General features: G+C 71.9%; 88 protein-coding genes, 1 tRNA gene, 1 rRNA gene and 1 other RNA gene (1 of these 91 running past the window's edge). 34 read left to right on the top strand and 57 right to left on the bottom strand.

Annotated elements, in window-relative coordinates:
* Window positions 1-1,066, bottom strand: partial view of an RDD family protein gene (locus ACIGXP_RS15615; protein ID WP_399768579.1) — the 5' portion only. 716 nt of this gene lie to the left of the window's left edge; 1,066 of the gene's 1,782 nt are visible here — the first part of the coding sequence; the start codon lies at window positions 1,064-1,066; the stop codon falls past the left edge of the window.
* A 245-nt stretch (window positions 1,067-1,311) separates the two neighbouring features.
* Between ACIGXP_RS15615 and ACIGXP_RS15610 the strand changes: the two genes are divergently transcribed.
* On the top strand, window positions 1,312-1,725 hold the full coding sequence (locus ACIGXP_RS15610; RefSeq protein ID WP_399768577.1) for an SsgA family sporulation/cell division regulator: 414 nt from the start codon (window positions 1,312-1,314) through the stop codon (window positions 1,723-1,725).
* A 7-nt stretch (window positions 1,726-1,732) separates the two neighbouring features.
* On the opposite strand, the gene ACIGXP_RS15605 is transcribed toward ACIGXP_RS15610, so the two are convergent.
* Window positions 1,733-3,166: an FAD-binding oxidoreductase gene (locus ACIGXP_RS15605; RefSeq protein ID WP_399768575.1), complete on the bottom strand. Its 1,434-nt coding sequence runs from the start codon at window positions 3,164-3,166 to the stop codon at window positions 1,733-1,735.
* Window positions 3,167-3,258: 92 nt separating this feature from the next.
* Here ACIGXP_RS15605 and ACIGXP_RS15600 point away from each other — a divergent pair, with 92 nt between their 5' ends.
* The gene (locus ACIGXP_RS15600; RefSeq protein WP_399768573.1) at window positions 3,259-4,734 is read left to right on the top strand and encodes a tetratricopeptide repeat protein; all 1,476 of its coding nucleotides are present in this window, start codon (window positions 3,259-3,261) and stop codon (window positions 4,732-4,734) included.
* Window positions 4,735-4,742: 8 nt separating this feature from the next.
* On the opposite strand, the gene hppD is transcribed toward ACIGXP_RS15600, so the two are convergent.
* Entirely contained in the window at window positions 4,743-5,897 is a 1,155-nt protein-coding gene (gene hppD / locus ACIGXP_RS15595) for a 4-hydroxyphenylpyruvate dioxygenase (RefSeq protein WP_363213905.1), read from the bottom strand.
* Between the two features lie 122 nt (window positions 5,898-6,019).
* On the opposite strand from hppD, the gene ACIGXP_RS15590 reads away from it, so the two are divergent.
* A complete protein-coding gene (locus ACIGXP_RS15590; protein ID WP_363213938.1) occupies window positions 6,020-6,502 on the top strand; it encodes an Lrp/AsnC family transcriptional regulator in 483 nt (160 codons plus the stop codon).
* On the opposite strand, the gene ACIGXP_RS15585 is transcribed toward ACIGXP_RS15590, so the two are convergent.
* The 3 genes from ACIGXP_RS15585 to ACIGXP_RS15575 are packed head-to-tail and all read right to left on the bottom strand — an operon-like array spanning window position 6,499 to window position 9,184.
* Window positions 6,499-7,290 carry a S16 family serine protease gene (locus ACIGXP_RS15585; RefSeq protein WP_399768570.1) on the bottom strand — a complete coding sequence of 264 codons (792 nt, stop codon included), beginning with the start codon at window positions 7,288-7,290 and terminating at the stop codon, window positions 6,499-6,501. The genes ACIGXP_RS15590 and ACIGXP_RS15585 overlap by 4 nt on opposite strands.
* 32 nt (window positions 7,291-7,322) lie before the next feature.
* On the bottom strand, window positions 7,323-8,432 hold the full coding sequence (gene menC, locus ACIGXP_RS15580) for an o-succinylbenzoate synthase (RefSeq protein WP_399768566.1): 1,110 nt from the start codon (window positions 8,430-8,432) through the stop codon (window positions 7,323-7,325).
* The gene (locus tag ACIGXP_RS15575) at window positions 8,429-9,184 is read right to left on the bottom strand and encodes a chorismate synthase (protein ID WP_399768564.1); all 756 of its coding nucleotides are present in this window, start codon (window positions 9,182-9,184) and stop codon (window positions 8,429-8,431) included. The genes menC and ACIGXP_RS15575 overlap by 4 nt, the downstream gene beginning before the upstream one ends.
* Before the next feature lie 100 nt (window positions 9,185-9,284).
* Between ACIGXP_RS15575 and ACIGXP_RS15570 the strand changes: the two genes are divergently transcribed.
* Window positions 9,285-10,847, top strand: a complete 1,563-nt coding sequence (locus ACIGXP_RS15570; RefSeq protein WP_399768562.1) for a PucR family transcriptional regulator — start codon at window positions 9,285-9,287, stop codon at window positions 10,845-10,847.
* Here ACIGXP_RS15570 and dapE read toward each other — a convergent pair.
* From dapE to ACIGXP_RS15540, 6 genes are all read right to left on the bottom strand, one after another.
* Entirely contained in the window at window positions 10,738-11,883 is a 1,146-nt protein-coding gene (gene dapE / locus ACIGXP_RS15565) for a succinyl-diaminopimelate desuccinylase (protein WP_399768560.1), read from the bottom strand. The two genes, ACIGXP_RS15570 and dapE, sit on opposite strands and share 110 nt — an antisense overlap.
* Complete coding sequence (locus ACIGXP_RS15560; protein ID WP_399768558.1) at window positions 11,880-13,331, bottom strand: amino acid permease; 1,452 nt, start codon at window positions 13,329-13,331, stop codon at window positions 11,880-11,882. Before ACIGXP_RS15560 ends, dapE begins: the two co-directional genes overlap by 4 nt.
* Before the next feature lie 285 nt (window positions 13,332-13,616).
* Window positions 13,617-14,258 (bottom strand): helix-turn-helix domain-containing protein, encoded by a 642-nt coding sequence (locus ACIGXP_RS15555; protein WP_363213898.1) that lies wholly within the window; start codon window positions 14,256-14,258, stop codon window positions 13,617-13,619.
* Between the two features lie 344 nt (window positions 14,259-14,602).
* Entirely contained in the window at window positions 14,603-16,393 is a 1,791-nt protein-coding gene (locus ACIGXP_RS15550; protein ID WP_399768556.1) for a DEAD/DEAH box helicase, read from the bottom strand.
* A 183-nt stretch (window positions 16,394-16,576) separates the two neighbouring features.
* Window positions 16,577-16,951 (bottom strand): type II toxin-antitoxin system death-on-curing family toxin, encoded by a 375-nt coding sequence (locus ACIGXP_RS15545; RefSeq protein WP_399768554.1) that lies wholly within the window; start codon window positions 16,949-16,951, stop codon window positions 16,577-16,579.
* Window positions 16,948-17,148, bottom strand: coding sequence for a hypothetical protein (locus tag ACIGXP_RS15540; RefSeq protein ID WP_399768552.1), 201 nt, complete (start codon window positions 17,146-17,148; stop codon window positions 16,948-16,950). The genes ACIGXP_RS15545 and ACIGXP_RS15540 overlap by 4 nt, the downstream gene beginning before the upstream one ends.
* A gap of 191 nt (window positions 17,149-17,339) precedes the next feature.
* Here ACIGXP_RS15540 and ACIGXP_RS15535 point away from each other — a divergent pair.
* Window positions 17,340-17,411: transfer RNA gene (locus ACIGXP_RS15535), tRNA-Cys, on the top strand.
* A 72-nt stretch (window positions 17,412-17,483) separates the two neighbouring features.
* Here the strand turns inward: ACIGXP_RS15535 and ACIGXP_RS15530 are convergent.
* The 9 genes from ACIGXP_RS15530 to ACIGXP_RS15490 all read right to left on the bottom strand — a co-directional run bounded on the left by ACIGXP_RS15530 (window position 17,484) and on the right by ACIGXP_RS15490 (window position 29,617).
* Complete coding sequence (locus ACIGXP_RS15530; RefSeq protein ID WP_399768550.1) at window positions 17,484-19,583, bottom strand: bifunctional YncE family protein/alkaline phosphatase family protein; 2,100 nt, start codon at window positions 19,581-19,583, stop codon at window positions 17,484-17,486.
* Window positions 19,584-20,001: 418 nt separating this feature from the next.
* Window positions 20,002-21,162 carry an SUKH-4 family immunity protein gene (locus ACIGXP_RS15525; RefSeq protein WP_399768548.1) on the bottom strand — a complete coding sequence of 387 codons (1,161 nt, stop codon included), beginning with the start codon at window positions 21,160-21,162 and terminating at the stop codon, window positions 20,002-20,004.
* 138 nt (window positions 21,163-21,300) lie between these two features.
* A complete protein-coding gene (locus tag ACIGXP_RS15520) occupies window positions 21,301-21,441 on the bottom strand; it encodes a hypothetical protein (protein WP_399768546.1) in 141 nt (46 codons plus the stop codon).
* Window positions 21,438-23,747 (bottom strand): xanthine dehydrogenase family protein molybdopterin-binding subunit, encoded by a 2,310-nt coding sequence (locus tag ACIGXP_RS15515; protein WP_399768544.1) that lies wholly within the window; start codon window positions 23,745-23,747, stop codon window positions 21,438-21,440. Before ACIGXP_RS15515 ends, ACIGXP_RS15520 begins: the two co-directional genes overlap by 4 nt.
* Window positions 23,744-25,789: a 2Fe-2S iron-sulfur cluster-binding protein gene (locus tag ACIGXP_RS15510; RefSeq protein ID WP_399768542.1), complete on the bottom strand. Its 2,046-nt coding sequence runs from the start codon at window positions 25,787-25,789 to the stop codon at window positions 23,744-23,746. The genes ACIGXP_RS15515 and ACIGXP_RS15510 overlap by 4 nt, the downstream gene beginning before the upstream one ends.
* The gene (locus ACIGXP_RS15505; RefSeq protein WP_363213890.1) at window positions 25,786-26,679 is read right to left on the bottom strand and encodes an FAD binding domain-containing protein; all 894 of its coding nucleotides are present in this window, start codon (window positions 26,677-26,679) and stop codon (window positions 25,786-25,788) included. Before ACIGXP_RS15505 ends, ACIGXP_RS15510 begins: the two co-directional genes overlap by 4 nt.
* A gap of 257 nt (window positions 26,680-26,936) precedes the next feature.
* Window positions 26,937-28,559 (bottom strand): beta-N-acetylhexosaminidase, encoded by a 1,623-nt coding sequence (locus ACIGXP_RS15500; protein WP_399768539.1) that lies wholly within the window; start codon window positions 28,557-28,559, stop codon window positions 26,937-26,939.
* 174 nt (window positions 28,560-28,733) lie between these two features.
* Window positions 28,734-29,015, bottom strand: a complete 282-nt coding sequence (locus ACIGXP_RS15495) for a DUF3039 domain-containing protein (RefSeq protein ID WP_191870597.1) — start codon at window positions 29,013-29,015, stop codon at window positions 28,734-28,736.
* Between the two features lie 29 nt (window positions 29,016-29,044).
* On the bottom strand, window positions 29,045-29,617 hold the full coding sequence (locus ACIGXP_RS15490; RefSeq protein ID WP_363213888.1) for a YqgE/AlgH family protein: 573 nt from the start codon (window positions 29,615-29,617) through the stop codon (window positions 29,045-29,047).
* Between the two features lie 275 nt (window positions 29,618-29,892).
* On the opposite strand from ACIGXP_RS15490, the gene murA reads away from it, so the two are divergent.
* Window positions 29,893-31,233, top strand: coding sequence for a UDP-N-acetylglucosamine 1-carboxyvinyltransferase (gene murA / locus ACIGXP_RS15485; RefSeq protein WP_031159434.1), 1,341 nt, complete (start codon window positions 29,893-29,895; stop codon window positions 31,231-31,233).
* Window positions 31,234-31,425: 192 nt separating this feature from the next.
* Here murA and ACIGXP_RS15480 read toward each other — a convergent pair whose 3' ends face one another.
* The 6 genes from ACIGXP_RS15480 to ACIGXP_RS15455 all read right to left on the bottom strand — a co-directional run bounded on the left by ACIGXP_RS15480 (window position 31,426) and on the right by ACIGXP_RS15455 (window position 38,484).
* Window positions 31,426-31,707, bottom strand: a complete 282-nt coding sequence (locus tag ACIGXP_RS15480) for an HU family DNA-binding protein (RefSeq protein WP_023550134.1) — start codon at window positions 31,705-31,707, stop codon at window positions 31,426-31,428.
* 331 nt (window positions 31,708-32,038) lie between these two features.
* Window positions 32,039-33,454 (bottom strand): NAD-dependent malic enzyme, encoded by a 1,416-nt coding sequence (locus tag ACIGXP_RS15475; protein ID WP_363213887.1) that lies wholly within the window; start codon window positions 33,452-33,454, stop codon window positions 32,039-32,041.
* A gap of 388 nt (window positions 33,455-33,842) precedes the next feature.
* Window positions 33,843-36,194 carry a UvrD-helicase domain-containing protein gene (locus ACIGXP_RS15470; RefSeq protein ID WP_363213886.1) on the bottom strand — a complete coding sequence of 784 codons (2,352 nt, stop codon included), beginning with the start codon at window positions 36,192-36,194 and terminating at the stop codon, window positions 33,843-33,845.
* A gap of 60 nt (window positions 36,195-36,254) precedes the next feature.
* Window positions 36,255-37,037 carry a zf-HC2 domain-containing protein gene (locus ACIGXP_RS15465; protein ID WP_363213885.1) on the bottom strand — a complete coding sequence of 261 codons (783 nt, stop codon included), beginning with the start codon at window positions 37,035-37,037 and terminating at the stop codon, window positions 36,255-36,257.
* 50 nt (window positions 37,038-37,087) lie between these two features.
* Entirely contained in the window at window positions 37,088-37,672 is a 585-nt protein-coding gene (locus ACIGXP_RS15460) for a sigma-70 family RNA polymerase sigma factor (protein ID WP_030167252.1), read from the bottom strand.
* Window positions 37,673-37,890: 218 nt separating this feature from the next.
* Complete coding sequence (locus ACIGXP_RS15455) at window positions 37,891-38,484, bottom strand: CGNR zinc finger domain-containing protein (protein ID WP_399768534.1); 594 nt, start codon at window positions 38,482-38,484, stop codon at window positions 37,891-37,893.
* A gap of 317 nt (window positions 38,485-38,801) precedes the next feature.
* Here ACIGXP_RS15455 and ACIGXP_RS15450 point away from each other — a divergent pair, with 317 nt between their 5' ends.
* On the top strand, window positions 38,802-39,341 hold the full coding sequence (locus tag ACIGXP_RS15450; RefSeq protein ID WP_363213883.1) for a peptidoglycan-binding protein: 540 nt from the start codon (window positions 38,802-38,804) through the stop codon (window positions 39,339-39,341).
* On the opposite strand, the gene ACIGXP_RS15445 is transcribed toward ACIGXP_RS15450, so the two are convergent.
* Window positions 39,292-39,849: a helix-turn-helix transcriptional regulator gene (locus tag ACIGXP_RS15445; protein ID WP_363213882.1), complete on the bottom strand. Its 558-nt coding sequence runs from the start codon at window positions 39,847-39,849 to the stop codon at window positions 39,292-39,294. The two genes, ACIGXP_RS15450 and ACIGXP_RS15445, sit on opposite strands and share 50 nt — an antisense overlap.
* Before the next feature lie 318 nt (window positions 39,850-40,167).
* On the opposite strand from ACIGXP_RS15445, the gene ACIGXP_RS15440 reads away from it, so the two are divergent.
* Entirely contained in the window at window positions 40,168-40,692 is a 525-nt protein-coding gene (locus ACIGXP_RS15440) for a GNAT family N-acetyltransferase (RefSeq protein ID WP_363213881.1), read from the top strand.
* Between the two features lie 12 nt (window positions 40,693-40,704).
* Here the strand turns inward: ACIGXP_RS15440 and ACIGXP_RS15435 are convergent, their stop codons facing one another.
* The 3 genes from ACIGXP_RS15435 to ACIGXP_RS15425 form a co-directional block, all read right to left on the bottom strand.
* The gene (locus ACIGXP_RS15435; RefSeq protein ID WP_363213880.1) at window positions 40,705-41,856 is read right to left on the bottom strand and encodes a uroporphyrinogen-III synthase; all 1,152 of its coding nucleotides are present in this window, start codon (window positions 41,854-41,856) and stop codon (window positions 40,705-40,707) included.
* An 87-nt stretch (window positions 41,857-41,943) separates the two neighbouring features.
* Window positions 41,944-43,323: a nitrate/nitrite transporter gene (locus ACIGXP_RS15430; protein WP_363213879.1), complete on the bottom strand. Its 1,380-nt coding sequence runs from the start codon at window positions 43,321-43,323 to the stop codon at window positions 41,944-41,946.
* Between the two features lie 156 nt (window positions 43,324-43,479).
* Window positions 43,480-44,448 (bottom strand): LysR family transcriptional regulator, encoded by a 969-nt coding sequence (locus tag ACIGXP_RS15425; protein ID WP_399768530.1) that lies wholly within the window; start codon window positions 44,446-44,448, stop codon window positions 43,480-43,482.
* Window positions 44,449-44,532: 84 nt separating this feature from the next.
* Here ACIGXP_RS15425 and ACIGXP_RS15420 point away from each other — a divergent pair, with 84 nt between their 5' ends.
* The gene (locus ACIGXP_RS15420) at window positions 44,533-45,747 is read left to right on the top strand and encodes an MFS transporter (RefSeq protein ID WP_399768528.1); all 1,215 of its coding nucleotides are present in this window, start codon (window positions 44,533-44,535) and stop codon (window positions 45,745-45,747) included.
* 65 nt (window positions 45,748-45,812) lie between these two features.
* Here the strand turns inward: ACIGXP_RS15420 and ssrA are convergent.
* The 5 genes from ssrA to ftsE all read right to left on the bottom strand — a co-directional run bounded on the left by ssrA (window position 45,813) and on the right by ftsE (window position 49,805).
* Window positions 45,813-46,182: a transfer-messenger RNA gene (ssrA, locus tag ACIGXP_RS15415) on the bottom strand.
* Between the two features lie 114 nt (window positions 46,183-46,296).
* A complete protein-coding gene (gene smpB / locus ACIGXP_RS15410) occupies window positions 46,297-46,839 on the bottom strand; it encodes an SsrA-binding protein SmpB (RefSeq protein WP_363213937.1) in 543 nt (180 codons plus the stop codon).
* A gap of 69 nt (window positions 46,840-46,908) precedes the next feature.
* Window positions 46,909-48,093 (bottom strand): S41 family peptidase, encoded by a 1,185-nt coding sequence (locus tag ACIGXP_RS15405; protein WP_399768526.1) that lies wholly within the window; start codon window positions 48,091-48,093, stop codon window positions 46,909-46,911.
* A gap of 67 nt (window positions 48,094-48,160) precedes the next feature.
* Window positions 48,161-49,081, bottom strand: coding sequence for a permease-like cell division protein FtsX (ftsX, locus tag ACIGXP_RS15400; RefSeq protein ID WP_363213875.1), 921 nt, complete (start codon window positions 49,079-49,081; stop codon window positions 48,161-48,163).
* Window positions 49,082-49,115: 34 nt separating this feature from the next.
* The gene (gene ftsE, locus ACIGXP_RS15395) at window positions 49,116-49,805 is read right to left on the bottom strand and encodes a cell division ATP-binding protein FtsE (RefSeq protein ID WP_363213874.1); all 690 of its coding nucleotides are present in this window, start codon (window positions 49,803-49,805) and stop codon (window positions 49,116-49,118) included.
* Window positions 49,806-50,041: 236 nt separating this feature from the next.
* On the opposite strand from ftsE, the gene ACIGXP_RS15390 reads away from it, so the two are divergent.
* Window positions 50,042-50,233, top strand: coding sequence for a hypothetical protein (locus tag ACIGXP_RS15390; protein WP_363213873.1), 192 nt, complete (start codon window positions 50,042-50,044; stop codon window positions 50,231-50,233).
* 105 nt (window positions 50,234-50,338) lie between these two features.
* Here the strand turns inward: ACIGXP_RS15390 and ACIGXP_RS15385 are convergent, their stop codons facing one another.
* From ACIGXP_RS15385 to ACIGXP_RS15370, 4 genes are all read right to left on the bottom strand, one after another.
* Entirely contained in the window at window positions 50,339-51,271 is a 933-nt protein-coding gene (locus tag ACIGXP_RS15385) for a hypothetical protein (protein ID WP_399768523.1), read from the bottom strand.
* Window positions 51,272-51,576: 305 nt separating this feature from the next.
* The gene (gene prfB, locus ACIGXP_RS15380; RefSeq protein WP_399768521.1) at window positions 51,577-52,683 is read right to left on the bottom strand and encodes a peptide chain release factor 2; all 1,107 of its coding nucleotides are present in this window, start codon (window positions 52,681-52,683) and stop codon (window positions 51,577-51,579) included.
* Between the two features lie 361 nt (window positions 52,684-53,044).
* Window positions 53,045-54,268: a serine/threonine-protein kinase gene (locus ACIGXP_RS15375; RefSeq protein ID WP_399768519.1), complete on the bottom strand. Its 1,224-nt coding sequence runs from the start codon at window positions 54,266-54,268 to the stop codon at window positions 53,045-53,047.
* 111 nt (window positions 54,269-54,379) lie between these two features.
* Window positions 54,380-56,080 (bottom strand): serine/threonine-protein kinase, encoded by a 1,701-nt coding sequence (locus tag ACIGXP_RS15370; protein ID WP_399768517.1) that lies wholly within the window; start codon window positions 56,078-56,080, stop codon window positions 54,380-54,382.
* Window positions 56,081-56,390: 310 nt separating this feature from the next.
* Here ACIGXP_RS15370 and ACIGXP_RS15365 point away from each other — a divergent pair, with 310 nt between their 5' ends.
* From ACIGXP_RS15365 to ACIGXP_RS15335, 7 genes are all read left to right on the top strand, one after another.
* A complete protein-coding gene (locus tag ACIGXP_RS15365) occupies window positions 56,391-60,509 on the top strand; it encodes an FtsK/SpoIIIE domain-containing protein (protein WP_399768515.1) in 4,119 nt (1,372 codons plus the stop codon).
* A 176-nt stretch (window positions 60,510-60,685) separates the two neighbouring features.
* A complete protein-coding gene (locus ACIGXP_RS15360; RefSeq protein WP_399768513.1) occupies window positions 60,686-62,065 on the top strand; it encodes an ABC transporter substrate-binding protein in 1,380 nt (459 codons plus the stop codon).
* A 73-nt stretch (window positions 62,066-62,138) separates the two neighbouring features.
* Window positions 62,139-63,419, top strand: a complete 1,281-nt coding sequence (locus ACIGXP_RS15355; RefSeq protein ID WP_363213865.1) for a sugar ABC transporter permease — start codon at window positions 62,139-62,141, stop codon at window positions 63,417-63,419.
* On the top strand, window positions 63,416-64,255 hold the full coding sequence (locus ACIGXP_RS15350; RefSeq protein WP_399768510.1) for a carbohydrate ABC transporter permease: 840 nt from the start codon (window positions 63,416-63,418) through the stop codon (window positions 64,253-64,255). The genes ACIGXP_RS15355 and ACIGXP_RS15350 overlap by 4 nt, the downstream gene beginning before the upstream one ends.
* Before the next feature lie 157 nt (window positions 64,256-64,412).
* Window positions 64,413-66,650 carry a bifunctional glycosyltransferase family 2 protein/CDP-glycerol:glycerophosphate glycerophosphotransferase gene (locus tag ACIGXP_RS15345; RefSeq protein ID WP_363213863.1) on the top strand — a complete coding sequence of 746 codons (2,238 nt, stop codon included), beginning with the start codon at window positions 64,413-64,415 and terminating at the stop codon, window positions 66,648-66,650.
* Window positions 66,651-66,802: 152 nt separating this feature from the next.
* Window positions 66,803-69,013, top strand: a complete 2,211-nt coding sequence (locus tag ACIGXP_RS15340; RefSeq protein ID WP_399768508.1) for a CDP-glycerol glycerophosphotransferase family protein — start codon at window positions 66,803-66,805, stop codon at window positions 69,011-69,013.
* A gap of 6 nt (window positions 69,014-69,019) precedes the next feature.
* On the top strand, window positions 69,020-71,236 hold the full coding sequence (locus tag ACIGXP_RS15335; protein WP_399768506.1) for a CDP-glycerol glycerophosphotransferase family protein: 2,217 nt from the start codon (window positions 69,020-69,022) through the stop codon (window positions 71,234-71,236).
* A gap of 61 nt (window positions 71,237-71,297) precedes the next feature.
* Here the strand turns inward: ACIGXP_RS15335 and ACIGXP_RS15330 are convergent, their stop codons facing one another.
* Window positions 71,298-71,711, bottom strand: a complete 414-nt coding sequence (locus tag ACIGXP_RS15330) for an organic hydroperoxide resistance protein (RefSeq protein ID WP_363213860.1) — start codon at window positions 71,709-71,711, stop codon at window positions 71,298-71,300.
* Window positions 71,712-71,834: 123 nt separating this feature from the next.
* Between ACIGXP_RS15330 and ACIGXP_RS15325 the strand changes: the two genes are divergently transcribed.
* Window positions 71,835-72,290 carry a MarR family transcriptional regulator gene (locus ACIGXP_RS15325; protein ID WP_363213859.1) on the top strand — a complete coding sequence of 152 codons (456 nt, stop codon included), beginning with the start codon at window positions 71,835-71,837 and terminating at the stop codon, window positions 72,288-72,290.
* On the opposite strand, the gene ACIGXP_RS15320 is transcribed toward ACIGXP_RS15325, so the two are convergent.
* A complete protein-coding gene (locus tag ACIGXP_RS15320) occupies window positions 72,247-73,944 on the bottom strand; it encodes a glycosyltransferase family 39 protein (RefSeq protein WP_399769082.1) in 1,698 nt (565 codons plus the stop codon). The two genes, ACIGXP_RS15325 and ACIGXP_RS15320, sit on opposite strands and share 44 nt — an antisense overlap.
* Before the next feature lie 226 nt (window positions 73,945-74,170).
* Here ACIGXP_RS15320 and ACIGXP_RS15315 point away from each other — a divergent pair, with 226 nt between their 5' ends.
* From ACIGXP_RS15315 to galE, 3 genes are all read left to right on the top strand, one after another.
* Window positions 74,171-75,439, top strand: coding sequence for a glycosyltransferase 87 family protein (locus ACIGXP_RS15315; protein ID WP_399768503.1), 1,269 nt, complete (start codon window positions 74,171-74,173; stop codon window positions 75,437-75,439).
* 43 nt (window positions 75,440-75,482) lie between these two features.
* On the top strand, window positions 75,483-77,138 hold the full coding sequence (locus tag ACIGXP_RS15310; RefSeq protein ID WP_399768500.1) for a glycosyltransferase family 2 protein: 1,656 nt from the start codon (window positions 75,483-75,485) through the stop codon (window positions 77,136-77,138).
* 98 nt (window positions 77,139-77,236) lie between these two features.
* Window positions 77,237-78,217, top strand: coding sequence for a UDP-glucose 4-epimerase GalE (galE, locus tag ACIGXP_RS15305; RefSeq protein ID WP_399768498.1), 981 nt, complete (start codon window positions 77,237-77,239; stop codon window positions 78,215-78,217).
* A 54-nt stretch (window positions 78,218-78,271) separates the two neighbouring features.
* On the opposite strand, the gene ACIGXP_RS15300 is transcribed toward galE, so the two are convergent.
* A complete protein-coding gene (locus tag ACIGXP_RS15300) occupies window positions 78,272-78,898 on the bottom strand; it encodes a TetR/AcrR family transcriptional regulator (RefSeq protein ID WP_399768496.1) in 627 nt (208 codons plus the stop codon).
* A gap of 218 nt (window positions 78,899-79,116) precedes the next feature.
* Between ACIGXP_RS15300 and ACIGXP_RS15295 the strand changes: the two genes are divergently transcribed.
* From ACIGXP_RS15295 to ACIGXP_RS15280, 4 genes are all read left to right on the top strand, one after another.
* On the top strand, window positions 79,117-80,031 hold the full coding sequence (locus tag ACIGXP_RS15295) for an ABC transporter permease (RefSeq protein ID WP_399768494.1): 915 nt from the start codon (window positions 79,117-79,119) through the stop codon (window positions 80,029-80,031).
* Window positions 80,024-80,845 (top strand): ABC transporter ATP-binding protein, encoded by an 822-nt coding sequence (locus ACIGXP_RS15290; protein ID WP_363213852.1) that lies wholly within the window; start codon window positions 80,024-80,026, stop codon window positions 80,843-80,845. Before ACIGXP_RS15295 ends, ACIGXP_RS15290 begins: the two co-directional genes overlap by 8 nt.
* A gap of 150 nt (window positions 80,846-80,995) precedes the next feature.
* Window positions 80,996-83,215: a CDP-glycerol glycerophosphotransferase family protein gene (locus tag ACIGXP_RS15285; RefSeq protein ID WP_399768492.1), complete on the top strand. Its 2,220-nt coding sequence runs from the start codon at window positions 80,996-80,998 to the stop codon at window positions 83,213-83,215.
* Complete coding sequence (locus ACIGXP_RS15280) at window positions 83,212-84,891, top strand: glycosyltransferase family 2 protein (protein WP_399768490.1); 1,680 nt, start codon at window positions 83,212-83,214, stop codon at window positions 84,889-84,891. Before ACIGXP_RS15285 ends, ACIGXP_RS15280 begins: the two co-directional genes overlap by 4 nt.
* Before the next feature lie 104 nt (window positions 84,892-84,995).
* Here ACIGXP_RS15280 and ACIGXP_RS15275 read toward each other — a convergent pair whose 3' ends face one another.
* The 3 genes from ACIGXP_RS15275 to ACIGXP_RS15265 form a co-directional block, all read right to left on the bottom strand.
* Window positions 84,996-86,507 (bottom strand): hypothetical protein, encoded by a 1,512-nt coding sequence (locus ACIGXP_RS15275; RefSeq protein ID WP_399768488.1) that lies wholly within the window; start codon window positions 86,505-86,507, stop codon window positions 84,996-84,998.
* On the bottom strand, window positions 86,488-86,967 hold the full coding sequence (locus ACIGXP_RS15270; RefSeq protein ID WP_363213849.1) for a GtrA family protein: 480 nt from the start codon (window positions 86,965-86,967) through the stop codon (window positions 86,488-86,490). Before ACIGXP_RS15270 ends, ACIGXP_RS15275 begins: the two co-directional genes overlap by 20 nt.
* Before the next feature lie 137 nt (window positions 86,968-87,104).
* Complete coding sequence (locus ACIGXP_RS15265) at window positions 87,105-92,042, bottom strand: NAD-glutamate dehydrogenase (RefSeq protein WP_399768486.1); 4,938 nt, start codon at window positions 92,040-92,042, stop codon at window positions 87,105-87,107.
* A gap of 692 nt (window positions 92,043-92,734) precedes the next feature.
* On the opposite strand from ACIGXP_RS15265, the gene ACIGXP_RS15260 reads away from it, so the two are divergent.
* Window positions 92,735-93,301 carry a DJ-1/PfpI family protein gene (locus ACIGXP_RS15260; protein ID WP_363213847.1) on the top strand — a complete coding sequence of 189 codons (567 nt, stop codon included), beginning with the start codon at window positions 92,735-92,737 and terminating at the stop codon, window positions 93,299-93,301.
* Between the two features lie 132 nt (window positions 93,302-93,433).
* Here the strand turns inward: ACIGXP_RS15260 and ACIGXP_RS15255 are convergent, their stop codons facing one another.
* Both ACIGXP_RS15255 and ACIGXP_RS15250 read right to left on the bottom strand, forming a co-directional pair.
* Window positions 93,434-94,102 carry an HAD family hydrolase gene (locus tag ACIGXP_RS15255; RefSeq protein ID WP_363213846.1) on the bottom strand — a complete coding sequence of 223 codons (669 nt, stop codon included), beginning with the start codon at window positions 94,100-94,102 and terminating at the stop codon, window positions 93,434-93,436.
* A 57-nt stretch (window positions 94,103-94,159) separates the two neighbouring features.
* The gene (locus ACIGXP_RS15250) at window positions 94,160-94,672 is read right to left on the bottom strand and encodes a DUF6912 family protein (protein WP_363213845.1); all 513 of its coding nucleotides are present in this window, start codon (window positions 94,670-94,672) and stop codon (window positions 94,160-94,162) included.
* 330 nt (window positions 94,673-95,002) lie between these two features.
* Between ACIGXP_RS15250 and ACIGXP_RS15245 the strand changes: the two genes are divergently transcribed.
* The gene (locus ACIGXP_RS15245) at window positions 95,003-95,590 is read left to right on the top strand and encodes an Rv3235 family protein (protein ID WP_399768483.1); all 588 of its coding nucleotides are present in this window, start codon (window positions 95,003-95,005) and stop codon (window positions 95,588-95,590) included.
* A 122-nt stretch (window positions 95,591-95,712) separates the two neighbouring features.
* On the opposite strand, the gene secA is transcribed toward ACIGXP_RS15245, so the two are convergent.
* Window positions 95,713-98,523, bottom strand: coding sequence for a preprotein translocase subunit SecA (gene secA / locus ACIGXP_RS15240; RefSeq protein ID WP_363213842.1), 2,811 nt, complete (start codon window positions 98,521-98,523; stop codon window positions 95,713-95,715).
* A 252-nt stretch (window positions 98,524-98,775) separates the two neighbouring features.
* On the opposite strand from secA, the gene ACIGXP_RS15235 reads away from it, so the two are divergent.
* Both ACIGXP_RS15235 and ACIGXP_RS15230 read left to right on the top strand, forming a co-directional pair.
* Window positions 98,776-99,345 (top strand): GNAT family N-acetyltransferase, encoded by a 570-nt coding sequence (locus tag ACIGXP_RS15235; RefSeq protein ID WP_399768481.1) that lies wholly within the window; start codon window positions 98,776-98,778, stop codon window positions 99,343-99,345.
* 52 nt (window positions 99,346-99,397) lie between these two features.
* A complete protein-coding gene (locus ACIGXP_RS15230) occupies window positions 99,398-100,600 on the top strand; it encodes a winged helix-turn-helix domain-containing protein (RefSeq protein WP_399768479.1) in 1,203 nt (400 codons plus the stop codon).
* Window positions 100,601-100,629: 29 nt separating this feature from the next.
* On the opposite strand, the gene ACIGXP_RS15225 is transcribed toward ACIGXP_RS15230, so the two are convergent.
* The 7 genes from ACIGXP_RS15225 to mtnA form a co-directional block, all read right to left on the bottom strand.
* On the bottom strand, window positions 100,630-101,376 hold the full coding sequence (locus ACIGXP_RS15225) for a response regulator transcription factor (RefSeq protein WP_363213839.1): 747 nt from the start codon (window positions 101,374-101,376) through the stop codon (window positions 100,630-100,632).
* A gap of 201 nt (window positions 101,377-101,577) precedes the next feature.
* On the bottom strand, window positions 101,578-102,270 hold the full coding sequence (hpf, locus tag ACIGXP_RS15220) for a ribosome hibernation-promoting factor, HPF/YfiA family (protein WP_399768476.1): 693 nt from the start codon (window positions 102,268-102,270) through the stop codon (window positions 101,578-101,580).
* 312 nt (window positions 102,271-102,582) lie between these two features.
* The gene (locus ACIGXP_RS15215; protein ID WP_399768474.1) at window positions 102,583-103,443 is read right to left on the bottom strand and encodes a ComF family protein; all 861 of its coding nucleotides are present in this window, start codon (window positions 103,441-103,443) and stop codon (window positions 102,583-102,585) included.
* A gap of 125 nt (window positions 103,444-103,568) precedes the next feature.
* Entirely contained in the window at window positions 103,569-105,401 is a 1,833-nt protein-coding gene (locus tag ACIGXP_RS15210; RefSeq protein WP_399768472.1) for an LpqB family beta-propeller domain-containing protein, read from the bottom strand.
* Window positions 105,391-107,505, bottom strand: a complete 2,115-nt coding sequence (gene mtrB, locus ACIGXP_RS15205; protein WP_399768470.1) for an MtrAB system histidine kinase MtrB — start codon at window positions 107,503-107,505, stop codon at window positions 105,391-105,393. The genes ACIGXP_RS15210 and mtrB overlap by 11 nt, the downstream gene beginning before the upstream one ends.
* A gap of 1 nt (window position 107,506) precedes the next feature.
* Complete coding sequence (gene mtrA, locus ACIGXP_RS15200) at window positions 107,507-108,196, bottom strand: two-component system response regulator MtrA (RefSeq protein ID WP_191870552.1); 690 nt, start codon at window positions 108,194-108,196, stop codon at window positions 107,507-107,509.
* Between the two features lie 4 nt (window positions 108,197-108,200).
* A complete protein-coding gene (mtnA, locus tag ACIGXP_RS15195; RefSeq protein ID WP_399768467.1) occupies window positions 108,201-109,343 on the bottom strand; it encodes an S-methyl-5-thioribose-1-phosphate isomerase in 1,143 nt (380 codons plus the stop codon).
* A gap of 140 nt (window positions 109,344-109,483) precedes the next feature.
* Between mtnA and ACIGXP_RS15190 the strand changes: the two genes are divergently transcribed.
* Genes ACIGXP_RS15190 through ACIGXP_RS15170 form a run of 5 tightly spaced genes read left to right on the top strand, consistent with a single transcriptional unit; the run spans window position 109,484 to window position 115,145 of the window.
* Entirely contained in the window at window positions 109,484-110,869 is a 1,386-nt protein-coding gene (locus ACIGXP_RS15190) for a glycerophosphoryl diester phosphodiesterase membrane domain-containing protein (RefSeq protein ID WP_399768465.1), read from the top strand.
* Window positions 110,870-110,873: 4 nt separating this feature from the next.
* Complete coding sequence (locus ACIGXP_RS15185; protein WP_399768463.1) at window positions 110,874-111,653, top strand: DUF4129 domain-containing protein; 780 nt, start codon at window positions 110,874-110,876, stop codon at window positions 111,651-111,653.
* Window positions 111,650-112,846: a DUF4350 domain-containing protein gene (locus tag ACIGXP_RS15180; RefSeq protein WP_399768461.1), complete on the top strand. Its 1,197-nt coding sequence runs from the start codon at window positions 111,650-111,652 to the stop codon at window positions 112,844-112,846. Before ACIGXP_RS15185 ends, ACIGXP_RS15180 begins: the two co-directional genes overlap by 4 nt.
* Window positions 112,846-113,835, top strand: a complete 990-nt coding sequence (locus tag ACIGXP_RS15175) for an AAA family ATPase (RefSeq protein WP_399769080.1) — start codon at window positions 112,846-112,848, stop codon at window positions 113,833-113,835. The genes ACIGXP_RS15180 and ACIGXP_RS15175 overlap by 1 nt, the downstream gene beginning before the upstream one ends.
* Window positions 113,835-115,145 carry a DUF58 domain-containing protein gene (locus ACIGXP_RS15170; protein WP_399768459.1) on the top strand — a complete coding sequence of 437 codons (1,311 nt, stop codon included), beginning with the start codon at window positions 113,835-113,837 and terminating at the stop codon, window positions 115,143-115,145. Before ACIGXP_RS15175 ends, ACIGXP_RS15170 begins: the two co-directional genes overlap by 1 nt.
* Window positions 115,146-115,248: 103 nt before the next feature.
* On the opposite strand, the gene rrf is transcribed toward ACIGXP_RS15170, so the two are convergent.
* Window positions 115,249-115,343 (bottom strand): 5S ribosomal RNA (gene rrf / locus ACIGXP_RS15165); the annotation flags it as partial.

Here is a 115,343-nt window from a genome sequence, read left to right as displayed (position 1 = left end):
CGGCGGCCTTGCCGGCCCCGAAGCCGGGGCCTGCGGCCGGGCCGGACGCGGCGGACGGCGGGGCGGGCGCGCCGACGGGACCCTGAGGGCCGAAGCCGCCCGAAGCCCCGGCCGCACCGGGTCCGGCCGGAACGGCACCCGGTGCCGCGCCCGAGCCCGAGACCTGCCCGCCGAAGCCGGAACCAGGCCCGGCCTCGGCACCGGAGGCGGGGGCCGCGGCGGAGGTACCGAAGCCCGCGCCCTGCGCGGGAACGTGCGGGCCGAAGCCACCGGGCGCTGCGGACGCACCGGCGGCACCCGCGTCGGTACCGGACCCGCCGGCGGCTGCCGCTGCCGAGCCGGACCCGGGCGCGCCGGGGCCCTGGGCCGCGCCGTGCGGTCCGAAGCCGGAGCCCGCGCCGGCTTCCGTGCCCGGGGCCTGCGGGCCGGACCCGGGCTGCGCGCCCCGCCGGCCCTGGCCGGGTACGGGGCGGAACGTCATCGTGCCGTCGTCCTTGACGGCCGCGGGACCCGGGACCGGCCGCCGGAAGATGAAGGTGCCGCCGGGGTCCTGGTCCTCGCCCTCCCCCGGCGTGACCGAGGCCGTCCCGCCGGTGCGGCCGGCCGGCCGGGCCGGACCCTCCGCGGGCACCCGCGGGTCGGCACCCCAGGCGGCCCGCCCGTCACCGTCCCCCGCCCGGCCGCCCACGCCGTAGCCGCCCGCGGCTTCCCCCGCCGGGCCCTGGTCGCCGTACCCGGCAGGGCCCGTGGTGCCGGGGCCGTCGGCGCCCCAGGCACCGGCCCCGCTCCGGCCGTCGGCCGCCCACCCACCGGCCCCCTCCTGCCCGGAGGCGGCCGGCTCGGGGTCCTCGTCGAAGAAGTGCGGGCCCGTTTCCTCCACCGCCGCGGGGGCGGCGCGGACGCCGGGCGGCGGGACGAGCGGTTCGCCGTCCTTCGGCGCCGGCCGGCTGGTGCCGGGCACCCAGGAGGCGCCGTTCCAGTACCGGACGTATCCGGGGATGGACGGATCCGGGTAGTAGCCCTCGCGGGGCCTGTCGTCACCTGGGGCCGGGGTTGGGGCGCTCATGTCCGTCGTCCCGTATCTGCTCGGGGGTGGGATGGGGGCCTCCACATCTATCAGACCGGGGCAGCCCGCAGCGCCAGTCCCGCCGGACCCACCCCTTTCCGGGCAACGCCGCACCGGACTCCCACAGGTCCGCGAAAAAATTTTCCCCCTACCCGCGTAATGGCCCGGCCCCACTCCTCTCTCCCCTGGTACGGGCCCGTTCCGAGCGGTCCCGAAAAGCGCAGACGAGGAAAGGAACGCAGGTCATGGGGCACATCGTGGTGGAGCGGGAGCTGGAGCTGAGGCTGATCCTGTCGCCGGAGCGCAGCATCCCGGTGCCGGCCCGGCTGGGCTACCGCTCCGCGGATCCGTACGCCGTCCACATCGCCTTCCACATCAACTCCGACTCCCCCGTCAGCTGGACGTTCGCCCGCGATCTCCTGGTGGAGGGGGTGTTCCGGCCGTGCGGGCAGGGCGACGTACGGGTGTGGCCGACGAAGGCCGACGGACGCAGGGTCGTCCTGATGGCGCTCAGCTCGCCGGACGGGGAGGCGCTGCTGGAGGCGCCCGTCCCGCAGGTGTCGGCCTGGCTGGAGCGGACGCTGCGGGCGGTACCGCCGGGGACGGAGGGCGGACAGCTGGGCATCGACGACGCGCTCGACCAGCTGCTCGCCCAGTGAGGCACGGTCAGAAGACCTTGCCCGGATTGAGGATGCCCAGCGGGTCGAAGGCCTGCTTCACGGCCCGCTGCATCTCGACCCCGACCGGGCCGATCTCCCGGGCCAGCCACTCCTTCTTCAGCACGCCGACGCCGTGTTCGCCGGTGATGGTGCCGCCCAGCTCCAGGCCGAGGGCCATGATCTCGTCGAAGGACTCGCGGGCCCGCCGGGACTCGTCGGCGTCCTGGGCGTCGAAGCAGACGGTGGGATGGGTGTTGCCGTCGCCGGCGTGCGCGCAGACGCCGATGGTCAGGTCGTACTTGGCGGCGATCCGCTCGACGCCCTCCAGCATCGCGCCGAGCTGCGAGCGGGGCACGCACACGTCGTCGATCATCGTCGTGCCCTTGACCGCCTCCAGCGCGGTCAGCGAGAGCCGCCGCGCCTGCAGCAGCAGCTCGGACTCGGCCGCGTCCTCGGCGGGCACCACCTGGGTCGCTCCCGCGGCCTCGCACAGCGCACCGAGGGCGGCCAGGTCGGCGGCGGGGTGCGGGGTGTCGAAGGCGGCCAGCAGCAGCGCCTCGGTGGTCTCGGGGAGGCCCATGTGGGCGAGGTCGTTGACGGCCTTGACGGTCGTACGGTCCATCAGTTCGAGGAGGGAGGGCACGTGACCGCCCTCCATGATCCGGCAGACGGCACCGCAGGCGGCGGCCGCCGAGGGGAACTCGGCGGCCAGCACCAGCTGCTGCGGCGGCTTGGGCCGCAGGGCGAGGACGGCGCGGACGACGATGCCGAGCGAGCCCTCGGAGCCGACGAAGAGACGGGTCAGGTCGTAGCCCGCCACCCCCTTCGCCGTACGGCGGCCGGTGGACATCAGGCGGCCGTCGGCGAGGACGACGTCCAGACCGAGGACGTACTCGGCGGTCACGCCGTACTTGACGCAGCACAGGCCGCCCGAGCCCGTGCCGATGTTGCCGCCGATGGTGCACATCTCCCAGCTGGAGGGGTCCGGCGGGTAGTACAGGCCGAGTTCCTCGACGGCGCGGGACAGGGTCGCGTTGATCACGCCCGGTTCGACGACGGCGATCCGGTCGACGGGGCTGATCTCCAGGATGCGGTCCATCCGGGTGAGGGACAGCACGATGCAGCCGTCGGTGGCGTTGGCGGCGCCGGACAGGCCGGAGCGGGCGCCCTGCGGTACGACGGGGACGCGCAGCTCGGTGGCGGTGCGCATGACGTGCTGGACCTGTTCGACGGTGCGCGGCAGAACGACGACGGCCGGGGCGCCGGCCGGGCAGAAGCTCGCCATGTCGTTGGCGTAGGAGGCGGTGACGTCGGGGTCGGTCAGGACGGCCTCGACGGGCAGGCCGGCCAGGAGCCGGTCGGTGAGGTCGCTGCTGCCCGCAGCGTTGCCGGTGTCCGCAGCGTCTTCGGAGCGGGGCGCTTCGATACGGCTCATGATCAAAGGGTCGCACTCACGGCCATCGGTGTGAACCCCGGACGCCCTCCGGTTGGTCCACTCGGATGTGATCGTCGTATTGACGCACAGTGAGCGCCATGGACAACCGAGTGTGCGTACCGGGTACGTCCCTGCCGGTCGAGCCGCCGCCGCGCCGCTCCCGGCGCTGGCCGCGCCGGGTGCTGGCCACCGCGCTGGCGGGCGGGGTCGCCGCAGGCGCCGTGCTGACGCTGCTCACCGAGGAGCAGCCGCACGGGGCGGGCCGGCCGCCCGCCGCCGGACCGCCGGCCCAGGCGCAGGCGCAGGCGGCGCAGGCACTGAAGGCGGTGACGTGGGGCCTGCCGGCCGCGCTGCCGCAGCTGGGGGCGCTCATCGGGCAGCAGGAGCAGCGGGTGCGGGCGCAGCCCAAGGACGCACGGGCGTGGGCCGTGCTGGGGGCCGCGTACGTGGCGCGGGCCCGCCGGACGGCCGACCCGGCGGACTACCCGCGGGCGGAGCAGGCGCTGCAGACGTCCCTGCGGGTGCGGGCGGCGCAGAACACCGAGGCGCTGGACGGGCTGGCGGCGCTGGCCCTGGCGCGCCGGGACTTCCCGGCGGCGAAACGGTACGGCGAGCAGGCGCTGAAGGCGGCGCCGAAGCGGTGGACGGCGTATCCGCCGCTGATCGACGCCTACACCGGGCTCGGCGACTACAAGAACGCCCGCGCGACGCTGGACAAGCTGCTGGGGCTGCGCACCGGCGCGGCGGCCCGGCCGGCGGTGATGGCGCGGGCGTCGGCGGTGTACCGGGACCGGGGCTGGCGCGAGGACGCGGTGGCCCAGCTGACCGACGCCGCGTCCGCCGCCGGCACCCCGGCCGAGCAGGCCGCCTATCTGACCGGGCTCGGGCAGCTGGCCTGGGAGCGCGGGGACCTGCAGGACGCGCTGCGGCACTTCGAGGCGGCCGCGCGCCTCGATCCCGACCAGGGGGCGGCGCTGACCGGGCGGGGCCGGGTGCTGGCGGCGCTGGGCCGCACCACGGAGGCGTACGCGGCGTACCGGGCGGCGCTCGCCGGGCATCCGAGTCCGCAGGACGCCTGTGAGCTGGGCGAGCTGTACGAGGCGCACGGTATGGCGGCGCAGGCCCGGGAGCAGTACGACCGGGTGAAGGAGCTGGTACGGCGCCGGATGGCGGCCGGGGTCGACGAGGAGCTGCTGATCGGGCAGTTCGAGGCGGACCACGGGGATCCGGAGGAGGCCGTGGAGCGGTTGCAGGCGGAGTGGGAGCGCCAGCCGGGGATCGAGGTGGCCGACGCGCTCGGCTGGGCGCTGCACCGGGTCGGCGACGACGAGGAGGCGCTGACCTACGCCACCACCGCGACGGACACGACGAAGGGCGGCGGGGTGCGCAGCGCGCTGTACGCCTTCCACCGGGGTCTGATCGAGCTGGAGCTGGACGAGCAGGCTTCCGCGCGCCGGCACCTGCAGCAGGCGCTGCGGTTCAACCCGTACTTCTCACCGCTGCAGGTTCCGGTGGCCGAGGAGGCGCTGCGGGCGCTGGGCGACGTACCGGACGAGCCGGCGCCCAGCGCCTAGCACCGCCGTTACAGGTTGCCCCGCTTGGCCTGCTCGCGTTCGATCGCCTCGAACAGGGCCTTGAAGTTGCCCTTGCCGAAGCCCATCGAGCCGTGCCGTTCGATGATCTCGAAGAAGACGGTCGGCCGGTCCTGGACCGGCTTGGTGAAGATCTGCAGCAGGTACCCGTCCTCGTCGCGGTCGGCGAGGATCTTCAGCTCGCGCAGGGTCTCGATCGGCACCCGGGTGTCGCCGACCCACTCGCCGAGGGTGTCGTAGTAGGAGTCGGGGGTGTCGAGGAACTCGACGCCGGCCGCGCGCATGGTGCGGACCGTCTGCACGATGTCGTTGGTGTTCAGCGCGATGTGCTGGACGCCGGCGCCGCCGTAGAACTCCAGGTACTCGTCGATCTGGGACTTCTTCTTGGCGATGGCGGGCTCGTTGATCGGGAACTTGACCTTGAGGGTGCCGTCCGCGACGACCTTCGACATCAGCGCGCTGTACTCGGTGGCGATGTCGTCGCCCACGAACTCCTTCATGTTCGTGAAGCCCATGACCTTGTTGTAGAACCCGACCCACTCGTTCATCCGGCCGAGTTCGACGTTGCCGACGCAGTGGTCGATGGCCTGGAAGGTGCGCTGGGCGGGCGGTTCGACCATCGGCTTGGCGGCGACGTAACCGGGCAGGTAGGGGCCGTCGTAGCCGCTGCGGTCGACCAGGGTGTGGCGGGTCTCGCCGTAGGTGGCGATGGCGGCGAGGACGACGGTGCCGTGCTCGTCCTTCACCTCGTACGGCTCGGCGACGCTCGTCGCGCCGTGCTCGATCGCGTAGGCGTACGCGGCGCGGGCGTCCGGGACCTCGATGGCCAGGTCGACGACGCCGTCGCCGTGCTCGGCCACGTGCCGGGCGAGGAAGCGCCCCCAGTCGGTATCCGGCTTGATCACGGAGGTCAGCACGAAGCGGGCGGAGCCGTTCTCCAGGACGTAACTGGCGGTCTCGCGGCTGCCGTTCTCTGGTCCGGAGTACGCGACCAGCTTCATGCCGAAGGCGGTGGAGTAGTAGTGCGCCGCCTGCTTGGCGTTGCCCACGGCGAAGACGACCGCGTCCATTCCCTTGACCGGGAAGGGGTCGGCCTGCCGTGCGGTGTCGGGAGCGGGGTGTGTGTTCGCAGAAATCGCAGCCATGCGGGAAGGGTGGCCCCGCTCTGCAAGGTGCGCAATAGTTGGCGTATTCGCTGGGCAATCTGCTCAGCGGTACGGCCGCATCGGCGGACTTTCTGTGCAGGATGACCATTCCTGGGGGTGCTGTGGCGATCGATCATCTGGACGGGCGCATCATCGTGCTGCTGGCCCAGGAGCCGCGCATCGGTGTGCTGGAGATGTCCCGGCGGCTCGGGGTCGCGCGGGGCACGGTGCAGGCACGGCTGGACCGGCTCCAGTCGAACGGAGTCGTCCGCGGATTCGGCCCCCAGGTGGATCCGGCGGCCCTCGGCTACCCGGTCACCGCGTTCGCGACGCTGCAGATCCGGCAGGGCCAGGGGACCGACGTCCGGGCACACCTGTCGACCGTGCCGGAGGTGCTGGAGCTGCTCACGACCACCGGCAGCGGGGACATGCTGTGCCGGCTGGTGGCCCGCTCGAACGCCGATCTGCAACGGGTGATCGACCGGGTCGTCGGCTTCGACGGCATCGTCCGCGCCTCCACGGCGATCGTCATGGAGAACCCCGTTCCGCTGCGGATCATCCCGCTGGTGGAACAGGCGGCGGCGGAGGGGCGGGACACCCCCTAGCAGCTCGGGACCGAGTCCTTGCCCTTCTCCAGGGCCACCAGGGAGTTCACCGCGCTCTTCAGCGTGGTGACCGGGACCAGCCGCAGGCCCCGGGGCAGTTCCGCCTTGGCGTCCGCGCACTCGTCCTCCGGCACCAGGAAGACACTCGCCCCGTCCCGCCGGGCGGCCTGCATCTTCAGGGCCACCCCGCCGACCGCGCCGACCTTGCCGGCGGGATCGATCGTGCCCGTACCGGCGATGGTGCGGCCGCCGGTGAGGTCGCCGCCGCTGCCGTCGCCGTCCAGCTTGTCGATGATCCCCAGGGTGAACAGCAGACCCGCGCTCGGCCCGCCCACGTCGGCGAGCTTCAGCGTGACCTTGACCTTGTCGGCGCTCAGCCCCAGGTACTTCAGCGCCGCCGCGGTCGCCGCGTCCTGGGACTGCCGCATCTGCGCCTCGTTGTGCTTCTCGATCTCCTTGACCGTGTCACCGCTCGGGTAGACGGCGTCGTGCGGCATGACGGCCCGGTCGGTGCGGAACCAGTTGCCGACCACGTCACCGAGGGTCACCGTGGTGTCGGGGCCGGTCGCCACGATCGTGACCATCCGCAGCTGCCCGCCGGTCCTGCGGACCGGCACGCCGGAGACGGTGATCACCGGGGTGCCCTTGTTCTCGCCGAGCACGTTCGCCGTCATCCCGGGCTGCGCCACCGAGAACGGCAGCGGCGCGAACGCCGCCGTGGCCAGCAGGGCCACGACGGGCAGCGCGCAGACGGCTACGGCCTGGGGACGCGTGAGACGAGAGAGCACGGGATCAATCTAACGCGACCACCGCCTGTGCCTTATGCCGCGTACAGGTCCCGACGCTGCACGGTGAACCGGCGCAGGGCGTCCGGGAGGGGCGCGGTGCCGATGCCGGGCGTGGTCGGCACCGGGAGGTGGCCGTCCTCCAGGACGAACGGCTCGGTGATGTCCTCGGCGAAGTAGCGGGAGGAGGCGGAGGTGTCCCCGGGGAGGGTGAAGCCCGGCAGGGCGGCCAGGGCCAGGTTGGGGGCACGGCCGATGCCCGTCTCCAGCATGCCGCCGCACCACACCGGGACGCCGTGCGCGTGCGCCACGTCGTGGACCCGGCGGGCCTCCAGGTAGCCGCCGACCCGGGCGGGCTTGACGTTCACCACCCGGCAGGCGTCCAGCGCGATCGCGGAGGCGGTGTCGCGGGCGCCGTGCAGGGACTCGTCCAGGCAGACCGGCGTCCGCAGGCGCTGCTGCAGCCGGGCGTGGGCGTGCAGGTTGTTCTCCTCCAGCGGCTCCTCGATCAGCAGCAGCCCGAACTCGTCCAGCCGCCGCAGATGCTCGGTGTCCGCGAGGGTGTACGCCGTGTTGGCGTCCACCTGGAGGGGAAGAGCGGCGCCGAAGCGGTCGCGGACCGCACGGACCGGCTCCACGTCCCAGCCGGGCTCTATCTTCAGCTTGATGCGGACGTACCCCTCGGCGAGGTAGCGCTCGACGTCGTCCAGCAGCTCGGGGACCGAGTTCTTGATGCCGACGGACACCCCGGCGGGCACCCGGTCCCGTACCGCGCCGAGGTAGGTCGCGAGCGGCATGCCGTACGACCGCAGCTCGGCGTCCAGGAGCGCCGTCTCCAGGGCGGCCTTCGCCAGCTCGTGGCCCTTGATCTTCGCCAGGGCGGGGGCGAGCGCGGCCGTGGTGAGGTGCGGGAGGGCGGCCACGCGCGGGATCAGGAAGTCGCGCAGCACGATCTCGGCGCCGGCGACGAACTCCGGGCAGTACAGCGGTTCGGGGTCGGCGGCGAACTCGGACCAGCCCTCGGCGGTGTCCGTGACGGCCCGCAGGAGGAAGGTGTCCTTCGTCGTCATCGTCCCGAAGGACGTACGGAAGGGCGTGACCAGCGGGATCGCCACGTGCACGATCTCTATGCGTTCCAGCTTCATGCGCCCGCCGCCTCCCGGGTGAGGGTGTACCAGCCGTCGCGGGACATGCCGGTGGCCCGGAATCCCTCCGTGAAGGCGTCCAGGAACACGTCACGCACCGCGTGCCGCCAGCGCAGCGCCAGCGCCGGGTCGGCGGCGCGCAGTTTCACGATGTCCTCCGGCACCCGGCACCAGACGTACCGGCCGGCGGGGTCGCGGCGGGCGAGGGGGTCGCCGTCGGGGGCCCTCCGGACGACCTGCCCGCGGGCCTCGACCTCGGGCGGGGCCCCGGACGCCGTCAGATCCCAGGTCACCGTCAGCCGGTCGCTCTCGTCGCCGTCGTTCACGCCGTCGCTCATGGGGCCGTAGAAGTCGACCAGGTACTCGGTGCCGACGGCGCCCAGCTTGACCAGGTTGAAGCGGGCGTTGCGGCCGACCAGCGGGTCGAAGGTCCAGCGCATAGTGCGCGCGCCGAGCCCGGCCGCCCAGTCGCGCTGGGCCAGCTTGACGGCGTGCCCGAGCCCCCGGTCGGCGGCGGCCACCAGCGAGTACGTGCTGTGCTCGGGGCCGAGGACGGCGACGGACGCCCCGGCGAGCCGCTGCCCGTCGTAGGCGGCGTGCACCGCGCCGCCCGCGTGCACCAGGCTGTGCAGGACCTCGGCTGGGTAGGGCGGGGCGGTGCGGGGTGTCTGCCAGACGTCGCTGAAGTAGTCGGCCACGGCCGTCAGGCGCGCGACGTCGTGGACGGTGCGGATGGTGACTCCTGCTGTCATGGCACGAGTCTCGAAGGAGCGTGCGGCGTATGTGTTGTGCGAGCGGCCAAGGGATGCATACGTTCGTTTCACCATCCGCCAACAGCCTGCTGGGACCCTCATGGACGTCTGCACCCTCGGCGATCTCCTGGACGTCGTCGGCGGCCCCGCCCTGCGCCTGCACACCGCGCCCGCCGGCCGGGCCGTGCCGGTCACGGAGGCGGTGCTCCACGACGGCCGCACCCCGCTCCCCCGGCTGCCCGGCGCGCTGCTGCTGGCGGTCGGCGTGCCGGCGGACCGGGCGGGACCGCTGCTGCGGGCGGCGGCGGAGGCCGGGCTGACCGGCGTGGTGGTGCGCGGCGCGGACGGGCCGGTCGCGGAGGCGGACGCGCACGGCGTGGCGCTGCTGTCCGTCGCCGAGGACGCCGCCTGGCACCACGTGCATCTGCTGCTGGCCTCGGCCATCGCCGCCCGGCCCACCGCCGTCGCCCCGGACAGCGGGCTCGGCGACCTGTTCGCGCTGGCCGACGCGATAGCGACGGCGACCGGCGGGGCCACCGCCGTCGAGGACCCCCGGCAGCGGATCCTCGCCTACTCCACCGTCCCCGGCCAGCCGATCGACGAGGACCGCCGGCAGGGCATCCTCGGCCGTCAGGTGCCGACGACCAGCACGGAGAACACCGAGCAGTACCGCCGGCTGTTCGCCGCCGACCGCCCGCTGCGGCTGCCCGCGCTGACCGACGGCGACCTGCCCCGGCTGGCGATGCCGGTGCGGGCCGGCGGGGAGACGCTCGGCTCGGTGTGGGTGGTCGACGACGGCGCCCTCGCCCCGGATGCCGAGGACACCCTCGCCCAGGGCGCCTCGACGGCCGCCCTGCTCCTGCTGCGGGCCCGCGCGGCCCGCGAGCTGGCCCGGCACCGGGGCGGCGAGCTGCTGCGCCGGTTGCTGGACGGCACGGCGGCGGAGGCGACGACGGCCGCCGAACGGCTGGGCATCGCCGGCCCGGCCAGGGTGGCGGCCTTCGTCCTGGCGCTGGACTTCGCCGGGAGCGTCCCCGACACCGAGCGCACGGCGTCGCGCCTGCTGGACGTCGTACGGCTGCAGTGCGAGGCGCGCTACGGGCGGCACGCGGGTGTGCTGGTGGACGGGGTGGTGTACGCGGTGCTGCCCGGTCCGGGAGAACGGCACAAGCGGCTCGCCGAGGACATCGTGGCGCGGGCCGGGCAGGCGCTGCGGGTGCCGGTGCGGGCGGCGCTCGGCGAGGTGGTACCGGACGCGGAGGGGCTCACCCACTCGCGGGCGGACGCGGATCTGGTGCTGCGGGTGCTGGACGCACAGCTGCCGGTGGCCACGGTGGACGAGGTACGGGCCCGGGTGACGCTGCTGCGGCTGGCCGAAGTGATGGCCGGGCGGCGGGAGTTGAGCGCGGGCGCGTGGCGGCGGGTGCTGGCGTACGACGCCGCGCACGGCACCGAGTACGCGCGCACGCTGGCGTGCTGGTTCGACGCGGGCTGTGACATGGCGGGCGCGGCGAAGCGCCTCGCCGTGCACCCCAACACCTGCCGCTACCGCCTCAGACAGCTCCAGCAGCACGCCGGGGTCGATCTGGACGACCCCGACGAACGGCTGGTGCTGTGGCTCCAGTTGCGGACGCTGGCCGGGCTCCGCTCAGCCACGCCCTGAGCCGGTCCTCGCAGCTGTGCAGGTGCTCGACGGGGACGTACTCCCCCGCCGTGTGGGCGAGGGACGGGTCCCCGGGACCGTAGTTGAGCGCGGGCACGCCCAGCGCGGCGAACCGGGCGACGTCCGTCCAGCCGAGCTTGGGCCTCGGGGAGGCACCGAGCGCGGCGACGAGAGCGCCGACCCGGTCCAGATGCGGCAGGGCACCCGCGACGACCTCGGTGACACGCACCTCGTACTCCGGGAAGAGCGAGCGCACGTACGCCTCGGCGTCCTGCGGCGAACGGCTGGGCGCAAAACGGCAGTTGACGGTGACGACACACTCGTCGGGTACCACGTTCCCGGCGACCCCGGCCCGTACGGCGACGGCGCCGAGCCCCTCCCGGTACTCCAGCCCGTCGATCACGACCCGCTGCGGCCGGTGCGCGTCGAGGCGCCGGAGGACCTCGCCGGCCTTGTGCGCGGCGTTGACGCCCTGCCAGGCGCGGGCGGTGTGGGCGCGGGCGCCCTTGACCACGATGTCGGCGGTGAGGATTCCCTGACAGCCGGCCTCGACGCCCGCGTCGGAGGGCTCCATGAGGATCGCCAGGCCGGCGTCGGCGAGCAGCTCGGGCCGCTCGGCGCCGATGCGGGCGAGCCCGTTGCGCTCGCCTTCGACCTCCTCGCACTCGTAGAGGACGAAGGTGAGATCGCGGACGGGCGCGGACAGGGCGGCGGCCAGCCGCAGCGCGACCGCGACCCCGCCCTTCATGTCGCAGGCGCCGAGCCCGTGCACCCGGCCGTCGGCGAGCCGGGAGGGCAGGTTCCGCGCGGCCGGGACGGTGTCCAGGTGCCCGGCGATCACGACGCGTTCGGGACGGCCGAGGCCGGTGCGGGCGACGACGGAGTTGCCGACCCGGTCGACGGTGAGGTGGGGCAGGCCGCGCAGGGCGGCGTGGACGGCGTCGGCGATGGCCTTCTCCCGTCCGCTCTCGGAGGGCAGGTCGACGAGGGCACGGGTGAGGGTGACGACGTCGGCGGTGAGGTCAAGCGTGCTCATACGAGGTCCCGGGACTGGTTCAGCTGGGAGTGGCGGATGCCGTAGAGGCCGTAGACGACGAGTCCGGCCGCCATCCAGGCGCCGAACGCGATCCAGGTGTCGGCGCCCAGGCTGCCCAGCATGTAGACGCAGAAGCCGACGCCGAGCAGGGGCGTGAGGGGCGACAGGGGCACCCGGAAGGAGCGCGGGATGTCGGGGCTGCGCCGGCGCAGCAGCACGACCGCCAGGTTGACCAGCATGAACGCGAAGAGCGTGCCGATGCTGGTGGCGTCGGCGAGGCTGCCGAGCGGGACGAGGGCGGCGAGGACGGCGATGAACCCCGAGACGATGACGGTGTTGGCGCGGGGCACTCCGGTACGGGGGTGCACCTTGGCGAACAGGGGCGGCAGCAGCCCGTCCCGGGCCATGGCGAACAGAATGCGGATCTGCCCGTACTGCACGGTGAGCACCACACTGGTGGTGGCGACGACCGCGCCGACGGACAGCAGGACCGGCCACAGATTCCCGCCGCCGACGGCTCGCACGAGCACCTCGCTGAGCGTGGCCTCGGTCCCGGCGAACTGCTTCCACGGCATGGCGCCGAGCGCGGCGACCGCGACGAGCACGTACAGGACGGTGACCAGGACGAGGGACAGGATGATGGCCCGCGGCAGGTCCCTCTGCGGGTTGCGTGCCTCCTCACCTGCGGTGGAGGCGGCGTCGAAGCCGATGTAGGAGAAGAAGAGGGAGGCCGCTCCGGCGCTCATGCCGGCGGCGCCGAGCGGGAAGAGGGGGTGGAAGTTCCCGGCGCGGAAGGCGGTGAAGGCGACGGCGCAGAACAGCACGAGGGCCGCGATCTTGACGCCGACCATGACGGTGTTGGCGACGGCGCTCTCCTTGGCGCCGCGCAGCAGGACGACCATGGCGAGTACGACGATGAGGGCGGCGGGGACGTTGAGGGTGCCCCCGGCTCCGGGCGGCGCGCTGAGCGAGTCGGGGAGCGAGACGCCGAAGGTGAGCTCCAGCAGCTCGTTGACGTACTGCCCCCACCCCACGGCGACGGCCGCCACGGAGACCCCGTACTCCAGGATCAGACACCAGCCGCACACCCAGGCGACCAGCTCGCCGAGGGTGGCGTAGGCGTAGCTGTAGGACGATCCCGAGCCGGGGATCATGCCGGCCAGCTCGGCATACGACAGCGCGGAGAACAGGGCGGTGACGCCGGCCAGCACGAAGGAGATGACGACGGCGGGCCCGGCCTCGGGGACGGCCTGGCCCAGCACCACGAAGATCCCCGTGCCGAGGGTGGCCCCCACGCTGAGCAGCGTCAGCTGGGCCACGCCCATCGTCCGCTTGAGCCGGCTGCCGGCGGCATCGCCGAGGAGGCGTTGCACCGGCCGGCGCCGGGTGAGGCTGTGTGTCCTGGTTCTTGCTGCTGTGGCCTCCGGCCGGGTGTCCACTGTGTCCACCGCGCTGTTCCCTCCGCCTCGGGGCTGTATGAGCCTTGATGATGCGGAGGGGGTGGGGCGGCGGGGTGGGCGGATCGGCCAAAGGTGGGGGGTGGCGATTGGCCGGATGAGCAAAGGGCCGGCGGGTCGTTTGCCTGTGCGGCTGGGTGGGGCTGGTGGCGGGGTCGTTTGCCTGTCCGGCTGGGTGGGGGCTGCTCGCGCAGTTCCCCGCACCCCTTCGGCGCTCGGCGAGCGACCCGGCCCACGGGCACCTGCAGCGCGGTGCACCCGGCACCGGCCCCCGCGTCAGCGCAACGCCTCGGCGACCTCCCGCGCCGCTTCCACCACCCTCGGCCCCACCCGCTCCGGCACGGAGTCCGCCAGCATCACGACGCCCACACTGCCCTCGACCCCGGTGACCCCGACCAGCGGCGCCGCGGCCCCGCTCGCCCCGGCCTCCAGCTCACCATGGGTGAGGGTGTACCCGGGATCCACGGACGGCGACTGCCGAGCCGCCAGGATCGCCCGGCCCGCCGCCCCCCGGTCCAGCGGATGCCGGAACCCGGCGCGGTACGCCACGTGATAGTCGGTCCACGTCGGTTCGACCACGGCGACGGCCAGCGCCTCGGTCCCGTCCACCAGCGTCAGGTGCGCCGTCGCGCCTATGTCCTCCGCCAGCGCCCGCAGCGCGGGCAGCGCGGCCTCCCGCACCAGCGGATGCACCTGCCGGCCGAGCCGCAGCACCCCGAGGCCCACCCGGGCTCGACCGCCCAAGTCACGCCGTACGAGCGCGTGTTGTTCCAGCGTGGCGAGCAACCGGTACACCACGGTACGGTTCACGCCCAGTTTCGTGGACAGCTCGGTGACGGTCAGCCCGTGGTCGGTGTCGGCCAGCAGTTTGAGGACGCGCAGTCCCCGGTCGAGCGTCTGAGAGGTCTCCGCGGTCACGACGCCCACTCCTTTGGTGGTGAGGCCGGCGGTCCCCTGAGCGGCGGATGCGTCACCGAGTCCCGTCGGCGACGCGCCTCAGAGGCCGCCGATCGGCAGAACGGCCCGGCGGCTCCGGGTCATGTCGCTTCACGGCTGCGCTCCGCGGCGGCGCTGCCACGGGGCGTGTGCGTAGCGGGACAGTAGCGAAGCAGGTTCGCTCAGCGGAAGTCTCAGTCCAGAATCCGGGCAAGACCAGTTCCGGCCTGCCGCAATTCGTCCGGAAACGCACGGGCCCCAGGAACTGACACACGCCAATCCCTGGGGGGTCCGGGGCGACGCCGGCCGTCAGTCCCAGCGGGGCGTCAGCGCATGCGCGTAGCCCACTCCTGCATCTTGGCGATCCGCTGCCGCAGCTGCCCCGCCGTGGCCTCCGCGCTGGGCGGTCCCCCGCACACCCTGCGCAGCTCGGTGTGGATCACGCCGTGCGGCTTCCCACTCTGGTGCACATACGCGCTGACCATGGTGTTCAGCTGCTTGCGCAGCGCCATCATCTCCTTGTGCGTGACCACCGGCCGCCGCTCGGCGGGCAGCTCCAGCAGGTCGGCCTCGGTGTCCGGTTTCTTACGGCTGTGCGCGATCTGGCGGGCCTGCCGCTTCTGCAGGAGCAGCTGCACCTGCTCGGGTTCGAGGAGCCCCGGGATACCGAGGTAGTCCTGCTCCTCCTCGCTCCCCGGGTGCGCCTGCATGCCGAACTCGGCGCCGTCGTACAGCACCCGGTCGAAGACGGCGTCGGACTCCAGCGCCTCGAAGGGCAGCATGTCCTGCTCGCCGGTGTCCTCGTCCTGCTGCTTGTTCGCCTCCTCCATCTCCTTCTCGGATTCGGCGTACGGGTCCTCCTCGCCCTCCTTCTTGGGCTTGTCGAGGGCGTGGTCCCGTTCCTTCTCCATTTCGTTGGCGAAGGTCAGCAGGTCGGGCACGGTCGGCAGGAACACGGACGCGGTCTCGCCGCGCCGCCGGGACCGTACGAAACGCCCGACGGCCTGCGCGAAGAAGAGAGGGGTCGAGATCGTCGTCGCGTACACGCCCACCGCGAGCCGGGGGACGTCCACGCCCTCGGACACCATCCGGACCGCGACCATCCACCGGTCGTTGCTCTCGCTGAACTCGTCGATCTTCTTCGAGGCGCCGGCGTCGTCGGACAGCACGAGCGTCGCCTTCGTCCCCGTGATCTCACGGATGAGCTTGGCGTAGGCGCGGGCGGAGTCCTGGTCGGAGGCGATGACCAGCGCCCCCGCGTCCGGGATGGCCTTGCGGACCTCGGTCAGCCGCTGGTCGGCGGCACGCAGCACGCTCGGCATCCACTCGCCGCGCGGGTCCAGCGCCGTACGCCAGGCCTGGCTGACCGCGTCCTTGGTCATCGGCTCGCCGAGCCGGGCGGCGATCTCGTCACCGGCCTTGGTGCGCCAGCGCATGTTGCCGCTGTAGGAGAGGAAGATGACGGGCCGGACCACGTGGTCGGCGAGGGCGTTGCCGTAGCCGTACGTGTAGTCGGCGGCGGACCTCCGGATCCCGGCGTTGTCCTCCTCGTACGTCACGAAGGGGATGGGGTTGGTGTCGGAGCGGAACGGCGTACCGGTCAGCGCGAGCCGGCGCGTGGCGGGCTCGAACGCCTCCAGGCAGGCCTCACCCCAGGACTTGGAGTCACCGGCGTGGTGGATCTCGTCGAGGATGACGAGCGTCTTGCGCTGCTCGACCCGGTTGCGGTGCAGCATGGGCCGCACGCCGACACCGGCGTAGGTGACCGCGACGCCGTCGTACTCCCGGCCGAGGGGCCCCGCGCTGTACTCGGGATCGAGCTTGATCCCGATCCTTCCGGCCGCCTCGGCCCACTGCTTCTTCAGGTGCTCGGTGGGCGCGACCACGGTCACCTGCTGCACGACGTGGTGGTGCAGCAGCCAGGAGGCGAGCGTCAGCGCGAAGGTGGTCTTGCCGGCGCCGGGCGTGGCGACGGCGAGGAAGTCACGCGGCTGCTCCTGGAGGTACTTCTCCATCGCCCCCTGCTGCCAGGCACGCAGCTTGCTGGCGGTACCCCAGGGCGCGCGGCCCGGGAAGGCGGGCGACAGGTGATGGGAGTGAGCGGAGGAAGCAGTCATAGGGGCGGGCCCGGAGGGTCCTCCGTTGACGGTGGTGGCGGGCGACGGGCGGGCGGTAGTCACGGTCTCCGTATGTCTTGCGGGTCGGGGGCTCGGCTACGTATGACAACCGGGCCACCCTACCGGCGCCCCGCGCCCGTCAACGCCCGGACGAGCCCGGGTCGCCCTCGGGTGGGATCCACGTCACAGCCGCCGCAGCCGCCCCGCGATCACCGTGACATCACTGACGTCTCCCGAGGCCACATCGATGACCAGGTCGTATGCGGTGTCCTGGTCGATGTCGGCGAGATCCACTCCGTTGCAGGCCAGGAAGGTGGCCGTCGCCAGCCAGGCGGTGCGCTTGTTGCCGTCGACCAGGGGGTGGTTGGCGGCGAGGGCGTGCAGCAGGGCGCCCGCCTGCTCGTACAGGTCGTCATAGGCGGCCGTGCCGAACATCCGGGCCCGGGGCCGGTGCACGGCGGAGACCAGCAGCCCCGGTTCCCGCGCCTCGGGCGGCCGGCCGCCGAAGGCGATCTCGGCGATGGCGGTGACCTCGGCGACGGTCAGGTGACGGCTCATTCGCCCAGCCTCCGCAGCAGGTCGGCGTGGCTGCGCGCAAGGCGCTCGGCGTGCGCACGGACGACCGCCTGCTCCTCGTGCAGATACCGGTGTACGGCCTCAAGCACCACCGCACCGGTCCGGCGGCCGGAGGCGTCGGCGAGGTCGTCCAGCGCCTGCCGGGTGGCGGCGTCGAGGGAGAGGGTCAGCTCCTGCATGGGAGGAAGGCTACGGCCCGCAAGATCACCGGGCGACGGATTTTGTCGGACCAACGCCGGGCCGGCGGCCCCCTCCTCCCCCCAGCGCTCCCACGCCCCGTTCATGAACGCCGTATGGCAGTCCCGTTGCACCCCCACCGATCCCCTTGAGCCCGGGAAGCACCTCGCCATAACGTCATTTCCACGAACACGGCCGTGTGCCCGAGTGGTTCAGGGGCTCGCCTGCAAAGCGAGTTACGTGGGTTCGAATCCCGCCACGGCCTCTGAGGCCTTGACCAGGCAGAAGACAAGGGCGGCACCCGTAACGGGGTGCCGCCCCTTCTCCCTTGGCCGAGTCATCCGCGAGGGGGATTGAGGCGGTTCATCGGGTAGGTCGGTCTGATCACCGCGTAGGGCCGGTAGACGGGCTTGTCGGTGAAGGACGCACTCAGTGGCGTGGAATAGTCGTCGAACTGGGTGAGGGGGCCGATTCCGGCGAACAGTTCCACGGTCCGGACCATGGAAGCGGTGCTGTAGAAGGTCGAGTCGATCCTTCCCGTCTGGGTGTACGGGCTGATTGCCAGGGCGATCGTCCGGTGGGCATCGATGTGGTCGGGCCCGTCCTGGGCCTCGTCCTCGGTGACGAGGATGGCGGTGTCCTTCCAGAACTGCGAGTGGGACACCGCATCCACCAGCCTTCCGAGGGCGTAGTCGTTGTCGGCCACCATCGCCTTGGGGGTGGGCCGACCGGCCCTGGTGCCCAAGGTGTGGTCACCGGGGAGCTGGATGAACTGCACCGTCGGCATGTCGCCCTTGGTCTCGTACCTGCGGAAGCTCTTCAGCCACTGGTCGATCCGTGGGGTCAGGCAGTCCTTCTTGGTGGCCGCGAACGTTCCCGCCGAGTCCGGGCAGCCCACCTCCACCTGGAACCCGTGGTCCGTCCGGGCGTCGAGCACCGGATCCGCGGCGTGCGCCTCGTTCCCCCGACGCGTCACGTAGAAGCCGAAGTTGGCAAAGCTCACACCGGCCTTGTCGAGGCGCTGCCAGAGATAGGAGTTCCCGGGCTCCTGCGCGGCGTTCTCTTCGGCGTTGTTCCCGCCGGCATAGACACCCTTGCGGCCCGAGTAACGTGCAGGCCACATCTGCTCGTCGTAGGGGTTGGAGTTGGCCTGGACCGCCCAGTTCCAGCCGCTGGCGCTGACCTTGCCATCGGCATAGAAGTTGTCGATGGTGGTGAAGCGCCGCGCCAACTCGCGCGTGTTGGGCGCCGACTCGTCCCCGAACAGGTTGAGGCCGGGGTCGCCGTTGCCCTTCTCCAGGCTGCCGAGCACCTGGTCGTAGCTGCGGTTCTCCTTGACCATGTAGATCACATGCTTGACGGGAGTCCCTCCGCCGGGCTTGCGCGGCACGACGGCACCACCGCCCCCGGTCACCGGGGCGTTGTTGCGCTGCACCTGGCGGGTGTACTCAGCCAGGCGTTCGCCCGATGCCGGCACGACCACACTGCTCAGCGTGCCGAAGCCCATCGACGCGAGCTGCCGGCTGGGTGCCGCCCCGATGGGGCGCTCGGGATCGGGGTGTCCGGGACCGTTGTTCGGGCCTACCCCCAGCCCCTTGGCGTTCGTGATCCAAAGGCGTCCGTTGCGCCAGACCACCGCACTGGGGTACCAGCCGGTGGGGATCTGCCCCAGGATCCTGCCGCTGGTCGGATCGAGCACCGACACGCTGTTGTTGCCCGAGTTGGCGACGTAGAGCCGGTTACCCGCGGAATCCAGGGCCAGGCCCGTGGGGTTGCTGCCGATGAGAGGCTTCCGGGGAGGCGACAGGGAGAACCGGCGTACCACGCTCCTGGTGGGCAGATTCACCATGCTGACGCTGTCGGCGTCGCCGATCGCGACGTACAGCTTCCGACCGCACGCGGAAAGCACCGACTTGTTCGGATGCAGACCCACCTTGATCCGCCCTGTCACCCGGGGCGCCGCGCCCGCCACATCAACGATGTCCAGGGTGTCGGCACCCTGGTTCGACACGTAGGCCGTTCGCCCGTCCTTGCTGAGCGTCACCCACACCGGCCGACGGCCTGCGGCGACGGTCTGCACACGCCGGCTGACGGTGTCGGCGACCGTCACGGCGTCACCGCGCTGATCGGCGACCACCAGCTTTCTTCCGTCCGGGGTGATGGCCAGGCCGGCCGGGAACAGTGTGACGGCCTTGCCGTCCGGGGACTTGGTGGGCAGCTTGATGGGATCACGTTCGGTGAGTCGGCCACCGGTGAACGACAGCACCCGGATCTTGGAGTTCGCCGCGGCACTGGCATAGGCAGTCCTGCCGTCCGGACTCCACACCAGGCCGATGTACAGCGACTCCGGTGACGGATACGACAGTGTCTGGACGACCTTGTTCGTCCGGGTGTCGACCAATTGCAGACTCTGTACGCCCTGACCGTCGTTGGTCACCAGCAGATGGCGACCGTCCGGGTGAAGAGCTGCGTTCAGTGGGAGGTCCCCGAGCCGGGTCTGGTCCCCCGCTGGTGTGACCCGGTATCCCAGGGGCGTAACTGCAGTGCCGTCCTCCCTGGGACCGGCGGTCTTGATGGTGAGCGCGGATGACAGGGTCCGCTTCGTTGCCACGGCCGACGGAGCGTCGGCCGGGGCAGAAGGGACAGTGACCGGATCCCCGAGTGCCCAAGCGGTGGCGGCGGTGGCTATGACTGCCCCACCGATCGCGAGCGTGCGGAGGTTCGACCCGGCCATTGTCTTCTCCCTGGTCCGCAAGGCGACGCGACGTGGGTTCGGAGCTAAGAGAATTGTCACTGCCGGCCCCGAGCCGCTCTCGCCGCATCGGGCATTCGGGTGAGTCAGCGGCGGGATCGCTTCAGAGGACCCCGCCCGCCTCGTCCCGGAACAGGGCTGTCCAGTAGTGCCAGGTCGTGTCCGGCAGGGTGGCCGTGGGGTCGAGGGTGGTCAGGGTGTGGATCATGGCGGCGGCGAGCTGGTCGTAGGCGTTGGTGGTCAGTTCGTTGCCCAGGTGCTCGTCGATGGTGCGCTCGTGGTGCAGGAGCCAGAGTGTGAAGGCGAGGGTGGAGACGTCGGTGTTGAGCGGGTGGAGCGTCGCATCCGGTTCGCCGCAGGTCAGGACCGCGCCCGTTCTGCCGTCGACCACCAGGCTGTGGTCCCCGACCAGGCGGCCGAGGCGGACCAAGTGGTCGGCGTGGGCCGGGAGTTCGTCCGGGATGCGGTCGCCCGCGTATCCCTCGGTGACGTACTCACGGAGCGTCGGCAGCGGGACGTCCGTGTCGGCGTGGAAGAGGACCGCCTCCTCCGGCAGGCCGGTCTCCCGCAGGAAGCGCCGGGTCGGCTCGTGCGTGAGCGTCGCGGGGAAGTCGACCTCCTCGAAGCGCACCACCCGGCCGTGCCCGAACTCCTGGTCCAGCAGGCGGGCGGGCACGTCCAGGGTGAGCCCGCAGGCCGTGCCGGGACCCGCGGCGAGGGCGAGCGGGCGGATCAGGGCCGCCGCCTTCCAGTACGGCGGGACCTCGCCGCCCGCACCCTCCTGGAAGAGGGAGAGCAGCCGGCGGGTCGCCTCGGCCGCCGTCCCGGGGCCGTACTGGCCCGCCAGGGAGGCGAAACGGCCGCGCAGGCCCGCCAGTTCCTCCGTGACCGCGGCGAAGCGCAGCAGGGTGGCCAGGGAGGGCGCGAAGGGGCGGGCGTCGGACGGGGCGAAGAGGTACGCCGTCGTCAGCTCGCCGGTGCCGCCGTCGAGCAGGATGGACTCGCGCTCCGTGCCCGCCGGGTTGAGCAGTTCGCCTATCACCAGCCGGTCCCGCAGCTCGTCCGCCACGCGGAAGGGGCCCTTGGCGGCGTCGGCGAGTGTGCGCAGGCCGTGCGTGCGCAGGGGGGAGAAGGTCAGCAGGTCGGTGGCCGCGGGCAGGCCGGTGCCGCTGAGCAGGCCTCGCGTCGGCCCGTGCGTGACATAGCGGTCCAGCTCCGCCTCGGTCAGTGTGATCGCCGTGATCCCGGCCTCGGTCGTGCCCATCGCTCCCCCGCGATCTTCCCCGTACGGTGCGCCATTGCGTCCGTGAGTGCCGCTGCCCCCACCGCTCAAGCACACTACGCCGCCCCACTGACAACGGCCCTCACCGGCAAGGACGTCGGGCGACCCGGGTCCGTTGCGTCACGTGAAGTAGATACCGCCCAGGACCACGGCCAGCGCGGCGACGAGGAACAGCAGGATCCACAGGAACAGCTTGCCGACGCTCGGCGGGGGTTCGTAGCGGGGCTCGTCGGGGGCCCCGGGGGTCTCGGGAGTGCTCACTGGGTCGTCACCACCGCTGCCTGCGGGCGGATCGGGAGGCGGTTGACCGGGCGGCCGGTGGCCGCCCGGACGGCGGAGGCGATCGCGGCCGGTGCCGTCACGACCGGGACCGCGCTGACGGACTTGGCGCCGAAGGGGGCGACCACGTCCCGTTCCTCGACCAGTTTGACGATCCGGATGTCCGGCGCGTCCAGGGCGGTCGGGAGGGCGTATCCGGTCAGGTCGGGGTGGCGGACCAGACCGCGGGGCGTACGGAGGTTCTCCGTGAGCGCGATGCCCACGCCCTGGGTGACGCCCGCCTCGATCCGGGCGGCCAGCTGGGTCGGGTTGAGGATCCGGCCCACGTCCTGGGCGACCGCCAGCTCCACCACCCGGACCGAGCCCAGCTCGATGTCGACGTCCACCACCGCGCGGATCGCGCAGAAGGCCAGACCCACGAAGGCGTCGCCCTGGCCGGAGGCGTTCAGCGGCTCGGTGGGGTGCGGGCGGCACTGGGCGGTGGCCCACAGCTCCTTGCCGTCCAGCGCCTCGGTGACGGTCGTCGAGAGCACGCCGTCGTACGAAGTGATCTTGCCGTCCGTGATCTGCAGCAGCTCGGTGGACATGCCGAACTTGTGCGCCAGGGGCTGCAGCAGCTGGGTGCGGACCATCTTCGCCGCCCGCTCCACCGCGCCGCCCGACACCCAGGTGTGCCGGCCCCGGCAGCCCGCACCGGCCGGCGGCTGGTCGGTGTCGACCGGCGCCACGTGGACTTCCTCGATGCCGAGGGTCTCCTGGACGATCTGCCGGGCGAGCGTGGTGAAGCCCTGGCCGGTCTCGACGGCGGCGCAGAGGACGGTCGCCACGCCGTCGTGGACCTTGACCGTCGCCGTGGACACCTCGTCGGCGCCCTCCGCGCCGAGCATGTGCACCATGCCCAGGCCGTAGCCGACGCCCCGGCGCACCGCGCCCGGTTCGCCCGCGCCCTCGGGGCCGCCGGGCAGCAGCCACTCCTCCTCGGGGCTGTCCTTGGGCAGGGCCGGCAGCGGGAAGTCCCGTACTGCCTGAAGGAGTTCGGCCACGGGGGCGGGGCAGGTCACCGTCTGGCCGATCGGGAGGACGTCCCCCGTCGCCAGGACGTTGCGCAGGCGCACCTCGGCCGGGTCCAGGCCCAGCTTCCTGGCCAGCTTGTCCATCTGCGCCTCGTAGGCGGCGCACACCTGCATCGCGCCCTCGCCGCGCACATGCCCGGAGGGCGGGTTGTTGGTGCGCACGGCCCAGCCCTCGATGAAGGCGTTCGGGACGACGTACGGGCCGCACGCGAAGGAGACGGCGGCGGCCAGCGCGTCGGAGGAGGTGTCGGCGTACGCGCCGGCGTCCAGCAGGATCTGCGCCTCCACCTTCACCAGCTTGCCCTCGGCGTCCGCGTGGTGGCGGTACCGGAGCAGCGTCGGATGGCGGTGGGCGTGGCCGAGGAAGGACTCCTCGCGGGTCGCCGTGAGCTTCACCGGGCAGCCGGTCTTGAGGGCGAGCAGGCCGAGCGGGAGCTGGAAGCCCTGGTCCTCGCGGTCGGCGGTGGCGCCCGGCACCCCGGTGACGACGATCTTCACCCGATCGGGGGACAGGCCGTAGCAGGCCGCGGCGGTGTTGCGGTCGGTGTGCGGGTCGGTGGAGGCCAGGTACAGCTCCACGCCGCCGTCGGGGCGCGGCACGGCGAGGCCGGCCTCGGCGCCGATCGGCGCCGGGTCCTGACGCCCTATGCGGTACTGGCCCTCCACGACGACCTCGCCGACCGCCGACGGGTCGCCGTGGTGCAGCGGAATGTGCCGGATCAGGTTGCCGTCGGGGTGCAGCGGCTCGGCCTCGAAGGCCTGCTCGGGGTCGGTGACCGGGTCGAGCACTTCGTACTCGACGATGACGGCCGCGGCGGCCATCCGCGCGGTGTCGGGGTGGTCGGCGGCGACGGCCGCGATGGGTTCGCCGTGGTGGCGTACGACCTCGGAGGCGAACACCGGCCGGTCGGGCGTGCCCCGGCCGTGGCGCGGGGTGCCGGGTACGTCCTCGTGGGTGACGACGGCGCGGACGCCGGGCATCTCGCGCGCGTGGCTGGTGTCGATGGACACGATGCGCGCGTGCGCGTGCGGGGAGCGCAGGACGGCCGCCCACAGCAGGCCCTCGGCCCACAGGTCGGCCGCGTACGGGAAGGTGCCCTCGGTCTTGGCACGGGCGTCGGCGTGCGGCAGGGAGGCGCCGATGCCGTGCGGCCACGCCTCGGCCTCGGGGGCTGCTTCCCCGGCGGTGGTCGCCGTGGCGGCTTCGTTGCTCACGCCTGGCCTCCGTCCTGGCCGTAGTGCGGGTCGTGCGGGCCGTGCGGTCCCGGGGTGCCGTGCGGCGGGGTGCCGTACGGGTCGGGCGCGCCGTAGGGATCCGGTGCGTCGCCGTAGCCGCCGGGAGCGGCCTGCGGCGTGTCGAACGCGCCCGGCGCCTCGAACGCCGAGGGGTTGACCCCGCCGGCGCCGGGGCCCGCCTGGTGGGGAATACGGGCCTCGGCCGCGTCCGTCTCGGCGTCGGCGGCGTGCGACGCCTCGCGTTCGGCGACGACCTCCTGGACGGCCTGGAGGACGCCCCGGTAGCCGGAGCAGCGGCACAGGTTGCCGCACAGCGCCTGCCGGGTCTCCAGCTCGGTCGGCGCGGGGTTGCCCTCCAGCAGGTCGTGCAGGGTCATCGCCATGCCGGGCACGCAGAAGCCGCACTGCACGGCGCCGCACCGGGCGAGCGCGCGCTGTACGTCGGAGGGCTGTCCGTCGACGGCGAGACCCTCGACCGTGCGCACCTCGCTGCCGGCCGCGGTGACCGACGGGACCAGGCAGGAGGCCACCAGCCGGCCGTCGACCTGCACGTTGCAGGCCCCGCACTCGCCCTGCGAGCAGCCGTCCTTGGCGCCCGCGAGACCGAGCCGTTCCCGCAGGACGTACAGCAGCGACTCGCCGATCCAGGCGCCGGTGACGGGACGGTCGACGCCGTTGACGCGCAGGACGTAGGAGGCGAGCGGGTGGTCGTCGTTCGGCGGGAGGGGCGCGGCGTGGTCCGCGTGTTCCTCGGCGGCGTCCTCCCGCGGCCGGGGCGCGGTTTCCTCGGCGGCGACGGCGGCCCCGGGTGCGTCGGCGGCGTTCTCCGGTACGGCCGCGGAGGCCGGGGGCTGCGGTGCCGAGTGGCCGCCCGCCACCGCGTCGGCCGCGGCGGGGTCGGTGGGCGTCGTGGGCGCTGTGGCCGCCCGTGGGGCTCCGGCGGAGGCCGCGGGGCCCTCGTGGCCTGCTGGGCCGTCAGCGGGGCGCTCAGAGGCCTCCCCGGGGCCGTGGCCCTCCGTGTCCGGTCCCGTTCCGGCCGTCGGCTCGCCCCGCTGCTCGGGGAACGCGGTCGGCACGCCGGACTGCTCCGGCTCCGCGGCCTCGCCGAACTCGGCGGACCGGGCAGGCCCGGCGGACCCGCCGAACGCGCCGGGGCGGTCGTCCTCGGCGCGGCGCGCCTCGACATGTGCGGCAGCGCCCTCGCCGCGCCGACCGTCCCCGTGACCGGCCGGTGGGTGCGCGGCCTCCCTGTGGCCGGCCGGCGGACGGCCGGCGCCTCCGTGACCGGGTTCATCTGCCCCGGTCTCCTCGTGCGCGGCCGTGCCGTGGTCGGCCGGGGCCTGCCCGTACCGCTCGTCCGGTGCGGGGGCGTAGCCCGGCGTTGCCGCATCCGCCGGCGCCGGTGCGGCCGGAGCGCCCGCGGGGTGCGCGTCGGTGTGGTCGGGCAGGGCGGTGTGGCCGGTGTCCGCGGGCGGGTCCCAGGGGCCGCCCGTGTCCTGCGTCGCCCATGGCGCGGGCGCGCCGCCGGGCAGCGTGGCCGGCGGGGTGCCGCCCCACTGTTCGACCAGGGAGGACGTGGTGAACTCGCCCGACTCGTCCGGAAGGTCGCCGCCGGCGACCGGGATGGACCACTGTCCGGTGACGTCGTGCCCGGGCGCGGCCGGGGCCGCGGCCTCGTCGAAGGTCCAGTGCTGGGTCGCGCCGGGCTGGTAGGTGAACCGGTCGTCCGCGGAGGGCACCTGGGGCGTGGCGTTCGGGTCGGGCCACTCGGCGCCGCCCGCGGGCGCGGTCCAGGTGCCGGGGACGGCGGGGTCCCCGGTGCCGGGGGCGGCCGTTATCCGCGGCGGCACGTAGCCGTGCCCCGGCGCGGCCAGCGGGCTGTCGCCGGACAGCAGGGCGTCGATACCGCCCTCGGGGAGCTTGACGAAGGCGGTGGCGCCGTCGTCGTAGTCGCCCTGGGGCAGCGGGTTCCAGCGTCCGCCGCCCTGGGGCGTGCCCTCTCCGTGCTGGTCGTCGGTCACGACAGCGCCCTCCCCAGTGCTCGTCGGGCCAGTGCGGCGACGGTGCGCCGCAGGTGCAGTACGGCGGGCGGAAGCGGGGCGACCGAGCCGTCCGGCTCCGGTGCCGGGTCCGGGATGCAGGCCGCGGCGACGTACTCGCCGAAGGCGTTCAGGGCCTCCGGCACGAGCGCGCGGTCGTTGTCCCAGTCGATCAGCTGGGCGACCCACTGCTCGGCCTCCAGGGGCCTGAGCGGCATCGGCGCTATGGCGCCGACGGCGCACCGCACTCCGCGCCGGGCGGGGTCGAGGACGAGGGCCACGGAGGCCAGCGCGCGGCCCGGGCCGGTGCGTCCGGTCGCCTTCAGGAAGACCTGCGGGGCGTGCAGCAGCGGCACGCGCACGTAGCCGATGAGTTCACCGCCGCGCAGCATCTCCATGCCGGCCAGCAGGTGCGACACCGGGATCTCCCGGCGGGCTCCGCCCGGGCCCGCGATGATCAGCGTCGCCTCCAGGGCGGCGAGGACCGGCAGCGCGTCCCCGGTGGGGGCGGCCGTGGCGATGTTGCCGCCGAGGGTGCCCGCGTTGCGGATGTGCGGCGGGCCCGCGGCGCGCGCGGCGGCGGCGAGCGCCGGGATCAGGGCCGCGAAGTCGGGGCGGCCCATCCGCGCGTGCGTGAGGCCCGCGCCGAGCAGCGCGTGGCCGTCCTGGTACTGCCAGCCGCGGATCTCGCTGATCCGCCCGAGACCCACCAGTGCGGCGGGCCTGAGCTGACCGGAGTTGACGGCGGCCATCAGATCGGTGCCGCCCGCGACGGGGACCGCGGTGGGCATCTCGGCGAGGGCCGCCACCGCCTCGTCCAGCGTCGTGGGCAGCGTGACGGCCTGCGCCGCCTGCGGTGCGTGCGTGGTCAAACCGGCTGCCCCTTCCCGCTGCCCCACTGGTCCCACCTGTGTGGCCGTACCGTACGTGCTCACAGGGCGGACGTGGCAACTCTGGCACATCTTCGCCACGGCCGAACGCGGGGGTCCGCTAGGAGGCATTCGCCCACCTCACCATGGAGATGGTCCGTTTTCGCACGGCATCACCGGTGCGCACCGATTGACACTCTTCGGTGACCCTTGACGCGATTTTCCATTCCTTGTTCGGAACGGTCACGTGTTCGGGGTGGTCACTTGTTCGGCGGCGGCCCCTCTTTCGGGCGACCGAGGACGCCGGGGCGTTTCTGCCACGGCCGGGGCCCGGTGGGCGGCCGATAAGCGACTCCGAGGGCGTCCAGTCGCGCGTAATGGGCGGCCATACGGCGTTCGAAGCCGGCGAAGTCCCGGTCCGCGGGGGCCGGCAGGCGGCTCCAGGCCACCTCGGCGAAGGCCGCGAGCCGGGGAAACGTCTGGTAGTCCACGCGTGCGGCGTCCTCCATCACCTCGGTCCAGACGTTGGCCTGAGTGCCCAGCACATGCCGGGCCTCCTCCTCGGTGAGCCCGGGCGGGACGGGTTCGAACCGGTAGACGTCCTCCAGGGTGCGCACGAACCCGATCGGCACGGGCTCGTCCTCGCCCGGGGCCTGACGATGGTCCAGATACACGTACTGCTCGGGGCACATGACGACGTCGTGGCCGGCCCGCGCGGCCGCGATGCCGCCGCCGTAACCGCGCCAGGAGGACACCGCGGCCCCCTCGGCGAGCCCGCCCTCCAGGATCTCGTCCCAGCCGATGAGCCGGCGCCCGCGCGCGGCGAGCCACGCGTCGAAGTGCCCGATGAACCACGACTGCAGTTCGTCCTCGTCGGCGAGTCCGAGGTCCGCGATCCGGTTCCTGACCGCCGGCGACTCGCTCCACTGCTCCTTTCGGCACTCGTCCCCGCCGACGTGGACGAACTGCGAAGGGAACAGTTCCAGGACCTCCTCGAACACTCCCTCGTAGAAGCGCAGCGTGTTGTCGGTGGGGGCCAGTACGTTGGGGGAGATCCCCCAGGTGTCCCACACGGAGAGGGCGGAGGTGTCGATGACGTCGGTGTTGCCGAGTTCCGGGTACGCGGCGATGGCGGCCTGCGAGTGGCCCGGTACGTCGATTTCCGGGACGACGGTGATATGCCGCTCGGCGGCGTAGGCGACGATCTCCCGGATGTCGTCCTGGGTGTAGTAACCCCCGTGCGGCTTCTCCTCCCACAGCGGCGAGGCCCGGTGACCGAATTTCGTCCGCGACCGCCAGGAGGCGATCTCCGTCAGCCTCGGGCAGCGCTTGATCTCCAGCCGCCAGCCCTGGTCGTCCGTCAGGTGGAAGTGGAAGACGTTGAGTTTGTGCGCGGCCATCAGGTCCAGATAGCGCAGCACGCCGTCCTTGGGCATGAAGTGCCGGGCGACGTCGAGGAGGAGACCGCGCCAGCGGAAACGGGGCGCGTCCTCGATGGTCTGGTGGGGGATGCCGACCGTGCGGCCGGGGCGTACGGGGGCGCGCCGGAAGGCCTCGGGGCCGAGGAGCTGACGCAGGGTCTGCGCACCCCAGAAGACGCCGGCCGGGTCACCGCCGCGGATCTCCACGCCCCGGCCGGCGACCACACTCAGGCGGTACGCCTCCGCCTCCAGCGAGTCGTCCAGGAGCAAGCGCACACACCCGCGGGCGTCCTCCGGGCCGGGCCGCAGCGGCAGCCCCAGAGCGGCGCCGAGCGTGCTGCGCAGCCAGCGCTCCGTGGTCTGCGTGCCCGGGGCAGCCCACAGCGTGGTCTCGTGGTCCAGCAGGACGCCGCAGCGCATCGGTCCCTCGATGGCGCGCGGCGCCGGAATCAGATCCGTCATGTCCAGTCCTTTACCGCTCCGCCCCGCGGGGAGGCCAGACGTCGATGTGGTCTGCACCACTTCGTGACCGGCACCTCGTGACCGGAAAGCATGAAGGCCCCCGGGGTGCGCGTGTCGCACGCGCACCCCGGGGGCCCTGCGAAAACCGGGACCGGCGGGCAGACCGTCAGGGGTCTACTTCTTGTCGCCGCCCTTGTCCTCGCCACCGCTGCCCATGGACTCGTAGATCTCCTTGCACATGGGGCACACGGGGTACTTCTTCGGGTCGCGGCCCGGCACCCAGACCTTGCCGCACAGCGCCACGACGGGGGTGCCGTCGAGGGCGCTCGCCATGATCTTGTCCTTCTGGACGTAGTGGGCGAAGCGCTCGTGGTCGCCGTCGCCGTGGGACACCTGTGGCGTCGGCTCTACGAGGGTCCCCGTACCAGTCCCGCGCTCGGGCTCAAGAGTGCTCATATCGCCAAGGGTACTGAAGCTCACACGCATCAGTTGAGCGACGGGTCGTCCGGGTACGTCGCCACCATCGCCAGCTCGTTGCGCTGGCGGCGCAGGACCTCGCGCCAGAGTCTTTCCGGGGCCGGCGAGGAGACGTCCCCGGGCTCCGACTCGACCACGTACCAGGCGCCCTCGACCAGCTCGTCCTCCAGCTGGCCGGGGCCCCAGCCGGAGTATCCGGCGAAGATCCGCAAGGACCCGAGGGCCGAGGCGAGCAGCTCGGGCGGGGCTTCCAGGTCGACCAGGCCGATCGCGCCGTGCACCCGGCGCCAGCCGAGCGGGGCGAGGTCGCCGTTCGCGCCGCCCGGGATGACCGCGACGCCGAGCGCCGAGTCGAGCGAGACGGGGCCGCCCTGGAAGACGACACCGGGCTCGCCGGCGAGGTCGGCCCAGCCCTCCAGGATGTCACCCACGTCCACCGGGGTGGGGCGGTTGAGGACGACGCCGAGGGAACCCTCCTCGTCGTGGTCGAGAAGGAGCACCACCGCGCGGTCGAAGTTCGGGTCCGCCAGGGCGGGAGTGGCCACGAGCAGCCGCCCTGTGAGCGAGGACACCTCGGTCATGCCAGACATGATCCCGCATCTTCCCCTTCGGTGGGGAGCCAATCGGCGTGCCGGAGTGAACGCAGCTCAGGGAGCGGGGAAGCACTCCGGGCGCACACCGCGGGCGGTGACCCCATGTGCCCGAAAGAAAACGGTTCGTGTTGTGACACAGCTATGACGTGTCTGGGTGGTACTCGGGCTTACGGACGGGGGGTAATCGGCGATTACCCTGTCTTCCCGGCCCCTGCGCACAGTGATCGGCCGGCCCCTGCCCAACTCATCGGAACGCGAGATACATGACCGTCAACGACGATGTCCTGCTTGTCCACGGCGGAACCCCGCTGGAGGGCGAGATCCGTGTCCGCGGTGCGAAGAACCTCGTACCGAAGGCCATGGTCGCCGCCCTGCTGGGCAGCGCGCCGAGCCGACTGCGCAACGTCCCCGACATCCGTGACGTGCGGGTCGTCCGCGGCCTGCTCCAGCTGCACGGGGTGACGGTCCGTCCGGGCGACGAGCCCGGCGAGCTGGTGCTCGACCCGACGCACGTCGAGAGCGCCAACGTGGCTGACATCGATGCCCACGCGGGGTCGAGTCGTATCCCGATCCTCTTCTGCGGCCCTCTCCTGCACCGTCTCGGCCACGCGTTCATCCCGGGTCTCGGCGGCTGTGACATCGGCGGCCGCCCCATCGACTTCCACTTCGACGTGCTGCGGCAGTTCGGCGCGACGATCGAGAAGCGGGCCGACGGGCAGTACCTGGAGGCGCCGCAGCGGCTGCGCGGAACGAAGATCCGGCTGCCGTACCCCTCCGTCGGTGCGACCGAGCAGGTGCTGCTGACGGCCGTACTCGCCGAGGGCGTAACCGAGTTGTCCAACGCGGCCGTCGAGCCGGAGATCGAGGACCTCATCTGCGTGCTGCAGAAGATGGGCGCGATCATCGCGATGGACACCGACCGCACGATCCGCATCACCGGTGTGGACAAGCTCGGCGGCTACACCCACCGCGCCCTGTCGGACCGCCTGGAGGCCGCCTCCTGGGCGTCCGCGGCCCTCGCGACCAACGGCAACATCTACGTCCGCGGCGCCCAGCAGCGCTCGATGATGACGTTCCTGAACACCTACCGGAAGGTGGGCGGCGCCTTCGAGATCGACGACGAGGGCATCCGTTTCTGGCACCCCGGCGGCCAGTTGAAGTCCATCGCGCTGGAGACGGACGTCCACCCCGGTTTCCAGACCGACTGGCAGCAGCCGCTGGTCGTGGCGCTCACGCAGGCCACGGGCCTGTCCATCATCCACGAGACGGTCTACGAGTCCCGCCTCGGCTTCACCTCGGCCCTCAACCAGATGGGCGCCCACATCCAGCTGTACCGCGAGTGCCTGGGCGGCTCCGACTGCCGCTTCGGCCAGCGCAACTTCCTGCACTCCGCGGTCGTCTCCGGCCCCACCAAGCTGCAGGGTGCCGACCTGGTCATCCCCGACCTGCGCGGCGGCTTCTCGTACCTGATCGCGGCCCTGGCCGCCGAGGGCACGTCCCGAGTCCACGGCATCGACCTCATCAACCGCGGCTACGAGAACTTCATGGAGAAGCTCGTGGAACTGGGCGCGAAGGTGGAACTGCCGGGCAAGGCGCTCGGCTAGCCTTCGTACACGCCTGAAGGGCGGCCCCCCTCGGCAAGAGGGGGGCCGCCCTTTGGACATCGTCGGCTGCGGCGCGCCCCGAGGGGGGCGCGGGGAACTGCGCGACCAGCCACCGGCGGCCCGCAGTCACCCACGGCGCTCCGGCAGAACGGCGCTCCGGTGGACCCGGCGCCCGAAGCGGAGCGCTTGCGCTTACTTGCCCTTGGCCGCTTCCTTGAGCTTGGAGCCCGCGGTGACCTTCACGCTGTAGCCGGCGGGGATGTTGATGGGCTCGCCGGTCTGCGGGTTGCGCGCGGTGCGAGCGGCACGGTGGGTGCGCTCGAAGGTCAGGAAGCCCGGGATGGTGACCTTCTCGTCGCCCTTGGCGACGATCTCGCCGACGGTCTCGGCGAACGCGGCCAGCACGGCGTCGGCGTCCTTGCGGGTCACCTCGGCGCGGTCGGCCAGCGCGGCCACCAGCTCACTGCGGTTCATGTTGTTACTCCCGTGTATTTCTTGCCGTTGGGGTGTGCCACGCGGCGGATCCGCCCGAGGCACTGCGATGCCGATGCGCTCGCGCCCAGGGACGCATCCTGCCCCTACCTGCGGCGGTAAAGCCAATCCGGCACCCGTAGGAGTCGTGAGAACACCCTGGGGAGTCACACGAAAGGCGCCCGCTCGGCGTCACCCTAGAGCGCGCCCGGCATCAGCTGGTTCCACGACGCGCCGGTGCAGGGGCCGCCGTGGTGATCCTCACAGCCCTTGCACAGTACGGTACGCCGTCACCCGGCCGACGCCCGGCCGCCGCTTTTCCTTCACCGGGCGACTAGACCGTCGCCCCGGCCGCCTTCGCCGCCTCGCGGACCGCTCCGGCGACCGCGCCCGCGACCTTGTCGTTGAAGACGCTGGGGATGATGTAGTTCGGGTTCAGCTCGTCCTCGGTCACCACGTCGGCCAGGGCCTTCGCGGCGGCGAGCATCATCTCGGTGTTGACGGTGCGGGACTGGGCGTCCAGCAGGCCGCGGAAGACGCCCGGGAAGACCAGCACGTTGTTGATCTGGTTGGGGAAGTCGGAGCGGCCGGTGGCCACAACGGCCGCCGTCTGACGGGCGATTGCCGGGTCCACCTCGGGGTCGGGGTTCGCGAGCGCGAACACGATCGCACCGTCGGCCATGGCGGCCACGTCGGCGCCGTCCAGCACATTGGGAGCCGAGACACCGATGAACACGTCGGCGCCGCGCACGGCTTCCTTCAGGGTGCCGGTGAGGCCCTCGGGGTTGGTGTTGTCGGCGATCCAGCGCAGCGGCGAGTCGGCGGGGGCGTTCACCAGGTCCTCGCGGCGGGCGTGCACGACACCGTGGATGTCGGCGACGACGGCGTTCTTCACGCCGGCCGCGATGAGCAGCTTGAGGATGGCCGTCCCGGCCGCGCCGGCACCGGACATGACGACCCGGATGTTCTCGATCGCCTTGTCGGTGACGCGCAGGGCGTTGGTCAGGGCGGCGAGGACGACGATGGCGGTGCCGTGCTGGTCGTCGTGGAAGACGGGGATGTCGAGGGCCTCGCGCAGCCGGGCCTCGATCTCGAAGCAGCGGGGCGCGGAGATGTCCTCCAGGTTGATTCCGGCGAACCCGGGGGCGATCGCCTTGACGATCTCCACGATCGCGTCGCTGTCCTGGGTGTCCAGGCAGATCGGCCAGGCGTCGATGCCGGCGAAGCGCTTGAAGAGGGCCGCCTTGCCCTCCATGACGGGCAGGGCCGCCTTGGGTCCGATGTTGCCGAGGCCGAGCACGGCGGAGCCGTCCGTCACGACCGCAACGGAGTTGCGCTTGATGGTCAGCCGGCGGGCGTCCTCGGGGTTCTCGGCGATCGCCATGCAGACGCGGGCCACACCGGGCGTGTAGACCATGGAGAGGTCGTCACGGTTGCGGATGGGGTGCTTCGACGCCATCTCGATCTTGCCGCCGAGGTGCATCAGGAACGTACGGTCGGAGACCTTGCCGAGGGTGACGCCCTCGATGCCGCGCAGCTGCTCGACGATCTCCTCGGCGTGCGCGGTCGAGGCGGCCGCGATGGTGACGTCGATACGGAGCTTCTCGTGCCCGGACGCGGTGACGTCGAGGCCGGTCACCGAGCCTCCGGAGGACTCCACGGCGGTGGTGAGCTGCGAGACGGCGGTTCCGCTCGCGGGCACCTCCAGCCGGATGGTCATCGAGTAGGAGACGCTGGGCGCCGTTGCCATGGCCGACTTCCTCTGCTTTCACCGTGTCGCGAGTTGTGCCGTCCGATCGTCGCACCTACCCGTGAGTACGTGATAGTCGCCCGGCATTGCGGACGTTTTGTTCACAGCAGGCGCACGGCCAGGCGCGCAGTTTCGGAAAATCACTTCCACCATACGAGAAACGATCAGACGGGGGAAGGGTCGTGCGCGGCAAAGAAAGAGGCCCACGTCACATTCGTGACGTGGGCCTCCCACGCTTACGACACCGACCCGCCATGCTCGCCTCGCGGCAAGTGGTCCCTCGCAGGGACAAAGGTTGGGCCCGGGGGCTTGGATCGGGCCGGTGCCGTCTCCAGGCTAACAAACGGATGCCGAGGACCATTCCCCCCGCGGGGAGTTCACAGAAAAGTCAGTCCCTCAGCAGATCCGGCACCCCGGCGGCGTCCGGCTCGTCCCGCTCCCCCGAGACCACCGTCAGCTGCTGCGTGGCCCGGGTCAGCGCCACGTACAGCACGCGCAGGCCGGCCGGGGACTCGTCGGCGATCTCGGCCGGGGACACGACCACCGTGGCGTCGTACTCCAGGCCCTTGGCCTCCAGGCTGCCGAGCGCCACCACCCGGTCGCCGAGCCCGGCCAGCCAGCGCCGGGCCTCCTCACGCCGGTTCATGGCGACGACCACGCCGACCGTGCCGTCGACGAGGTCCAGCAGCCGCTCGGCCTCGGCCCGCACGGTGCGCCCCAGCGACTCGGGTACGACCGTGAAGCGCGGCTGGACCCCGGTGGACCGCACCGCCCTGGGCGCCTCGGAGCCGGGCATGGCGAGCGCGAGCACCTTGGCGGCCAGCTCGGCGATCTCGGCCGGGTTGCGGTAGTTCACGGTGAGCTGGAAGCGGCGCCGGGGGCGGGTACCGAGGGCCTCGTCGCGGGCCTCGGCCGCCTCGTCCGGGTCGGACCAGGAGGACTGGGCCGGGTCGCCGACGACCGTCCAGGTGGCGTGCCGGCCACGGCGGCCGACCATGCGCCACTGCATCGGCGTGAGGTCCTGCGCCTCGTCCACGATGACGTGCGCGTACTCGGTGCGCTCCTGCGCGAGCCGCTCGGCCCGCTCCCGCTGGGTCTCCTCGCGCACCGGCATCAGCTCCTCCAGGCCGGTGAGCTGGTCCAGCGGGTCCAGCTCACGCCGCTTCTTCGGGCGGGCCGGGGCGCCGAGGATCGCCTGCAGCTCGTCCAGCAGGGCGATGTCGTGCACGGAGAGGCCGTCGCGCTGGAGCGACCGGGCCACCTTGCGGATCTCGCCGGGGTTGAGGATGCGGCGGGCCCAGCGGCCGAGCCGCTTCTCGTCGGCCATCGCGGCGAGCACCGCCCTCGGCGTCAGCTCCGGCCACCAGGCGTCGAGGAAGGCGAGGAAGGAGTCCTCGCTCGTGACGTCCTCGTCGAAGGAGGAGCGCAGCTCGGCGGCCAGCTCCGGGTCGGTGTGCCGGGCGGCCGCTCCGGACCTGGCCCACAGGGCGTCCAGGAGCAGCTTGCGGGCGCGCGGCCGGAGCAGGTTGACGGGCGCGGTGCCGCCGAGCGCGGTACGGCGGATCCGTTCCAGTTCCTGCGCCTCCAGCTCCAGACGGCGCCCGAAGGCGACGACGCGGAGCCGGGCCGGTGCCCCGGTGACCGTCTGCGGCCCGGCGTCCTCGTCCCGCACCGGAGCCGTGGGCCCCAGCTCCAGCGCGCCCCGGGCGGCCTTCCGCAGCACCTTCAGCATGCGGTACGAGCCCTTGGCGCGGGCCACGGACGGGGAGTCGTACACGGTGGCCTCGGCACCGTCGACCAGCGAGCCGATCGCACGGATCGCGACCTGGCCCTCCTCGCCGAGCGAGGGCAGCACGCCCTCGGTGTAGGCCACGAGCAGCGGGGTCGGCGAGACGATCAGGATGCCGCCCGCGTAGCGTCTGCGGTCCTGGTAGAGCAGGTAGGCCGCGCGGTGCAGGGCGACGGCGGTCTTGCCGGTGCCCGGACCGCCCTCCACATGGGTGATGGAGGCGGCGGGGGCGCGGATCACGAGATCCTGCTCGGCCTGGATGGAGGAGACGATGTCCCGCATGGTGTGGCTGCGGGCCTGGCCGAGGGCGGCCATGAGGGCGCCGTCGCCGATGACGGGCAGTTCGCGGCCGTCGAGGCGGGCGGTCAGCTCGGGCCGCATCAGATCGTCCTCGACGCCGAGGACCCGGCGTCCCTTGGACCGGATGACCCGGCGTCGTACGACCCGGCCTGGATCGACCGGGGTGGAGCGGTAGAAGGGCGCGGCGGCCGGTGCCCGCCAGTCGATGACCAGCGGGGAGTAGTCCTCGTCGAGGACGCCGATGCGGCCGATGTGCAGCGTCTCGGCGATGTCGGCGGTGTTGTCGGGCCGGACCGCGCCCTCCGCGGGCTCGACCGCCGTGTACGCGCCGTCGGGTCCCTTCTTCCCGTCCTTCCCGAGCAGCAGGTCGATCCGCCCGAAGAGGAAGTCCTCGAACTCGTTGTTGAGCCGGTTGAGGTGGATGCCGGCCCGGAAGACCTGCGCGTCCCGCTCGGCCAGCGCACCCGGGGTGCCGACCTGGCCGCGCTTGGCCGCGTCGTTCATCAGGAACTCGGCTTCGTGGATCTTCTCCTCCAGCCGCCGGTACACCCGGTCCAGGTGTTCCTGTTCGACGCTGATCTCCCGGTCACGGACGGAATCGTGTGCGTCGTGTACCGAGCCGACCGCGGACTGCTGAACCTGAGCGGCCACCGGGCCCCCTTCTGACGTGCTGGGCAGCCGTCAACCGTACGCGAAGGGGGCCCGTCGAAGCTACGAGTCCACTTGCACCAGCTTCTTGCCCTCGAAGGTCACGACCTCGAAGTGGTCGATCTCGTTCGGCTTGAAGGCCGCCGCACCGCCGATGTAGAGCGGTTTCCTGGACTCCGGGGTCTTCCCGTTCGGGATGCCGTAGCCCCAGTCCGGCACCGACCACGACGACATGGTCACGCGCTGACCGTTCTTCGCGACGAGCACCAGCGAACACTTCAGGGGGCCCTTGACGTTCTTCAGCTCCAGGACCGCCTGGGTGCCCCAGTCCTTCTGCGCCATGCCGACGGTGGCGCTGACCTGGGACGACGGGTCCGTGCCCGACTTCTTGTCGGGCATGGCGGAGAACGTGGTCTGGGCGCTGGAGGCGGCGACCTGGCTCCCGCCCCCGTCCGAGCCGCTGTTGACCGCCACCGCGGCCAGCGGCCCGGCGATGATCAGCGCGGCCGCCGCGGCGATCATGTAGAAGGAGCGCCGCCGCTTCTGGGCGCGCTTCTCCGCCACCTCGTCGACCAGCTTCTCCGCCAGCCGCGGGCCGGGCCTGGCGGACAGCGAGTCGCCGATCGCGGGGGTGCTGCCGGAGCCCGGCAGATCCGCGAGCGCGGCCAGCATCGGCTCCATCCCGGCCAGCTCGTCCAGCTGCTGGGCGCACCATTCACAGCCGGCGAGGTGCGCTTCAAAAGCGGTTGCCTCGGCGTCGTCGAGAATTCCGAGGGCGTAGGCGCCGACGGTCTCGTGCTCGTTCGGCACCGAAGATCCCGATGGGGGGTTCATAGGCCCAGACATACCCGGACCACCTGCCCCGAATCCCTGCATCCCCCCGTATCCGCTGCTCATCACGCCGTCACCCCCCGCTCCTCCAGTGCCAGCTTCATCGATCGCAGGGCGTAGAACACCCGAGAGCGCACCGTGCCGCTGGGGATACCCAGCGTCTCGGCCGCCTCATTGACCGTACGCCCCTTGAAGTACGTCTCCACGAGCACTTCCCGGTGGGCCGGGGTCAGGTCGTCGAGCGCGTCCGACAGCGTCATCAGCCACAGCGCCTTGTCGATCTCGTCCTCCGCGGGGATGACCTCCAGCGGCGACGGATCGACCTCCTGCGGCCGGGCCTGCCGGCTGCGGTGGCCGTCGATGACGATGCGGCGTGCGACCGTCACCAGCCAGGGGCGTACCGAACCGGTCGCCCGATTGAGCTGACCGGCGTTCTTCCAGGCACGGATGAGCGTTTCCTGTACGACGTCCTCGGCGCGCTGCCGGTCACCGGCGACGAGGCGCAGGACATACGCGAGCAAGGGTCCGGCGTGCTCTCGATACAGGGCACGCATCAACTCCTCGTCAGGTTCCGAGGGCTGTGAGGACATGCGATGTCGGGCCCTCGATCCACGTTCATTGGCCACGGCCGCATCCTTGCGCACGCCCACCTCCGGTGTCCGGGGGTTCCCCCAGTCGGTCGCTCGCCCACCCGTACGGAGAGAAGCGGCGCGGTGTTCAAACGGAGGTGACAGATTTCTTCGGAGTGACGTGACGAGCGGGACATGCACGCATAATCCCACCGCCTGATCTTTACATTTCCGACACATCGCCGGGGGCTCCCGGGAGATGCCCGTGTACCAGCCACCGAAACTCGCTGTAACGGAAATCACGCTCGGGCGAGAGCGGCCCGCCGCCGGTGCCGGGCCACCCGCTCCCGGTTGCCGCAGACCTCACTGGAGCACCATCGCCGGCGCCGCCCCCGGGAGGTGTCCAGGTAGACGAGCGGGCAGTTGCCCCCCTCGCACTCCCGCACGGCCGCCCGAGCGACGGGATCGGTGAGCAGCTCCACGGCGTCCCGCGCGACGAGCGCGAGCAGCGCCGCGCAGGTCGGCGGGTCGGCCAACTCCCGCACCAGACCGCCCCCTTCACGGCATACGGCACGCAGGGCCGGAGGCGCGGGACGGGCGGCTTCGTTGACCCGTCCGAGCGCCCGCGCCTGCGAGGACGAGTCCGGCACGCGGGAGTCGGGCACCAACTGCCCGATGTGCGCCCGTAGTTCCCGGAACCCCACGAGCCAGGAGGCGTCGGCGTGACCGAGCTCCGTCCCCTCCGGCACCAGCCCGGCCCCGCCGATCCACCCGCACAACGCCTCCACGCCGTCCAGCCGTTCGACCGGATGCGTGGTCGCGAGGAGATCGAGACAGATCCGTCCGGCGTCGAACCGCAGTTCGTACGGGGACGTGGCCGTACCCAGTGCCATGCGCCTGTCACCGCCTAGGCAGGAAGCGTGGGGTCTCCTCTTCACAGTGCCTGCCCGCAGACGTCTCCGGAACCCCTCGTACCGCCCGGGGCACGACCCGGCCATCACCGCACCGTCCCCCGGCCCACGGGGTTCTCCGTCCGGCCCGTCCCCGGCGGGGACCGCGCAGCCCGAAGCGCGGGTCGTCCCCGTCCGGTCCGGATACCCCGTCGGCCCTCGCCGCCCCCGCTCACGGCCGCGAGTCTTTGTCCTGCGAAAGCACCGCGAGCCGCCCCAGAGAAGACCCGGGGGGACGGCGGCCCAGAAAGGAAACGTTCATGAGCACGCGCACCCGGATCGTCGCGCTGGCGACGGCCGCGCTGCTGGGCGCCGGAGCCACCGGCATCGCCCTGGCGCCCACCGCCAACGCCGCCTCGTACCACGGCATCGACGGCGGCGGCGCCGTCACCGACGACTGGCAGGACGAGGAGGACCTCGGCCTCGACGACTACGCCCAGAGCAACGCCACGGCCCTGTGGGAGACCGTCCTGTACGCGGACGGCGCCCAGTGGCAGGACGACGACGGCGACTGGCACAGCTTCAAGAAGAGCCAGATCGACGGCTCGTTCGGCCCGGAGACGGAATCGGCGACCCAGTGGTGGCAGGAGCACTACCACCTCTCGGACGACGACGGTGTCGTCACCGACCAGAGCTGGGCGTTCGCCCAGCGGTGGCTCGTCGGCCCGTCCTCCGGCGGCGTCGTCACGTACAAGGGCGACGCACGGAACGTCACCTTCAAGCGGATCGGCGGCAAGTACCGGGTGCGGATCAAGGGCTCCGGTCCATGGCGGCTCGCGTACTACGACAAGCTCGGCTGAGCACACGGCCGGCCCGCGGGCGGGCGATCGTACGGTCCCCCGCCCTACGGGGCAGCGCCCACAGCAGCCCCGCCCCCAGCAGCACGCCGACGGCGAACGCGGCCAGCGCCGCCGTCCGCCACCGCCCGTGCCCGGCGCCGCACGGCTGCGGCTCGCCCCCGGTCCCGGTTTCGGCTTCCGGCGGCGCCGCGAACTCTCGCAGCACTGCGGACTCCGGCGGCGGCACGGGCTCCGGTGCGCCCTGCGGCCATGCCTGTCCGGCCAGCTCCCACAGCGCCAGCAGCCGCGCCTGATCCGCTCCCGCCAGTCGGCACAGCACCTGCACCGCTCCCCTCGGCGGCAGTTTGGACCCGCTGAGATACCGCTGCCAGGACGACTTGCTGTACGCGGTCCGCCGGGCCAGTTCGGCGAGGCTGAGTCCGGTACGGCCCTTCAGCAGGCGCAGTTGCCCGACCAGGTGCCGGCACTCTCTCGGCAGCGAATCCGGCAGGGGCCGCCAGCGTGTCATCCTCGTCCCCCCGAGTGCCGGCCGCCCCGTCTCCGGGTGCGGCGCCTCCCCACCACCGTCCGGCGTCAGCCTGACGCCCGGCCGAAAACATCCGGCAGAGCGCACACCCGGCACCCCGGAGCACCCGAGGTCGCACGTGCGCGGCCGGGCGGGGCGGCAAGGCCCGGACGGTGGAGGAAGAGCCCTGAGTGGCGAACCGAGCACCTCCCGCGACGGGCCACGACCCCTCGCCGCTCGGCCCGTTGCTGTGCCGCGGTCCCCCCAACGTCGTACGGCGGCCGGACCTCTTGGGGGCACTTCGGTGGGTACAGTCGGACGATGCCCGAGCTGCAGCGGCTGCACGCCGGCCACGCCCCGGCGGTCCTGGCCTTCGAGCTGGCGAACCGCGCCTACTTCGCGGCCTCGGTCTCCGACCGGGGTGACGCGTACTTCGAGCAGTTCACCGAGCGGTACGACGCCCTGCTGGCGGAGCAGGAGGCCGGCGTCTGCGCCTTCCACGTGCTCGTCGCCGAGGACGGTTCGGTGCTGGGCAGGTTCAACCTGGTCGACATCACCGACGGCACGGCGGAACTCGGCTACCGGGTCGCCCGGCACGTCACCGGCCGCGGCGTGGCGACGGCGACCGTCCGGGAACTGTGCCGGCCGGCGGCGGAACGCCATGGACTGCACACGGTCAGGGCGGCCACGGCCCTGGAGAACACCGCGTCCCGGAGGGTGCTGACGAAAGCCGGCTTCCTCGCGGTCGGACCGGCCGACCCGTCCGAGGTCGGGGGCAGGCCGGGGACCTGGTACCAGCTCAGCCTGCCGCTTCCGCCGCGTACGCCAGGAACTCCGCCCAGGTGACCGGGCTCCGGCTCACGCGTCCGCGTACTTCGCGTCCGTGGCGGGGTCCAGCGCCAGCCGGTACCCGCGCTTGACCACCGTCTGGATCAGCTTGGGCGCCCCCAGCGCCGTGCGGAGACGGGCCATCGCCGTTTCCACGGCGTGTTCGTCGCGGCCCGCGCCCGGCAGTGCGCGCAGGAGGTCCGCCCGGGGGACGACCCAGCCGGGGCGGCGGGACAGGGCCCGGAGCAGGGACATGCCGGCCGGCGGGACCGGCTTCAGGGCGCCGTCGACCAGGACCGCGTGGCCGCGGATCTCCACCCGGTGGCCGGCGATCGGCAGGGCGCGGGCGCGGGCCGGGAGTTCCTGGCACAGGAGCTGGACGAGGGGGCCCAGGCGGAAGCGTCCCGGCTGGATCGTGTCCACGCCCTGCGCCTGGAGCGGAAGGGCGGTCACCGGGCCCACGCAGGCCGGCAGGACGTCGTGGGCGAGCGCCGACAGCAGGTCCGGCAGGAGGCCTCGGGTCTCCGCCCGCTCCAGCAGGGACGCCGCCGCGGGGGCGCTCGTGAACGTGAGCGCGTCCAGGGACCGGGACACGGCCGCGTCCAGGAGCCGGTCCAGCGGCGTGATGTCCTCCGGGGGCATCCACCGGTACACCGGGACCGGGACGACCTCCGCTCCGCCGGCCCGGAGGGACTCGACGAAGCCCGGGAGCGGTTCGCCGTGCAGCTGTACGGCTATGCGGCGGCCGTCGACGCCCTCCGCCAGCAGGCGGTCCAGGACCTCGGCCAGGGACTCCGAGCACGGGGACCACTCCTCGGTCAGGCCGACCGCCCGGATCGCTCCCTTGACCTTGGGTCCCCGGGCCAGCAGCTCCGCGCCGCGCAGCCGTCCGAGCAGCTGCTCGCCCAGGCCCCAGCCGTCGGCGGCCTCGATCCAGCCCCGGAAGCCGATCGCCGTGGTGGCCACGACCACGTCCGGCACCTGGTCGATGATCTCCTTGGTGGCGGCGAGGAGTTCGCCGTCGTCGGCCAGCGGCACGATACGCAGGGCGGGGGCGTGCAGGACCGCGGCACCGCGCCGCTGGAGCAGGGCGCCCAGCTCGTCGGCACGGCGCGCGGCGGTGACGCCCACGGTGAATCCCGCGAGCGGACCGTGCTCGGAATGCTGCTCTACGTCGTACATGGGGCTCTCCTAGCTGACCGGCGCGCGAATCGAGCCTGTCAACGGCGCGTGACAGGCTCGGTTCGGCTTGATGTCACCGGTGTTACGTCACACTTCCACGTAGCTGAGCTGCTGCTTTGCCTCAGCTGTGGGCTCCGTCTGTTCCTGCCCGGCCGGGCGGCGAAGGTATACGGCCCACGTCACCGCGAAGCAGACGCCGTAGAAGGCGAGGAAGGCGACGAATGCGCCGGTGCCGGAGCCGTAGGACAGGAAGGACTGGCGGAAGGCCAGGTTGATGCCGACTCCGCCGAGCGCTCCGACGGCGCCGATGAGGCCCATGGAGGCGCCGGAGAGGCGGCGGCCGTGGGCTGCGGCGGCCTCTCCCGTCAGCCCCTTCGCCAGGGCCTTGGCCTGGAAGATGCCGGGGATCATCTTGTACGTCGACCCGTTCCCGAGCCCGCTGAGCACGAACAGGACGACGAAGACGGACACGAACAGCGGCAGCGACTTCTGCATGCTGGCGACGATCAGCACGGCGGTGGCGGCGGCCATGCCGACGTAGTTCCACAGGGTGATGCGAGCACCGCCGTAACGGTCGGCGAGCCAGCCGCCGACGGGACGGATCAGGGAGCCGAGCAGCGGGCCGATGAAGGTCAGGTAGGCGGCCTGCAGGGGCGTACGGCCGAACTGGTTCGTCAGGACCTGGCCGAAGGCGAAGCTGTAGCCGATGAAGGAGCCGAAGGTGCCGATGTAGAGGAAGGACATGATCCAGGTGTGGGCGTCCTTCGCGGCGTCCTTGGCCGCGCCCGTGTCGTTCTTCACCGTCGCCAGGTTGTCCATGAAGAGGGCGGCGAGCGTGGCGGCGACGACGATCAGCGGGATGTAGATCCCGAGCAGGACGCGCGGGCCGCCGCTCGCGCCGATGATGGCGAGGGCGACCAGCTGGATGACCGGCACGCCGATGTTGCCGCCGCCCGCGTTCAGACCCAGCGCCCAGCCCTTCTTCCTGAGCGGGAAGAAGGCGTTGATGTTGGTCATGGAGGAGGCGAAGTTGCCGCCGCCGATGCCGGCCAGCAGGCCGACGAGGAGGAAGGTGGTGAAGGACGTTCCCGGCTCCATCACCACGAACGCGGCCACGGTCGGGATCAGCAGCAGGCTCGCCGAGATGATCGTCCAGTTACGGCCGCCGAAGACGGCGACGGCGAAGGTGTAGGGGATGCGGACGACGGCGCCGACGAGCGTGACCATCGAGGTCAGCAGGAACTTGTCGGCGGGGGTGAGACCGTACGCCGGGCCCATGAAGAGGACGAGGACGGACCACAGGGCCCAGACGGAGAAACCGATGTGCTCGGAGAGGACGGAGAACCAGAGGTTCCGGTTGGCGACCTTCTGCCCGGTCGCCTTCCAGAATCCCTCGTCCTCCGGGTCCCAGCGCTCGATCCAGCGGCCACTGCGACGGGTTGGGGCTGTTGGGGCTGGGGCTGTCATCACGCCTCCACGGGGCTCCGGCTGCTCGGTCTGCCGTCGACCTGCCATCGACTGACTCAGCCCGAAGGTAGGGAGGGCGCGTTTCCTGCCTGTGGCTGTGAATGACCGCAAGGGAACGTTGCTCTCACTCACCGCCCCCGTGCCCGGTGAGGGTCATCAAGTCGTGTGCATGACATCCGCATCGGCGGCCGGCATCCAGCTCCCGGCGGGCCGCCGCAGCCACCCCTGAGCCCGTGCCAGCTCGGCCGCCGCCCGGCGCAGCGCGTCCAGTGCGGGATGGACCAGTCCCTTCCGCCACACCAGGGAGACCGGCGACAGCGGGACGGGGTCGACGAGGGCCCGGCGCACCGTGCGGGGCATCGGCGGAAAGTCCATCACCGCCAGCACGGGGTGGCGGGTCTTGGCCATGATCCGCTCGAACTCCTCGTCCCCGAAGGCCGGCGGAAGGGGTGCGGCGAGCCGGATGCCGCGTCCCTCGAAGAGCCGTCCCGCCAGGTCGGTCCACTCCAGGGTGCGCGGGTTCCCGGCGCCGGCGTACACCGTCTCGCCGGCCAGCGCGGCCAGGGGCACTTCGGCGAGGGGGGCCAGCGGATGGTCCTCGGGCAGTACGACGGCCATCGGCTCGTAGCGCACCGGCTGCTGCTCCAGCGCGGACCGCAGCGCCGGGTCCAGGCCGGTGAAACGGCCGAAGGAGGCGTCCAGCCGGCCGGCCAGCAGTTCGCCGGCGGCTCCGGTCAGGCCACTCTCGTAGCGGGCCAGCAGCTCGCACTCGGGGGCCAGTTCACGGGCCCGGTGCAGCACCCGGCGGCCGGTGACCAGGCCCGGCGTGTTGAGGTCCACCAGCAGCGGGCGGGACTGGCCGGGACCGAAGGCGGCGAGCAGGTCGTCCTGGGCGGCGAGGACCCGCCGGGCGTGCGGCAGCAGACGCGTACCGTCCGCGGTCAGCGTCACCTGCCGGGTCGTCCGCAAGAACAGCTCCACCTCCAACTCCCGCTCCAGGCGCCGCACATCCCTGCTGAGCGCCTGCTGGGCGACGTACAGACGAGCCGCGGCGCGGGTGAAGTGCAACTCCTCCGCGACGACGACGAAGGCGCGCAGGAGTCGTGGGTCCAGGTGGGCGGGCATGGCCGTGAACCTACAACACAGGTGAGTGAATCAGCGCGGAGAAGGTGTTGGACCCCTTGATCCACCGAGGGCGAGGGTGGCTCCATGCCCTCGGTCATATCCACCACCCACAGCTACCGCCGCCTCTTCCGCCTCCCCGGCACCCGCGCCTTCACCACCGGCAACCTCCTCGCCCGGCTGCCCATGGGCATGTTCAGCGTGAGCGCCGTCGTGATGATCGCCGGGTCGCGGGGCTCGTACGCCCTGGCCGGTGCCGTCACCGCGACCGGTCTCGCGGTGACCGCGCTGGCCGGACCCTGGATCGCCCGGCTCGTCGACCGGCACGGGCAGGCCCGCATCGCCGTACCGGCCACGCTCGCGTCCGTGCTCGGCAGCCTCGCGTTGCTGCTGTGCGTGCGCCACGACACCCCGGACTGGACGCTCTTCGCCGCCTACGCCCTCACCGCGACCACCCCGAACATCGGCGGCCTCTCCCGCGCCCGCTGGGCCCACCTGCTGCGCGACGAGCCCGGCGCGCTGCACACCGCCAACTCCTTCGAGCAGGCCGCCGACGAACTGTGCTTCATGCTCGGCCCGGTGCTGGCCTCCTTCCTCACCGGCACGTTCTTCCCGGAGGCGGGCACGCTCACCGGCGCCGTGCTGCTGCTGTCCGGCATGCTGCTGTTCACCGCCCAGCGAGCCACCGAGCCGCCGCCGCGGGCCCGCTCAAAGGCGCCCTCGCCGCTGCGCAGCCCCGGCATCCCGCCGCTGCTGGCCTGCTTCCTCGCGACCGGCGCGGTGTTCGGCTCGATGGAGGTCGTCACGATCGCCTACGCCGACGTGCAGGGACACCGGTCGGCGGCCGGCGCCGTGCTCGCCCTGCAGGCGGCGGGGTCGTGCGCGGCGGGTCTGGCGTACGGCGCGCTGAAGCCGACAGGGCTGCGGCTGAGCCACTGCCTGACGGGGATGGCCGTACTGATGACACTGCCGTGGGCGGCGGCCGGCCTCACCGGCTCGCTGTGGACGCTGGCGGGCGCGCTGCTGGTCGCGGGGATCGCGACGGCGCCGACGATGGTGACGGCGATGACGCTGGTGCAGCGGCGGACCCCGGCCGACCGGCTCAATGAGGGGATGAGCCTGATGGTGACCGCCCTGCTCACCGGGATCGCCTGCGGCTCGGCGGCGGGGGGCTGGACGGCGGAGCACCTCTCCCCCGTCTCCGCGTACGCCGTACCCGTGGCCGCCGCTGCCCTCGCCCTCGGGTTGGCCACACTCACCGGCGCCGGCCGGGTGCAGCCCCAGCGGTACGGCTGCCCATGACGACGGCCCCGCCGCTGAAAAGCGACGGGGCCGTTGCCCACATGGGGTGAACCCCCGGAGGGGCTTGGTGGAGATGGCGGGAATCGAACCCGCGTCCAACGGTGCGGAATCAGGGCTTCTCCGTGTGCAGTCCGCTTCGCTTTTCTCGGCCCCGGAGATCACGCGGACAAGTCTCCGACGGGCTCAGTCACTGTTTGATTTCCCTCTACACCCCGTGACCGGGTCTAGAGGTTTAGTTCCCTAGCTGATGCCAGGATCCGGGTCGGGAACAGCCCCGGGCTGACACTTCGCAAGTCGCTGCTTAGGCAGCGAGGGCGAAGGAATCGCGCTTGGTGTTGGCGATTATTTTTTGCGACATATGGTTTACGAGATCATTGCCGCTTCCTCGACACGCTTCCCCTGCTTCGACAGCCGCTGTCGAAACCGATCATCCCCATGTTGATTTTTCAATCCCTCCGTATGGAGGGTGCCGCACTCTCCGTGGAGTGCACTGCCATCGTACGTGACCAACGCACGACGATGCCAGCCTATTCCCCGGCGGCCGGCCGGCTACATGCCGCGCTGCCTGCGCTTCGCCGCCGCGATCGCCCGGTCCGACTCCCGCCGGTCCTGCTTCTCCCGCAGCGTCTGCCGCTTGTCGTACTCCTTCTTGCCCCGTGCGAGGGCGATCTCGGCCTTCGCCCGGCCGTCCTTGAAGTAGATGGCGAGGGGCACGATCGTGTGACCCGTCTCCTGGGACTTCGACTCCAGCTTGTCGATCTCCTCGCGGTGCAGGAGCAGCTTGCGCTTGCGGCGCGCGGAGTGGTTGGTCCAGCTGCCCTGGTGATACTCGGGGATGTGGGCGTTGTGCAGCCACGCCTCACCGCGGTCGATCTGGACGAAGCCGTCGGTCAGCGAGGTCCGCCCCTCGCGCAGCGACTTGACCTCGGTGCCCATGAGCACGAGCCCGGCCTCGTAGGTGTCGATGATCGCGTAGTCGTGCCGGGCCTTCTTGTTCTGGGCGACGATCTTGCGCTTGCCGCCCTTCTCGCCGTCCCTGGCCTTGGCGGCCCCGCCGCCCTGCTTGGGCTGGGACTCCTTCGGTACGTACATTCCCTTGCTCATAGTGCCGACCATTTTCGCACTACGGAGGGGCCATGCGTACAGCCGATTAACACGGGGCTACGAGGGGTTGCCCAGGCCCGTGAGCACGGTCTGGGCCCGCCGCAGGGACTCGCCCGGCGGCGCCTCCAGGTCCGGGGTGATGCCCCGGCCGTCGACGGTGTGGCCGGAGGGAGTGCGGTAGTGGCCGACGGTCAGCTCGGCCACCGAGCCGTCAGGGAGTTTCGTCGGCATCTGGATGGAGCCCTTGCCGAAGGTGCGCGAGCCGATCACCACCGCACGGCCCCGGTCCTGCAGGGCCCCCGTGAGCAGCTCGGCCGCGCTCATCGTGCCGCCGTCGACCAGGGTGACCAGCGGCCGGGCGGTGTCGCCGCCGGGCTCGGCGTGCAGCGAGCGCGGGGCGCCGTCGACGTCGTAGGTGGCGACCAGGCCGCCGTCGAGGAACGCGGAAGAGGTCTCCACCGCCTCGGTGACCAGTCCGCCGGAGTTGCCGCGCAGGTCCAGGACGATCCCGCCGTCGGCCGGGACCTGCCGTACCGCGGCGTGGACGGCGTCCCCGGTGCCCTTGGTGAACGCGGCGATCTTGATGACGGTGACCCCGCCGGGCAGTCTGCTCACCGTCACGGAGTGGGTGGACAGGCTGGCCCGGCGCAGTTTTTCGGTCCACGCACGCGTGCCGCGTTCCAGACCCAGGGTGACGGTCGTACCGGCGGCCGCGTCGTCGGCGTCGCCGCGCAGTAAGGAGACGACCTCGGTGACCGGCCGTCCGTCGACCTTGCGGCCGTCGACGCTGCGCAGCCGGTCGCCCGTGCGGACCCCCGCCTCGGCGGCGGGCGAGCCGGGCTGCACCTTGGTCACCTCGATCCGGCCGTCCCGGTCGCTGCGCGCCCACAGCCCGACGCCGGTGTACCGGCCGTCGAGGGCGTCCTGGAACTCCTGGTACTCGCCTTCGGAGTAGACGGCGCCCCAGCGGTCCCCGCTGCGGCTGACGGCCCGCTCGGCGGCCTCCATCGGGGACTTGCCGTCGGCCATCGCCTCGGCGGCGGCCTTCTGCACGTCCTCGTGCCGGGTGGCCGACGGCACCGGCCCGGAGGCGGCCCTGCGCGCGTGGGTACCGGTCTCCGGGAAGGAGCCGGTGGCGGCGCCGGCGACCAGAACGCCGGCGAAAACCAATGTCAGGGCGGCCCCGCGGCGGATGCGACGGGGCTGGCTGAACAGGTCTCCGCACAGCTCTCGGCCTGACATGGCGGTGAGTCTAGGACAACGCGAAGGGCCGTACGGCCGGATGCCCGTACGGCCCTCTTGGCATGCGTCACACCTTCAGGTACTTGCGCAGCGCGAAGAACGCCGCCAGCGACGGCATCACCACGCTCGTGGCGAGGATCAGCGGCAGCTTGGTCAACACCGCGTCCCAGCCGACGAAGTTGATGAGCTGGAGCTTGTGGGACAGGGCCATGCCGTGGTCGATCGTGAAGTACCGGCCGACCACCAGGGCCACACAGGCGAGCCCGCCGCCGATGAGCCCGGCGACCGCGGCCTCGGCGATGAACGGCGCCTGGATGTAGAAGCCCGAGGCGCCGACCAGCCGCATGATCCCGGTCTCACGCCGGCGGCTGAACGCCGAGACACGCACGGTGTTGACGATCAGCAGCAGGGCGACGATCAGCATCAGCGCCATCACGCCGAGCGCGCCCCGGTTCATCAGGTTCAGCAGCGTGAAGAGGTTGTCCAGGATGCCCTTCTGGTCCTGCACGGACTGCACGCCGGCGCGTCCGTTGAAGGCCGACGCGATGACCTGGTACTTCTGCGGGTCCTTGAGCTTGATCCGGTACGACTCCTGCATCTGGTCCGGCGTGAGCGATCCGGCCAGCGGGGAGTTGCCGAACTGCTCCTTGTAGTGCTTGTACGCCTGGTCCTGCGACTCGTAGGAGACCTTCTCGACGACCGACGTCATCTTGTTCAGGTCATCGAGGATCTGCTTCTTCTGGTCCGCCGTGACCGCGCCCTTGGCGCAGTTGACGTCCGATTCGGCGTCGTGCTTGTTGCACAGGAAGATCGAGACGTTGACCTTGTCGTACCAATAGCCCTTCATGGTGCTCACCTGGTCGCTCATCAGCAGCGAGCCGCCGAAGAGGGACAGGGAGAGGGCGACGGAGACGATGACGGCGAAGGTCATCGTCAGATTGCGGCGGAGACCGACACCGATCTCCGACAGGACGAACTGGGCGCGCATGGCGTCTGGTCGAGCCTTTCCGTCGTGAACTTGCTTAGTGCTGGTAGCCGTAGACGCCGCGGGCCTGGTCGCGGACGAGGCGGCCCTTCTCCAGCTCGATGACGCGCTTGCGCATCTGGTCCACGATGTTCTGATCGTGCGTCGCCATGATGACCGTGGTGCCCGTCCGGTTGATGCGGTCGAGCAGCTTCATGATGCCGACGGAGGTCTGCGGGTCGAGGTTGCCGGTGGGCTCGTCGGCGATCAGCAGCTTGGGCCGGTTGACGAAGGCCCGCGCGATGGCCACGCGCTGCTGCTCACCACCGGACAGCTCGCCCGGCATCCGGTCCTCCTTGCCGCCGAGCCCGACGAGATCGAGCACCTGCGGCACGGACTTGCGGATCTCGCCGCGGGACTTGCCGATGACCTCCTGGGCGAAGGCCACGTTCTCCGCGACGGTCTTGTTCGGCAGGAGCCGGAAGTCCTGGAACACCGTCCCCAGCTGGCGGCGCATCTGCGGCACCTTCCAGTTGGAGAGGCGCGCGAGGTCCTTGCCCAGCACATGCACCTGGCCGTGACTGCACCGCTCCTCGCGGAGGAGCAGCCGCAGGAAGGTGGACTTTCCGGAGCCGGAGGACCCCACGAGGAACACGAACTCGCCCTTCTCCACCTCCAGGGAGACATCCCTGAGTGCGGGGCGGGTCTGCTTGGGGTAGACCTTGGAGACGTTGTCGAATCGGATCACGGATGCACCACGGGTCGCCGGGGGTAGATGAGCGTGACCATACGCGAACCGGGTGTGCAAGTGCAGTCGCAGGACGAGGTTGGGTAAGGCTTGTACGTTTTTGTACCGTGTCCTGTCCTTGCCCGGCTCCCCAAGGCCCCGCGCATGCACTCCGCGAACCTGGCACAGTGGAGGGGGAACGTTCTGGTTCCCGTGAGCGTTGTACGAGCGATGGCCGGTGCAAGGAGGGCGAGCGCATGACGTACGACCGGTTGGTGTGCGCGAACTGCGCGGCGCCCGTGAGCGAGGGCCGGTGCCCGGTGTGCCGTGCCAACCGCGAGCGACTGCAGCAAGAGGGTTTTCTGGGCGGGGTGAACCCGATGGCGCTGGTCGCGCTGCTGGCGGTGCTGATCGCCGCGGTGGCGCTGCTGGCGCACCAGACCGCGTGAGACAACGCGTGAGAAAACTCTGAGAACAGCGTCAGGGCCCGGAGCGCCGAGCTCCGGGCCCTTCAGCATGCGCGATGCGTGCGCAGCGTGACCGTGGGGTCACGATCAGGCCGCAGCGCCGCCACGGCCGTTCACCAGACGCGGCAGGACGCGGAAGCCGACGCCGCCGGCGATCATCGTCGCGGCACCGATGACCAGGAACGCGGTCTGACCGGCACCGGTTTCGGCGAGCTGCTTGCCGCTGCCCTTGCCCTGGGCCTGGGTGTCGGAGCCGGTGTCGGTGAGCTCCGAGGAGCCCTCCTCCTGCGAGGCGTTGTTGTTGCCGCCCTGCGGGGTGTCGTGGTTGCCGCCGGTGCTGGAACCGCCACCGGTACCGTGGCCGCCACCCGTGCCACCGGAGGTGCCGGTACCGCCCGTGTTGCCGGTGCCGCCGTTGTTGCCGGTGCCACCGTCGGTCGTACCGCCGTTGTTGCCGGTGCCACCGTTGTTGCCGGTACCGCCGTCGGTCGTACCGCCGTTGTTGCCGGTACCGCCGTTGTTGCCGGTGCCACCGTTGTTGCCGGTGCCACCGTCGGTCGTACCGCCGTTGTTGCCGGTACCGCCGTCCGTGGTGCCGCCGTCGGTCGTACCACCGTCGGTGGTGCCACCGATGGTGACGGTGCCACCGTCGGTCGTGCCACCGTCCGTGGTGCCACCGTCGGTCGTGCCGCCGTCCGTGGTGCCACCGTCGGTGGTGCCGCCGTCAGTGGTGCCACCGTCGGTCGTGCCGCCGTCCGTGGTGCCGCCGTCGGTGGTGCCACCGTCGGTCGTGCCACCGTCCGTGGTGCAGACGGCGATCGGGCAGCCGCCGTCGGTGGTGCCACCGTCGGTGCCGCCGTCGTCACCCCCCACGTTCGTGTGCGCGCCCAGGCTGATCGGGCCCGCCTGGACATCGAGGTCCAGGGCGGAAGCCGCACCGGCTGCGGTCAGTGACGCACCGGCCGCGATCACGGCGCCCGCGGCTATCCGCGCGACCCGGATCCGCGTCTTCTTCGTCATATGGTTGCTACCCCCAGTAGCTGTTCGTCAATGAGGCCGCGCGTGGGGCGTGCCGTGATCGACGGAGGCAGCTGGCGACGAAGTACGCGTCTTGATCCCCCGGTTCACATGCGCCCCAGATGTACGCATGCCGCGCCTCACCCTTCCGATTTTTCAAAGCAACGTCAAGGGCGTTGCGGGCGCAATGTCCGTTGGGGTGGCGTTTGGGGCGAGTTGAAACCTGTGAGTGTGATGTAAAACCCAGACAAAAGACAACTGCCGCCTCTGGGGCGGCAGTTGTCAGGCCGGTTGTCTTGTCGACAAAGTTACTTCTCTTGCTGCTTGCGCCAGCGAATACCGGCCTCCAGGAAGCCGTCGATCTCGCCGTTGAACACGGCCTCGGGGTTGCCGACCTCGAACTCGGTCCGCAGGTCCTTGACCATCTGGTACGGGTGCAACACATAGGAACGCATCTGGTTGCCCCAGGAGTTGCCGCCGTCGCCCTTGAGGGCGTCCATCTTGGCCTGCTCCTCCTGCCGGCGGCGCTCCAGCAGCTTGGCCTGGAGGACGTTCATCGCCGTGGCCTTGTTCTGGATCTGCGAGCGCTCGTTCTGACAGGAGACGACGATGCCGGTGGGGAGGTGGGTGATGCGCACCGCCGAGTCGGTGGTGTTCACGCCCTGACCACCGGGCCCGGAGGAGCGGTAGACGTCGATCCGGAGATCGCTCTCGTCGATCTCGACGTGGTCGGACTGCTCGACGACGGGCAGCACCTCGACGCCCGCGAAGGAGGTCTGGCGGCGGCCCTGGTTGTCGAAGGGCGAGATCCGCACGAGGCGGTGCGTGCCCTGCTCGACGGAGAGGGTGCCGTAGGCGTACGGCGCCTGCACGGAGAAGGTGGTCGACTTGATGCCGGCCTCTTCGGCGTACGACGTCTCGATGAGCTCGGTCTTGTAGCCGCGCTGCTCGGCCCAGCGCAGGTACATGCGCTGCAGCTTCTCGGCGAAGTCGGCGGCGTCGACGCCACCGGCCTCGGCGCGGATGTTGACGAGCGCCTCACGGGCGTCGTACTCGCCGGACAGGAGGGTGCGGACCTCCATCTCGTCCAGCGACTTCCTCACCGCGGCCAGCTCGGACTCGGCCTCGGCGCGGGTGTCCGGGTCGTCCTCCTCCTCGGCCATCTCGAAGAGGACGGCGAGATCGTCGATCCGGCCGCGCAGCGCCTCCGCCTTCCTGACCTCGGCCTGGAGGTGGGAGAGCTTGCTGGTGATCTTCTGCGCCTCGTCCGGGTTGTCCCAGAGGGACGGCGCGGCCGCCTGCTCCTCGAGCACGGCGATGTCTGCCCTCATCCTGTCGAGGTCCAGGACGGCCTCGATCGACTCCATGGTCGAGGAGAGGGACTTCAGCTCTTCGGATACATCGACGACTGCCACGGTTCCAGCGTAACGGCTCCGCCGAGCGGCGAGGGTCGAGTGTGTCGCAGCCGACGGCATGCCCGGCACCGCCCCCCACCGCCCTGGGGTCTCCGCCCCCAGCCCCCCGCTTCCCAACCACCCACCCGCCTCGGCCGGGCTGGGCTGGGTGAGACGGGGACGGTGGGGCGGAACCGGGTGGGGTGGGGTGCGGCAGCGGCCGGGGCCGGATGGGGCAGAACGGGGCGGGGTGGGGCTGTGGGGCGGCCCGGGGGCGTTTCTTGATCGGCCGAGGGGCAGCTGGGCTGGGGGGCTGCTCAGCCGACCGAGACGGGTGGGTGGGTGGGAAAGGGGGTCCAGGGGGCGGAGCCCCCTGGGTGGGTCAGGGGGTCGACGTGCTGTGGGTGTCGGAGGGCTTCTCGGAGCTGCCGTCGGCCGACGCCCACCACGCGCCGACGCCCACCACGGCCGCCAGGACCACCCCGGCCACTCCCAGCGTCACCCTGCGCCGCCGTACCGCCGCGCGGTGGCGGGCCGAGCCGGGCCTGGGCGTACCGGCCGCCCGAGGAGCGCGAGCCGTACCGTGCGCGCCCCCCGCCAGCTCGTCCGGCGCCGGCACCCGCATCGACGTGTGCGTGTCCCGGTTGGAGTCCGGTTTGGCCCCGGGGACGAGGGACACGGCCCCCCGACGCCGTACCGGCTCACCCGGCGGAGCCGACGGCAGGGGCTCCTCGGCGGCCTCCTCGGAGAGGTCCGGCTCGTCCACGTCCAGCGGTGGCATCCCCGCCAGCGTCGGCAGCTGCTCGCGCAACCGCGCCGCCAGCTCCGAGGCGCGCAGCCGGGACGCGGGCGCCTTGGCCAGGCACTGCACGATCAGCTGCCACAGCTCTTCTGGAATTCCGGGCAGCGGTACGACGGTCTCGGTGACGTGGCGCCGCAGCACCGCGCCGGGGTGGCCGCCGCCGAAGGGGGTGAACCCGGCCAGCAGCTCGTACAGGACGGTCGCGAGGGCGTAGATGTCCACGGCCGCGCGCGGCGGCAGACCCTCGACGATCTCCGGGGCCAGGTAGTCCGGCGTACCGATGATCTTCGTGGTCCGGGTCCGCTTCGGCGAGTCGATCAGCTTGGCGACGCCGAAGTCGGTGAGCAGCGCCGGGTGGGCGCCGCCGGGGCCGAGCGGGCCCTGCATGTCCAGCAGGACGTTCTCGGGCTTCACGTCCCGGTGCACGATCCCGGCCGCGTGGGCCGCCGCCAGCGCGTCGGCGATGTCGGCGACGATCGCCACGGCCGCCTCGGGGGCCAGCCGCCGCTCGCGCTCCAGGCGGGTGCGCAGGTCGGTGCCGCGCACGAGGTCCATGACCAGGGCCAGGTCGTTGCCGTCGACCACCAGGTCCCGCACGGTGACGATGTGCGGGTGCTCCAGACCGAGCAGCGCGGTGCGCTCGTGGACGAAGCGTCCGACGAGCTCCTGGTCGGAGGCGAGGTCCTCACGCAGCAGCTTGACGGCGACGGGCCCCTCCGGACCCTCGCCCAGCCACACCGTGCCGGCGCTGCCCCGCCCCAGGATCTGGTTCGCGGTGTACCGGCTGCCGATCTTCCGTGCCAAGACTGCTCCTACAGACGCGTGTTGTCGCTAAAACTACGCGTCCGATGAGCCAACCTTCACCGCGGAGACGGAAATCACCCGTCAGATGTCGACAAATCCACAAGCCTGTGATCAGTTGGCGCTGCCGGACGAACCGCCCAGGTCCTTGACCCAGCGGCCGGCCTGGCCGATCCAGTGGGTCAGCTCGTGCCAATAGCTCCTGCCCTGGCCGACCCAGGTGTGCAGCGGGGTCAGCTCGTAGATCAGCCAGCTCGCCACGACCAGGATGACGATCGTGAACAGACAGCCCTTCAGACAGCCGAGTCCCGGGATCTTCATGGGGTTGGCACTGCGCTGCCGCGGCGCGCGGGGCTCGCGCGCGGGCCGTTGCGGCTCCGGCGCGGGCGGCGCGTACCGCTGCGGCTGCTGCGGCGGCGGGGCGTACTGCTGAGGCTGGTGGGCCTGTTGCGGCTGCTGGGGCGCATAGCCGTACCCCTGCTGGTACCGTTGCTGCCCGCCGCGCTGCTGCGGCTGCTGCGGGCGGGCCTGCGGGGCCGGGCGCGGCTGCTGCTGGGGCCGGGCGACCTGCCGCTGGGGCCGGTGGCGCAGCGGATCGTCCTCCGGGGACAGGTACTGGATCTGCGTCTGCTCGTTGCGGTCGCGGGCGGCGCGCAGCTGACTCTGCCAGGGGTGCGGCTGCTCGGGCTGCTGCCCCTGCGGTCCCGCGTTCGGCAGCACCGCCGTCGGGTCCGCCGCGCCCGTGTTCGGCAGGACGGCGGTGGGGTCGGCCGCGCCGGCGGGGCCGCCGGTGTGCGGCAGGAAACTGGTCGCGGCGTTCGGGTCGTACGACCCCTGCGGGCCGGTGTTCGGCAGTACCTGGGTGGGGTCGGCGGCGCCGGGCACACCCGGGACGGCGGCAGGTTCCGGGTCCGGCGCGAGCAGCGCGCCGACACCCTCGGCCGCGGCGATCTGCGCGGCGTTGGCGTGCACACCGATGCCCTCGGCGACGACCCTGAGGCCCCGCGCGAGGTTCTCGGCACTCGGCCGTTCCTCCGGGTTCTTGCGCAGGCAGCGCTCTATGACCGTCCACAGCGGGTCCGGGACGGTGGAGGGGCGGCGCGGCTCGGCGCTCAGGTGCTGGTGCAGGACCTCCAGGGCGGTGCTGCCGGCGAACGGCGGGCGTCCGGTCACCAGCTCGTACAGCAGGATGCCGGCCCCGTAGATGTCCACGGCGGAGGTCTGCGGGCGGCCCTCGGCGGACTCCGGTGCCACGTACGCGGGCGTGCCGACGAACTCCTGGGTGCGGGTCAGGCCCGGGGAGTCGGCGAGGCGGGCGATGCCGAAGTCGGTCAGCATCGGGTGCATCCGGCCCTCGTGCTGCTCTAGCAGGACGTTGGCGGGCTTCAGGTCACGGTGGACGACGCCGTCGGCGTGGCTCGCGGCGAGCGCGTCGGCGATCTGCGCGGTCATCAGCGCGGCGGCGACCGGGGTGAGGGCGCCGTTCTCGCGCAGGTAGCGGTGCAGGTCGGGGCCGTCGACGAGGTCCATGACCAGCGCCAGCAGATCGCCCTCGACGACCAGGTCGCGGACCCGGACGATGTTCGGGTGGGTGAGGCGGAGCAGGACGGAGCGCTCGCGCAGGAAGCGCATCACGATGTCCGGATCGCTCGCCAGCTCCTCCTTGAGGACCTTGATCGCGACCGTCTCGCCGGGCTGCCCGGGTACGGCCGCCTCGGCGCCCGCGGTCTCGCGCTGGCGGGCACGCCAGACGGTGCCTGTGGCGCCGCGCCCGAGCGGCTCCTCAAGCAGGTACTTGCTGCCGACTGGCCGCACGTCACGCGCTCCCTGCTGCTTGCTGATGCTTGCTTGCCTGCATTCCGGTTGTCATTCCGGTTGTCCGACCCACTGTAGTGCCGCCCTGGAGGGCGCCAGGTGCTCGACGGAAAGACGCACGTCCCGGTCCACTGGTTGCCGGAAACAGACGTGACCGATCTCAAGTGATCGCCCGCACCCTCATGGTCAGGCACTTTTGGGGGCAGAGGCGACCAATCAAGATCACTTGTTACCGGGTGCCCGGCGAGCTGTCAGTGGCAGGTGCGAGGATGCCTTCCAGTACTGGCCGACGTGCTCGTGTGGGGTGGGGATGCAGATCCGGCTGACCGTCGTAGACCCGCTGGGCGCGTCCCCGCAGCGGGGCCGCGCCGCGAGCCGCGACGTGCTGGTCACGGCGCCCACGGGCACGGACCTGTCCGCGGTCGCCTCGGCGCTGGCCGGGGCGGTCACCGGGGAGGGCCGCGACGCCTCCAACGCGACTGTCGTGCTGTACGCCGGTACGGAACGGCTCGACCCGCGCCGCTGCACCCTCGGCGAGCCCCCGCTGGTCGACGGCGCCGTGCTGTCCCTGGGCGCCCCGGCGGTCGCCGAGCCGCATCCCGAACCGGCCGACGCGCCGACCCAGCTGCATGTCGTCGCGGGCCCCGACGCGGGCGGGGTCCATCTGCTGCACGGCGGCCGGATCACCGTGGGCCGCTCGGCCGACGCGGACGTACCGCTGGACGACCCCGACGTGTCCCGGCTGCACTGCGCGGTCACCGTCGGCGCGGACGGACGCGTCGCGGTCGCCGACCTCGGCTCCACGAACGGTACGGCGCTGGACGGGGTGCGGGTGGACTCGCATCCGGTGCGGTTCCCGGCCGGGGGCCTGTTGCGGATCGGGGAGTCGGCGCTGCGGGTTGCTCCGTCCGAGGGGACCGGGCTGCGGGTCGTACCGGACGGGGAAGGGTGCGTCCGGGTCGTTCGGGACGAGGTGCCGGGTGCGGGTGCGGGTGCGTCGGGGTCCGGCTCCGGATCCGGGTTCCCACCAGCACCACCCGGGCGGGTTTCGCCTCCGGGTGCGGGTGGCCCCGGCGGAGGGCCAGCGCCGTCGGCGGCTGCGGAGGGGGCCGGTGAGGCGTTCCCAGGTGCCGGAGGGGTGTCCGGGGGGCCGGTCGGCTCCGGACAGCACGGTTATGGCGCTGTGGGGTGGGGGGCCTCGGGGGGCGAGGGGCCGGAGCACCGGTGGCGGGAACCGGGGGTGGTGCCGGGGCAGGGCGGGGCGCCGCGGATCGAGAGGCGGAGCGGCGGGGACACGCACGCCGGGCGCTTCGGGGTCGGCGGACCGAGCCCGGTGGCCGGTGAGCCGTACACGGGTGCGGCCGAATACGGGCCCGCCGGCCGTGAGCCGGAACCCGTCCGGGATCCGCGGGCGCAGGGTCGTGGAAGCACCCCTGCCAGGGGCAGCGGCATCTCCCCGGGCGCGCGGCGGCGCGGGCTCGGCGCCTGGGCGCGCAAGCTGACCGGCGGGCGCGGGGAGCAGCCCGTGGGACCCGGGACGTACGACGGCACCGCCTCCCGTGCGGACTCCGTCCCGGCGGACCCGGCACCGCAGCAGCCGGAGACCTGGCCGGACCCCGCCGCGCTGCTGCTGACGGCGCTCGGTCCCGGGCCCCGGCTGTGGGAGCGGGGGCCGGACCACGCGGAGGCGCTGACCGTGCGGCTCGGCACGGCCGACCGCAGCGCGCCGGACGGCTCCGGGCTGCTGCCCGCGGTGCCCGTGACGGCGGCGCTGCGCGAGGCGGGCGCCCTGGGTCTGGCCGGTCCACGCCCCCGGCTGTCCGGGCTGGCCCGCTCGGTGCTGGCGCAGCTGGCCGCGCTGCACTCTCCCGACCTGCTGGAGATCGTGCTGATCAGCGCCGACCGCGCCCGTCCCGTGGAGGAACGCACGGCCGAGTGGTCCTGGCTCGGCTGGCTCCCGCACGTCCGGCCGGGCCACGGCCAGGACTGCCGGCTGCTGCTCGCCTACGACCGCGAACAGGCGGCGGCGCGCGCGGAGGAACTGCTGCGCCGGGTGGAGGACCACGCGGTGACCGGCAGAAGCGCGGCCCACCCCGCCCCGCCCCGTGTCCCGGCCCCCGGCACCCCAGCGGGCACGGTGCCGGGCGCCCTCACCCCCGACGACCCCGCCGCCCCGGCCACACCCGGCTTGGGCCCGGCCGCCGCCGCCCCCAGCACCCACGCACCCGGCACCGGCACCGGCACCGGCACGCAGGCCTCGACCACCGACCCCCGCAACACCTCCCACACCGCCATACACCACGCCCCGTCCGACCCGGCCACGCCCGGCCCCCGCCCAGCTGCCACCGCCCCCACCACCCACACACCCGGCACCGGCACCCAGGCCTCGACCACCGACCCCAGCAACACCTCCGCACACACCAACCCGTCGGGTGCGGCCACGTACGGAGCCGGTACCGGTGCCGCAACCCCGGGCGCCCCCGGCAGCGCGCCGGCCCAGGGCAGCCACCCCGGCCGGCCCGTCTCCGGGCACCCGGACAGTGCCACCGCGCACCCCGGTACGCCGGCCGCCCCCGGTAAGGGGCTCCCGTCCGGCGGCCCCGGCGCCACGGCCGGCCCCTTCGGCGGGCCCCTCCCCGAAGCGGGCCCCGACCACCCCGGAGTCCCCGCCCCGGGGCCTCTGTACGGCCGTCCCGGCACCGCCGCCCAGGGGAGCACCCCCGGACACCGGGCCGGCTCCACCCCCGGCCGAAGCTCCACCACTCCCGCCTCCCACACTTCCGCGCACCCCACCGGAGCGGCCACCGCCGCCACCCCGCAGCCCGCCGACGGCTCCCCCGCCCGTCGCCCCTCCTGGGCCAGGGAGGACGGCGAAGTCGGCCGAGTGAGCGGGTTCCCCGGGCCGTACACCGTCGTCGTCGTGGACGGAGACCCGGGAGGGGCCGCGCTGCGGGAGACCGTGGCGCGGCTGGCCGTGGCCGGGCCGCGGGCCGGGATCCATGTGGTGTGTCTGGCGGAGACCGAGCCCGCCTCGCCCGCCTCCCCCGTGACACTGACGTACGAGGCCGCGTGCGCGGTGACGCCGACGTTCCGGCACTGCGGTGCCGTGGCACTGCTCAGCGGCGATGTCGCCACGGCGCTGCAGCTGATGCGGGTGGCGCCGAGCGGGCCCGTCGGACCGGGCTCGCCGGCCGTCGTCGACGCCGTCTCCCCCGCCTGGGCGGAGCGGTTCGCGCGGGCACTGGCGCCGCTGCGTCCGGACGGCCCGGCCGGCGAGCGGGACACCCGCGTGGCGACTCCGTTGCCGCAGTCGGCGCGGCTGCTGGACGAGCTGGGGCTGGCCCGCGCCACCCCGGCGTCGCTGATGGCGCGCTGGGCGGACGCGGCGGACGACACCCAGGCGCCGGGCGGACGGGCGCGCGCCGTGCTGGGTGCCGGGCCGCGCGGGCCGGTCACCGCCGATCTCGTCGCCGAGGGGCCGCATCTGCTGATCGAGGGACCGGCCGGCAGTGGTCGTACGGAGTTGCTGCGGGCCGTGGTGGCCTCGCTGGCCGCCGCCGAGCGGCCGGACCGGCTGGGCGTGGTGCTGATCGACGGGCGGGACGGGGTGGGAGCGGGCGCGGGGCGAGGTGAGGGGTTGCGGGTGTGCACCGACATACCGCACGTCACCACGCATCTCATCGCCAACGACCCCGTTCGGATGCGGGAGTTCGCCCAGTCGCTGACCTCGGAGCTGAAGCGGCGGGCGGAGCTGCTGGGCCGGACGGACTTCACGCAGTGGCACACGGGGCGTGCGGTGTCGGGCCGGATGGTGGCGCAGCGCACGGCCCCGAACGGTGACATAGAGGCGCCGCCCAGCTCCACCCTGCGGCTGCGCCCGGGTGCGGCCGCGCGGCAGCAGGCCGAGGCCGCACCGCCGCTGCCGCGGCTCGTGGTCGTCGTCGACGACCTGGACGCGCTGGTCTCGCCCCCGCTCGGCTCGCCGGGCCGGCCCGCCGCCGGGTCGGTGCTGCGGGCGCTGGAGGCGGTGGCCCGGGAGGGCGAACGGCTGGGGGTGCATCTGGTGGCGGCGGCCGGGACGGGCGGTCGTACGGCGGAGACCGAGCCCGCGCGGCGGGCCGCCTTGCGGGTCGTGCTGGAGACCGTGAACCAGGGGCCGGACGAACCGGCGCCGGGGCGTGGACGGTTGGCGTACGCGGACGGGCGGGTCGTCGGTTTCCAGGGCGGCCGGGTAACGGGCCGTATCCCGCGTACCGCGACCCAGCGGCCCACGGTCGTCCCGCTGGACTGGCAGCGCATGGGCGACCCGCCGGCCCGCCGGCCCGTGCGGGAGCTGGGCAACGGCCCCACCGACCTGGCCCTGCTGGCGAGCGCGGTGCAGCGGGCGGCGCGCGAGGTGTCCGCGGCTCAGGTGCCCTCACTGCTCTGAGCCTGCTCTGAACGGACCCAGCCCGAACCGTATGCGCATGCCTCCCCGATCACGAGCCGGTCACGATGAGCCGCCGGACGGCGCAGGCGCTCTTGCCGCCCTTGTGCGGCGCGGCGTACACCGGAGCGCACGGACAGAGTTCTGACGTTCAACGAAGAACGACGAACGGGGAAGTGATGCGCAGCAAGAGCAGCACCATCCGGACCCACAGGACCGTCACCGCACTCGCCGCGCTGCTGGCCGGAGCCCTCGCGCTGAGTGCCTGCTCCAGCAGTGACAACGACAGGAAGGGCAGCGGGGAGCAGACCGGCGGGGCCACCGGCTCCACCGTCACCCTGCCGAAGCTGAACGGCGCGAACCTGGAGATCGCCGCCGTCTGGACCGGTCAGGAGCAGAAGAACTTCAAGCAGGTACTGGCCGAGTTCGAGAGGCGCACCGGCGCGAAGGTCACCTTCGTGCCCGCGCAGGACCCGATCATCAACTTCCTCGGCTCCAAGATCGCGGGCGGCCAGCCGCCGGACGTGGCGCTGCTGCCGCAGCCCGGCGCCATCAAGCAGGCCGTGCAGCGGGGCTGGGCCAAGCCGCTCGGGCCGGAGGCCGTGAAGGAGCTGCAGAAGAACTACTCGCAGGGCTGGCAGGACATCGGCAAGGTCGGCGGCAAGCAGTACGGCGTGTACTACAAGGCCGCCAACAAGTCGCTGATCTGGTACAACGCCAAGGTCTTCGAGAACGCGAACGCCAAGGAGCCGAAGACCTGGAAGGACCTGCTGGGCACGGCGCGGGCGGTGTACGACTCCGGGGTGACGCCGTTCTCGGTGGCCGGCGCGGACGGCTGGCCGCTGACGGACTGGTTCGAGAACGTCTATCTGTCCCAGGCGGGCCCGGAGAAGTACGACCAGCTCGCCCAGCACAAGATCAAGTGGACGGATCCCTCGGTCAAGCAGGCGCTGACGACGCTGGCGCAGATCTGGGGAAAGAAGGACTACCTCGCGGGCGGCCAGGGCGGCGCGCTGCAGACGGAGTTCCCGGCGTCGGTCACCCAGACCTTCACCGGCGGCGACCAGCCGAAGTCCGCGATGGTCTACGAGGGTGACTTCGTGCAGGTCAACATCGGTGAGACCAAGGCGAAGGTGGGCACGGACGCGAAGGTGTTCCCGTTCCCTGCCGTCGGCTCGACCGCGCCGGTGGTCTCCGGCGGCGACGCGGCGGTGATCCTCAAGGACTCCAAGGCGGCCCAGGCCCTGGTCACCTTCCTCGCCTCCCCGGACGCGGCGACCATCCAGGCGAAGCTCGGCGGCTATCTCTCGCCGAACAAGAACGTGCAGATCTCGGCGTATCCGAACGCGGTGCAGCAGAAGATCGCCAAGGCGCTGATCGCGTCCGGCGACGACTTCCGCTTCGACATGTCCGACCAGGCCCCGCAGGCCTTCGGCGGCACCCCGGGCAAGGGTGAGTGGAAGGACTTGCAGGACTTCCTGAAGAACCCGGCGGACGTGGCGGGCACCCAGGCGAAGCTGGAGAAGGACGCGGCGGCCGCGTACGGAAGCGGGAGCTGAGCCGGCGATGGCGTCGGCGGCAACGGCGGCCGGGGCCTCACCGGGTCCCGCCGCGCCCCGCAGCCGTAGGAGCGTGACCGGCACCCGCAGGACGGTGGCAGCCCTGTTCCTGCTGCCCGCCCTGGTGCTGCTCGGCGCGCTCGTGGTCTACCCGATCGGGTACTCGCTCGTCCGCAGCTTCTACAACGCCCATGGCGACGGTTTCTCCGGCGTCGACAACTACAAGACCCTCTTCACCGACGACGGCATCCGCACCGCCCTGAAGAACAACGTGATCTGGGTGGTGTTCGCGCCCACGGTCTCCACCGCGCTCGGTCTGGTCTTCGCGGTGCTGACGGAACGGGTGCGCTGGGGGACGGCGTTCAAGCTGGTCGTCTTCATGCCGATGGCGATCTCGATGCTGGCGGCGGGGATCATCTTCCGGCTGGTGTACGACCAGGATCCGCACAAGGGGGTCGCGAACGCGGTGTGGGTGGGGGTCCACGACACCTTCGCCCAGTCGTCGGCGTTCCCGAAGGCGCACCCGGGCCGCGAGTCACCGCTCGTGGCACAGGGGGGCGGTTTCCTCACCAGGACAACCGTCCATGCCGGGCAGACGGTGACCCTTCCCCTCGTCGGCGTCGCCCCGGACCGGATGCCGGACGGCGCGAAGAAGGCCGTCGCCGCCAGGCCGGAGCCGGGGAGGATCACCGGCACCACGTGGCAGGACTTCACGCGCGGCAAGGGCGTGGGACGGCTCGGCGCACCCGACCCGTCCGAGCTGGGGTACGCCGGGATGCGGATCGAGGCGGTGAAGGACGGCAAGGTCGTCGCCTCCACGAAGGCGGCCGGCGACGGCACCTTCACGCTGCCGGCCTCCGCCGACGGCGCGCGCCTGCGGCTGCCCGCGAGCAACTTCCGGGAGCCGTACAACGGTGTCGAGTGGCTCGGCCCGGCGCTGGTCACCCCGGCGGTCGTCGGGGCGTACGTGTGGATGTGGGCGGGCTTCGCGATGGTGCTGATCGCGGCCGGGCTCGCGGGCGTGCCCCGGGAGCTGCTGGAGGCGGCGCGGGTGGACGGTGCCACCGAGTGGCAGGTGTTCCGCAAGGTCACCGTGCCGCTGCTCGCACCGGTCCTCGCGGTGGTCACCGTGACGCTGATGATCAATGTGCTGAAGGTGTTCGACCTCGTCTACATCATCGCGCCGGGCTCCTCCCAGGACGACGCGAACGTGCTCGCCCTGGAGCTGTACCGCAAGGGCTTCGCGGAGGACCAGCCGGGCGTGGCGAGCGCGATCGCGGTGCTGCTGCTCGTGCTGGTGATCCCGGTGATGGCGTTCAACATCCGTCGGCTGAGGCGGGAGGTGCGGCGATGACCTGGCTGCTGGAGAAGATCAATGGTGGTCTGGTCCGCGTGTTCCTGATCGTCGTGGGCCTGTTCTGGCTGGTGCCGACGATCGGGCTGCTCATCTCCTCGCTGCGGGCGCCCGAGGACATGAGCGCGAGCGGCTGGTGGACGGTGTTCTCCAAGCCGTCCCAGCTCACCTTCGAGAGCTACCGGAAGCTGCTGGAGAACAGCGACATCACCAGCTCTCTGCTGAACACCGTGCTGATCACGGTCCCGGCGACCCTGCTGGTCGTCGTGATCGGCGCGCTCGCGGGCTACGCGTTCGCGTGGATGGAGTTCCCCGGCCGGGACTGGTGGTTCCTGGGCGTGGTGAGTCTGCTGGTGGTGCCGGTGCAGGTGGCGCTGATCCCGATCGCCGAACTGTTCGGGAGGATCGGCCTGTTCGGGTCGATCCTCGGGGTGGTCCTGTTCCACACCGGCTTCGGTCTGCCGTTCGCGGTGTTCCTGCTGCGGAACTTCTTCGCGGAGATCCCGCGCGAGCTGCTGGAGGCGGCCCGGCTGGACGGCGCCGGTGAACTGAGGCTGTTCGCGCGGGTGGTGATGCCGCTGGGCGGGCCCGCGATCGCGAGCCTCGGCATCTTCCAGTTCCTGTGGGTGTGGAACGACATGCTGGTCGCGCTGGTGTTCACCAAGTCGGGCACCCAGCCGATCACGATGGCGCTGCAGACGCAGGTACGGCAGTTCGGCAACAACATCGACGTGCTGGCGCCGGGCGCGTTCATCTCCATGGTGATCCCGCTGGCCGTGTTCTTCGCGTTCCAGCGGCAGTTCGTGTCCGGGGTGATGGCGGGCGCGGTCAAGTAGTCGCACGAGCGACCCTTTTCAAGGGGCGGGTCTTCAGCGGCCCGCCCCTTGGCGTTCACCGTATGTCCCCCACATGCCGTACGAACCGTAACCAATTCACTCCATCGGCCGTTTCCGGTCAGAACCCTCGCGCCGACCGACGACCCTTGGATGTCCCTTGCCCAGGTTCAGTGTCATTGTCCCCGCGTACAAGGTCCAGGCGTATCTCTCCGAGTGCCTGGACTCGGTGCTCTCGCAGTCGTACCCCGATCTGGAACTGATCGCCGTGGACGACTGCTCCCCGGACGCCTGCGGGGCGATCATCGACGAGTACGCGGCCCGCGACGCGCGCGTGCGGCCCGTGCACCTGGCCGAGAACCAGGGGCTCGGGCGGGCCCGGAACGCGGGGATGGCCGAGGCGAGCGGCGACTACCTGGTCTTCCTGGACAGCGACGACACACTGACCCCGGACGCACTGCGCGCGATCGCCGACCGGATCAAGGAGTCGGGCGAGCCGGACGTCCTGGTGTACGACTACGCGCGCACGTACTGGGACGGCCGGACGGTGCGCAACCAGCTCACCGCCCAGCTCACCGAGCAGGGCCCGGCGCCGTTCCGCCTGGAGGACCGGCCGGGGCTGATCAGGGTGCTGATGGTGGCCTGGAACAAGGCCTACCGGCGGGAGTTCGTCGAGGACAACGGCTTCGCCTTCCCGCCGGGCTACTACGAGGACACCCCCTGGACCTTCCCGGTGCTGATGACGGCGGAGTCGATCGCCACGCTCGACCGGGTGTGCGTGCACTACCGGCAGCGCCGGCAGGGCAGCATCCTCGGCACCACCAGCCGCAAGCACTTCGATCTGTTCGAGCAGTACGACCGGGTGTTCGCCTACATCGAGGGGCGGCCCGAACTCGCCCGGTGGCGGCCGGAGTTGTTCCGCCGCATGATCGACCACTACGCGACGGTGTTCACCAAGCGGGGCCGGCTGCCGCGCGGCAGCCACGGTGAGTTCCTGCGCCGGGCCCGCGCCCACTACCGCCGCCACGGCGTCCCCGGCACCCGGATGCGACGCCGGAACATCCTGGTCCGCTTCGGCCTGCACCGCACGTTCCGGGCGCTGCAGCTGTCCTCGGCCGGGTGCCGTCGCACACTGAAGGCGGCGGTGAAGCTGGCCCGCGCCGTGCGCACCGGCGCGCTGCGGCTGCACTACCGGATCCAGCTGCGGCTGCCCGTCCGCGCCGACCGGGCGGTGTTCGCCTCCGGCGCGGGCCGCGGCCACGGCGGCGACCCGGGCGCCCTGGAGGAGGCGTTCCGCACCCACGCCCCGCACATCCGCACCGCATGGATCAGCCGCCCCGAGCACCAGCACACGGTCCCGCCGGGGCCGCGCCGGCTGCGGCCGGGCACGGCCGCCTACTGGACGGCGCTGGCCCGCTCCCGGTACCTGGTCACCGATGACGTCCTGGACCGGCGGCTGCGCAAACGGCGCGGGCAGGTGATGATCCAGACCCGGCAGGGGACACCGCTCAAGCACATGGGCCTGGACCTGCAGGAGCACCCGGCTGCGGCCCGCGGCACCGACTTCGCCGAGCTGCTGCGCGGCGTCGACCAGTGGGACGTGGTCCTGTCCGGCAACCGGCACTCGACGCTGGTCTGGGAGCGGGCCTTCCCGGGCCGCTACACCACGCTGGAGTACGGCGCCCCACGCAACGACGCCCTTCTGCGGGCGACCTCGGCCGACGTGGCCCGGCTGCGCGAGTCGCTGGGCATCCCGGAGGGCGCGGTCGCGATCCTGTACGCGCCGACCTTCCGCGACCACCGGCGCACCCAGCGCCCGCTGCTGGACCTGGAGCGGATCGCGCGCCGCCTCGGCCCGCGCTTCGTGATCCTGGCCCGCCCCCACCCCACCCGCGGCGGTCCGCTCGGCACGGGCACCCGGATCATCGACGTCGGCGACCACCCGAGCGTGGAGTCGCTCTGCCTGGCCTCGGACGCGCTGCTCACCGACTACTCGTCGATCATGTTCGACTACGCCGGCCTGGACCGGCCGATCGTGGTGCACACCGGTGACTGGGAGGCGTACCAGGCGGCCCGCGGCACCTACTTCGACCTGCGCGCCTTCCCGCCGGGCGCGGTCGCGCGCAGCGAGGACGAGCTGATCGACATCTTCGCGACCGGCCACTGGCGCGGCTCGCGCTCGGCCGAGCTGCGGGCGGCGTTCCGGGAGCGGTTCTGCCCGTACGACGACGGACGCGCCGCCGAGCGGGTCGTACGGCATGTGGTGCTGGGCGAGACGGACCGGCCGCCGGTGGTGCCGCTCGCGGAGCGCCGCCCGGTGCCGTCGGCCTGCGCGCATTCTCCGCTGGCCACCGTGGCGCAACCTTCCGGTCCCCTCCCCGTCACCGAGAGGCGCTGAACACCGTTGGTCCCTGCGGGAGTTCCCCTGCACCTCGGCTCGACGCGGCCCGCCCCGAGCCGGCCGTCCACCTGGCGTCCGGCGGGGCGGCCCGGTCGCGCGTCCGGCGTCGTCCGCGGGACACGTGTCCGCAAGACAACAGAAAGTACAGAATGCCCCGCTTCAGCATCATCGTCCCGTCCCATGGGGTCGCCGCCCGGCTGTCCCAGGCGCTGGACTCGGTTCTCGGCCAGTCCTTCGGCGATCTGCAACTGATCCCGGTCTGCGACGCCCCCGACTCCCCGGCCGCCGCGGTGGCCGCCGGACACGCGCAGCGGGACTCCCGGGTGACCCCCGTCGACTCGCCGCCGTCCGCCGGTCTGAGCGGGGCGCGCAATGCCGGGATGCGGGCGGCGACCGGCGCGTATGTGCTGTTCCTCGACGGCGACGACCTGCTGCTGCCGGGCGCGCTCGCGGCGCTGGACGCCCGGCTGACCGAGACCGCCGGCGTGGATGTGCTCTACGCCGAGCACGAGCGCGTCCCCTGGTGGGAGGGGGAGCCGGCCAACCCGGCCGCGCCGCTGCTCGCGGGGGCTCCGCAGGACGCCTTCGCCCCCGCCGACCTGCCGCAGCTGACCGGTGTGCAGCTGCCGGCGTGGAGCGCGGTCTACTGCCGCGCCTTCCTGACCGAGCACCGGCTCGCCTTTCCCGACGGCCACTTCACCGACCTGGGCTGGGCCGGCCTGGTCACGCTCGCCGCCGAGCGGATCGCGGTGCTGCGCCGGGTCGTCGTACGGCACCGGCTGCGCCGGCAGGGCAGCCGGCTCAATCTGCCCGGGCCGCACCAGCACGCCCTGCTCGACCAGGTGGACCTGGTGCTGACCCGGGCCGCCGAGGCCGCCCTGCCCGCCGAGCGGATCCGGCCGCTGTTCGAGCAGCTGTTCCTGCCCGTGCTGAAGACCGCGTCCCGGCCCGAGCGGCTGCCGTCCGGGCACCGGGCGTTCTTCCGCCGCGCGGGCCGCCTCTACCGGCGCCACCGGCCGGCCGGCTTCCGGCCGCCGGGCGGCAGCCTGGGCGTGCAGCACCGGCTGCTGGCCACGGGCGCGTACGGTGCGTTCCGCGGTCTGCGCGGCGCCAACCGGGTGGCCTCCGGGGCCGCCGAGCGGCTGCCGCGTCCGCACATGCTGCGCACCCGGCTGCGCTACGCCCGCGACCTGCGCCGCCCGCTGGACCCGCAACTGGCCGTGTACTGCGCCTACTGGGGCCGGGGTTATGCCTGCAACCCGGCCGCGATCCACGCCAAGGCCCGCGAACTCGCCCCGCACATCCGCTCGGTGTTCCTGGTCGAGGCCGACCAGGCGCACGCCATGCCGAAGGACGTGGACTACGCGGTGATCGGCTCGCGGCGCTACTGGGAGGTGCTGGCCCGCGCGACGTACCTGATCAACAACGCCAACTTCGCCGAGGGGATCGTCAAGCGGCCCGGCAGCGTGCATCTGCAGACCCAGCACGGCACGCCGCTGAAGACGATGGGCGTGGACCAGTCGACGTACCCGGTGGTGGCCGCCCAGTCGGGCAGCTACACCCGGCTGCTGGGCCGCGTGGACCGCTGGGACTTCAACCTCTCCGCCAACCGCCACTCGACACAGATGTGGGAGCGCGCCTTCCCCGGCTCCTACGAGCATCTGGAGTACGGCTATCCGCGCAACGACGTGTACTACACGGCGACCGCCGAGGACGTGGCGCGGATCAGGCGGCGGCTGGGGGTCCCGGAGGGCAAGACCGCCGTGCTGTACGCACCGACCCACCGTGACCACCACACCGGCTTCGAGCCCGGGCTGGATCTGGAGGCGTTCTGCGAAGCGGCCGGCGAGGACGTCGTCGTACTCCTGCGCGCCCACTACTTCTACGACCGGCGGTCCATGACGAGTTCCGCCCGGATCAGCCGCGTCATCGACGTCACCGGGCACCGTTCCTCGGAGGACGTGTGCCTGGCGGCGGACGCGCTGGTCACCGACTACTCGTCGATCATGTTCGACTACGCCAACCTGGACCGGCCGATCGTCGTGTACGCCGACGACTGGGACGTCTACCGGGAGACGCGGGGCGTCTACTTCGACCTGATGGCCGAGCCGCCCGGCCCCGTCGTGCGCACCCCGCAGGAGCTGGCCGCGGTCTTCCGCGACGGCTCGTACGGGGGCGAGGAGGCCAGGGCGCTGCGGGCCGCGTTCCGGGAGCGGTTCTGCGACTTCGACGACGGACGGGCCGCCGAGCGTGTCGTACGGCGGGTGCTGCTCGGCGAGCCGCCGGAGGCGATCCCGCCCGTGATCCCGCTCGCGGAGCGCGTCCCCGCCCCCGCCGCCGCGACCCTCGTGAGGAGCTGACCCGCCGTGCCCCGCTTCAGTCTGATCGTGCCCTGTTTCAAGGTGCAGGGGTTTCTGCGCGAGTGCCTGGACTCGGTGCTGCTGCAGTCCTTCAACGACTTCGAGCTGATCGCCGTGGACGACCGCTCCCCGGACGGCTGCGGTGCGATCCTCGACGAGTACGCCGAGCGCGACCCGCGCGTGAAGGTGCTGCACCTGCCGGAGAACGTGGGCCTCGGACGGGCCCGCAACGCCGGGATGCCGCACGCCACCGGCGACTACCTGTTCTTCCTGGACAGCGACGACACCCTCACCCCGGGCGCGCTGCAGGCCATCACCGACCGGCTGGCCGAGGCCCGCGACCCGGACGTGCTGGTCTTCGACTACGCGCGCACCTACTGGTGGGGCGGCACCCGGCGCAACGTCCTCGCCCACGTCCTCGGCGAGGCCGGCCCGGACACCTTCACCGCCGACGAGTTCCCGCAGATCCTGGATCTGCTGATGGTGGTGTGGAACAAGGTCTACCGGCGCCGGTTCGTGGAGTCGGAGGGCTTCCGGTTCCCGCCCGGCTACTACGAGGACACCCCCTGGACCTTCCCGGCCATGCTCAGCGCCCGGCGGATCGCCACGCTGGACCGGATCTGCGTGAACTACCGGCAGCGCCGGCAGGGCAGCATCCTGTCCACGACCAGCCGCAAGCACTTCGACATCCACGACCAGTACGAGCGGGTCTTCGCGTTCGTCGAGCAGCGGCCCCAGCTGGCGCACTGGCGGCCCTATCTGCACCGCAAGATGGGCGAGCACTGCCTGGACATCCTGGCCAAGCCGGACCGGCTGCCGCCCGCCGACAAGGCCGAGTTCTTCCGGCGTACGGCGCGGATGTTCCGCGACCACAGGCCCGAGGGCGCCCAGGCCGACGGTGAGGTCCGCCTGCTGGAGGGCTCCTGGACGGCGTACCGGATCAGGCGGCAGGCGGCGCGGGCCGGGCGGGAGGCGGCACGGCGCGCGGACCTGGTGCGCGGCTCGGCCACCGCGCGGGCCCGCTCCGGCTGGGCGTCCCTGCACATGCACCGCCCGCTGGACCCGCACCTGGTCGTCTACTCGGCCTCCTCGCACCGGGGCATGCTCGGCGACCCGGCCGCCGTGTACGCCGCGGCCCGCCGGATCGCCCCGCAGCTGCGCGGGGTGTGGGTGGTGAAGGACGCGGAGACCGCCGCACGGCTGCCGTCCGGCGTCGAGCACGTGATCCTGGGCTCCCGGCGCTATCTGGAGGTCACCGCGCGGGCGGCATTCTTCGTCAACGACGTCAACTGGCCCGGCACCCTGGCCAAGCGGCCCGGCAGCGTGCACATCCACACCCATCAGGGCACCCCGCTGAAGTACATGGGCGCCGACCTGCGGGACAAGCCGGGCGCGCGGCTCGGTTTCGACGTGCCGCAGATGCTGCGCCGGGCCGACCGCTGGGACTACAGCCTGGTCGCCAACCGGCACTCCGAGCTGGTCTGGGAGCGTGCCTACCCCTGCCACTTCACCTCGCTGCGCACCGGCAGCCCGCGCAACGACGTGCTGGTGCAGGGCGGCTTCGGTGACTGCGGCGGCTTCCGCGAGCGGCACGGCATCCCGGCGGACCACACGGTGGTGCTGTACGCGCCGACCCGCCGGGACTACCGCCGCAGCGGCCACGTGGACCGGTTCGACCTGGCCCGGTTCGCGGCCGACCTGGGCGAGGGGCGCACCCTCGTGGTCCGGCTGCATCCGTCCCTGGCGGGCGGTCCCGCGCGCGGGATGGGCCTCGCGGAGCTGGCCCGGCGCGGGGTCGTGGTCGACGCGACCGGGGAGCCGCGGGTGCAGGACGTCCTGCTCGCGGCGGACGCCCTGGTCACGGACTACTCGTCGATCATGTTCGACTACGCCAACCTGGACCGGCCGATCGTGGTGCACGCCGACGACTGGTCCGCCTACACGGCGAGCCGGGGCGCCTGTCTCGACATCACCGCCGAGCCGCCGGGCCATGTCTCGCGCTCCTACCGGGAGCTGGCCTGGCTGTTCGCCTCGGGGTCCTGGCGGGACGAGGAGTCGGCGCGGCTGCGGGCGGACTTCCGGGCCCGGTTCTGCGAGTTCGACGACGGCCGGGCCGCCGAGCGTGTCGTACGGACGCTGCTGCTGGGCGAGCCGATGACCGGCGAGGGCACGGTACGGATCCCGGGCCAGGCGGCCGGCCGGGACACGCTGACCTCGGCGTAGCCGCACGGGTGCGAGGGTGCCGGCCCCTGCCCGGCACCCTCGTCACGCCTGACCTGCGGGATTACTCGATGACGAGGTCGACGTCGACGTTGCCGCGGGTGGCGTTGGAGTACGGGCAGACCTGGTGGGCGGTCTCGACCAGCTTGCGGCCGGTCTCCTCGTCCACGGTCTCGGGCAGCTCGATGCGCAGCGTCACCTTCAGCCCGAAGCCCTCGCCCTGCTTGCCGATGCCGACCTCGGCGGTCACCGCCGCGTCGCTGACGTCCACCTTCGCCTGCCGGCCGACGAGGCCGAGGGCGCTGCCGAAGCAGGCGGCGTAACCGGCGGCGAAGAGCTGCTCCGGGTTGGTGCCCTGGCCGTTGCCGCCCAGCTCCACCGGCGGGGCCAGCTGGAGGTCGATCCTGCCGTCGGAGGACACGGCGCGACCGTCACGGCCGTGGGTGGCGGTGGCGACGGCGGTGTAGAGCGCGTCCATGAAGACCATCCCTTACGAAGTCGGGGTTCCGGCGGCCCCTGTCCTGACCGCCTGACGACCATAAGTAGAGCACACAATTAAGTTGTGTACAACTAAATGGACCGCAAGAGCTACTCTGGACTCATGACCGACACGGAGTGGCTGCGCCTGGACCGCCAGATCTGTTTCTCGCTGCACGCGGCGTCCCGCGCCTTCAACGGCGTCTACCGCGTGATCCTCAGGGACCTCGGGCTGACCTATCCGCAGTACCTCGTGATGCTCGTCCTGTGGGAGCACGGCGACCTGCCCGTCAAGGCGCTCGGCGAACATCTGCGGCTCGACTCCGGCACACTGTCCCCGCTGGTCAAGCGGCTGGAGGGGGCCGGCCTGGTGCGCCGGGAGCGCAGCGCGCAGGACGAGCGCTCGGTCCGGGTGCGGCTCACCGAGGAGGGCGCGGCACTGCGCGAGCGGGCCCTGGAGGTGCCGCGCCGGATCATGGGCGCGACCGGCTTCGACCTGGCGGAGATCGCCGAACTGCGCGAACGCCTCGACCGGCTCACCACCGCACTGGACGCGGCAGCACTGGCGGAGGAGCGCTAGGGGGTGTCGTTCGGATCAGGCCGGCCGTGACGAGCGGTGCCGACCGGCCGACCCGAGCGGGGTCTGGTGCGTGCAGCTGCAAGGCGGAGGAGGGAGTCGACGCGGAGCGTCGGCGAGTGACGACAACGCGGCAGATGTGCGTGCCAGGGCCCGCGACGCCGGGATGATCCACACGACACCCCCTAGACGCGCCGGCCGGGGCGGACAGCGGCTTGCGGACGTACAGCCGTACGGCGGTCCCGCCCCGGAGGATCTCCTCCCGCACGGCGAACTCCCTGCGCAGCACGGCGAGTTTGGTCCGCTCGACGGGACTGCGGGGGCTCCACCGCCCGGCGAGCAGGTCCGGGTCCGCGACGACCCACACCCGGTCCAGCCGCGCCAGCCTGTCCCGCACCTCGCGGGCCCCGGCCTCCCGTCCGTACAGGGTCCCCGACTCGGCCGCCCCCTCCGCCAGTGCCACATCCCGCACTCCACGGAACGCCCGCGGATAGCCGAGGGCCGCGTTCCGCGCGCTCCCCGGCACGAACACCACCGCGTCCCCCGGCCTCGCCTCCCGCGCCACCACGCGGGAAACGGCCCCGAGATCGTCGGCCCGGGTACGGGGATCCCGGTCCTCGCGGAGGAGGGGGAGCTGGAGCAGGAAGGCGAGGCAGATCGCGAGAACACCGGCGAGGGTGACGACAGGGGACCGCACCGAGGAGTGCCTTTTCGGACCCCCGGCGGTCAGCCGCCCCACAGCCCCGGCCACCCACTCGGCTCCGCCGGCCACCAGCAACGGCGCCCCGCTCAACGCGTACAGCACATACCGATCGACATACAGCGGCGAAATCTGAGAAGCCGACATCAACACCATCGGAGGAACCACGGTCAACGGCAACGCCACCCCCGGAAGGGTGAATTGCCCCCGTCGCCCCGCGGGCCCCGAGAGCCCCGACAGCCCCAGTAAGGCAAGGGCCAGACACGCCGCGTACACCCCGGCGGCAGGCCCCAGAAACCCCCGCAACAGCTCCTCCGCCGAAGACGCCGTCGGCCTCCGCAACCACGCCACCTGCGCCGCCTGCCCCCAGGACACCACCGCCATCGGCAGCAGCGACAGCACCACACCGCCCGCCGCGCACCCCCAGCCCCGCCAGGCCCGCATCCCCACCCGGGCCAGCGCCAGCGACCCGGCGTGGGCGCACAACACCAGCACCGCGAACTCGTGCAGCCAGCAGGTGACGCCCAGGACGGCGCCGTACCCCCACCAGGAGCCCCCCTGCAGCGCGCGCACGAGCAGCAGCGTCGCGCCGGTGACCCCGGCGGCCACCAGGGCGTACGAGCGGCCCTCCTGCGCATAGTGGCCGGCCATCGGCGCGACGGCGTAGAGCAGCCCCGCCCACAGTCCGACGCGCGGCCGGGCCAGCCGGGTGCCGAGCGCCGCCACCAGCGCGGCCGTCAGCGCCGCGGCGCACACCGACGGCAGCCGCAGCACGACCTCGCCCGGGTGCACGGCGAGGACGGCGTGCATGAGGAGGTAGTACAGACCGTGCACGGCGTCCACGTCGTGCAGCAGCTGCCAGATCTGCGGCACCGTACGCCGCCCCACCTGGAAGCTGACGGCCTCGTCCCGCCACATCCCGCCCCGGTCGAGCCCCCAGAGCCCGGTGCCGAGCATCACCAGCGCGGGCAGGCAGACGGCGACGCGGCGGTGGATCCGCGACGCGTGCCCCGCCCCACCGGCCGCCGCGACGGCTGTCGTTGCAGCCGCCTTGCGCGACTGCGGTCTCACAGGAAGCCCGAGGTTCACCACGGCCCGATCTTGTGCGATTAACCAACCATTCAGCGGTCATGACGGCGTATCAGCACGGATACACCATCCGTGCGGCTTAGGCTCCCATGTGATGAACCGTCCCCGTGTCACCCCCGGCCCGGTCCTCTCCGTCACCGCCCTCTGGCTCACCACGCGCGCCCTGATGCTGTGGCTGCTCGCCCACGACAACGCCCCGCTGCTCGGCGGGGGGTCGGTGGCACGTGAGGTATGGCGGTTGTACTTCAGCTGGTACGGCGTACTGGCGCACGGCTCCTTCCCGGCACACGACACGCTGTGGCAGTACCCGCCGGGCGCGGGCGTGGTCCTGCTGGCGCCGGGCCTGCTGCCGCGGCTGACGTACTTTCAGGCGTTCGTGGCGCTCACACTGGCCGTGGACGCGCTGGTCACGGCGGCGCTGACCCGCGCGGGCGCGGCTGCCGGACGCAGTCTGCTCGGCGCGTTCGTGTGGACGGGCGGGCTGCCGCTGCTGCTGCACGTCCCGCTCGCCCGGTACGACGTCCAGGTCACCGGACTGGCGGTGCTCTCCCTGCTGGCGCTGGCCCGCTCCCCGCGTGCGGGCGGGGTACTGGGGGCGCTGGGCGCGCTCGTGAAGGTGTGGCCGGCGCTGGTGCTGCTGGGCACGCCGCGGGGGCGGGTGACGCGCGGGGCGTGGGGGTGGGCGGTGGCCGCCGGGGCCGGCTCGCTCGGTGTCCTCGCCGTGTTGTTCGACCACCCGCTGTCCTTTGTGCGGCAGCAGGGCGGGCGCGGGGTGCAGATCGAGTCGCTCGGCGGTACGGCGCTGAATCTCGCGCGGCACGCCGGCTGGCGGGGCCGCACGCGCTACCGGTACGGCGCCGTCGAACTGGCCGGCCCGTACGTGGACGCCGTGGCCACCGCCTCGCTCGCGCTGACGGCCGTCGCCTTCGCGCTGCTGGTGCTGTGGCGGGTGCGGGCGCGGCGCTGGACCGAGGCCACGCCGTACGACGCGGCGCTGAGCGCGGTGCTGCTGTTCACGGTCACCAGCCGGGTGATCAGTCCGCAGTACATGGTCTGGCTGCTCGGTCTGGCCGCCGTCTGCCTGACCTCGCGGCACACCGGCCAACGGCCGGTCGCGGCGCTGGTCCTGGCAGCGACCGCGCTGAGCACCGTGGTGTACCCGATGTACTACCGCGAGGTGATCGGCGGCACCTGGGCCGGCTGTCTGCTGATGCTGATCCGCAACGGGGTCCTGGCGGCCGCCGCCGTGCTGTCCTTCCTCCGGTTGTGGCGGGCCGCGGGAGCGGACGGAAAGAACCTGCGAACGACGCAACCCCGACCCGATTCCGACCGTCTTCCGGAACGACTGCTAAGCAGCTCTTAACGGACTATTACCCTCCATTTCTACGCTTCGGCCTGTGGATTCCATGCGACCTGACCAGCCCGACAGACCCGACCGGCCAGATCCGCCCGTCAGGCCGGACACCGCCGAGCCCGCGCCCGTGCCGCGGGTCGGTGTCGTCGTCATCGGCTACAACGACCGTGCGCATGTCGCCGACGCCGTGCGCTCGGCACTCGCCCAGGGGCCGGCGGTCGCCGAGGTCGTCGCCGTGGACGACCGCTCGACGGACGGCAGCGCCGAGCTGCTCGACCGGCTGGCCGCCGACGAGCCCCGGTTGCGGGTGGTGCGCCTGCGCGAGAACAGCGGCGGCTGCGGCACCCCGCGCAACACCGGGATCGACGCGGTGACCACGCCGTACGTGATGTTCCTGGACAGCGACGATGTGCTGCCGTCCGGTGCGGTGGACGCGCTGCTGGCGGCGGCCACGGGGGCGCACGCCGAGGTCGCGAGCGGTCTGTGCGTGCGCCGGGAGCTGCCTTCGGGGCGCGAACAACCCTGGCAGGCGCCCCTCTACACGGCGCACACCACCCTGCCGCACCCCTCCCAGCGGCCGCGTCTGGTCCACGACACGCTGTGCGTCAACAAGCTGTACCGCACCGACTTCCTGCGTGAGCACGGCATCCGCTTCCCGGAGGGCCGCTTCCTCTACGAGGACATCGTCTTCACCGCACGGGTGCTGGCCGCCGGCCCGCGCATCGCGCTCGTACCGGACCGTGTGTACGTGTGGCACGTGCGCCGCAGTGCCGAGCGGCTGTCGCTCTCGCTGGACCGGGAGCACATCGGCAACTGGCAGGCGCGCGTGGAGGCGTGCGCGCAGGCGTACGACATCCTGCTGAGCTCCGGGCAGAAGGAGCTGGCGCGGGCGGTGCGGGCCAAGTTCCTCGACCACGAGGTGCGCATGTACGCGCGCGAGCTGGGATTGCGCGACGTGCACTACCAGCGCGCATGGTGGGCGCACACCCGGGAGTACCTCGCGCACTACGAAGCCCCCGACTGGGAGTTGAACCCGACGGCGGCCGGCCGGGTGCTCGCGCGGGTCGTCCTGGAGTCGCCCGAGCCGCGCGACCTGCCCCGGCTGCGCGAACTGGCCGCCCGCCCGGCACGCCTCCTGCCGCCGTACGCCCGCACCCCCGACGGCGTCCCCGTCTGGTCCGCCGACCTTCCCCAGGTCACCCTCGCGCCGTACCTGACCGGCCCGGTCGCCGCCCTCCCGCTCGCCGTCGACGCGGCACTGGAGCCACGCGCGCGTGCCTCGCTGCTGCGCCTGCGGCTGCACGAGATGTACGGCAGAGTGGCCGAGGGCAGCCCGCGGGAGGTGGATGTGGAGTGGGTCTCGCGCGACGACGAGCGGACGCGGGGGCGCACGACGGTGCCGCTCGCGCCCTCGGGCACGGACAGGTGGTCGGCGAAGCTGCCGGTCGACCTGGCCGCGCTCGGCGCGGGCACCTGGGACCTGCAGCTGACCGTGCGCTTCGCGGACGGCACGCAACGGGAGGTCACGGCGCACGCCCTGACGGGCGCCGGCCGGCTGCGCCGGCGCGCCGTCCCGAGTGCCCGGTACGGCGTGCTCCTGGTGCAGCCGTACGCCACGCACTCCGGCGCACTGGCCGTGCGTGTGGCGACCGGCGTGCGCGGGGTCGTCCAGGTGCTGCGCGGCCGGCTCCGGCGCCTGCTGCGCTGAGCCGCCCGGCGCGTCACCGACGCGCCCGCTGCCCGACCGAGAGATGCCCGGCGCCGCGCACGCGGCGCAGCGGGCCGACTGACGAGGAGACAGCCGCCATGACCTGGCTGATCACCGGCGGTGCCGGATACATCGGGGCTCACGTCGTACGGGCGATGACCGAGGCGGGCGAGCGCGCGGTCGTCTACGACGACCTGTCCTCGGGCGTCGCCGAACGCGTACCGGCACACGTCCCCCTGGTGCGGGGCTCCACCCTGGACGCGGACCGGCTGGCCCGCACGCTCGCCGAGCACGAGATCAGCGGGGTCGTGCATCTGGCGGCGAAGAAGCAGGTGGGCGAGTCCGTGGAGCGCCCGCTGCACTACTACCACGAGAACGTCGAGGGCCTGCGGGTCCTCCTGGAGGCGGTGACGGCGGCGGAGATCCCGTCCTTCGTCTTCTCCTCCTCGGCCGCCGTCTACGGCATGCCGGACGTCGACGTGGTGACGGAGGAGACCCCGTGCCGGCCGATGTCCCCCTACGGCGAGACGAAGCTGGCCGGCGAGTGGCTGGTCCGCGCCGCGGGCAGGGCGTCCGGCATGTCGACCGCCTCCCTGCGCTACTTCAACGTGGCGGGCGCGGCCGGCCCCGAACTCGCCGACACCGGCGTGTTCAACCTGATCCCCATGGTCTTCGAGAAGCTCACCGAGGGGGCGGCCCCGCGTATCTTCGGAGACGACTACCCGACCGCCGACGGCACCTGCGTCCGGGACTACATCCACGTGGTCGACCTGGCCGAGGCCCACGTCACCGTCGCCCGCGCCCTGGCCTCCTCCCCCGGCACGGACCTGACCCTCAACATCGGGCGCGGCGAGGGCGTCTCCGTCCGCGAGATGATCGACCGCATCAATGCGGTCACCGGCTACGACCATCCGCCGACCGTCACCGCACGCCGCCCCGGCGACCCCGCCCGCGTCGTCGCCTCCGCCACCCGCATCGCCACCGAGCTGGGCTGGCAGGCCAAGTACGACGTCCAGGACATGATCACCTCGGCCTGGGAGGGCTGGGTACACCACCACCCGGAGGCGGCGCGGTCGTAGTCTGCGCCGGTGAACGTTGCCGCAGCGACCTGGGGCGGGCAGCGCGCCCCGCCCTCACAGCGCCCTCAGTGCCCCCGCCGCGGCCCGGGCCAGGTTTTCCAGGTAGCCCTTGGGGAGCTTCGGGGAGCGGATGACCACCGCGCGCCAGTACAGGGGGCCGGAGATCAGATCGAGCGCGAGGTCGGGGTCGAGCCCCGCCCGTACCTCGCCCCGCTCCTCCGCCGCGGCCATGATCCTGCTGGCCACGCCCTCCTGACCGTCCCGCAGGGCCTTCTGGAAGGCGTCGGCGATGTCGGGATTGCGGGCCGCCTCCGCCTGCAGGTCGGGGATGATCTGCGAGGCGACGGGGTGGCGCAGGGCGCGGGAGGTGACCTCGTAGAGGAGGCGGAGGTCGCCCTCCAGGGAACCCGTGTCGGGGACGGGCAGGCCGAGGACCGCCATCGCCGACACCACGTCCAGCACGAGGTGCAGCTTCGAACGCCAGCGCCGGTACACCGCCGTCTTGCCGACGCCCGCCCGCCGCGCGATGCCCTCGATGGACATGCGCGCGTATCCGACCGCCGCCAGCTCCTCGAAGACCGCCGCGCGGATGGCCTCGGTCACGTCCTCCCGGAGTACGGCGGCCCCCGCGGGGGTCCGGCGGCGCGTACGCGTCGGCGGCTCGTCGGCGTTCGTCGTCATGACGCACAGCATAGGCCGTTACGACGATACGGTTGCGTTCCGACGTCGATTGGTTCTACGCTCACGTTGCGACGATACGGTCCCGTTCCGACGTAAGAGAACGTGAAGAGAAGCGTAAGGAAGGCGCAGCGGAGGAAGCGCCGGACGACGGACCGACCCGACGCGCCCCGGCCGGCGGCCGGACGCGCCACCCCCTCCCCCGAGCGAAAGCAGCGGATGTGAGCCAGGTCCTCGACACACCGCCCCCCACCCAGGCCCCGGCCGACGACGACCTCGCGGCGCTGGCCGCCCGGCACGGCCTGTCGGTCAGTGGCGCCCGCCCCTCCCTGCCGGAGTACGTCCGGCAGCTGTGGGCCCGCCGCCACTTCATCACCGCCTTCGCCACCGCCAAACTCACCGCGCAGTACAGCCAGGCGAAGCTCGGCCAGGTCTGGCAGGTCATGACCCCGCTGCTGAACGCGGCGGTCTACTACTTCATCTTCGGCGTCCTGCTCGGCACCAAGCAGCATGTCCCGGACTACGTCCCCTTCCTGGTCACGGGCGTGTTCATCTGGACGTTCACACAGAGCTCGATCATGGCCGGCACCCGCGCGATCTCCGGCAACCTCGGCCTGGTCCGCGCCCTGCACTTCCCGCGCGCCGCGCTGCCGATCTCCTTCTGCCTCCAGCAGCTGCAGCAGCTGCTGTTCTCGATGGCCGCGCTGATCGTCATCCTGCTCTGCTTCGGCGTCCCGGTCGCCGCCTCCTGGGTGCTGGCGATCCCGGTCCTGGTCCTGCAGTTCGTGTTCAACACCGGCGTGTCGCTGATCATGGCGCGGATGGGCGCCAAGACCCCGGACATCGCCCAGCTGATGCCCTTCGTCCTGCGCACCTGGATGTACGTGTCCGGCGTGATGTGGAGCATCGACAAGCTCACCAAGAAGGACCACCTGCCGCACATCGTCACGGTCCTGCTGGAGACCAATCCGGCCGCGGTCTACATCGACCTCATGCGGTTCGCGCTGATCGACAGCTTCCACGCCCACCAGCTGCCCCCGCACGTGTGGGCCGCGGCCACCGGCTGGGCGCTGCTCGCCGGCATCGGCGGTTTCATCTACTTCTGGAAGGCTGAGGAGAGGTACGGCCGTGGCTGAGCAGACCGAAGCGAAGATCCCCACCGTCATCGCCGAGAACGTCGACATCGTCTACCGGGTCCACGGCACCGGCGCCGGCCGCGGCAGCGCCACCGCCGCCCTCAACCGCATCCTGCGCCGCAAGCAGGCCGAGAAGGCGGCGGGCGTGCGCCGGGTGCACGCGGTGAAGAAGGTGTCGTTCATCGCCTACAAGGGCGAGGCGATCGGTCTCATCGGCACCAACGGCTCCGGCAAGTCGACGCTCCTCAAGGCGGTCGCCGGCCTGCTCCCCGTGGAGAACGGCCACATCTACACCCACGGCCAGCCCTCCCTGCTCGGCGTCAACGCGGCCCTGATGAACGACCTCACCGGCGAGCGCAACGTCCACCTCGGCGGTCTCGCCATGGGTATGTCGCGGGAACAGGTCAAGGAGCGCTACCAGGACATCGTGGAGTTCTCCGGGATCAACGAGAAGGGCGACTTCATCACCCTGCCGATGCGCACGTACTCCTCCGGCATGGCCGCCCGGCTACGCTTCTCCATCGCCGCCGCCAAGGACCACGACGTCCTGCTGATCGACGAGGCCCTGGCCACCGGCGACCGCAAGTTCCAGATGCGCTCCGAGGAGCGGATCCGCGAACTGCGCGAGAAGGCGGGCACGGTCTTCCTGGTCAGCCACAACAACAAGTCGATCCGCGACACCTGCGAGCGGGTCCTGTGGCTGGAGCGCGGCGAGCTGCGCATGGACGGGCCGACGGAGGAGGTCATGAAGGAGTACGAGACCTTCACCGGCGACAAGAGCGACAAGAAGGCCGGCGCCACGAAAGCGGCGTAAAAGTGACAGGGAGGGAAACCAGGAGTCGCGGAACCTCCTCTTCCCTCCTGAGCGTCTCTCACCCCGAGCGCGGTCATCCCTTTCATCCGCTTAGTGACAGTATGTTATGAAGGGTGCCCCGAGCTGAACGAGCAGAAGGAGTCCACTGCGATGCCCCAACTCAGCGTCATCGTCTACGGACCGAACGCACAGGGGCATCTGACAGAGCTGCTTGGCTCCCTGGAGGCCCACCCGCTCCCCGACGCCGAGGTCATCGTCGCCGCGGTCGGCGACTGGGCGCGGGAGACGGCCGAGGGCCACGCCCCCGACACGATCGTCGTACCGCTGCCCGACGGCACCGGTGACGCGGCGGCCCGGGCCGCCGGCGCCGCCCGCGCCACCGGCCGCTGGCTGCACTTCGTGCACGCCAAGGACGGCCTGCCGGCCGGCGCCGCCCGGCTGATCGCCGAACGCACCGCCGAACTGGACGCCGCCACCGGCACCGACGGTGCCGCCCCCGTGGACGTGCTCCTCTTCGACCACGTCACGACCACCTGGCAGACCGCCGCCACCCCCTCGCGAGACGGGCGGCTGCTCGCCGCCGTCGGCCGTGCGGGCCTGCCCCTGGACGAGTCCGCCGACCTGCTGCGCCTCGCCCCGCTGCTCGGCAACCGCGCCCTGCGCGCGCAGTTCTGGCAGGCGCACGAGGAGCGGTTCACCACCGACGACGAACCGCACGCGGCGTACGCGACCCTGCTGCACACCGGCCGCGTGGCCTGCCTGAACCAGGTGGCGTACGAGAACCGCGAACTGCGCCCCGAGAGCCTGCCGCCGCGCGCCCCCGAGGACCGGTTCGCGCTGATCGAGCGCTACGAGTCGCTGCTCGCGCTCACCAAGGACCGCCGCGCCGCCCGCACGGTGCTGTACGACCTGATGATGCGCGACCTCGTGCGCACCTTCGCCGGTGAGAGCCTGCCCGACGACGTGGCCCGGGAGTTCTTCCGCCGCGCCTCCCTCGCCGCGGTCCGCTGGCGCCCCGAGAACCACGAGCGCCCGGCGGGCGTGGAGGGCGTACGGCACGCGCTGCTGGAGGAGGGCGCGTACACGAAGTACCGCGCCTTCCAGGCCGCCAACCGCGCCCGCCGCGCCGCCAAGAAGGCCGTACGGACCCGTAAGAAGCAGGTCGGCGCCCTGCTCCGGGAGCAGCAGTACCGCCGCGCCCTGACCCGCCCCCTCGACCCGGACCTGGCCGTGTTCGCCGCCTACTGGGAGCGCGGAGTGGCCTGCAACCCGGCCGCGATCGCCGCGAAACTCCGCGAACTCGCCCCGCACATCCACCCGGTGTGGGTGGTGGCGAAGGGCAACGAGGCCCTGCTGCCGCCCGGCACCGACCATGTGATCCCCGGCACCCGCCGCTACTGGGAGACCCTGGCCACCGCCAAGTACCTCGTCAACAACGTCAACTTCCCCAACGCGGTGGTCAAGCGCCCCGGCGCGATCCACCTCCAGACCCACCACGGCACTCCGCTCAAGCGCATGGGCCTGGACCAGATGGAACACCCGGCCGCCGCCAAGGGCCTGGACTTCGACGCCCTGCTGGGCCGCATCGACAAGTGGGACTACAGCGTCAGCGCCAACAGCCACTCCACACGCATGTGGGAGCGCGCCTACCCGGCCCGCTACACCTCGCTGGACCACGGCTACCCGCGCAATGACGTCTTCTACTCGGCCACGGCCGCCGATGTCCGTGCCGCCCGCGCACGCCTCGGCATCCCGCGCGGCAAGACGGCCGTCCTGTACGCGCCCACCCACCGCGACTACGAGGCCGGCTTCACCCCGCGCCTGGACCTCGCGGCCCTCGCCGACCGGCTCGGCGACGACACCGTGCTCCTGGTCCGCGCCCACTACTTCTACGGCGGCGCGGCCTCCCCGCTCACCGGCCTGCGCCGCTCCGGCCGGATCATCGACGTCTCCTCCTACGACCCCGTCGAGGAGCTGTGCCTGGCCGCCGACGCGCTGGTCACGGACTACTCGTCGATCATGTTCGACTACGCCAACCTCGACCGTCCGATCATCGTCTACGCCGACGACTGGGAGACCTACCGCACCACCCGGGGCGTCTACTTCGACCTGATGACCGAGCATCCCGGCCAGGTCGCCCGTACCCAGGAGGAGCTGACGGAGATCTTCGTCTCCGGCGCCTGGCGCGACGAGAACGCGGCCAAGGCGCGGACCGCGTTCCGGCGCCGGTTCTGCGAGTACGACGACGGACGCGCCGCCGAACGGGTCGTACGACGGGTGTTCCTGGGCGAACCGGAGGAGTCACTTCCCCCGGTGATCCCGCTGGAGGAACGCACCCCCGCCCCGACCCCCGAGGAGGCCTCGGCATGACGACCACGACGACCACGACCCCCGACGTCACGGTCACCGTCATCGTCTACAACGACGCGGCGCGCCTGCCCCGGGCGGTGGCGTCCCTGCGCGCGCAGACGCACGCGAACATCGAGATCATCATCAGCGACGACCACTCCACGGACGACACACCGACGGTGGCGCGTCAACTGGAGGCGCAGGACTCCCGCATCCGCTATCTCCGCCTGCCGGAGAACAGCGGCGGCTGCAGCGCCCCGCGCAACCGGGCCATCGAGATCGCCCGGGCGCCGTATCTGATGTTCCTCGACAGCGACGACGAACTCCCGCCGCGCGCCGTGGAGTTGCTGCTCGCCGCGCACCGCGAGCGCGAGGTGGACTTCGCCATGGGCGCCTGCCAGCGCCTCCGGGTGGACACCGGCCGCCGTACGACGTGGATGCCGCACCTGTTCGCCGAGCGGCGCACCCTGGACGACATCGCGTCGGACACCGAGCTGCTCTTCTGGCCGCTGTCGACGAACAGGATGTACACGCGCGACTTCCTGAACCGCCACAACCTCCGCTTCCCGGAGGGCGTCCACTACGAGGACCAGCTGTTCTCGATCCAGGCGTTCTGCCTGGCGAAGGCGTTCACGATCATCCCGGACCCCGTGTACGTCTGGCACATCGAGCCGTTCGCGGCGGCGGAGTCGGCCACGATCTCCAACCAGCGGCACAAGATCTCCAACGTCCAGGACCGTATCCGCGTGCACCGCATGATCGACGACTTCCTGGAGAAGAGCGGGCATGCCGGGCTGCGGGAGGCCAAGGACTTCAAGTTCCTCAAGCACGACTTCAGGCTCTACGCGGGCGACCTGCCCTACCGGGACGCGGAGTGGCTGGCCGCCTTCGCGGACATCATGAACCCGTACCTGGACACGCTGTCTCCCGGCGCGTACGCCCGTCTGCCCCGCCCGGAGCGGGTGGTGCTGGAGCTGCTGCGGGGCGGGCGTCCGGCCGACGCCCAGCTCGCGGCGCGCGGCCTCAGTCACGGGGTGGCACCGCGGCAGATCACGACCGACGCGTCCGGAGTGCCGTACTGGGGCGACAGCGTCCCCACCGACGACCGCGCCCGCCGCGAACTGGACGTGTCCGACCTGGAGTTGGACACACGTCCGTTCCCGAGCGCGCAGTTCCGCCACGAGATCACGGAACTGACGCGTGGCCCCGGAGCCACGCTCACCCTGTCCATCCGCACATACGACCCCGGCCTCCGCCTTCCCATCGGCCCCCAGCGCGCCCGCCTGGTGCTGTCGCCCGGCCGGCGCCGCATGGCCGTGCCCTTCCGGCTGGACCCGGTCCGGCCCGGTCTGTTCGAAGGCACCGTGCACCTGGACCTCGCCGCCGCACCGATCCCCCTGCAGGGCTTCGAGGGCGTCCGTCACCCCCTGGTCGTCCTGAACCAGCAGGGCCTGTCGCACTCGGGCCTGCTCCTGGCCCCCCTCGACTTCCCCACGGCCACGGCCCGCGTCGACTACCACTCCGGCGCGACCCCGCACCAGGTCACCGTCGAACCGGAGGGCCGCAACCCCGGCCGTCTCCAGATCCGCTGGCATCCCGTCGGTGTGACGGCGAGCGTCATCCGCCCGGTCATCCGCAAGATCGCCCGCCCGCGGGTCCGCAGGGCGGCGAAGCTGGTGGCGAGCGTGCTGAGGTAGGAGGGCCTGTCCGAAGCGCCGTTGCGCTGCAGGCGGATGCCCGGCGACGGGCGCGGGGTGGGCTGCTCACGCAGTTCCCCGCGCCCTTACGGGGCGCCTGCAGCTCAGCGCACCACTCGGTACAGGACCTGGCCTTCCGGGCCCACAGTCACCTTCCGCAACCCGGGTCCCGCCATGCCCTCCGGCCCCACGACCCACTTCACGTCGTACTCGCGCAGAATCCCGGCCCGGCCGGAGCCGGACGTCCCCGCGGCGAAGTACCGCTCCACCGCCGCCTCCCGCCGTGCAGCGTCCCGCAGGAACACATCCGGATAGCCCGGCGCCACGGTGTACGGCCCGTACGCGGGGATCTGCCGCGCGGGAAACCTTCGAGCCATCACCACATCGCCGTACTTCACCCACGGCGTGATCCAGTGATACCCCACCCACGGCGTGTGGTACTTCGCCGCGACCACCGACGGCAGCGCACTCTTCCCCGTCACATAGCCGAGCGTCCCGGCCTGCGTCCACGCCCCCACGGCCAGCGCGGCGCCCAGCACACACGCCCACCCCGCCCGTACGGCACGCCGCCCCGGCGACACGGCCTCCAGCGCGGCCGCGAGCTGTGCCGGGATCAGCGCGGCCGGCAGGGCGCGGCCCCAGGAGTAGTGGCCGGTCAGCCCGCCCGCGGCGAACACCAGCGCGCCGAGGACGAAGAACAGCGCCAACGGGTCCCAGCGGTCGCGCCGGACGCGCAGCACCAGCGCCGCCACCCCGAGCAGGACCAGACCGAACCGCGCGGCCAGGTGCTCGTACAACGGCCGGTGGATGGCCTCCAGGTCGGCACCCGCGGAGAACAGGGAGAAGAAGTCGTAGTACGGCCACAGCCACAGCAGGAGCATGCCCAGGGCCGACGAGGCGGCAAGCCGCGGCAGCACCGGCCGGGCCGGCCGGGCCGCGATCACCGTCGCCAACGCGCCCAACGAGGCCACGACGCCCGTGAACTGGTGGCACAGCAGAATCAGCGCCCACAGCACACCGAGCCCCAGCCACCTGCCCCATGTGGCCTCCTCCCGCGTCGCCCGCGTGAGCCAGGCCCAGAAGTGGAACGTGAGGCCGAGCGCGAAGACGCTGGGGTACGACACCGTCAGCGCCAGGGAGTTCAGGCCCAGGAAGCCGGACCAGTTGAACAGCAGCGGGCCCCAGAGGAAGACCAGGCTGAGCAGGGCCAGGGCGGGGGCCGCACGGTGCGGGCTCAGGGTTCGGACGTACCGCCAGACCCCGGTGACCAGCAGGGTCAGCCCGGCGAGCGCGGCGATCCGCAGCACCACGAACACCGACAGGCCGGTCAGCTTGGCGATCACGCCCAGGACCAGCATCCACGGCGAGTAGTAGGGGCTCGGCGTGTCCGCGTCGACCAGCGGGTTGCCGGGATGCAGCAGGCTGTGGCGCAGGCGCTGGACAGTGGCCGCGTGCATGCCGAGGTCGCCGGCCCAGGGCAGCCGGACGATGACCAGGAGCAGCAGCACCACGACGAGCGCGGCGGCGGCATGCGGCAGTATCCGGCCCGTCCGCGCGGCGCCGGCCGGCGGCGTGGTGCGGCTCAACGGCTCGGTGTCAGACGGTGCGGCGTGCATCCTGCTGGAACACCCACGTGCGATAGACCAGGAAACGGAAGGTGGAGGCGAGCGCGATCGACAGGGCCTTCACCACATTCGACCCGACCACGCCGTGCAGGCCGAGACCCTGGTAACCGACCCAGAACAGGCCGATTTCCATCCCGACGCCGAGGCCGCTGAAGACGAAGAACAGCAGGATCTGGCTGCGGGTGCGCGCAGACCGGTCCCGATAGGCGAAATAGCGGAACCCCAGGTAATTGGTCGCCATCGCGACACAGCTGGCCAGGACCGTCGCGGTCATCGCAGGCCAAGCCGGGCCGTGCAGCAGCAGGTTGAAGACCAGGAAATTGACCAGGACGCCGCTGCCGCCGACGATCCCGAATTTCACGATCTCCAGCACGACACGGGTGACGGGCCGCCGGGCCGGAGCCGGCGCTGGGGGTGCTGCCGGGCGGGTCTCGGTGAGTTGAACAGTCACAACCCAGACCCTAGCCGAAGGCCACCGATAAGCAGGAAACGGTAAATTCGCAGATCTTTTTTGGCTAAGGGCCGGCAAGAAACGGAACGCCCCGGGCCGATTCGACGTCGGCCCGGGGCGTTCTCAGCGCCGTACGGCTACGAGTGCGTGCGCAGCAGCGTCCGCATCGTACGCATCGCCACCGAGAGGTTGGCGAGGTCGAACGTCTCCGAGCTGCGGATCTCCTCCAGGGTGGTGCGCGCCCGGCTCAGGATGGGTGCGTTCTTCTGCTCCCAGGCCTTGAAGCGCTGCTCGGGGGTGGAGGTGCCGTTGCCGACCGCGAGGACGTCCGAGGTGAGCGCCGCGTGCGCCGCGTACAGGTCCTCACGGATGGAGGCGCGGGCCATGGACTGCCAGCGGTCGTTGCGGGGCAGCTCGATGATGCGGTCCATCAGCTGGGTGATGCTGAGCCGGTCGGCGAGGTCGTAGTACACCTCGGCGACGTCCAGCGGCTCCTTGCCCATGCGGTCGGCCACCGACACGATGTCGAGCGCCGGGAAGGCGGAGGAGAACCCGGCCACGCGCGTGGCGAGCTCGTCCGGGACGCCGGCCGCGGACAGCTCGTCGTACACGTGCTGGTACCACTCCAGGTCCGCGCCGCGCAGCAGCTTCGGCAGCTCCTGCCACACCCGCTCGACCCGCTCGGCGAAGAACTCGACGGTCTCGGCGAGCTCCAGCGGCTGCGGCCGGTTGTTCAGCAGCCAGCGCGTGCCGCGCTCCACCAGGCGGCGCGAGTGCAGCCGGATGCGGGTCTGGACGGCGGCGTCGACCTGGTTGTCCAGGGCCTCGACCGCGTCCCACACCGGTGCCGAGCAGAAGATCGCGCGGGCGGCCGTCTGGGCGCGGACGATCTCTTCCAGGGAGGCCCCGGTCTCCTCGCGCAGACGGTGCAGATACGTCGTACCGCCCGTGTTGACCGTGTCGTTGACCAGCACGGTCGTGGTGATCTCGCGGCGCAGCGGGTGGTGGTCGATGGCGTCGGCGAAGCGTTCGCGCAGCGCGGTCGGGAAGTACGCGTGCAGCAGGCTGCGCAGATACGGGTCGTCCGGCAGCGAGGTGTGCAGCAGCTCCTCGGCGACCGTGATCTTCGTGTACGCCAGGACGACGGCCGTCTCCGGGCTGGTGAGGCCCTGGCCCTGGCCGAGGCGCTCGCGGATCTGGCGGTCGGTGGGCAGGAACTCCAGCGCCCGGTCCAGGTGGCCCTCGTGCACCAGGTGCCGGATGAACCGCTGCTGGGCGTGGAGCATGTCCTTCGCCTGGAACAGGGCGTTGGCCAGGGCGGTGTTCTGCGCGTAGTTGTTGCGCAGGACCAGCGCGCCGACCTCGTCGGTCATCTCGGCGAGCAGCTTGTTGCGCTGCTTGACGGTCATGTCGCCGTCCGCGACCAGGCCGTTCAGCAGGATCTTGATGTTCACCTCGTGGTCGGAGGTGTCCACGCCGGCGCTGTTGTCGATCGCGTCGGTGTTGATCTTGCCGCCGTGCATGGCGAACTCGATCCGGCCGAGCTGGGTCAGGCCCAGGTTGCCTCCCTCGCCGACGACCTTGACCCTGAGGTCCTTGCCGTCGACGCGGATGGCGTCGTTGGCCTTGTCGCCGACGTCCGTGTTGGACTCCACCGACGACTTCACGTACGTGCCGATGCCGCCGTTCCAGAGCAGGTCGACCGGCGACTGCAGGATCGCCTTCATCAGGTCGGCCGGGGTCATCTTGGTGACCTTGTCCTCGATGCCGAGGGCCTCGCGGATGTGGGCGTTGACCGGGATGGACTTGGCGCTGCGCGGGAAGATCCCGCCGCCGGCCGACAGCAGCTCGGTGCTGTAGTCGGCCCAGCTGGAGCGGGGCAGCTCGAACAGACGGCGGCGCTCGGCGTACGACGTCGCCGCGTCCGGGGTCGGGTCGATGAAGATGTGCCGGTGGTCGAAGGCGGCGACCAGGCGGATGTGCTCGGACAGCAGCATGCCGTTGCCGAACACGTCACCGGACATGTCACCGATGCCGACGACCGTGAAGTCCTGGCTCTGCGTGTCCACGCCCAGCTCGCGGAAGTGCCGCTTGACGGACTCCCAGGCGCCGCGCGCGGTGATGCCCATGCCCTTGTGGTCGTAGCCCGCGCTGCCGCCGGAGGCGAAGGCGTCGCCGAGCCAGAAGTTGTACTTCTCGGCGACCCCGTTGGCGATGTCGGAGAAGGTCGCGGTGCCCTTGTCGGCGGCGACCACCAGGTAGGTGTCGTCGCCGTCGTGCCGGACCACGTCCTGCGGGGGCACGACCTCGCCGGCGACCATGTTGTCGGTGATGTCGAGCAGCGCCGAGATGAACGTCTTGTAGCTGGCGATGCCCTCGGCCAGCCACGCGTCGCGGTCCTTGGCCGGGTCCGGCAGCTGCTTGGCGACGAAGCCGCCCTTGGCGCCGACCGGCACGATGACGGTGTTCTTCACCATCTGCGCCTTGACCAGGCCGAGGATCTCGGTACGGAAGTCCTCACGCCGGTCGGACCAGCGCAGACCGCCTCGGGCGACCTTGCCGAAGCGCAGGTGCACGCCCTCGACACGCGGCGAGTACACCCAGATCTCGAACGCCGGGCGCGGCGCCGGCAGGTCCGGGATGGCCTGCGGGTCGAACTTCATGGAGACGTAGTCGTGCGGCCCGCCGCCCTGCGCGGCCTGGAAGAAGTTCGTGCGCAGGGTCGCCTTGATGACGGTGAGGAAGGAGCGGAGGATCCTGTCCTCGTCCAGGCTCGCCACCTGGTCCAGGGCCGCGTCCAGTTCCTCCAGCAGGGCGTCCGTGATCTCCAGGCCGGCCTTCTGCCGGTCCGGCGACATCCGGGCCTCGAACAGCGACACGAGGAGCCGGGTGGTGTGGACGTTGTTGCGGAGGGTGTCCTCCATGTAGTCCTGCGAGAAGGTCGAACCGGCCTGCCGCAGGTACTTGGCGTAGGCGCGCAGCACCATCGCCTGCCGCCAGTTCAGCCCGGCGCTCAGCACCAGCGCGTTGAAGCCGTCGTTCTCCGCCTTGCCGGTCCAGGTGGCCGCGAAGGCCTCCTGGAAGCGCTCGCGGGCGTCGTCGCCGAGGTACTCCCCGCCGCCGGCCGCCTTGGGCATGCGCAGACCGAAGTCGTAGATCCAGGCGGTGGTGCGGTCCGCGCAGCGCAGCTCGTACGGCCGCTCGTCCGTGACCTCCACGCCGAGGCGGCTGAGCACCGGCAGCACCTTGGAGAGGGAGACGGTGCCGCCCTTCTGGTAGATCTTGAAGCGGCGCTCTTCGGGCCCGGCGCCCACCGGCTCGTACAGGCTCAGGCTGAAGGTCTTGTCCTCGCTGAGCTGCTCCAGGTGGACCAGGTCGGCGACCGCCGCGCGCGGGGTGTGGTCGGCCTTGTAACCCTCGGGGAAGGCGTTGTTGTAGCGGCGCAGCACCTCGGCCGCGCGCTCCTCGCCGCACTCGGCGGTCAGCGCCTCGGCGAACGCGTCGGCCCAGGAGCGGGCCGCCTCGACCAGACGGGCCTCGATGCGCTCCTTGTCGCCGTCCGACAGCTCGGGCAGCTCGGTGCCCGGCGGAACACGGACCACGAAGTGCAGCCGGGAGAGGATCGACTCGGTGTTCCAGGCGGTGAAGTCGACGCTGATGCCACCGAGCTCCTCCTTCAGGATGTCGATGATCCTGAGCCGGACACCGGTGGTGTAGCGGTCGCGCGGGAGGTAGACGAGGGCCGAGTAGTAGCGGCCGTATTCGTCCTGGCGCAGGTAGAGCCGCAGCCTGCGGCGCTCCTGCAGGTACAGCACGGACGTGGCGATGGACTGCAGTTCGGCGGCGGGCGTCTGGAACAGCTCGTCGCGCGGGTAGGTCTCCAGGATCTGCAGCAGGTCCCGGCCGTCGTGGCTGTTGGGCGAGAACCCGGCGCGCTCCAGCACCTCGTCGACCTTGCGGCGGATGACGGGGACGCGGCGCACGGACTCGGTGTACGCGGCCGAGGAGAACAGCCCGAGGAACCGCCGCTCGCCGACGACGTTGCCCTGCTCGTCGAACTTCTTGACGCCGATGTAGTCCAGGTACGACGGCCGGTGCACGGTGGCCCGGCTGTTGGCCTTGGTGAGCACGAGCAGCTTGTGCTCGCGCGCCTTGGCGCGGGCGTCGGCCGGAAGCCGCTCGAAGGAGGGGCTGACCGGGTGCTTCTCGTCCTCGGCGTGGTGCGGGTCGGAGCGCAGTATGCCGAGACCGGTGCCGGGCACCGCGGCGAGCGTGTCGTCGTCGCGCAGCTGATACTCGCGGTAGCCGAGGAAGGTGAAGTGGTCGTCGGCCAGCCAGCGCAGCAGCTCGCGGGCCTCCTCGGCCTCGGGCGCGGGGAGGTCGCCGGGCAGCGGCTCGCTCTCCAGCCCGTCGGCGATCCGGGTCGCCGCGTCCCGCATCTTCTCCCAGTCCTCGACGGCCTCGCGGACGTCGGACAGCACGCGCAGCAGGTCGACGGTGATCTGCTTCAGGTCGGCGCGGTCGGTCTCCCGGTCGATCTCGACATGGATCCAGGACTCGACGTGCGCGTCGTGCGGGAGGTCACCGGCGGGCGGGGTCGGCAGGACCTCGATCAGCTTGCCGGTCAGGTCGCGCCGGACGACGAACTGCGGGTGGACGACGACATGGATGCCGCGCCCGCGCCGGGTCAGCTCATTGGTGACCGAGTCGACGAGGAAGGGCATGTCGTCGGTGACGACTTCCACGACCGAGTGACTGCAGGTCCACCCGTTCTCCTCCACGGTCGGGGTGTGGACCCGCACGTTCGCCGTGCCCTGGGGGCGGTGCTCGGCGAGCCGGTAGTGCGAGAGCGCGGCGCCGAAGAGGTCGACCGGGTCACGGCCGGTGAGGTCTTCCGGGGCGGTGTGCAGGTAGTAGCGCTGGAGGAACGCGAGCACGGACTCGCTGTCCGGGGTGTCCGGGGAGCCCTCGCCCGTGGTCCCGGTCGGAAGGTGGCCCCCGACCGGGCTGTTCTCAGCTACCCGGGCGGCCCTCTCGAGCAGCTCGGCCTTGGCTTCGTCCAGCTTGGTCTGCATTGTCCTCTGACTCCTGTCGCGCGCCGTTGCGTGACGTAGAAGGAAGTACGGTCTCTTTCCCTCCGGCTCGACGCCACGGCCCGGGGTGTCCGGTCCGTGTCGACGCTATGCCGCGAGGTGAGATGCGCGGGGGGAATTCGGCCATTCTCGACACGTCCGTCGGGTGTGACGCTGCTCTCGGCGCCGCCGTGTCCAGGGTTGTCCTCGGCGTCCCGGGGGCTCCTGCGGCCCCGTCCCGCCCGCGAAGACCAGCGACCGCCGCCCGGTCACGGAGGTGTTCCGTGCAACCCGGGCGCAGGGCAGGGGCAGGATCGCCCCCGCGAGATATCGCGCTGATCACGCCACAAGGCTATCGCTCCTCACCCCGGGCACGTCATGAGCCGTATGTGTACAAAACCGAGGGGTGAAGTTTGACGTTCTGCACAGCGGTCGGCCGGGGGGCGGTGACGTATTCGGGCGGGTGCGGCCCCTGGGTCACCGGGGGCGCGGGCGGCAGGGGCGGGCGGCGGCGTCCGGTCGCGCGGGCAGAGCCCCGAGCCCACTCTGAGAACAGGGCATACCGACATCCGGCAACGCTCCGAAGCCGTCGCCGGAACCGCGACGGCCCTCTTGGCAAGCCCGCCCGGTGTTGGCACCTTGCCCAGGGACAGTGCGTCCCGCCCAGGAGTACCGGAGTACCCGGAGGAGCCGACATGCCCGCGAAGATCCTGATCGTCACCGGCGACGCGGCGGAGTCCCTGGAAGTCCTCTACCCGTACCAGCGTCTGCTTGAGGAAGGCTACGACGTCCATATCGCGGCCCCCTCCCGCAAGACGCTCCGCTTCGTCGTCCATGACTTCGAACCCGGCTACGACACGTACACCGAGAAGCCCGGCTACACCTGGCCCGCCGACCTGGCCTTCGCCGATGTGGACCCCGGCGAGTACGCGGCCGTCGTCATCCCCGGCGGCCGGGCCCCGGAGTATCTGCGCAACGACCCCGAACTCCGCAAGATCCTCAAGGCCTTCTTCGACTCCGACAAGCCGGTCGCCCAGATCTGCCACGGCCCGCTGCTCACCGCCGCGATCGACAGCCTGCGGGGCCGCCGGGTCACGGCGTACCCCGCACTCGAACCGGACATGCAGGCGGCCGGAGCAGGCTTCCAGGACACCGAGGCCGTGGTCGACGGCACCCTGGTGTCGTCCCGGGCCTGGCCGGACCACCCGGCCTGGATGCGGGAGTTCCTCAGGGTGCTGCGCTCGAAGGCGCCGGTGAGCTGAGCGACGGGACGGCGGCGGGTCTCGCCGTTGCGCTTGCGGTGAGCCGCCGGATGGCGGCCCGTCGTGGCTGGTCGCGCAGTTCCCCGCGCCCCTGGGGAACTGCAGCCGCCGCACCCCGTCCGCCAAGCCCCGCTAAGCCGCTATTCGCTCCGCTTCCTCCACCGCCTCGGCCAACGTGTCCACCACCGGCACCCCCGCCTCCTCCAGACTGGCCCGGCTGTGCGAGCCCCCGGTGTACAGCACGGCCCGAGCCCCGACACGCCCGGCCGCGACCGCGTCGTCCGCCGCATCCCCGATCACCACGGTCCGCGCAGGCTCCACCACTCCGCTCAGCGCCTCCAGATGCCGCACCATGTGCTCGGCCTTGCTGCCCCCGGACGGGCCCGTACGCCCGTCGACCCGCAGGAAGTGCGTCTCGATGCCGAAGCCCCGCACGAGGGGCACCAGCTCCTCGTGCACATACATGCTCAGCAGCGACTGGCTGCGCCCCGCCGACCGCCACCCCGCGAGCAGGTCCGCGGCCCCCTCGGTCAGACCGCACCGCACCCGGTGTTCGGCGTAGTACCGGTGGAAGACCCCGTCCATCAGCTCCCACTCGGCATCGGTCGGCAGCCGGCCGATCAGCCGCTCGTAGAACTTCGGCACCGGCACGCAGTACAGCGACCGGTACTGCTCCAGCGTGATCGGCGCGAGCCCCAACTCGGCGAAGGCCGCGTTCGTCGCCCCGATGATCGCGTCATTGTCATGGAACAGCGTGCCGTTCCAGTCCCAGACGATGTGCGCGCTTGCCTGCATCCCCATGCCAAAGACCGTACCCGCCCCCACTGACAACGACCTCTGCGAGCGGATACGACCAGGTCAGGCCCGTTCGACCAGGTTGGGGATCTCCTGCGTGGCGTACCACAGCAGCTCGTGGTCGTCCGCTCCGTCCACGACGAACTGCGCGTCGTCGTCCCCGCCGTCGGCCGCCGCCAGCGCCTCCGCCGCCGCGGCCACGTCCTGCTCCGCGTCATCGGCGTCGACATGGACCGCGGCCGCCTTGGCGAGCGGCACGGTCGCCGTCACGGTCACCTCGCCCAGAGCGGCCGGATCGAGCCCGCGGTCGGGGTCGACACCGGCGGCGCCGTCGGCCACGTCCACGGCGACCACCACCCGGCGCCGTACCGCACCCGGGTCCGCCGCGAGCAGCCGCAGCGAGGCCAGCGCGGCCCGGCTGAGCGCCGCGTACTCCAGCTCCTCGACGTCCTCGGAGAGATACCACTCGCGCAACGCGGGCGTCACCGCATACGCGGCGAAGGGGCCGGTCCCCAGCTCACCCGTTTTGTACGCCTCGGCGAGACGGGGGAGGGTCAGGGGGACGTAGACGCGCATGCTGGCCGCTCTTTCCTGCTCAAAGGCTCCGCTGGGGCCCCGGGAAGGCCGGCTGCCGCGTCTCCCGGAGGGCCTTCAGGATACGTGCGCCCGTCCCCTTTCGGGTCTGTGCCCACGCCCCGGAAGCCGTCGACTCCGCGCCGTGAATTCACCCGGAGCACCCGCCACATCTCCACCGTCGCCCCGTCCGGCATCCCCCGGATAGGTGAACCTCTCCGCCTCTCCCGAGCGCTCCCCGCCGCCCTTGCCACCCCGCTCCCGGTCCCCGTACAAGATCCCCACCAGCGAGTTACCGCCCGGTATCAACCGGGCCCGGCGAACGGGGACTTCATGAACAAGGTCATGAGCCGCACCGCGAACAAGGCGACGAGCCGCGTCTCCCAGCCCCGCCCGCGCCACCGCCCGCCCACCCGTCACGACACCCGCCGCCCGGCAGGAGCCCCGCCCAGGATCCCGCCCCACCGCCCGACGGCCCACCAGCCGGCCACCACCCCGCAACCAGCCCGGCCCCGCCCGACCACGAGTCCCGAGCCGGCACCGGCCCCGCTGCCCGATGCTCCGGAAACGGCCCGCACAACGCCCCGGAGGTCGGTACGGCAGCCCCGCCCCACCGACCTCTTCGCCGACCGCCTGCTGGCCGTCCTGAGCGGTCAACGGCCCGTGCACTGGATGCTCCGCCACACCGCGGGCCGCGCCTACGACGACCTGGTCCGCCTGGCCGAACGCGGCCCCCTGCGTACGCGAGGCTCCCGCCCCCAGGTCCACGACATCGGCTACTACGTCCCCCGCGACGGCGCCCTGGAGGTCTTCGCCCGCATCGCCGCCGGCGACCGGCTCCGCGCCCTGGCCTTCCGCCTGGAACTCGGCCAGGACCTCCGCTGGCGCTGCACAGCGGTGGAAACCGGCCCCCGCCCTTGACCGACCGCCCAGCCACAGGCACGGGGCACCGGGAAGCAGGCAACACGAAAGGGCCGGGCCCCGAAAAGGACCCGGCCCTTCAACGGCCGACGCGCCGCGGGCAACCGCGCCGCGGGCAGCCGCTACTTCTTACGACGCCGCCCGCCCTTGGCCTGCCGCCGCCGCTCGGCCCGGGTCAGCCCGTCCGACTCCGACCGCACCGGCTCGTCGTCCTCGAGGTCACGCTCCACGATGCCGCCCTCACCGTCCACGGTCGGCGCCGAGAAGTGCAGATCCCGCCGCTGCGGAACGTCCAGCCCCTTCGCGCGGATCTCCGGACGCGCCCCGGCCTGCGCCGGAACCGTGTCGTGGACACCCTCGCCGACCGGCTCGGCTTCCTCGACCGGGACCTCCTCGACCTGCTGCTCGACCTGGACCTCCAGGTTGAACAGGTAGCCGACGGACTCCTCCTTGATGCCGTCCATCATCGCGGTGAACATGTCGAAGCCCTCGCGCTGGTACTCGACCAGCGGGTCCTTCTGCGCCATCGCGCGCAGGCCGATGCCCTCCTGGAGGTAGTCCATCTCGTAGAGGTGCTCACGCCACTTGCGGTCGAGGACCGACAGCACGACCCGGCGCTCCAGCTCACGCATGATCTCGGAGCCGAGCTGGGCCTCCCGGGCCTCGTACTGCTCGTGGATGTCCTCCTTGATGGACTCGGAGATGAACTCCGCGGTGAGACCCGCCCGGTCGCCGGCGGCCTCCTCCAGCTCCTCGACGGTGACCTTCACCGGGTACAGCTGCCGGAAGGCTCCCCACAGCCGGTCCAGGTCCCAGTCCTCCGGGAACCCCTCGGCGGTCTCGGCGGCGACGTACGCGTCGATCGTGTCGTCCATGAAGTGCTGGACCTGCTCATGCAGGTCTTCGCCCTCCAGCACGCGCCGGCGCTCACCGTAGATGACCTCGCGCTGCCGGTTGAGCACCTCGTCGTACTTCAGAACGTTCTTACGGGTCTCGAAGTTCTGCTGCTCGACCTGCGACTGCGCGGACGCGATCGCGCGCGTGACCATCTTGTTCTCGATCGGCACGTCGTCCGGCACGTTGGCCATGGACATCACGCGCTCCACCATCTGGGCCTTGAACAGGCGCATCAGGTCGTCGCCGAGCGAGAGGTAGAAACGGGACTCGCCGGGGTCGCCCTGACGGCCGGAACGACCGCGCAGCTGGTTGTCGATGCGCCGCGACTCGTGCCGCTCGGTGCCCAGCACGTAGAGGCCGCCGAGCGCCTCGACCTCTTCCTTCTCCGCCTTGACGGCCTGTTCGGCCTTCTCCAGGGCGGCGGGCAGGGCGTGTGCCCACTCCTCGATGTGCTCCTCGGGGTCGAGGCCGCGCTGGCGCAGCTCGGCCTCGGCGAGGTCCTCGGGGTTGCCGCCGAGCTTGATGTCCGTACCACGGCCGGCCATGTTGGTGGCCACGGTCACCGCGCCCTTGCGGCCGGCCTGGGCGACGATCGACGCCTCACGCTCGTGGTGCTTGGCGTTGAGCACCTCGTGCTGGATGCCGCGCTTGGAGAGCTGCTGCGAGAGGTACTCCGACTTCTCGACGGACGTCGTGCCGACGAGGATCGGCTGGCCCTTCTCGTGTTTCTCGGCGATGTCGTCGACGACCGCCTCGAACTTGGCCACCTCGGTGCGGTAGATCAGGTCCGACTGGTCCTTGCGGATCATCGGCCTGTTGGTCGGGATCGGGACCACGCCGAGCTTGTAGATCTGGTGGAACTCGGCGGCCTCGGTCATCGCCGTACCGGTCATGCCGGAGAGCTTGTTGTAGAGGCGGAAGAAGTTCTGCAGGGTGATCGTGGCGAGCGTCTGGTTCTCGTCCTTGATGTCCACCCCTTCCTTCGCCTCGATCGCCTGGTGCATGCCCTCGTTGTAGCGGCGGCCGGCGAGGATACGGCCGGTGTGCTCGTCGACGATCATGACCTCGCCGTCGATGACGACGTAGTCCTTGTCGCGCTTGAAGAGCTCCTTGGCCTTGATGGCGTTGTTCAGGTAGCCCACGAGCGGGGTGTTCACCGACTCGTAGAGGTTGTCGATGCCCAGCCAGTCCTCGACCTTGGAGACACCGGACTCGTGGATGGCGACCGTGCGCTTCTTCTCGTCGACGTCGTAGTCGCCGGTCTCCTCGATGCCCTTGAGGGGGTTGCCCGCCTCGCCCTTCTTCAGGCGCGTGACGAGCTTGGCGAAGTCGCCGTACCACTTGGTGGCCTGGTCGGCCGGGCCGGAGATGATCAGCGGCGTACGGGCTTCGTCGACCAGGATGGAGTCGACCTCGTCGACGATCGCGAAGTTGTGGCCGCGCTGCACCAGCTCGTCCTTCGACCACGCCATGTTGTCGCGCAGGTAGTCGAAGCCGAACTCGTTGTTCGTGCCGTAGGTGATGTCGCACGCGTACTGCTCGCGGCGCTGGGCCGGCGTCATGTTGGCGAGGATGCAGCCGACGTTCAGGCCCAGGAACTTGTGGACGCGGCCCATCATCTCGGAGTCGCGCTCGGCCAGGTAGTCGTTGACCGTGACGATGTGGACGCCGTCTCCGGAGAGGGCGTTGAGATACGCGGGCAGCGTGCCGACGAGGGTCTTGCCCTCACCGGTCTTCATTTCGGCGACGTAGCCGAGGTGGAGGGCGGCGCCACCCATCAGCTGCACGTCGTAGTGGCGCTGGCCGAGGACGCGCTTGGCGGCCTCGCGCACGGTGGCGAACGCCTCGGGGAGCAGGTCGTCCAGGCTCTCACCATCTGCGTAGCGCTGCTTGTACTCCTCGGTGAGGGCTCGCAGCTCGGCGTCGGAGAGGTCGACGAAGTCCTCTTCGATGGAGTTGACCTGGTCCGCGATGCGGTGCAGCTTGCGCAGGATCTTGCCTTCGCCTGCACGCATGATCTTCGAGAGGACGGACACGGGGGTTTGTCTCCTTGCCGGTCGGGCCTGGGACGGTCGGTTTCCATTTGACGTACTGAGCAACGGCCATCGTATGCGAGGACCCGGCTGGGCCGGGAGGCCTGGCGGCCCGACGGCTGCTTCATCAAGGACAACGGACGGGCCACGGCGATAGTGCCGCATCGGCGGGAGGAATTGCGCGAACTGTGATCGCGTGCTCACGGATGGCGAAAACGGATGGCCCGACCGCGGGCGGCCGAGCACAATCGGCCGATGGACCCCGTCACACTCACCACGGACCGCCTGGTCCTGCGCACGGTAGGCCCGCACGACACGCAGGCGGTGTACGACGCCGTGCAGGACCCCGACATCCAGCGCTGGACCACCGTGCCGTCGCCGTATCTGCCCGAGCACGCGAGCGGCTTCACCGAGCAGCTCGTCCCCGACGGCTGGGCAGCGGGTTCGATGTTCACCTTCGGCGTCTTCCTCGCCGGCGGGGAACTCGCCGGCATGCTCAGTCTCACCATGCGCTCGCTCGGCGTGGCGGAGGTCGGCTTCTGGGCGGCCACGGAGCATCGCGGCCAGGGGTACGTCACCGAGGCCACGCTCACCGCCTGCCGGTGGATCTTCACCGAGGTCGGCGTCGACCGGGTCGAGTGGCGTGCCGAGGTCGGCAACCACACCTCCCGCGCGGTGGCCGAACGCGCGGGTTTCGCCATCGAGGGCACCCTGCGCTCCGCGGTCAACAACAAGGGCGTACGCCGGGACTGCTGGGTCGGTTCGCTGCTGCCCTCGGACCTGGGCCTGCCGTCCACGGCGCCGTACCTGCCCGCGCGCGTCTAGCGAAACCGCAGGTCAGCCAGGACTGTCAGTGGCACCCTCTATCGTCCGGGGCATGACGACCCTGCCGCGCCCGACCACCACTCTCACCGCGGACGACGCCCGCCGTATCGCCCTGCGGGCCCAGGGCTTCCTCGGCGCGCCCGACCGGCGGGCCGGAGTCCGCGGGGTGCTGCGCCATCTCGGCGCGGTCCAGCTCGACACGATCTCGGTCCTCGCCCGCTCCCATGAACTCGTGGCCTACGCCCGGCTCGGTGCGGTCGGCCGCAAGGCGGTCGAGGCCGCCTACTGGAAGGGCGCGTCCACGGGTGTGTCGCCGGCCCGCCCGCATGCCTTCGAGTACTGGTCGCACGCGGCGTGCATCCTGCCCATCGAGGAGTGGCCGCACTTCGCCTTCCGCCGCCGCGCCTACCGGGACCGCCCGCACTGGAACCACGAGCTGCCCGAGGGCGCCTACGACCAGGTCATCAAGCAACTGCGCGCGGAAGGCCCGCTGACCTCCACGGAACTGGGCGGCGCGAAGAAGACGAACGAGTGGTGGGACTGGTCCGGCACCAAGGTCGCCGTGGAGCGCGCGCTGATGTACGGCGAGGTGGTGTGCGTCGAGCGGCGCGGCTGGAAGCGGGTGTACGACCTCGCCGAGCGAGCCGTCCCGGAAGCGCTGCTGCACGACGAGCTGGACGACGGCGAGTGCCTGCGCCGCCTGGTCCGGCTGGCCGGTGAGTCCCTCGGCGTCGGCACGCGCGCGGACATCGCCGACTACCACCGCCTCAAGGGCGAGCAGGTCGACGCGGTCATCGCCGACTCGGGGCTGGTGCCGGTCGAGGTCGAGGGCTGGGGGAAGCCCGCCTGGGCGGACCCGGCGGCCCTGGCCACGGCGCCGCGCGGGCGTCACCGGACCACGCTGCTGTCGCCGTTCGACTCGCTGATCTGGGATCGGGCGCGCACGGAGCGCATCTTCGGCTTCACCCACCGCCTGGAGGCGTACGTGCCCAGGCCGAAGCGGGTCTACGGCTATTTCGCGATGCCGGTGCTCGCGGGCGGCAGGCTGGTCGGGCGGGTCGACCCGGCCCGTGAGGGCCGCACGCTGGTGGCCAAGCAGGTCACCCTGGACGGCCCGAAGGCGGTTCCGGCGGTCGCCCAGGCCCTGATCGAGGCCGCCACCTGGGTGAACTGCACGGACGTCCGGGTGGAGCGGGTGGACACGCCCGCCCTGCGCGAGCCCCTGACGAGGGAACTGGCCCGCATCCTCACCTAGCCGCGCCCGGCGCGCCCGGCGCGCCGCCGCTAGCGGATCTCGAGGATCTTCTCCCGCATCGCGTAGACCACGGCTTCCATCCTGGAGTGCAGCTGGAGCTTCTCCAGGATGTTGCGGACGTGGTTCTTCACGGTGTTCTCCGAGATGAACAGCTCCTTGGCGATGTCCCGGTTGTTCATCCCGGTGGCGACGAGCTTGAGGACCTCCAGCTCCCGATCGGTCAGCCGCGGCGCGGGCACCAGGCGGCGTTCGTCGGTGCGCTGGATCATCGACTTGAACTCGGTGAGGAGCTTGGACGCCATGGACGGGCTGATCTGCGACTGCCCGTCGGCCACCGCGCGAATGGCGGTCGCCACCTCGTCCGTGGAGATCTCCTTCAGGAGGTATCCGGTCGCGCCCGCCTTGATCGCGTCGTAGAGGTCGGCCTCCTCGTCGCTGATCGTCAACATGATGATCTTCGCGCTGGGTGCGACCTCCTTGATGGAGGTGCAGGCCTCGATCCCGCCGCGCTTGGGCATGCGGACGTCCATCAGCACGATGTCGGGCAGCAGGTCGGCGGCCTTGTCCACGGCCTCGGCGCCGTCGCCGGCCTCGCCGACGACCTGGATGTCCTCCTCGGCCGCGAGCACGATCTCCAGGCCGCGCCGGAAGAGGGCGTGATCGTCCACGACCAGGACTCTGATCGGCTCCGCGCGTACGGCGCCCGCGTCCGGCCGCATGCCGATGACACCGTCGTCGCCATCCTCGTCCCGCATCGGTCCGAAGGTGTCCGCCATCGTTCCTCCCCCTGAGGCTGTGGCCCGTGGTCCTGTGCCATCGCCAACCCAAGGCAGCGGCCCACCGGTTGGGCCGGTCCGGTCATGATTTCATGCCCGGGCGACACGGAGGTGACGTGCGGGGCGTGAAGTGGTCGCACACAGGTGCCCCTGGGGGCGCACACGCGCTTCCAGGGGCACTGGACCGGCGTGGGCCGGACGTCAGCCGCCCAGCGTGCCACCTGCCGCGGGGGCCTGCGCCTCGGCGACCATCGGATCCGTGCTGAGGTGGATCACGCCGTAGTCGTAGGCGTGCCGCCGGTAGACGACGCTCGGTTCCTTCGTCTCCGCGTCGACGAACAAGTAGAAGTCGTGGCCGACCAGCTCCATCTCGTAGAGGGCCTGGTCGAGGCTCATCGGGGAGGCGACGTGGGTCTTCTCGCGGACGACGAGAGGGCCGTCACCCTTGACCTCCAGCGAGCCGATCTTCTTCGTCGGCACTCCCTCCGTCTCTTCCTCCGAGACGGCAAGGCCGGTGCCGTTCAGCGTCGCCGCGCCCGGGACGTGGTCGGCCACCTCGGCCGCCGAGATCCGGCGTGCGCCTCGGCGCGAGAAACGCTTGTCGTGCTGCTTGCGCAGCCGGGCATCCAGTTTCTCCGCCGCCAGGTCGAGTGCCGCATAGGGATCGCTGGCCGCTGCCTCCGCCCGGATCACCGGACCGCGGGAGCGGAGCGTGATCTCCACTCGATCGCAACGGTCGGCCTGTCGGGGGTTCGGCTCCTTGGACACCTCGACGTCGAGGCTGATCACCTTGGCATCGAGCCTCTGGATCTTCTCCAGCTTCAGCTTCTCGGCCACGTGCTTGCGGAACCGCTCGGGCACCTCGGTCTTGCGGCCCTTGACGACGATGTCCACGCAGAACTCCGTTCCCGGATCACTCCGCTCGGTCGGCGGAGCATCTCCCTTTCGCACCAGGTCCGGTGAGCACCGGACCTCGGACTCGGTGACTTCCACCTCCTCCTCCCCCATGGGCGAGATCTCCACCCCACCGCCACGGGTGATTGCGGAAAACCCGTGGCACGGCATTCCGATATGAGAGGTGTGGCCTGCGCCTTTCCTCACAACCGAACATATCTCGCCCGGACGGATGTCGTCACCCTCTACTCCGGCGTACCTCCGTTCAGGTGAATTACCCCTCTCCCTGCCTGCAACGACGCAAGTCGGCGATCAGTTCCTGTTTATTTCGAAAGAATCCCGCGGAGCGGCGATCACGGCCGCACGGAGCGCATGCCCGACGGTGTTCGGTGACGGCTTTTCCGGTGCACCATGCACCCACTTCTCGCGCTCCGTCCGTGCTCCGGTCCGCTGTTCATCCCTTCCTTCCCGAGTTACGGCCCCGTACACGGCTGTTCTCACTCGACTTCGCTCCTCTGCCACGTCTCGCAGGGCCCGTGCCGCCTCCGCGAGGCTGGCGCCCGTCGTGATCAGGTCGTCCACGAGCACGACGTGTCCCGCCCCGAGCAACGGGCCGCCGCCCGCCGTCACCTCCAGCGCGCCCGCCAGGTTCGCAAGGCGCCGCCGTGCGTCGAGCCCGGCCTGGTCCGCCACCGGCCGCCGCTGGCGCAGCACGGCGGCCACCCTGGCCGGCGTCCCGCTGCGCCGCAGCTCCCCGGCCGCCGCGAGCGCCATCCGCCGCACCGGATCATGCCCACGCGCCCGAACGGCCCACCGGGCGGAGGGCACGGGGACGAGCAGCACGGTCCCGGACCCCCTTTCACCCGCATCAGCACCGCACCCGCCGAGCCCCGCAAGCACAGCCCCCGCCAGAGCGGCGCCCAGCTCTCCCGTGAGGGCCAGCGCGCCCCGCTCCTTGTGGGCGAGGAGAAGCGTGCGCACCTCCTCCGCGTACGGAGCCGCCGCATGCACCACCGGCAGTCCGGCCGGCTCCGGTACCGGCCGCACCCGCCGCGGCGCGCGACCGCACAGCGCGGCCCGGCAGCGCGGGCAGAGCACCGTACGAGGTGCCCCGCAGCCCGCGCAGTCGGCCGGCAGCACCAGGTCGGTGAGGTCTCGCCACCACCCCCGCATGTCCACCACTGTGCCAACACCGAAGCCGTCCGGCCACTCCTGTGGACAACACCCTGTGGACAACCCGGAGAACCGCACACCGCCCGTCACCCGCACGGGGGAACGGGCGGTGCGTGGCGCGATGCTCAGCCCGGATAGACCGGTGCCGACCCGTCCTTGTCCACCTTCTGCCACTGCGCCCCGGACGGCAGCCGCACGATCCCGTCGTCCTCCGAGTAGGCCACCAGCGGCACCCGCTCGTCCTCGGACGCGGCGATCGACTTCACGCCGGTGAGCGCGCCCGGCGCCGGACCGTCGAGCGTGGAGCCGTCGACCTGGACGTACCGCATCTGCAGCACCCCGCCCTGCTCCCGGCCGACGACGAGCAGCCTGCTGTCCCCGGCCCACGACAGGGCGCTGACCTGCTCCAAGTCCGGTGCGGCCGAGCGCAGTTCGACGACCGACGTACCCTGCCCGGTCCCGTCGTCGCGCTGGACCCGGCCGATGAGCAGGGACCGCTTGTCGCCCTTCTTCACGACGAGCGCGATCCGCACCCCGTCGGCGGCGACCCGCGCATCCAGGATCGTCCCGGACAGGTCCGGGACCGCGACATCCTGCGGTTTGGCGACGCCCTGTGCCATGACGTACAGCCGTCGGCGGTGCGGGTCACGGTCGGCCACCCACAGGTCGCCCCGGGCGTCCCAGCTCGGTGTCGTCAGCCGGTCGGCCGGTGTCGCACCCTGGCTGGTCACCAGCGCGTCCCCGAGCGAACCGCCCGACGCCAGCGACGTCACGTACAACGACCTGCCCTGGTCTCCGACACCGGCCGCGGTGTGCTCGTCCCGCGACACGGCCACCGAATCGAGCGCCTTGCCGCCCTCGCCCAGCGGACCCGGTACCGGAACGGCGTTGGTGCTCGTGCTTCCCGTCGGTATGCGCACCAGTCGGTGCTTGCCGTCGAGGAAGTACAGGTTCTCGGGGCTCTTGGCCGACCCCCGCCATGCGACGGCCTCGGCACGCTCCTCGCTCAGATCGCACAGCCGGTGCCCGCCGGCGCCCTGCAGCTCCACGGACTCCAGCGTCGGCGCCAGGTTCCGCAGCGTGAACAGCACCTGCGTCGCCATCTCGGTGCACTTGCGCGGCGCGACCTGGGACGCCTGGAGGTTCAGCGGCACGGTCAGCCTGTTCTGGTCGTCCGGCGCCAGCCCCGACGCGTCCTTCTGCAGGGCCGCACCGGTCGGGAAGCTGGACCTGACGACCGGCCGGAGCCAGCGGGTGGGACCGCCGATCAGCGAGCGGACCATCTGCGTCATCGGGTCCACCTTGCTGCGCACGAACACCGGGTCGGCGACCGCCACCGGCTGCCCCGTCGACCCGACCGCGGTGTCGGAGGCGAAGTAGTACTTGTCGACGGACGTGTAGTTGCGCTGGAAGTCCGACTTGCCCATGACGACACCGTCGGGCAGCCCGTCGATCCTCCACTGGCCGTCCTTGGGGCTCCGCGTGAGGTGGACCTTCTTGCGGTAGGCGCCGCCGGCCGGCTCGTACGCCAGCTGGGCATCCACCGTCGCGACCCTGCTGCCCGCCAGCACACAGGTGACGGTACTGGTCGGCTCCGCGCCCGCCCGGCAGTCCGGCTCGATGCTCGGGCCGCCCGCGAGGACCGTCGTCGACCGCTCCGGCCGCCAGCTGCGCGCCGCATCGGACGACAGATACTTGCGGGCCGTGTCGTAGTCCGGGTCGTCGCTGGTCAGTGCCTCCAGGAAGCCCTGCATGATCTCGGCGGGCCCGGCGCCCTCGGCCGGCGGCATGGCGAACACCCGGACCCGGGTGTCCTGCCGCGGTGTGGACTCCACGTTCCGCAGGTCCCCGCTGTCGGGCATCGAGGCGCACCCGGCCAGCAGTACGGCCCCCAAGGCGGCGTACGCCACCGCGCGCCCAGGCCTGGGCCGGGCGCCCCCCTTGCGGTCAGCGCCCACGAAATGCCTCCCCTGGCTCGGTCGAGTCCTCCACCTGGGCCGAATCGGGCCGGGTCGCGCCCGTTTCGGGTGCCGGAGGTGTGGCGGACTTGCCGTCCGCGGGCTGCGGGCCGCCGGCGGGCCGGGACACCACGCGCGCGCCGTTGCCGTTGCCGGGCAGCGCGGCCGGGTCGGCAGCGACCAGCCGGGGCGCGATGGGGGCGCGCGGCGGCAGCGCGGGCGCCTGGGCGCCACCGTGCTGCACCGGGACGGTCGCCCGCTTCTCCTCGGCCCCTCCGGGCAGCCCCGCTTCGTCGAGGCCGCGGTTGCGGCGCGAGTCCTTGGGCTCCAGCGGTATCGGCGAGCCCCGCAGCGGCTCGTCCGCGGTCCGGGGCAGCGTCAGCCGGAACTGGGAGCCGCCGCCCGGCTCGCCCCAGGCCTGCAGCCAGCCGCCGTGCAACCGCGCGTCCTCCAGGGCGATCGACAGCCCGAGGCCCGTACCGCCGGTGGTACGCGCGCGTGCCGGGTCCGCGCGCCAGAAGCGGCTGAAGACACGCGTCGCCTCACCGGGCTTGAGTCCCACGCCGTAGTCGCGCACCGCGACGGCGACCGCGCCGCCGGCCGCGGCGAGCTTGACGACGACGTCCTTGCCCTCGCCGTGCTCGACGGCGTTGACGACGAGGTTGCGCAGCACGCGCTCCACCCGGCGGGCGTCGGCCTCGGCGACGACGGGCTGCTGGTCGCCGACCACGCGTATGTGCGTGCCCTTGCGCTCGGCGAGCGGCTCGGCGCCGCTGACCACACGCCGGACGACGTCCCTGAGGTCTATCGGCTCGGCCTCCAGCGCCGCCGCCCCCGCGTCGAAGCGGCTGATCTCCAGCAGGTCCGCGAGCAGTGACTCGAACCGGTCCAGCTGGTCGGCGAGCAGCTCGGCCGACCGCGCGGTCACCGGGTCGAAGTCCTCGCGCGCCTCATGGATGACGTCGGCGGCCATGCGCACCGTGGTCAGCGGAGTCCGCAGCTCGTGCGAGACGTCCGACACGAACCGGCGCTGCATCCGCGACAGGTCCTCCAGCTGCTGGATCTTCACCTGGAGGTTCTGCGCCATCTTGTTGAAGGCCTCGCCCAGGCGCGCGATGTCGTCCTCGCCGGTGACCTTCATCCGCTCCTGCAGCCGCCCGGCGGACAGCCGCTCCGCGATCCCGGCCGCCATCCGCACCGGCGTGACGACCTGCCGCACCACCAGCCAGGCGATGGCACCGAGCAGCACGACGACGAACAGCCCGGCGGTCGCGAGCGTGCCCTTGACCAGGCTCAGCGACTTCTCCTCCTGGGTGAGCGGGAAGAGGTAGTACAGCTCGTACGGCCGCCCGTTGGGGTCGTTGACCTGCTTGCCGATGACCAGCGCCGGCTGCGACTCCTTGCCGTTGGAGTACACGATCCGGGTGTAGCTCTGGGCGGCGGTCATATTGCCGTTGACCTTCTCGCGCAGGTCCGCGGGCACGCTGGAGGTCGGATTGACGTTCCCGGAACCGCGCGGGCTGCGCCCACCGCCGCTGTCGTCGCCCACGGGCAGCGTGACGACGTCGAAGGCGCCCGCGCCGCCGCTGGACAACGACTCGACGAGGTCACTCATCCACTGGATGACGTTCTGCGACTGCCGGCCGTCCACGGTGGCGGTGCCGTCGGCGGTGCCGCTCCCGGCGGCCGCGCCGGCGCCGGCACCGGTAGCGGCGCCGCTGGCCGCCTCGTCGGCCCTCTGCTTGGCCACCGCGAAGCCGCCCGTGGCCTGGCTCTGCGAGGCCTTCACCTTCGCGTCCAGCAGGCCGTTGCGGACCTGCCCGATCACGACGAAGCCGAGCAGCAGGACCACGCCCAGCGACATCACCAGCGTCGTGGCGACGACCCGCAGCTGGATGTTGCGCCGCCACAGCCGCATCACCGGCAGCAGCGGACGGCGCACCCAGCGCAGGAACAGCCTGATGACCGGGCTGCCGTGGACCCCGCCCTCGAGCAGCCCACCCTCGAAAAGACCCCTGAACCGGGCACCCGCCGTCCGGCCGACAGACCGCCCCGGACGGGCCCCGGACCGGCCGGGGGCCGAAGCGGCGCTGTCCCCGGACATGTCAGCTCGGCCCGGCCTTGTAACCGACACCACGGACGGTCACCACGATCTCCGGCCGCTCCGGGTCCTTCTCGACCTTGGAACGCAGCCGCTGGACGTGCACGTTCACGAGCCGCGTGTCGGCAGCGTGCCGGTAGCCCCACACCTGCTCGAGCAGCACCTCACGCGTGAACACCTGCCACGGCTTACGGGCGAGTGCGACCAGCAGGTCGAACTCCAGCGGGGTCAGGGCGATCGACTGCCCGTCCCGCTTCACCGAGTGCCCGGCCACGTCGATGACCAGGTCACCGATGGTCAGCTGCTCCGGCGCCGGTTCCTCCGACCGCCGCAGCCGCGCCCGGATCCGGGCGACCAGCTCCTTCGGCTTGAACGGCTTGACGATGTAGTCGTCGGCGCCCGACTCCAGGCCCACGACCACGTCGACGGTGTCGCTCTTCGCCGTGAGCATCACGATCGGCACCCCGGACTCCGCCCGGATCAGCCGGCACACCTCGATGCCGTCCCGCCCGGGCAGCATCAGGTCGAGCAGCACCAGATCGGGCTTGGTCTCCCGGAAAGCAGCCAGCGCCTTGTCGCCGTCGGCTACGAAAGACGGCTCAAAACCTTCACCACGCAGCACGATCCCGAGCATCTCGGCCAGTGCGGTGTCGTCGTCGACGACAAGGACTCGTCCCTTCATAAACGACATCATCCCATTAGCTAATCGTTACCTGGCGTGACCTGGCACACAGCTCCGCAAGAGCCTCGGCCGTCACGGGTGAAACGGCTCCCTCCTCGGTGACGATGGCCGTCACCAGCTCGGGCGGCGTCACGTCGAACGCCGGGTTGTACGCCTGGGTCCCCAGGGGTGCCACCGGAATCCCGCCTCCTGCTCCTGTCACCGGCACCTGGGGTGCTGTGACCTCCGTCACTTCGAAGCCGGGTCGCTGCTCGACCTCGATGGACGCCCCGTCAGGGGTGTCCGGATCGACCGTCGTCACCGGCGCCACCACGATGAACGGCACATGGTGGTACCTCGCCAGCACAGCGAGCGGATAGCTCCCCACCTTGTTCGCCACCGAACCGTCGGCCGCGATCCGGTCCGCCCCTATCAGCACCGCGTCCACCTCACCCGCCGCGAACAGGGACCCCGCCGCGTTGTCGGTGAGCAAGGTGTACGCCATGCCGCTGCGGGCCGCTTCGTACGCCGTCAGGCGAGCACCTTGCAGCAACGGACGCGTTTCGTCCACCCACAGCCGCCGCAGCCGCCCCTCGCGATGCGCCGCCAGGGCCACCGCGAAGGCCGTGCCCTCGCCGCCCGACACCAGCGAACCGGAGTTGCAGTGGGTGAGGATCCGGTGCCCGCCGCCGGGCAGCAACTCGTCCAGGAGCGCCAGACCGTGCGCCGCCATCCGGGTGCTGGCCTCGGCGTCCTCCCGGTGCAGCGCCCGCGCCGCGGCCAGCGCCGCCGCGGCCGCCTCCGTGGGATCCCCGGTCCTGGCCAGCGCCGCCTGATGTGCGGCCCGGGCCCGGCGCACGCCGACGGACAGGTTCACCGCGGTGGGCCGGGCGCCCTCGAGCGCCCCTGCCGCCTCGGCCACGTCGAAGCCGCGCGCGGCGGCGAGCGCGACACCGTACGCGCCCGCGATCCCCAGCAGCGGCGCACCGCGCACGGAGAGCGAACGGATCGCCTCCACCAGCGCCGGCGCGTCCGTGCACACCAGCTCGACCTCCTCGGCCGGCAGCCGCGTCTGGTCGAGAAGGACCAGCACAGGGCCTTCGGGTGGTTCCTCCCATCGGATCGCAGGTATCTCGGTCGGCCGCTTGTCCCCGTCGGTTCGCGCCTGCTGATCAGCCATGCGGTCAGTCTGCCCCGGATCCGGCGGACAATTGAAGGGATCCAGCGCCCACCGCGGCCCATCCCCCGGTGACCACCCCATGGCACGATGTCTGCCAACCTGCCGCCGCGACCGCGGACGGGCACCGAGAAGGAGCTTCGATGACAGACACTCCGGGCTGGGCCTCGCCCGGATCCGCCCCGTCGTCCGAGGGACGGGAACCCGGCGCGTCCCGTCCCGCCGAGCCTGCAGACCGCCCCGGCGACACCCCACCCGCACCGCAGGCGGACGGGAACGCGCAGAGCCCGGGCGTGAAGTGGTCCACGGAGCAGCCGCCCCCCGGCCAGTGGTCCGCGCCCACCGGTGCCCCCAGCCCGAACCAGACCCCTCCGCCCCCTCCGCCCGGTCCGGGCTGGGGCGGCCGGCCGCCCATGGGCCCGGGGCCCGGCGGCCACGGAGGCGGCTACGCAGGCCCTCCGCCCGGCTACGGCGGTTACGGCACCCCCGGCGGCTACGGAGCCTGGGGCGGCGGCTGGGGCGGCCCCCCGCCCGCTGCCAAGCCCGGTGTCATCCCGCTGCGTCCGCTCGGCGTCGGCGAGATCCTCGACGGCGCCGTCTCCACCATGCGCACCTACTGGCGCACGGTGCTCGGCGTCTCGCTCGGGGTCGCTCTGGTCACGACAACCGCCCTCGTCCTCATGCAGGGCTTCGTCCTGAACGACGCCCTCGCCCAGGTGCAACTGGGCAGCCGTGACGCCAACCCCGACGACGTGTTTCGTGCCCTGCCCGACGTCATGGCCGGCACCGGCATCGTCGCTGTGATCTCCACGATCGCCGTGATCATCGCGACCGCCCTGCTCACGACCATCACCAGCCGCGCCGTCCTCGGCAGGCCGGTCGCCCTCGGCGAGGCCTGGCGCGACGCCCGCCCGCAACTCCCGAGGCTGTTCGGCCTGATCCTCCTGCTGGGACTGATCGTCGTCGGAGTCATGTGCGCCGGGACGCTGCCCGGCATCCTCGTCATGTTCGCCGGCGACGACGTGGTCGCAGGGGCGGGCCTGCTGTTCCTGGGCCTCCTCGGAGCCACCGTCGTCACGACGTGGCTGGTGATCCGATTCTGTCTGTCGACTCCCGCCCTGATGCTGGAACGGCAGAGCATCGTGAAGGCCATGAGCCGCTCCGCGAAGCTGGTACGCGGCTCCTGGTGGCGCACATTCGGCATCCTGTTGCTCACCGGACTCATCGTCCGGATCGTGCAAGCGCTCATCGCCATCCCCTTCACCGTCGTCGGAGCCGCCGTGAGCGGCGACGGCATCAACAACCTGCTCGGCACCGGCGGCGGACACCCCGGCTGGACGGCCCTGGTCATCCAGGGAATCGGCACCCTGATCGGCAGCGCACTCACCCTGCCGATCAGTGCCGGCGTCACCGTGCTCCTCTACATCGACCAGCGCATCCGCCGCGAGGCCCTCGACCTCGAACTGGCCCGTGCCGCCGGCGTCCAGGCCTCCGCCACCGGCTCGCCCGGTCCCCTCCCGGGGAGCTGATGCGGTGAGCCTCACGGGGGGAGTACTCACGGCGGCGGCCTCGTCCCGCGCCGCTGAAACGGTCGTACGAGGCCTGCTGCGCGCTGCCGACACGACCGTCCGCGCAGCAGGCGGCTCGGGAGACGAGCCGCCCGTGACCATCCCGCGTGATCCCGCGCGGGATGCGGCCCGCCGCGAGCTGTCCAAGCGGATGTACCACGAGAACGACCCCGGACTGTTCCAGCGCGCACTGAACGCGTTCTGGCACTGGCTCGACCGGCTGCTCAACTCGGCCGCCTCCGCGACACCCGGCGGCACGGTCGGCCTGATCGTCGTCGTCCTGTTCGTCGTCGCCGTCCTGGCCGCCCTGTGGTGGCGCCTCGGCACCCCCCGCCGGCAACCCGGCTCCGCCGCCGTCCTGTTCGACGACCGCCCCCGCAGCGCCGCCGAACACCGCGCGGCCAGCGAGGCGCACGCCGCCCAGGGCCACTGGAACCAGGCCGTGCAGGAACGCATGCGGGCCATCGTCCGCTCCCTGGAGGAGCGGACACTCCTCGACGCCCGTCCCGGCCGCACCGCCGACGAAGCAGCCCACGAAGCCGGCCGTACCCTGCCCGCGCACACGGACCGGCTGCGCGCTGCTGCCCGCGAGTTCGACGACGTGACATACGGCGGACGCACGGCCGGTGAGCAGTCGTACCTCCGCATCGCCGAACTCGACCGCGACCTGGAACGCACCAGGCCCGCCCTCGCCCACAGCACCGCCGGCACGGCCCCCAGCACCGACCAGGGGGCCGCCGAGTGACCGCCGAGGCCACGCTGCCGACGACCTCCACCGCGCCCACCGCCCGCCAGGTCTGGACGCGCGCACGAGGCATCGCCCTCGCCGTCGTGCTGATCCTGGCCGGGGCCGTCGCCATGGCGGCCGTACGCTCCACCGCCCGGCACGGCGAACTCGACCCGCGCTCCGCCGACCCCTACGGCAGCCGCGCCGTCGCCCGGCTCCTTTCCGACCGAGGCGTCTCCACGCGTGTGGTCACCACGCTCGGCGCGGCACGCGCCGCCGCCGGCCCCGACACCACCCTCCTGGTCGCCGTGCCCGACCTGCTGACCCCGCGTCAGCAGGACCAGCTGCACAAGGCCACCGCGGCCTCCGGCGGGCGCACCGTCCTCGTCGCGGCCGGCAGCCCGTCCGTGCAGCGACTGGTTCCAGGAGTGACAGCGGACCCCGCCACCAGCACCGGCACGACACTCGCTCCCGACTGCGCCCTGCCCGAAGCCCGGCGCGCGGGCAGCGCCGACACCGGCGGGATCCGCTACACCACCACCCACCTCGACGCCGACTCCTGCTACTTCAGCGCACGCCTCGCCACCCTGCTCCGCATCCCCGAGGCATCCGCGGGCGGTGACACCGTCGTGCTCGGCGCGCCAGACATCCTCTACAACGACCGCCTCGACAAGCAGGGCAACGCCTCGCTCGCCCTCCAACTCCTCGGCTCCCGCCCGCATCTGGTCTGGTACCTCCCCTCGCTCTCCGACGCCTCGGCCACCGACACCGGCGACCGGAAGGACTTCCTCGACCTGCTCCCCTCGGGCTGGCTCTGGGGCACCCTGCAACTGTTCGTCGCAGCGGTCCTCGCCGCCTTCTGGCGGGCCCGCCGTTTCGGTCCCCTCGTGCCCGAACGACTCCCCGTCGCAATCCGCGCCTCCGAGACCGCCGAAGGCCGCGCCCGCCTCTATCGCAAGGCCAACGCCCGCGACCGCGCCGCCGCCGCACTTCGCTCCCGCACCCGCATCCGCCTCGCCCCCCTCGTCGGCGTCCCCGTCACCCAGGCACACACGCCCGAGGCCCTGCTCCCCGCTCTGTCCGCCCACCTCTCCGGCGACGGACAGGCCCTGCACTCACTCCTCTTCGGACCGCCGCCCGGCGACGACGCGGCCCTCATCGCACTGACCGACCAACTCGACGCCCTCGAAAGAGAGGTACGCCGTTCATGATGGACCCGACCACTGACAACGCCGGGAACACCGGGGACACGGGCACCGCCCGCGCATCCCTGGAAGCCCTGCGCGCCGAGATCGCCAAAGCCGTGGTCGGCCAGGACCCCGCCGTGACCGGCCTCGTCGTCGCCCTCCTCTGCCGCGGACACGTTCTCCTTGAAGGAGTCCCCGGAGTCGCCAAAACGTTGCTCGTCCGCGCCCTCGCATCCGCCCTCGAACTCGACACCAAACGCGTCCAGTTCACACCGGACCTGATGCCGAGCGACGTCACCGGCTCCCTCGTCTACGACACCCGCACCGCCGAGTTCTCCTTCCAGGAAGGCCCGGTCTTCACCAACCTCCTTCTCGCGGACGAGATCAACCGCACTCCACCCAAGACCCAGTCCTCCCTCCTCGAAGCCATGGAGGAACGGCAGGTCACGGTCGACGGCACCCCCCGCCCGCTCCCCGAACCATTCCTGGTCGCCGCGACACAGAACCCGGTCGAGTACGAGGGCACCTACCCCCTCCCCGAAGCCCAACTGGACCGGTTCCTCCTCAAACTGACGGTCCCTCTGCCCTCCCGGCAGGAGGAGATCGACGTCCTGACCCGCCACGCCTCCGGCTTCAACCCACGCGACCTGCGCGCCGCCGGCGTACGCCCCGTCGCCGGCCCCGCCGAGCTGGAAGCCGCCCGCGCCGCCGTCGCCAAGACGACCGTGTCCCCAGAGATCACCGCCTACGTCGTGGACATCTGCCGCGCCACCCGCGAGTCGCCCTCCCTCACCCTCGGCGTCTCCCCCCGCGGTGCCACCGCCCTCCTGGCCACCTCGCGCGCCTGGGCCTGGCTGACGGGCCGCGACTACGTCATCCCCGACGACGTCAAAGCCCTCGCCCTGCCCACGCTGCGCCACCGCGTCCAGCTGCGCCCCGAGGCGGAGATGGAAGGCGTGACAGCAGACTCCGTCATCAACGCCATCCTCGCCCACGTCCCGGTCCCCCGCTGATGGCCCTCACCGGACGCGCCGCCCTCCTCGCGGCCCTCGGCTCCATCCCCGTCGGCATCCTCGAACCCGGCTGGACGGGGATCCTCGCGGTCAACGGCCCACTGGCCCTCGCCTGCGCCTGCGACTACGCACTCGCCGCCCCCGTACGACGGCTCGTCCTGTCCCGTTCCGGTGACACCTCCACCCGTCTCGGCGAGACCGCCGACGTCACGCTCACGATCACCAACCCCTCCCGGCGCCTGCTGCGGGCACAGTTGCGGGACGCCTGGCCGCCCAGCAGTTGGCAGCCCGGCACCGAGACCGAGGCCTCCCGCCACCGTCTGACCGTCCCGCCGGGCGAACGCAGGCGCGTGACGACCAGACTGCGGCCGACCCGTCGCGGCGACCGCCAGGCCGACCGCGTGACGATCCGCTCCTACGGCCCCCTCGGACTGTTCTCCCGCCAAGGCGCCCACAAACTGCCCTGGTCGGTACGAGTTCTGCCCCCGTTCACCAGCCGAAAGCACCTCCCGTCGAAACTCGCCCGATTGCGTGAACTCGACGGCCGCACCAGCGTTCTGACACGCGGTGAGGGAACGGAGTTCGACAGCCTGCGCGAGTACGTGCCCGGAGACGACACCCGCTCGATCGACTGGCGAGCCACCGCCCGCCAGTCCGCCGTCGCCGTCCGCACGTGGCGCCCGGAAAGGGACCGGCACATCCTGCTCGTCCTGGACACCGGCCGCACTTCGGCCGGCCGTGTGGGCGACGCCCCGCGCCTCGACGCCTCCATGGACGCCGCGCTCCTCCTCGCGGCACTGGCCTCCCGAGCCGGCGACCGCGTGGCTCTTCTGGCGTACGACCGCCGTGTACGGGCCCTGGTCCAGGGCCGCTCAGCGGGAGACGTACTGCCAGGCCTGGTGAACGCGATGGCGCCACTGGAACCGGAGCTCGTCGAGACCGACGCCCGCGGGCTCACCGCGGCGGCTCTGCGCACGGCACCTCGCCGTTCCCTGATCGTGCTGCTCACGACGCTCGACGCGGCCCCGGTGGAACAGGGGCTGCTCCCCGTACTCCCGCAGCTCGCACAGCGGCACACCCTCCTGGTCGCCTCGGTGGCCGACCCGTACATCGCACGCATGGCTGAGGCCCGAGGAAACGCGGAGGCGGTGTACGAGGCCGCGGCAGCGGCTCAGGCACAGAGCGAACGTCAGCGCACCGCGGAGCAGCTACGACGGCACGGGGTGACGGTCGTGGACGCGACACCGGAGGAGCTGGCGCCGGCTCTGGCGGACGCGTATCTGTCTCTGAAGGCGGCGGGCCGGCTCTGATGACTGATCGCTCCGGCTATGCCGCCCTTCGGGGATGCATCAGTATGCGTTCTGAACGCAGAAAACCCCCGCACCGTGTGGTGCGGGGGTTTTCTCAAAATTTGTTCGGCGGCGTCCTACTCTCCCACAGGGTCCCCCCTGCAGTACCATCGGCGCTGTGAGGCTTAGCTTCCGGGTTCGGAATGTAACCGGGCGTTT

It is taken from the genome of Streptomyces sp. NPDC053069, assembly GCF_044546895.1.
Classification (GTDB): Bacteria; Actinomycetota; Actinomycetes; order Streptomycetales; family Streptomycetaceae; genus Streptomyces.
Note: the sequence above shows the minus strand (reverse complement) of the source record. Positions and strands in the feature narration are given on the sequence as shown.

Coding starts and splice junctions, on each gene's coding strand:
- ACIGXP_RS15610 (WP_399768577.1), top strand. CDS start 1,312: ATGGGGCACATCGTGGTGGAGCGGGAGCTGGAGCTGAGGCTGATCCTG.
- ACIGXP_RS15600 (WP_399768573.1), top strand. CDS start 3,259: ATGGACAACCGAGTGTGCGTACCGGGTACGTCCCTGCCGGTCGAGCCG.
- hppD (WP_363213905.1), bottom strand. CDS start 5,897: ATGGCTGCGATTTCTGCGAACACACACCCCGCTCCCGACACCGCACGG.
- menC (WP_399768566.1), bottom strand. CDS start 8,432: ATGAAGCTGGAACGCATAGAGATCGTGCACGTGGCGATCCCGCTGGTC.
- ACIGXP_RS15575 (WP_399768564.1), bottom strand. CDS start 9,184: ATGACAGCAGGAGTCACCATCCGCACCGTCCACGACGTCGCGCGCCTG.
- ACIGXP_RS15570 (WP_399768562.1), top strand. CDS start 9,285: ATGGACGTCTGCACCCTCGGCGATCTCCTGGACGTCGTCGGCGGCCCC.
- dapE (WP_399768560.1), bottom strand. CDS start 11,883: ATGAGCACGCTTGACCTCACCGCCGACGTCGTCACCCTCACCCGTGCC.
- ACIGXP_RS15550 (WP_399768556.1), bottom strand. CDS start 16,393: ATGACTGCTTCCTCCGCTCACTCCCATCACCTGTCGCCCGCCTTCCCG.
- ACIGXP_RS15545 (WP_399768554.1), bottom strand. CDS start 16,951: ATGAGCCGTCACCTGACCGTCGCCGAGGTCACCGCCATCGCCGAGATC.
- ACIGXP_RS15540 (WP_399768552.1), bottom strand. CDS start 17,148: ATGCAGGAGCTGACCCTCTCCCTCGACGCCGCCACCCGGCAGGCGCTG.
- ACIGXP_RS15525 (WP_399768548.1), bottom strand. CDS start 21,162: ATGGGCACGACCGAGGCCGGGATCACGGCGATCACACTGACCGAGGCG.
- ACIGXP_RS15500 (WP_399768539.1), bottom strand. CDS start 28,559: ATGACGGATCTGATTCCGGCGCCGCGCGCCATCGAGGGACCGATGCGC.
- ACIGXP_RS15495 (WP_191870597.1), bottom strand. CDS start 29,015: ATGAGCACTCTTGAGCCCGAGCGCGGGACTGGTACGGGGACCCTCGTA.
- ACIGXP_RS15490 (WP_363213888.1), bottom strand. CDS start 29,617: ATGACCGAGGTGTCCTCGCTCACAGGGCGGCTGCTCGTGGCCACTCCC.
- murA (WP_031159434.1), top strand. CDS start 29,893: ATGACCGTCAACGACGATGTCCTGCTTGTCCACGGCGGAACCCCGCTG.
- ACIGXP_RS15480 (WP_023550134.1), bottom strand. CDS start 31,707: ATGAACCGCAGTGAGCTGGTGGCCGCGCTGGCCGACCGCGCCGAGGTG.
- ACIGXP_RS15475 (WP_363213887.1), bottom strand. CDS start 33,454: ATGGCAACGGCGCCCAGCGTCTCCTACTCGATGACCATCCGGCTGGAG.
- ACIGXP_RS15465 (WP_363213885.1), bottom strand. CDS start 37,037: ATGTCTGGGCCTATGAACCCCCCATCGGGATCTTCGGTGCCGAACGAG.
- ACIGXP_RS15455 (WP_399768534.1), bottom strand. CDS start 38,484: ATGGCACTGGGTACGGCCACGTCCCCGTACGAACTGCGGTTCGACGCC.
- ACIGXP_RS15450 (WP_363213883.1), top strand. CDS start 38,802: ATGAGCACGCGCACCCGGATCGTCGCGCTGGCGACGGCCGCGCTGCTG.
- ACIGXP_RS15445 (WP_363213882.1), bottom strand. CDS start 39,849: ATGACACGCTGGCGGCCCCTGCCGGATTCGCTGCCGAGAGAGTGCCGG.
- ACIGXP_RS15440 (WP_363213881.1), top strand. CDS start 40,168: ATGCCCGAGCTGCAGCGGCTGCACGCCGGCCACGCCCCGGCGGTCCTG.
- ACIGXP_RS15435 (WP_363213880.1), bottom strand. CDS start 41,856: ATGTACGACGTAGAGCAGCATTCCGAGCACGGTCCGCTCGCGGGATTC.
- ACIGXP_RS15430 (WP_363213879.1), bottom strand. CDS start 43,323: ATGACAGCCCCAGCCCCAACAGCCCCAACCCGTCGCAGTGGCCGCTGG.
- ACIGXP_RS15425 (WP_399768530.1), bottom strand. CDS start 44,448: ATGCCCGCCCACCTGGACCCACGACTCCTGCGCGCCTTCGTCGTCGTC.
- ACIGXP_RS15420 (WP_399768528.1), top strand. CDS start 44,533: ATGCCCTCGGTCATATCCACCACCCACAGCTACCGCCGCCTCTTCCGC.
- smpB (WP_363213937.1), bottom strand. CDS start 46,839: ATGTACGTACCGAAGGAGTCCCAGCCCAAGCAGGGCGGCGGGGCCGCC.
- ACIGXP_RS15405 (WP_399768526.1), bottom strand. CDS start 48,093: ATGTCAGGCCGAGAGCTGTGCGGAGACCTGTTCAGCCAGCCCCGTCGC.
- ftsX (WP_363213875.1), bottom strand. CDS start 49,081: ATGCGCGCCCAGTTCGTCCTGTCGGAGATCGGTGTCGGTCTCCGCCGC.
- ACIGXP_RS15390 (WP_363213873.1), top strand. CDS start 50,042: ATGACGTACGACCGGTTGGTGTGCGCGAACTGCGCGGCGCCCGTGAGC.
- ACIGXP_RS15385 (WP_399768523.1), bottom strand. CDS start 51,271: ATGACGAAGAAGACGCGGATCCGGGTCGCGCGGATAGCCGCGGGCGCC.
- ACIGXP_RS15365 (WP_399768515.1), top strand. CDS start 56,391: ATGCAGATCCGGCTGACCGTCGTAGACCCGCTGGGCGCGTCCCCGCAG.
- ACIGXP_RS15360 (WP_399768513.1), top strand. CDS start 60,686: ATGCGCAGCAAGAGCAGCACCATCCGGACCCACAGGACCGTCACCGCA.
- ACIGXP_RS15350 (WP_399768510.1), top strand. CDS start 63,416: ATGACCTGGCTGCTGGAGAAGATCAATGGTGGTCTGGTCCGCGTGTTC.
- ACIGXP_RS15340 (WP_399768508.1), top strand. CDS start 66,803: ATGCCCCGCTTCAGCATCATCGTCCCGTCCCATGGGGTCGCCGCCCGG.
- ACIGXP_RS15330 (WP_363213860.1), bottom strand. CDS start 71,711: ATGGACGCGCTCTACACCGCCGTCGCCACCGCCACCCACGGCCGTGAC.
- ACIGXP_RS15325 (WP_363213859.1), top strand. CDS start 71,835: ATGACCGACACGGAGTGGCTGCGCCTGGACCGCCAGATCTGTTTCTCG.
- ACIGXP_RS15320 (WP_399769082.1), bottom strand. CDS start 73,944: ATGCTCGGCACCGGGCTCTGGGGGCTCGACCGGGGCGGGATGTGGCGG.
- ACIGXP_RS15315 (WP_399768503.1), top strand. CDS start 74,171: ATGAACCGTCCCCGTGTCACCCCCGGCCCGGTCCTCTCCGTCACCGCC.
- ACIGXP_RS15310 (WP_399768500.1), top strand. CDS start 75,483: ATGCGACCTGACCAGCCCGACAGACCCGACCGGCCAGATCCGCCCGTC.
- galE (WP_399768498.1), top strand. CDS start 77,237: ATGACCTGGCTGATCACCGGCGGTGCCGGATACATCGGGGCTCACGTC.
- ACIGXP_RS15300 (WP_399768496.1), bottom strand. CDS start 78,898: ATGACGACGAACGCCGACGAGCCGCCGACGCGTACGCGCCGCCGGACC.
- ACIGXP_RS15285 (WP_399768492.1), top strand. CDS start 80,996: ATGCCCCAACTCAGCGTCATCGTCTACGGACCGAACGCACAGGGGCAT.
- ACIGXP_RS15280 (WP_399768490.1), top strand. CDS start 83,212: ATGACGACCACGACGACCACGACCCCCGACGTCACGGTCACCGTCATC.
- ACIGXP_RS15275 (WP_399768488.1), bottom strand. CDS start 86,507: ATGCACGCCGCACCGTCTGACACCGAGCCGTTGAGCCGCACCACGCCG.
- ACIGXP_RS15265 (WP_399768486.1), bottom strand. CDS start 92,042: ATGCAGACCAAGCTGGACGAAGCCAAGGCCGAGCTGCTCGAGAGGGCC.
- ACIGXP_RS15260 (WP_363213847.1), top strand. CDS start 92,735: ATGCCCGCGAAGATCCTGATCGTCACCGGCGACGCGGCGGAGTCCCTG.
- ACIGXP_RS15255 (WP_363213846.1), bottom strand. CDS start 94,102: ATGGGGATGCAGGCAAGCGCGCACATCGTCTGGGACTGGAACGGCACG.
- ACIGXP_RS15250 (WP_363213845.1), bottom strand. CDS start 94,672: ATGCGCGTCTACGTCCCCCTGACCCTCCCCCGTCTCGCCGAGGCGTAC.
- ACIGXP_RS15245 (WP_399768483.1), top strand. CDS start 95,003: ATGAACAAGGTCATGAGCCGCACCGCGAACAAGGCGACGAGCCGCGTC.
- ACIGXP_RS15235 (WP_399768481.1), top strand. CDS start 98,776: ATGGACCCCGTCACACTCACCACGGACCGCCTGGTCCTGCGCACGGTA.
- ACIGXP_RS15230 (WP_399768479.1), top strand. CDS start 99,398: ATGACGACCCTGCCGCGCCCGACCACCACTCTCACCGCGGACGACGCC.
- ACIGXP_RS15225 (WP_363213839.1), bottom strand. CDS start 101,376: ATGGCGGACACCTTCGGACCGATGCGGGACGAGGATGGCGACGACGGT.
- ACIGXP_RS15215 (WP_399768474.1), bottom strand. CDS start 103,443: ATGCGGGGGTGGTGGCGAGACCTCACCGACCTGGTGCTGCCGGCCGAC.
- mtrB (WP_399768470.1), bottom strand. CDS start 107,505: ATGTCCGGGGACAGCGCCGCTTCGGCCCCCGGCCGGTCCGGGGCCCGT.
- mtrA (WP_191870552.1), bottom strand. CDS start 108,196: ATGATGTCGTTTATGAAGGGACGAGTCCTTGTCGTCGACGACGACACC.
- mtnA (WP_399768467.1), bottom strand. CDS start 109,343: ATGGCTGATCAGCAGGCGCGAACCGACGGGGACAAGCGGCCGACCGAG.
- ACIGXP_RS15190 (WP_399768465.1), top strand. CDS start 109,484: ATGACAGACACTCCGGGCTGGGCCTCGCCCGGATCCGCCCCGTCGTCC.
- ACIGXP_RS15175 (WP_399769080.1), top strand. CDS start 112,846: ATGGACCCGACCACTGACAACGCCGGGAACACCGGGGACACGGGCACC.
- ACIGXP_RS15170 (WP_399768459.1), top strand. CDS start 113,835: ATGGCCCTCACCGGACGCGCCGCCCTCCTCGCGGCCCTCGGCTCCATC.